The sequence below is a fragment of the Pontibacter sp. 13R65 genome, assembly GCF_047525655.1.
Taxonomy (GTDB): Bacteria; Bacteroidota; Bacteroidia; order Cytophagales; family Hymenobacteraceae; genus Pontibacter.
Genome location: NZ_JBLIQL010000018.1, coordinates 1 through 113,625 on the forward strand (window position 1 = coordinate 1; position 113,625 = coordinate 113,625).

The window sequence follows — 113,625 nt, forward strand, 5'->3', positions numbered from 1 at the left end:
CTCGTTAAGGGTAAATATTCGGAGCGGTTTGGTTCTTTATCATTAGTAGTTTGCATACTAGAATAAAGAGCCGGCCGCTCTGTTTTGTTCCTACTACTATATTTTCAGAATAAGCTTTAATGTGTATGAAATAGTAACATCTATTACATGGTTATTTGACAATTTTGGTATCAAAGCACTATAAGTGGTGCTGGATATAATTGTTGGGCTCTGTGTAGAGTTATTAAGTACTACCACTAGCGAGAGTGTGTCACTTGAGCAAGGGTTTCTAAGTACATATTCGGCAGAAGAAAATTCCCGATCCGTCATTACTTTTCCAATCACCAGGTCATATGCCGAAAAGTCAATTTGAGGATTACAAGTAGTACTTGTAACTAAACTATCATATTGTGATTGGGAGCTAACAATTTTGTGGCCAATGTGTGGCTGATCAAGAGGTAGCTTGACATCCATTTCATAAAGGGTATTACTGCACCCGTATTCTTTTTCAAAGGATGTAACAGGAAGTCGCTGATACTGGCAATCAGGTTCTTTATCGCAAGCGCTAAGGATCAGAAGGGACAGAACTGGAAGTAATGCTATTCTCTTCTTCATACTGATGTATGTAAATAAGGCCTTTTGGTATTTAAAATGAACTATACTAGAACGTTGAGTAACTCATTTTAGTATCTTCCACGACTTCTAACAATCTTTTGCGAGCAACTAAAAATTCACCCCTATTCTGATAGGAAAGAAAGCAGCTTGTTGGGTAAACAGAATGCCTGATTGTAAAGAAGGTTCGATTTTAGCAGTCTGTCTGTGCCCAAATCCTTCCTCTATAGTCCTGATCTAGAGCTAGAAAATTAAGATTGTACCAAAAATCATTTAGCCGCCGGGTTTGAGCTGGTTGTAAAACTCATCGATGAGGTTCATCCGATCTTTTTCCTCAAAAAGGTGAGTTAAGGAATAGTAAAGGACCCCATCGTACAATTCCCAGTCGAACGACCTAGCGCTGACAGAACCTAGGTGTACTTTTATATTATCCCATAATATATTATCGGGCTAAACCATTGCAGTCTCTGAGACTTCAATTCCAGTTTCAACAAGTCCATTATCTGAAGATATTTGCGCTTGGGCCGTACCAAAATCCAGTATTCAAAATATTATAAAGCTCATCTTTCTTAAAAACCTGCAGTTGTGGTCGCGGAATCTCCATATTCAAATCCCAACACTCTCTTTTTATCCAGAGATTTGGATTCCCAAATCTCTGTTATCATGTTTCCTGTTAAATCATTCAAAGAAGATCTTTCCTTTGCTTTTGACTAACACTTGTATAAAGTGAATCACTCAAGTTATTGTACTTAAGTGCGGAACAGGGCCACCGAATATAGCAGGAATTTTTGGCAGTAGAAAGAGCAGTGCCTTAAGTTGTAAAGCACACGTAACGCTTGTGGAGCTGTCCAAGTGTTTACAGAAATGCTGTGACAAAATATCACTCCGAAAATTCTTTAGCTAAAAAGCAGCTGGGTATAGCCAGCAAAGGACTATGGTTTTATTATGGTAGTGCCGTAACCTTTAGTTGCTGTAGATTAACTCTTTATTGCTGCGGGCAAACCTAACGATGTTGATCAACTAAAAGGATATTTCCGTCTGGGTCAGTTACCATAAAACTAGCAGGTCCGGACGTTTCTTCATCAGCCTTGCTCATTAATTCGATCCCTTTATTTGTCAGTTGCCGCTGAATTTTTCTAACATCATCGAACTCGTCAATATTATTAGCATTCTCATCCCACCCAGGGTTGAAAGTCAAAATATTACCTTCAAACATGCCTTGGAATAGTCCGACAAGAGCGTTATCATTTTTCATTATGAAATAATTTTGAAATATACCACCAGCCAGAACTTTAAATCCCAGGTTTTCATAGAATTGCTTTGATATCTCAAGATCCTTGACATTGAGACTGATTGAAAATGCGCCTAATTTCATATTGCTTAGTTTTTGTTCGTGTTTAGGTTTGCCAATAATTTAAGTGTAGAAGGTACTACTCCTGCTACCTATAGAAGGTATGGAAGTCTTTTAACAGATTTCTTAGCTTTATACCCTGATGTTCCTGTTTCAATATAAGAAATTATCCAGTGTTTGCCTTACGGCCGGTCCCTGTGTTAAGGGTCAAAAATTAATGAAGTTGTCGAATTGGTATAGAAATAGTGGCTACAAAGGCCAACCGCTTCTCAATTGAAATTAATCTATCGAGCAACAATGAAATTCGTTTTCCCAGCCACCCTGATAATAATTCACAGTTGTTAGCTACTGGACTTATTATAAAGCTTTCAAAATGTAAGTATATATCAAGAATAATAGTTTTCTCATGGTTTGATCAAAAGGTTGTGTAGCAGGGACTACTGATGCTTCTTCACTTTCGATGGAGTCCTGTTGCCATATTTCTTGGTTTGGTCTTTCTATATAGTTATCCTTGGTTTTAAATAATTATCCCACGCAAATTAATAGTAAAAGGTCAGGTTGATTCGAGAGGAGATCTAAGGCGTTCCATTACATCCACCATGTTAGGCATTACGCTTGATGTGGAAGCATGTAGGTAATGCTGCTTTATCCAATAATTGTAAATTGACAAATGTGAAGCAACAATATCATTCTCAGTTTATCTTGGCTGGTCGAGGAGAATTCCTTCTCAACTATAAACTTACTATAGAGGACTACCCAATACAAAACATCCAGAAGTGGATATAGCAGTTAATCCTGTCTCTCCTTTAGGTAGTAAGAGAGGCAAAAAAGTATTCTTTTTATTGGTTATGGAAGGTAATAGCGGCGAATACGTGCTCTCAGTATTGTAGCCAAAGCTGTGCTGCTGCTCCTATTGGCTTATATCTTTTTGGCTGGCTAAACAGCCCTTGCGGAGTAAGGAACAGTTAACAGAGGGCCTTTACAAAGAAAATGTAGCCACCTATTACCTTTAAAACAACTAAAAACGCATTTAAAATGTTACAATGAACATTGGCTAAAAGTTAAAAGAGACACAAAAACGGTAGCCTTTTTGTCTCGCTTAACTAGTGATTTAGTTTGTATATTCTAAAGATGCATTATTGTAATTTAAATTATGAAGCAGGATATAAACAGTGAGTAGCAGGGGAGCCTATTTTGATCGAAAAGCTGGATATTGAAGCAAGTTTCTTATGTCAACATGGGCTGTAAGTGCGTTTATCTTTTAAATATCAACAGTACTGACTCCTCACATAATTAGAACCTGTTTGCAACATGAAGTTTAAGTACTATCTTTATTAAGTATAAAGGTTAATCGTTTAAGGTTTCAAATATATAAATAAAATATAAAATGAACTTTTGCTGCTTATCCATGCTTTGCTAAAGCAGGTATCTAAATAGCTGAGTTGTTAATTTAATGACAGAGACAGAATCAAGTGAAAGCGTATGGGAGAAGATGGCGCAGGTTTCCCTGGACATGCTCTGTACTTTTGACCGGGAAGGCCGCTTCATCCATGTAAGCAAAGCAAGTAAAAGCATTCTGGGTTATGAAATGCAGGAGCTGGTAGGGCACCACTACACAGAATTTCTGAATCCTGATGATTCACCTATGACTGAGGAAATCACTGGCCAAGTACTTAAGGGGGCCAAGATGACTAACTTTGAAAACTGCTTTATCCACAGGGAGGGTTACCTGGTGCCCCTACACTGGTCTACTGTGTGGTCGGAGGAAGATCAGGCCTTTTTCGCTGTGGCCCGGGATGTTACAGAGCGTAAGACAAGCAGGTTAAAGCTGGAAGAGAGCGAGCAGCGATACAGGTCCCTGTTTGAGAATAATCCCGATCTTATCTTTGTGGAAAGTAAAGAAGGCTTAATAATAAGTGTAAACAATAGCTTTTGCGATACTCTTAACCTGTCCAAGGAAGAGGTGCTAGATCTTCCCGCCTCTGTTTTCTTGCCCGCTGACATGATCTCCGCGAACAAAATGTATTGGGAACAGGCCTTGCTAGGAGTAAGGTCAAGGTTTGACCTGGAGCTAAAAACGAACAATCAGCAGCGGAAGGTATTTGATGTAATTAAATTTCCTGTTGCAGTAAACGGAGAGGTGATTGGGGTGCAAACTATCGCTAAGGATATAACACCGGTCATACGCTCATTTGAAACGATTCAGCAGCAGGCCAAGAAACTTAACACTATTTTCGAGAGCATTACGGATGCTTTCATCATGCTAGACAGAGACTGGCGCCTTACTTACATTAACAGTGAGGCCAAGCGGCTCGTTCAGCTTGATAAAGAAAGGCATACTGGCAAGAGCTTATGGGAGGTATTTCCTGAGCAGGAGGGAGGAGATTTCCACCAAAACTACCAGCGCTCCTTTGACACAGGCCAGGCTACCAGTTTCACGGCTTATTTTAAGGAGCGTAATTTGTGGCTGCAGGTAAAGGCCTTCCCATCGCCGGAGGGTATCTCCATCTACTTTGACGATGTTACCGGGCAGGTAGAGTCAAGGCAAGAGCTGGAGAAACTATCCCTGGTAGCCAGCAGTACGGACAACGGCGTGGTGATAACGAACGCCGCTGGGCTAGTGGAGTGGGTAAACGGCGGGTTCACAAGAATGACAGGCTATACCCTGGAGGAGATGTATAGCAGAATGCCTAGTGATCTATTGCGAGGAATAGAGACAGATGAAGAAGCTATTTATGAGTTAAGGCAGAAGGTTAGCCTTGGTCTCGCCTTCAGCATCCAGCTTATTAGTTACAGGAAGTCCGGCGAGAAGTTCTGGGTATCCATGGACATTACTCCTATATATGGTGAATCTGGGGAAGTTAATCGTTTCATAGCTATCCTGAAAGACATCACCTTCCGGAAGGAGGCAGAAGCCGACCTGCTGAAGCTGACGCAGGACCTTTACAAGCAAAATAGCGACCTGCAGCAATTCACGTACATCGTCTCCCACAACCTGCGGGCCCCTGTGGCCAATGCCATGGGCTTGGCCACAATACTGGCCAAGACAGATAAGGCCTCTGCCCAGTTTGATAATATGCTCTCCTACCTGGGGCAGAGCGTGCGGCGACTGGACAGCCTGCTGCGGGACATGAACACGATCCTGAGCATACGGGAGGGGAAGGCAGAACCGGAAAGCGATGAAATAGACCTGCTCCCTATTGTGGAGCAGGTGGTAAGCTCTTTCCAGGATCAGCTTCTTGCATGCGGTGCCAGGATCAGAAAGGAAATGGGCCACGGTGTAACCGTGAAGGCAAACAAGGCTTACCTGTACAGCGTTTTCCATAACCTGCTCTCGAACGCCATTAAGTACCGGTCTGAGGAGCGGGGCCTGGAGGTCAGGATCCAGCATGTCGGTGATTCATCCAAGGGAGTTATGGTCTCCTTCTCTGATAACGGAATCGGCTTTGATCTTGAGCGGGCAGGCGGGGATGTCTTCAGGCTGTACAAGCGGTTCCACAGCGAACGGCAGGGAAGAGGTATTGGCCTCTACCTGGTCAAGGCCCACCTGGAGGCGATGGGCGGGCACGTGGAGGTTACGAGTTCAGTAGGTAGTGGTACCAAATTCTTGATTTACCTGATTAAGTAGAATAACTAAAATATTTATTCGATGAGCAGTTTAGTAGAAGCAACGGAGGTTGACGGTAGTGAAAGGGAGAGGCTTGAAAGACTCTTTGGCTACAGCATTACGAAACGTTATGAGAAGGTGGGCGCTTTCCAGCACATTGTTAGCATGGCGGCCCATGCTTTCGGAGTTCCCGTTGCTGTGGTTAACTTTGTGGACCAGGAAAAAGTGCTAACCCGATCCGCTGTCGGGTATGAGAACCTGTCTGAGGTGGATAGAAGGGTTTCCATCTGCTCCTTGGCGATCCTGTCGGACCAGGTGACGGTGTTTGAAGACGCCAGGCAAGACCCCTGCCTAATCGGCAACCCATTTGTATACGGGGAATTCGGCCTTCAGTTCTACGCGGCGGCACCGCTCAGAACCCACGATGGCTTCAACATTGGAGTGGTGGCTGTAGCCGACAGGAAGCCGCGGCGGTTCACAGAGGCAGATGTAAAATTGCTCGAGGCTCTGGCGGCAATGGTGATGGAGGAACTGGAGGAGGGAAAGAGCTAAGAGATAGCTGGGGTATAAAGAGAAAGCATCCGTTTTTTGATCTACTGTGACTAATAGTCCTATTGTTCAATATCTGGTCTGAAATGGGTGCTTATCCTTCAGTTTGTGGATCAGGTTTTTCGGTGGCAGGTCATGTTGACAAATAATTACTTCCATAAAATTGAGCTAACTCATAATGGGAAAGTCACAACACAATTATTACAAGCTATAACTATAAACAACAAAAATAAACTTGGTAAACCCTTGGCAAGATTCAGGTAAAAAACCATCGGAAGGGTAATTTTATTTGAATAATTTCTCCCTAAATGAACAAAACTAACCAGATTGTATTTAGAAACAGAGATTTTTGATGGTTGATGGCTAAAAGTTCAGTACCTCGGCCTAGAAGTAAAGAATGTCACTCTGATAAGATAAAAATTGTCAATTCAAACCTATCTGCATAAGGATTGGGGCAACAAAATAAACTTCATTTCTCTCAAATCTCTTGAGAAAGCAATTCCTTAGCTCAAGGCCAACTTGAGCGCACTCTACTCATCGGCTCCCCTAGCTCAAAACATTCCAAAACTAATAGCTTCATCTCCAAAACCCGGAGAGGTAAATAATGTAACTATTTCATTGATTAAGCTAAAATGCTGGAAGCTAATGGTAATTACTTTAGCTCGAAATGTGATGTGTAGGAGAAGGCATTCCAAACTTAGTAATAAATAATACCGGAATTACGAAAATAGGTGGAGCGGCAACCGCTGTTAGCTGTTTCTGTGGGTTTCTCTTCCCAGAAGAGCTAATGTTGCCTGTAACTACTTTCTAATAAGTATTCTAACACCCAAGAGCAACCAAGCTTATACATTAGAAAGTAACTATAGCTAAGATGCAGTATTGTAGGTATCAACAGATTACAGCCTGCGCCAAATTAACAAAATCTTAATATGGCACAGGCTGTAATCTGTTAGTAAATAGATATTTTTAAGTTGATAAAAGAATGGCATTTCAAAGCAATTGTGATGGACCGAGAAAAAACTTTTCAGCAGGTGCTCAACCAGATAGGCTTGATAAAAGAAATAAGTTTAAAGCGTGGTTGGGAACTGACCCAAGATCTGTTGCTTGAGGCCCCTGCTTCAGAGGATGAAATACTGTGGGTTGAGAAGGAATTGGGGATAGATATTCCAGATGATTGTAAGGACTTGTTTCGGTTGTCAAAGCATCTTGAGTTTAGATATGAGTTTTTTGAGGCAATGCCCGCGGATTTCCGGAACAATTTTTCTGGGGAAATATGCTGGAACCTAAACCAGCTAAAAGAGCAGCAGGACAATTTTAGAGAATGGGTAGAGGTGCTGTCGCTGGTTCCCGCCAATAACAACCCTGAGTCTGCAAAGGATATCCAAAAAAGATGGATAAATATGATTCCACTGATAGAGATTGCAAATGGAGATTTTATTTTAATATGCACTAGCACGCGCCATGTTATTTACTTTTCGTGCCAGGAAAATGCCATGCACGGGAGAAAGATTGGTAATAACCTGTGGGAGTTTTTGGAGTTTTATTCCAGAATAGGGTTCGCCGGAGGCGAGAGCTGGCAGCTAGAGCCCTTCTTTGGCAACGAGGAAAAGAACGTGCATGTGAAGGAAGAACTAGTGGATAAGTTTGAAGAATGGCTACAAAGTGCCAACCTGCAGAGCATCGGCCGACCTGCCCAGCATTAAACATTCCAATACAGTCTGTTAAACAGTAGATGGTGATCCGCATCTTATGAGAAAATCCTCTTTCTAACGCTACAATTCGTACGGGAAAGTAAGATGATATCATAGTATAAAAAAAGCATAACAAAAACTCATGTATTGGTACGAAGATGAGGTGCAACGATTAGAGAAAGAGAGAGCGGAGCTCACCTATAGTCCCTCTACATTATTTTACGGAAGCTCCTCCATTAGGCTGTGGCAAACGTTGCAGGAGGATATGAAGGAGTACAGGCCAGTAAACCTTGGTTTTGGCGGCTCCACCCTAGCTTCCTGTGTCTGGTTTTTCGAGCGCATAGTCGCTCCCTATAACCCTGATTCGCTTGTGGTTTACGCAGGAGATAATGACCTTGGCGATGGTCGTAATCCGGAGGAGGTGTTTCTCTTTTTTCTGCAGTTTGTTGCGCGCACCAAAGAACGCTATGGAGATCAGCTGCCTTGTTATTTTGTGTCTCTAAAGCCCAGCCCCAGCCGTAACAACTTACTTGAGAGCTTTAAATACACTAACCGCCTGATAGAAACAGAGGTACTGCGCCAGCATCACAACTGGAAGTTTATCAATGTATTCGACCAGATGCTGGATATTTATGGGCGACCCTTAGGCGGCTATTTTGATAGCGATGGCTTACACATGAACAGAAGGGGGTATGAGCTATGGACAAAAATCATGCGAGCCAATATTTCTCTCGCTTCGCAGGCAGGCGCAGATACATAATATTACATAAAGTCACCCTTCTTCCATGAACAGAGAGTATCATAAATGGTACAGCCCATCGCTGCAGCGGGATATGGAACTGCTGGTTTTTGGTCATTCCGGCACGCCTGTGCTGTTTTTCCCGGCACGTATGGGACGCTTTTACGACTATGAAAACTGGAGGATAATGGAGGCCATCCGTCATAAAATTGAGCAGGGGCATCTGCAGGTGTACAGTGTAGACAGCATAGACAAGGAAAGCTTTTACTGCGATAGTTGCCATCCCGCAGTGAAGGTAGCCCGGCATCTACAGTATGAGCAGTATATACTAACAGAGGTACTGCCCCTGATGCAATGCAAGAACCCCGGTGCCTCATTTATTTCTGCAGGATGTAGCTTAGGCGCTTATCATGCCGTTAACTTTGCCTTGAAGCACCCCCGCTTCTTTTGTAAAGTGGTAGGTATGAGTGGCCGTTATGACCTTAGCCAGCAGATCAGCCACTACCAGGACTTATTGCATGGCTATTGGAGTGAAGATTTATACTTCAACATGCCTAATCAATACATCACAGGCATACATGACCCCCAGCTGTTAAGCGCCCTCCAAAGTTTAGAGGTAAATCTTGTAGTGGGAGAACACGACCCCTTTTTAGGTAGCAATCATTACCTGAGTAATGCCTTGCATAACAAGGGTATCCGAAATATGCTTTCTGTATGGCACGAGGAAGCACACCGGCCTTATTATTGGCGAAAAATGGTTAGGCTTTATCTATAAGCCAGGCACGGCAAGAAATAGGCAGAGCGGAGACTACAGAAGAAGCCAGGACTTTGCGTCTTCTATGCTATGAAATACTTCCATCTCCATTCTGCCTGTTAAGATAGGGTCATGCTGTAGTGCCTCTTGTACGAGTACATCTGGGATCAGGTCTAAGTTGTGCAGGCTCACCACGCAGGCTGTCCGGTAATGTAGTCGAAGGTCAAAAGTTGGCAGGTATTCTTTTACAGTCCATAACTGATCCTCCATAGTGGTGTAATGAATTCTGCGCATATCAATTAGCCACAGGTGAAGTCCTTTTGCTCGTGCATGTTCCAGAGCCATCATCATTACTCGCCTGAGAGGCTCCCCGCTGGCGTGCTGCAGCCACGTGAGTTGGATGAACATGTTGTTTGGTGAGCCTACTTCAAGCCGGGCATATTCATTCTGAAAAATTAGGATATCTATCATAGCCGAAGGATATTTCGATTACACTTACCTCCCCACCAGCCCTTCTCAAACAGCACAAGTCCTCGTAGGATAAAGCAAATATAGCAGAGATTACTCATTGTTCTTAAAATATTTTCTTAACAATATCATAATAAATACTGAATTCATTTTATTGGATTTACTCATTCCGTACCTGAGAAAATGTAGAAAATACTAGTACAATGTAATGTAACGAAAGACTTCTGCTATTTAAAAGTTTTTCCTAATTCATTTAGATCTGCCAATAAAGGCTAAAGGAGAAGTAAAACCGTGGCAACCAAGGGAAGGCTGTACATGTATTTATTTTGCACATAAACCAGGCTGAGCTAAAGAAAGAGGCTATACTTTAAGAGAATTAGTTTTATAAGGCTAGTTTTCTTATCGGATAAGTTAGGTACACTTTGTTGTGTAAAAGAGGGGAGTAATGAGCAGCAGACTTTGTTGGATTACAAGCTAATACGCGCGAAGGTACCGGTCGCTTTCACAAACCAAAGAGGAAAATCTCTAGAGGTGGCAAGGACTGCCCGGACCTGTTGAAGTAGGCACAGGCATCATTATTTTTTCATTTGCTTTTACACAAACATTCGTTATTTAAATTATTCTAATGAAATTGTCCTTCCAAAGTGATAATAGGCTAAATTAGGCAAAGGTTTAAAAACCTCCTCTTATAATTGCTGCCGCAATCATGCTTTAAAAGAATTAAACTGTTGGTGAAAAGACTAATTATTCTAATGAAAAAGCCCTTCCAATGTGGAAAAAGGCAAAATTAGGCAAGGGTAACACTAGGACTCTTTATCTTATTATTGACCTGGCTTTGTGAGGCGAAAGAGCAAGCGGTGCATTAGAGAATGCCATCCAGAACCACCAACTTTTAATATTTGCCTGAGGTCAAAAAAGATGAATAGAATTAAAAAATTGATACACAATAAATCTCTACAGTAAGTACCCTGAACAGAAAAATATTATAATATGAATAAATCTACCCGTACCATTTTAGCAGCCGCTCTAGCCTCTTTCTGCCTTACGGCAGGCAGTATACAGGCCCAGCATCAGGCGCAAAACATAACTATACAAGTTTCAAAGCCTACGGCTGAAGTAAAGCCTACCATGTGGGGGCTCTTTTTTGAGGATATAAACTTTGCAGCTGATGGCGGACTATATGCCGAGTTGGTGAAGAACCGCTCCTTTGAATTCGACAAACCCCTGATGGGCTGGAAAGAAGTGAAACAAAACGGAGGTGGTACTGTCCTTATCATCAACCGGACAGCTGCCAATGATGCCAACCCCCGCTTTGCAAGGCTCACAGTAGATGCTGAAAACGGTACTTACGGACTTTTGAACGAAGGCTTCAGGGGGATGGGCATTGAGCAAGGCAAACAGTACAACTTCTCGGTTCTGGCCCGGCAACAGGGGAAGGGTAACCTGAAGATGAGGCTGGAACTGGTAAACGAAAAAGGCGACAAACTAGGGAAGTCCGAAATTGGTGATCTTACGCCGGAATGGAAAAAGCACACCATCTCGTTTAAAGCAACTGCCACAGCGCCAAAGGCGAACTTTCAGGTGCTGCTGCAGGGAAAAGGAGTTGCTGACCTGGATATGATCTCACTCTTTCCGCAGGATACCTGGAAGAACCGCCCTAACGGGCTTCGTAAGGACCTGGTGCAAATGCTGGCTGATATAAAACCAGGTTTCCTGCGCTTCCCTGGTGGCTGCATTGTGGAAGGAAAGGACCTGGCCAACCGCTACCAATGGAAAAAAACGGTAGGTGATGTAGAGGACCGGACCCTCATCATGAACCGATGGAACGTGGAGTTTGCGCACCGCAACGCCCCGGATTATTTTCAGAGCTATGGGCTAGGCTTCTACGAGTACTTCCTGCTGGCAGAGGATCTAGGGGCAGCGCCCCTGCCCATTCTGAACTGCGGCATGGCCTGCCAGTATAACACCGGCGAAGTGGTGGCTATGGACGAACTGGACCCGTACCTGCAGGATGCCCTGGACCTGATTGCATTTGCCAATGGCCCTGTCACCAGCAAATGGGGAAAACTGCGGGCCGACATGGGACATCCCGCTCCCTTTAACCTGAAGCTGCTGGGCATCGGCAACGAGCAGTGGGACGAGCAGTACATAGAGCGTTACCGCGTGTTCGAAGAGGTGCTGAAGAAGCAGCATCCCGAAATTATGTTGATTTCTACCTCCGGCCCCTCGGCTGAAGGGCCTCGCTTCGATTACTTGTGGAGTGAGCTGAAGACGTCGAAGGCCGATTATGTGGATGAGCACTATTATAAGAGCCCGGAGTGGTTCCTGGAAAATGCCACCCGCTACGATAACTACGACCGCACGGGTCCCAAGGTATTTGCAGGCGAATATGCGGCACACGGAAAAGAGGAGCAAGACCCGGAGTCACGCAACACCTGGTACAGCGCCATGGCAGAGGCCGCCTTTATGACTGGCCTGGAGCGAAATGCCGATGTGGTGCACCTGGCCTCTTATGCCCCGCTGCTGGCACACGTGGAGGCTTGGCAATGGCGCCCAGACATGATCTGGTTTGACAACCTTCGGGCAGTGGGAACACCAAACTATTATGTCCAGAAGCTTTTCGGGGCCAACAGCGGCACGCATGTAGTACCTGCCCTGCGTAATGGAGCTGCCGTCACCGGGCAGGACAGCCTCTACGCCAGCTCCACCATAGATCGTAAAACCAATGAAGTAATCGTGAAGCTTGTTAATACTTCCAAAGCCGTTGCACCGGTTTCTGTATCTCTGGAGGGGGCCACTATTCAAAAACGGACAGCCGCTCTGCAAGTGTTAAAGGCTGCCAATCCGATGGACTACAATACCTTGGATAAGCCACAGGTTGTGGTGCCGACTGAGCGGAAACATAACTTTTCGGGCAATACTATTGCCTTAAAGCTTGAGCCGCAGTCGGTAACCGTAGTAAAGATGCCCTGTAAAAAACTTTAATTAAAGAATTGGGGCTGAACTGAAGCAGTAGGTATAGCTTCACAGAATTAAATCATTACACAAACCGACAAATAATGCCAGGCGTGGTGATATTGCTTGAATTTGATATTCGAGCAGTATCACCACGCTTTCGTTTTGGCATCTTTCCTGCTGCTCTTACTCACTGCAGTTTCTTATATTTTAAAATCTCTTCCCTTCAATTAATTCAGGATTCAACACCTGAAAATCGTTTGCGCCAGTTGTTCTTGCTCTTTGACTAAGCTTTTTTTGGCCATTCCTGAACACTTCTGTTCAATTCCGAACAAAATTAAACTTTTTTTAAATTCTTAATACACAAGTACATAGCATTTTGCTGTATGGCACATAATTTGATATTCGCTTTATAATTCAAATAAATATAAGTTACAGTATAGTTGTGGCTCAGGCTTAGAAAAGCTTATACTGATGGTTTATAGTTATTTTCAATATTTCGCTCCATTCCTTATTAACAACAAAATAAAACTATTAGAAAAATGAAAAGATCCAGATTTTTAATGCCAAACCTAGTGCTCATCACACTCCTTTCTTTCTCTATCTGCAGTTGTGAAGATGACGATAACCCGCCTAAAGATGGGAATGATCAAATTATCGATACCCCCTTTACAGCAATTCCGGATGAATTTGTAGGAACTTGGTATGCCGACCACAACGATGGTCCCTTAACTACTAACTGGGAGGAAGGCACTTTTCAGGGCGAGCAAGGGTTCCGTGAGTTCAGAACAATGGTATTTACTAAAGACGGTAAGCAGGCTATTGAGTACACAACTGAAATTTTTAATGTAGGTGATGAGGTAAAGCAACGTTTCTATAAGCTTACTGGGACCTTAGAATACAAAACGAATCCTGCTTCAATCACCTTTCACGCACAATCAGGCAAAATGAGGGTTTTTAGCAATAAATATACCGGCTATCGAGAATCGGATATACTGAGAAAAGATATTGAAGTTTACACCACCGTACTAATTAATCCGGAAGCAACCACTTTTACTTCGTCCAATAATTACCTGAATGCAAAGCTGCTGGATGGCGATATGCAGATAACAGTAAAGTACAGGAAAGTGGGAGGAGGTACAGGCACACCGGGAGGTGGCTCGTCAAATCCATATTCAACGCCTCCGACAACAGGCACTTATGTGCAAATCGGTAGCCAGTACTATCCTACAGTCATAATTGGAAACCTGGAGTGGATGTCTGTAAATTATGCGGGTAACGGTGGCATAAAGGATTCTTCCAAACCCCAGTATGGCACCTACTTTAAATATGCCGATCTCAAGGACATACCAATTCCTTCTGGCTGGCGAATTCCGACTAAACAGGATTATATCAAGTTATTAGAATCTCAGGGTATAGCCTTTGACGAGGTATGGGATACAACAGATGGAGATGATTTGCAGTCGAAAAAGCTGCTGGGGCAATTAATGGCTACTACTGGTTGGCTCAAACAAGATGGCTATGCCAATAACAAATCAGGTTTTAACGCAGTGCCAGGCAACTTACAGGTAACTAATGGGAACCCACATGGGGAAGGCACTAATTGCCTGCTCTGGACGGCTACTTTGGATGCGGATGAGAGCCCGGTGGCTTTTAAAATTATCCAGTTGCCCAGCGATACCTTTGCCTCTTTCGGCCCATACATTACAGGCTTTAACCCACCGCACATTCCTGTTCGTTTGGTTAAAAATAAATGAGTAATAACATGCTGATGAAGTAGATGTGCTCACTTATCAGAGCTGTAGCTTAACAGTAAAATAGCTTATACCATAGAGCCATACCTTTTAGGAAGGTATGGCTCTATTTGTTTTGAAAGTATTTAAAGGCTAATCATTATTTTAGAAAGTTTTCATGCCCCTGTTGGTTGAAGTAGCATAGGCAGCTTTAAGCATAGTGCAGAACTGATCAATTTTTCGGTGCGAATTTACTGGCTATGTGTAGATGAATGGTACTCTCTTTTTACCAGTATTGAAAATTGAAGTAGCTGAACAGTTGGTGTTTTTAATTTGCTGAAAAGGTGAATGGTGGCGGTCGGGCTAATCCTCACCGAAGAATTAACAGTTAAATAAGATTAAAAGAGGCAATAGTTAATTTTTTAATAAGGCGCAGCCAGAACCCAGAAGTAAATGTTTCAGCCTTCTGAATAGAACAATCTTATATTCCGATTCGCCTAAGAGTTGGCAATAGGTTTCATTTATTACTTTTAAGGATATTGCTGACCTCGTTCCGCTTTGGCCAGGTTGCCTAACAATTGTAAACTGCACTCGAGTTTTTCATTCCACACCAGCCCATAATTTAAGCGCATACAATTATCGAACTGGTTTTGTAAAGTAAATATTCTGCCTGGTGCAAAGCTTATCTTTTGCTTTAGAGCCTTTTCATATAATTGAATGGTATTGATGTGACGCGGGAGCTCTACCCACAGTACAAATCCTCCCTGCGGCCTGCTAGCCTTAGTTCCTTCCGGGAAGTAGTCGGCAATGGTTTGGGCATATTTCAGGTAGTTGAAGTGCAGCGTTTGCCGGAGCTTTCTCAAATGGCTTTCATACCTACCCGTCTCCAGGAAGCTGGCAATCACTTCTTGAGTAACGGCTGTGGAGGAGATGGCATGGTATAACTTCATCCGGAGAATCCTTTCTTTAAATTTCCCGGGTGCTACCCAGCCAACTCGGTAACCAGGAGCCAGCGTTTTCGAAACAGATCCGCACCACAAAACCAGGCCACATTCATCGTAGGTTTTACAGGATTTTGGCCGATGTTTACCAAAGTAAACATCGGCATTCAGGTCATTCTCTATCAGCGGGATGTTATATTTTTCTATTAAACGCACGGCTTCTTTTTTATGTGCATCGGGCATACAGCTTCCCAGCGGGTTACTGAAATTGCTGATGAACAGGCACAGCTTTAATTTCTCCTTCCGAAGTGCATCTTCCAATGCATTTAAGTCTACTCCGGTTTGCGGGTGTGTAGGTAATTCCAGTACTTTCAGGCCAAGCACCTGCGCAAGCTGAAGCATACCAAAAGATACTGGACTTTCCATAGCTACCGTGTCGCCCTTCTCTGTTAATGCCATCATGCAATAGGAAAGGGCATTAAGGCACCCATTAGTCGTAATAAGGTCTTCATGGCTAAACTGATATTCCATCGCAAACGACCAGCGAGCTATCTGCCGGCGCAGTCTTACATTGCCTTCCACCTTATCATAGGCTACGCCGCTGCCTTTGAGCTCACGGGCAGCAAGCAGAAGGCCTTTATTCAGTTTTGCGATAGGTAGAAGCTCGTTGGCAGGCGTCCCCAGCGAAAGTGGCAAACATCCGTCCTCACCTAGGCTATTGTAAACTATGCTGATCAGTTGATCGCTGTCGCCTGTTTTTGCAGTAGCAGCCGGATTGGTAACTTTTGGAATGGCAGGGATCCGGTGGGAGGAATACCGTACATAATAGCCGGACTGGGGCCTTGTCTCAATTAACAGTTTGCTTTCCAGATGGTAATAGGCTTTTAAAGCTGTGTTTTGACTAACGCCATACTCCCTGCAGATGGTGCGCAGTGAAGGCAATTTATCTCCATAACGCAATATATTTGTCAGGATTTGGTGCTCAATTACACCGGAAATGCGCAGGTATAGAAATTCAATATGGGTTTCAGTCTTATCCTTCATAAAAAAACTGCTATACCTTAAATTAACAAAACTGCATCTGCTATCATAATTTACTTTTACACAATTTTGATCTGCTGGCAAAGCGTACGTTATGTGTGCGGATTTACCAGCAGATCAAAATTGTATTAGATGAATGGCCGTGCCTTCAGTACTTTAGGTCAAAAAGCTCTATTGATTTAAAAGATGACAACCAGCCTCGAAAACATATATATTATCGGATCTGGCGCCATTGGGAAAGCGCTAGCGGTGTTCCTGAAGCTAGCTGATAGGAAGGTAACCCTGATCAGGGGGAGCGTGAACGATGGCAGCAGTAAAATGGAGCATTTACAGGTCACAATACCAGGTGGTGCCAATAAGGAGGTAACTATTAAGATAAGTACTCTGGCTGCTTATCAGAAATTGGAAGGCATTATTGTACTTACAAGCAAATCTTATGGAAACGGGCATCTGGCAAAAGCTTTGAAAGAAAAAATTGGTAATTCGCCAATCGTGCTCCTTCAGAACGGATTAGGCGTAGAGCAGCCTTTTTTAAAGGAGGATTTTCCTGAAGTTTACCGCGCAGTTCTGTTTGTTACCAGCCAGCCTGTTAATGCAGCTAGGATTATTTTTAAACCAGTATCGGCTTGTCCAATTGGAATTATAAAGGGTAACAACAGTATGCTGAGTGTTATCATTAGAACACTGCACACGCCCGATTTTCAGTTTAAGAAGGAAAGTCATATACAACGCATCATCTGGAAAAAGGCGATTATCAACTGTGTGTTTAATTCTGTTTGCCCGCTGCTGGATACGGACAATGGGATATTCCACCGGGACAGGAAGGCGTTGGAAATAGCAAAGCGTGTCATAGCAGAATGTATAGCCGTTGCCAAGGAAAAGAATGTATTTTTAGGGCGAGGCGAAGTCGAAGAAAGCCTTTTACAGATAAGCCGGTCTTCCGACGGCCAATTCATTTCCACCTTACAAGACATACGAACTAAACGAAGGACAGAAATAGAAACCTTGAACTTTGAAGTTGTAAAAATCGCCCGCAGTTTAAAGAAAGAAGCTGCTGTTAAAGAAACGATGCTGCTAGGGGAGCTAACAAAGCTGAAAGCTGAATTAAATTATGAACTTGTTTGACAATTCTAAAAAGAACATGAAGACCATGCTCATAACTGGCGCAAGCCGTGGAATAGGTGCAGCTACGGCAAGGCTGGCTGCTGAAAATGGATTTGCCGTAGCTCTTAACTATTGCAGAAATAAAGCTGCTGCAGACAAAGTAGTGGCAGAGATAACAGCCAATGGCGGTAAGGCGGTGGCTATTCAGGCTGATATCTCGAAAGAGGAACAAGTCTTAAGGTTATTTTCAGAAACAGACAGCTTATTTGGAAATTTAAGCTCTTTGGTAAACAATGCAGGGATCTTGGAGCAGCAAATGCGGCTGGAAAACATGGATGCTGCGCGATTACTACGAATCTTTGCTGCGAATATATTCGGACAGTTTCTTTGCGCACGGGAGGCTGTAAAAAGGATGTCTTATAAAAATGGCGGCCCAGGCGGTACCATTGTTAATGTTTCCTCTTTAGCTGCTAAAACGGGCGCTCCTAACGAATACGTTGATTATGCGGCATCCAAAGGAGCCATAGACACTCTCACCATCGGATTGGCCAAAGAGGTAGCCGCAGAGGGGATACGGGTAAACGGAGTCCGGCCCGCCTTTATCCATACTGATATCCACGCCGCTGGGGGCGAGGCAGGCCGCATTGAGCGCATTAAAGACAGTATTCCTATGCAAAGGGGTGGGTTAGCCAGAGAAGTGGCCGAGGCTATTCTTTGGCTGGCTTCAGACAAATCTTCTTATTCGACCGGAACTTTTATTGATGTTTCAGGAGGAAAATAAGGTTAAGAAAAAAAGAAGGACAGCATGGACAAGATAAGCCGCATCATTTCTATTCCCAAGCCGCTTTGGAAGCTTCATGGCAGGAAAGCATATTTAATTGATCTATTGTTAACCTATTTTATGGCGGTATTGGTAGCGGTAGTTAATGTGGTTTTGTCAGCTTCTATGCCTGCCTGGCAGGTAGTGCTTCTTGTGGTCCTTTCTTTGGATATCGGTGGCGGCGCGGTTAGTAACTTCACCAGCGGAACAATTGAATTTTATAAAAAATCCGATCTTTCTCCGTACACCTTTATCTGGCTTCATTTGTTGCAGGCAGGCCTACTGCTTTGTATATACTGGTCTGTGAAGTCGCAGATTATTCTCCTGGCTTTTCTAATCCTAGTCCTTTCCAGCCTCGTGATCAGAGTTCGCGAAGTTAGTTATAAGCGGCAGCTAAGCATCTTTCTTTTTGCTGTTTTTGTTTTAATTATGTTTAGCTTATCAGATCTTCCTAAGCCGCCTTGTATTTTGTTGGTTTTAATGGGCTTGAAATTAATAGTAGGATTCTCAGGCCATTGGAAAGGTAGCCGTAAACAAGGGTAATGAGAATACGGCTTCCTGCCTATTGGCTTAATGACTCCCTATGCATAATTTATTTTAATGCGCTAAAACAAATAGTAGCGGTTCAGTTTTCAATTATTCTAATGAAAACCGCCTTTCGAAGCCAAAATGAGCAAAAACAGACAAAGGGCAAGCACTACAGTTAATCATTATACAGTAATCAATATAAAACAACATCCAGTTAACAACCAAGTCTAATGAAGCATTTTGACAATGGTAAAATGCTTGGTGGAAAAGCGATGGATCAGCTGCCGGACGAGAACCTATTCTGGCAATTTGAATAAGAAAGCAGCAGCATGGGAAAGGCCTGTTCATTCCTCGTAAAAACTCCTCCAGATACAAGGAGCGGAAGTTCAACCAAGAGCAAGGCAGGCGGCATTAAACAGAAGATCTTTAACTAAGCAACTAACAATATGAAATCGATCAACAAGATAGAGGAAGAGGCTGTTTTAAATGAGTTGTGTAACTCTGGTGCCGAATTTATTACCCTTTTCGAAAAGAATTCGCTATCTGTGGAAATATACAAGCCACATCTGTCCGATAACCAGAAGCCTCATGATCGGGATGAATTCTATCTCATTATTTCAGGAGAAGGTAAGTTCCAACTACTGGACGAGGTTACAAGTTTTAAAAAAGGTGATTTTCTTTTTGTTCCTGCCTATACTGAGCATCGGTTTATTCAGTTTTCAGAAGATTTTATAACCTGGGTCTTCTTTATCAAGTAAGCTAGCAGTCCAATATTAAAGTACTTCTTGACCTGGTATACCAGTTAAAACTTTTTACTGCCGCTGCGGAAAGGTGTGTCCAGTATACTGTGAATTTTTTACAAGCGTTTAAATTATGAACAGGCTATTTGTCATACTAATTAAAGGTAAGATATAGTGATTAACCTAAAGCTTATTTGTGCCTTTTTTGCTCTGGAAGGGCATTTACATAAGAATAATTTCTAGAGCTAGGATAAATTTTGTCTCAGGAATTATAAAAGGTACAGAAGAGGGTTCTTCGCCAGAAAGTGTCCCGTATGACATGTCTTAAGACTGGATTTACTAAAATAGCTCCGGAAGGGTGTTTGTATTTGAATAATTCCATTGGCTCATATCACACTTTACACTTCTTAAAATCGTGTCAGGAATCTAGGCATAACCAAGCACACATGTAATTTCTGATACAAAGGTTTAAGCTTAACTTAATTATCATATTTTAACTTCTAGAAAAGGTGTCTTCTGCAAGTGCCCCTGCACCCAGCGTCGGAAGGGAAACTGATGAAGTAACTGGTTTTCGTAATCGTTTTCTTCGAGCTCGGCCAATGCATTGGCATAGTATTGCAAGGCTTTGGTTCGATCCTGCATGTTCAGCCATTTTTTGAGGAACTGTAGTGTTATCTTTTCCAGCGTAAATAGTTTCTTATTCTTTTTCAGCTTACGTTCCACCGATTTTATCTCGTAATGAAGATAATCTTCGTTGTGCAGTTCCATGTGAATAAGCAGGTGCAGCAACCGGCCCAAAACATATAACTGCGACGAGATAAAGGAGCCGGAGGTGTTCAGCACCTCATTTACCAGGTGCAAGGACTTGGAATACTCTTTTACACCAAAGTAAACAACCGCTAACCTGAAGTACATAGCAGCCTGTGTGTTGGGAGGTATAAGGATTTTTTTTGCAAGAAAATTTTCCTCATATTCCCGTGCCGCCGCAACTGCCTCCTTGTGTTTCCCCTGGGCGCTACTCAAACCGATCTGATGAAAATAGACCAGGTGCTGTTTCAGGAGAAGTAAGCTATTCGCAGTTGGCTTTAGCTGCTCCAGTTCGTTTAAGAAGTATGGTATATCAGCATACTGCTTCATAAAGTATAAGTTAGTCAGGATGCCATGTAGTAAATAAATATAATAAACCGGCGAATCGGACCAGAGGCCAGAATTTTCCTGAAACAGTTTATTTAGTTCTTTGGATATCTGAAGACTCATTTCCGGGCTTCCCGTCATTAAAAAATAAGTAGATTGGAAATGAAGATGCAGCTTATCCGATTCAAACGAACTGTACTTATTAGTTGCATTAACCTGCGACTCATCCAGCAGTAAATCATTCAGGCGTGCTGTTTCTTTGTCGCTACGTACATTGCCCTGCTTGTAATAGCGGTAAGTTAGCAGTTCATAAAGGGAGGCATGCCGGTTAATAAATAACTCATGATAGAGTAAGTCATTTATTTTGTCCTGCTTTTGGAGCAAAGCAGTTTCGTCGGTATCCGGAAATTCCAGGTTGGTGAGGTACTGGAGTTCCAGGCGGGCAAACAGGAGGAAATAGCCAAATTTCTCGTGACGATAAGCAAGTGTTTTGGCCTTTTCTATTTCTGAAAAACATAATTCAAAAATTCCCTTGCTAAACAGAATTCGTACATCACCTAGCAAGGTGATCAGCTTGTTTTCTACCGATTTATCTGCTTCGTAGTTGCGGAGGCTGCGCATAAGCATTTTATACAAGTGCTTGGATGCAGGCTCCAGCAAAGCATCCGGGTATATCTTTTTTAGCTTCGTTTTAATTTCCTGAATCGGAATCTGGCCTTTCTCCAGCATATCATACAGGTCACCATACACTTTGTCGCCGGGCTCCCAAGGGTAACTCCATTTAAAATAGCGCTTCTCCGATTTAGAAAGTGTTCTGATTAACGTTGCTAGGTTGTCTAAATTAGCCATAGAAATATGGAATAGGAAGTATTTTTTAGTGGAAGATGCCTCGCAAATGAAGCAATGTGTGATCCTAGAAATGTCTAAATTATAAATTAATTGATGCAATTGAAACTAATTAAATAAATATATTTACAAACGTTCGTTCACCTGGAAGTATAGTAATTGCTAATCGCAGAGCAGGGCACGATGCACCAATAAATACTAACAGGTGCAGGGGGTGAAAGAAAATTAAATATTGAAATTCTAGAATCTTACATGATAAGTAGAAAAAGCAGGCTTCCAGAGGGTTATAAGCTGTTGCTGATTAGTGTTTCAGTCTTAAGTAGTTTGCTTTCTGGCTGTAGCTTGGTACAGCCAAACAAGCAGAAAGATAAGCCTGTTGCACAGGCCGTTGTGCATCCTGTTAAAATAATACTTGATACGGATATGCATACCGATTGCGATGATGCGGGTGCTTTGGCTGTATTGCATGCCCTTGCTGACAGGGGGGAGTGTGAAATTCTGGCCATGATGGTGAGTACGAAAGATCCTTACGCCGCTCCTACAGTAGATGCCATCAACACCTATTACAGACGGCCTGATATACCAATCGGCATTATGAAAGGGGAGGGGGTATATCGTCATTCCGCCTACACGAAAGGTATAGCCAAGGAATTTTCGCATGATTTTGAGAATAATGAAACTGCCCCAGACGCAGTAGAGCTTTACCGGACAGTGCTGGAGGGCCAGGAAGATCAATCTGTGGTAATTGTAACAGTTGGTTACCTGACCAACATCAGCAGATTGCTGCAACTACCTGCTACTGCAGAACGCTTAAGTGGTTTGGAATTAGTAAAGCGCAAGGTTAAAACATGGGTGTGTATGGGGGGCAACTTTATTGGATTTCCGGCCAAAGACGACCTGAAGTTAAGTAACGTGAATTTCCAGTTCGATGCAGCCGCAGCGTATAATGCTATTCATAATTGGCCGGGAGAACTGGTTTTTGCCGGGCGCGAGGTTTGTTCTGTGCCAAGCGGGCTTGCTATCGGAGAAAGCCTTTCTGGAACACCAGCAGATAATCCTGTTCGCAGAGCCTATGAGTTATACTTTGGCGGAGTGGCCAAAAACCGTCATGTAGCAGACCTGGTTTCAGTGCTGTATGCCGTGCGCGGCCTCAGGAACTATTGGGATATTCAAACTGCCGGATACATGGACCTGCAACGCGACATGACTTTTGAATGGAAATTTGACCAGGAGAAGAATCAGGCTTACCTGCTAAAAAAGCCACTGAATGGAGAGTTTAATGACAGGTATGTAGAGGCTGTACTGGATAGTTTGCTGACACAGCCACCACAACATTGAAAAAGCAGTTTTAGTTAAGCAGGTGGCGTAACTGGTAGAAGCACAGAAAGTAATTCCAGTTTTAGTATGGTATGCCGTTCAAGGCTGAGGATGGTTTAAAAAAGATCACTTCTTAAGCTACTAATAATTAAATGCGTGATCTCAAATAAATGTTAATAGGAAGATTAAAAATTCTATATATTACAAACGAATGTTAGTCTGTTAGATGGTCCCTTTCCCCTGACCGGCTGATCCTGCAGAATTAGGGTTAAATGAAATAGAAGGTTTTATTTTAATACAAATTCTTTTTAGCAAATCGTATGCGAGGAAAAATATTGGTAGTTGGCAGCTCCAACATCGACATGGTTATTAAAGCTCCTAAGTTTCCGCTTCCTGGCGAAACTGTACTGGGGGGGAATTTCTTTATGAATCCAGGCGGCAAAGGAGCGAACCAGGCTGTAGCGGCGGCCCGTTTAGGCGCTCATGTAACCTTCATTGCCAAGTTGGGTAACGACATTTTTGGGCGACAGGCCATGCAGCAGTTCCAGCGAGAGAATATTGAGACTCGTTACGTGACTATGGACCCCGATAACCCTTCTGGTGTGGCGCTGATTAATGTGGATGGTAAAGGCGACTACTGTATCTCTGTAGCACCCGGATCTAATGCACAACTTAAACCTTCGGACATAGAAGTGGCCCTGGATGAGGCAGAGGCTGGTACCATCCTACTTCTGCAGCTTGAAATTCCTTTAAATACAGTAGAATATGTTATTAGGGAGAGCTACAGAAAAGGTTTGCGGGTGCTGCTTAACCCTGCGCCGTTCCAGGTACTCTCTCCCGACCTTTTTTCAAAACTATACCTGATTACTCCGAATGAAATGGATGCTGAACTACTAACAGGCATCAGAATTACCGATATGGAATCGATTAGGAAAGCAGCCAGAAAGTTACAATCGCAAGGGGTACCAAATGTGATCGTAACATTAGGTGACCGAGGAGCCTATCTGCTAACTGAAGGCGGAGAGTCCCTGACTCCGGCTCCGATAGTAGAGGCCATTGACACCACGGCGGCTGGCAACTGTTTTAACGGGGCGCTGGCGGTGGCGCTGTCAGAAAATCAATCTCTTGAGGAGGCTGTTTCATTTGCCTGCAAAGTGGCCTCCATTTCCGTAACCCGAATGGGTGCGCAAGCTTCTTTGCCTTATCGCAAAGAAGTTGATATTGTGCCCCCGTCTGCACCAACACTTAGTAGAAAGAAGCAAACTAAAAGTCTGATAAAGTAGAAAGGCAGGATAAAGCATTTAGCTAAAATTTGTTACAGCAGAATGCTCAACACAAAATATAAAGCCCCCTTTCTATTGGCCTACATGTGCGGGCATAGTTAATTTCAGAGCAAAAGACGATTAGTTGTGAGTAACAGCTATTGACCATGCCAAAAGGTATGGCAGGTAGTAAAGTGTGTCCCGTTTGTAATCATACTAATGCTTCCTGCTGGATAGAGTGATTTAAATACCCAAAATTTTAAATTTATAATTATGTTCACGCTGGATAGTTACGGACTGGCTGTTGCCTTCTGCATTATTACTATGATTTGCTGGGGCTCCTGGGCGAATACTCAAAAGTTAGCGGATAAAACATGGCGTTTTGAATTGTTTTACTGGGACTATGTTATCGGAATTGTGCTTGTTGCCGTTTTGCTGGCCTTTACTATGGGTAGCTTTGGGGAGCACGGGAGGGGCTTTTTAGATGATATTGCTCAGGCAGATGCGGCTAACTTACGGGCTGCCATGATAGGTGGTGCTGTGTTCAATATAGCCAATATTCTGTTGGTGGCAGCCATTGCTATTGCAGGTATGTCGGTCGCTTTTCCGGTGGGCATTGGCATTGCTCTGATTTTAGGTGTGTTTGATAATTATGCAAGTAACCCTATTGGTAATGCTGTAGTTCTTTTTAGCGGGGTAGGTCTGGTAGCAGTGGCTATTCTTTTAAACGCAGCAGCTTACAAGCGCTTATCGCGTACCATACAGAAAGTTCCTACAAAAGGTTTACTCCTTGCTGTAATAAGCGGTTGTTTAATGGGGTTATTCTATGGCTTTGTAGCTGGCTCCATGGCCAAAGATTTTACACGTCCCGAAGCAGGTTATCTAACGCCCTACACTGCGGTAGTTATTTTTTCGGGTGGCATTTTGCTGAGCAACCTAATCGTGAACACTATATTAATGAAAAAGCCCTTTGTTGGTGCTCCGGTTTTATTTTCTGCGTATTTCAAGGGCAGTGGCCGCAGCCATTTTATGGGTATATTGGGTGGAGCCATCTGGTGCCTAGGTATGTCTTTTAATATTATAGCTGCTGGCAAAGCAGGTCCTGCAATAGCTTATGGCCTTGGACAAGGCGCAACTATAGTAGCAGCCCTCTGGGGAATTTATATCTGGAAAGAGTTTAAAGCCGCCCCTCAAAAAACCGCAAAGCTGCTCAATTCCATGCTGCTGTTATATGTACTGGGGCTGGTGCTGATCATTGCGTCCCGCTCTTTGTAGAATCTGTTATGTTACATCCAATTGCCGAAATGCCTCCCAGGACATAGGTCCTTGTATAAATGTTCAGTTCTCTACCATTGAATCAGGAAGTGAAATTAAATATATCGCTAATGAATGATAGTTATAATCATTTACATTTATTAGCTCCTTTGAAATGTCTTAAATCTATCTTATTTTTAAGAAGGTGAAATGGCTAGTAATGGTCCTTTTGAGCAGCTAATGCGGCTGAGAGGCAAGACTAAATGGCCTAATTAAATATTTTTCACTTTTTTGTTAACGCTGGTAGCCTTTGCTTACTTTTTGTAATGTTAAAAAATAACATAGTAATCGTAATTAGAAGTGTTGATAGAAATGTCTAATTAGGAACTATTTGGATTTAGTATTGGCTGCTAGATAATTACTTTTATATCAGTACACAGGCTAATTCATTACTTGCCAGAATCACCTCATTAAAAATAGCTCTTAGTGTGGGGAGAGCTTGGAAGAAAGTGGCGTTTTTACAGCTAGTGAACAGTAAAAGTGATGATGTTGCTGCCAAATGGAAATAGGGGAAGAAGAATCGAGGTTTGGTGAGGAAATAGTAATACACCTTTCTAATTAATAGCAAAACGGTCTGGCTGAAGCTGACATCAATTATTCTAATAAAAATGTCCTTCAGGAGGTATTTTGGTGTTGAAACTAAAGAGGGATTAGGTGTTTACTTTTGGTACATCGCAAAGCAATAAAGTAATAACCGTCTGAACGATTTCTAAAAATTGGTCTTTTTTTACAATTTGTATAACCTCTACTTTATGATTAATAGTGTTATCTGTAAAGCTATGCTTCTCTTTCTGGTTTTTTCTTTTTCCAGCGAAAAGTTGATGGCCCAGAAGTACCAGCCAAAATGGAGTTCTTTGGATCAGCGGCCAGTGCCGCAGTGGTGGTCCGATGCCAAGTTTGGCATTTTTGTGCATTGGGGCCTTTACTCTGTGCCTGCCTATGCCCCTGTTAACGAGGTGGAGGGAGTGTACGAGAAGTATGCTGAGCACTACATGAACAGGTTACTAGAAGGTAATCCGCATTTTACTAATTACCAGAAGAAGTTCTATGGGGAAGGATCTACCTATAGAGACTTTGTGCCTCTTTTTAAAGCAGAGTATTTCGAGCCGGATCAGTGGGCCGAAATGTTTAAAAAATCGGGTGCCGGCTACGTGGTGCTCACTTCTAAACACCACGATGGGTACTGCCTCTGGCCAAGTAAACTCAGCCCAGGCTGGAACAGCGTGGAGACTGGGCCCAGGCGTGATCTCATAAACGAGCTTTCAAATTCGGTGCGTAAGGCAGGCTTACGGATGGGTCTCTATTATTCTCTTCTGGAGTGGGATAATCCACTTTACTCGGCTGCCACCATAGATCAGTGGACCACGCAACACATGATTCCCCAAATGAAAGATTTGGTTTCCCGATACAAACCCGAAGTTATTTTTGCTGACGGTGAGTGGGATTTTACCAGTGCCGAGCTCAGGAGCGAAGAATTCCTGGCCTGGCTGTACAACGAGTCGCCTGTTAAAAGCTCTGTGGTGGTAAACGACAGGTGGGGCAAAGAAACACGCAGCAAGCACGGTGGCTATTACACCACCGAGTATGACCTGATTGGCGACGAAGTGAATACCAGCAGAATTGAACATCCTTGGGAGGAGAGTAGGGGCATTGGCACTTCCTACGGCTTTAACCAATTCGAAACCTTAGAGCATTATTCCTCTTCAAAAGAACTTATTCACCTACTGATTAATAAAGTAAGTAACGGAGGCAACCTGCTGCTCAATGTTGGTCCTCAGGCAAACGGGCTCATTCCTGTTATAATGGAGCAAAGGCTGCTGGATATAGGGAGCTGGCTGAAAATAAATGGAGAAGCGATTTATGGAACCAGCGCATGGGGCAACAGGCCTAACAATATGCAGGAGACCGGAGTGTTTTACACTCAGAAAGGAAACGATCTGTATGTGATCTGCACCAAATGGCCACAGGCACCACTGAACATCAACATCAGCAAAACCGATAAAGTAAGCCTGTTGGGATCCCCAGCAAAGGTTAGTTTTAAAGTCTCAAAAAATAAGCTGACGATAACGCCTCCTGCCATTAACCCCGGAAATGCGCCTGGTGAACATGCGTGGGTGTTTAAAGTGGAAAATTTTAAATAGGAAGAGTGCCTGAAGGCAAATTATCACACCTAGTTTTACTTACATATAATGAAACAAAACCTCCTAGCGGCCATGCTGCTGGCCTCGGCTTCTTATGCCTCCTTTGCACAGGAGTTGCCAAAACCAACGGCACGGCAACTGGAATGGCAGCAACTGGAAACAACTGCCTTCATTCATTTTACGGTGAACACTTTTACGGGGAAAGAATGGGGCGATGGCACGGAGAGTCCTGCTATTTTTAACCCAGTCAGTTTTGATGCGCGAGACATGGTTAGAACGCTGAAAGAAACCGGCTTTAAGATGGCCATTATCACGGCCAAGCACCACGACGGCTTCTGCCTATGGCCAAGTGCCTATACTGAGCACTCTGTAAAAAACAGCCCCTGGCGAAATGGCCAAGGCGATATGGTAAGAGAAATAGAACAAGCTTGCCGTGAGTATGGAGTGAGGTTCGGATTTTACCTGTCGCCTTGGGACCGCAACCATCCATCTTATGGAACACCGGCTTATAATGCTTATTACAAGAACCAGCTCAAAGAACTGCTCACCAACTATGGCGAAGTGGCTGAAGTTTGGTTTGATGGAGCTAAAGGCGAGAACGCAAAAGATATGGAATATGACTTCGATGGTTACTGGCAACTGGTGCGGGAGCTACAGCCAAATGCCGTTATGTTCTCCGATGTTGGCCCCGATGTACGTTGGGTAGGAAACGAAACTGGTAACGCCGGCGAAACCTGCTGGTCTACAATAGATGTAAGACCTGAAAACGCGCCAGGTAAAATGTCGCCAACATACCTTAATAGGGGAGACCCCAACGGCAAACTATGGATTCCAGCTGAAACGGATGTGTCTATTCGCCCGGGCTGGTTCTACCATGAAGAGGAAGACAATAAGGTAAAATCGGGGAAAGAACTAGTGGACCTGTATTACCAGTCGGTAGGGCGAAACAGCTTGCTCCTGCTCAACATCCCGCCCAACAAACAAGGGTTATTCTCCGAAAAAGACAAGCACAGTTTGCGGGATTTTAGGGCCATTTTAGATGAAACTTTTAAAGTAAATCTGGCTGAAGGAAAAGTAAAAAAGGCCCTCTTAGATAAACAGTTGCAAACTTTTATAACCTTGCAACAAGAGCAGCCTTATGTGCTCGATTTTAAAAAGTCCATAACATTTGATAGAGTAGCACTGCAGGAAAATATTGCAGAGGGGCAAAAAAATGAATCGGCCCTGCTCGAATACTGGGATGGCAAATCCTGGAAAGAATTGAGCCGTTTTACTACCATCGGGCACAAACGTTTGTTGCGGCTTCCGCTGGTTACAACTTCAAAACTGAGAATAACAGTACTGCAATCGAAGCTTCCGGTTCAGCTTGCCGAAGTCGGGTTTTATAAAGCAGCAGCGGGAGAGTAAAAGAAAATCAATGATCTAACATAGCTATTATATAAGAGCAATCAACCTTAATAACGCTAAAAAACCTCATTTGCAGGGCAAGTCAAATTATTCTAATCAAAACGGCCTCCAAGAGCTATTTTTATTCCCCATAACATAGGGTGTAAGGTGTGGGATGCAGGGTTCTTGCTAGTATAGCCTGCCTCTACTAAGCCTTTCAAAAGTAGTGGCTTTAAATTCGTCCTTGCCAGTTAAATTATTCTAATGAAAATTGCCTTCCAGAGATGAATTGGGCGAAAATAAACTTAGGGGTGTAACAATAACTATTGAAACTCCTTCCTGACGAAATGGAAACAGATGCTGCAGTGTGCTACAATAAATAATGTTCTTGTGTTCTATTTAATCCTACATAATGTCTCTGATCCATTGGGAGGAAGAGTTTTTTGAACCGTAAAAAACTTACGTTAGTTAGATGTTAGATAAGCTTAGAATGGTTTTTTCCTCTTAGTACCATCAAAAGCTACGGCTCTTATGCTCCCTACAATTTTCAGATTGTACTTGTCTTTTCCGGTAGTAAGCAAAGTGTTTACAGTTCTAGCATAGAGCTGCTTTTGCAGTGCCATGTGCACCGGTTCCCAATAGAATTTCATTTATCCTCATCTTATGTTCATTTAAACCGATTCATTATGAAGCAAATTTTCACATGTTTGATTTTATTTATGTGCCTTTGCTATGGGGCACAGGCACAACAGGCGGAGGCTACTCACGTGTGGGAGTTTAATGCTCCTGTCGTCAACAAAAAGGTAGAAGGTTGGGAAATTATAAACTACAACAGCCCCAACACCACGAACGGTATCCTGAACCTGACTGCTGCAACTAATGTGGGCTACCCGAACTTCGAGTATAAAGTTCCTGCTGGTGTAACTATCAATCCTGAGGAGTCGAAGCAGGTAGTAATCAGGCTTAAAAATGGCACGAGTAGCAGGAGGTGCCGCTTTTATTGGGTAAAAGACGGCGTCCAGACCCGGTACGATTTTCTAGTATCAGTGCAAGACACTGATTTTAAGGAATACACAATCGACCTGTCTCATGACAGCCGTTGGAGTGGGAAAATTGATGGGATTCGGTTTCAGATTCCCATGCCCGTTCCTTCCAATTCGCACAATACTATTGTGAGTATAGACTATGTTAAAATTCTGAAAGCACCAGCTGCCCCTGCCCCCATGCCAAATATGTTGCCGGCTCCTTTCGGTGTAAATTTGGCAGGAGCTGGGTTTGCCAATGAAGATTATCAGTATCCCCATGCTGAAGAGCTAGACTATTTTAAGGAAAAAGGGCAGAACCTTATGCGTATATCCTTCAAATGGGAGCGCATGCAGCCTGAGCTAAACGGGCCACTCGATTCTAGGAATTTGAACGATCTGAGAAACATAGTTTGGGCAGCCAGAAAGCGTGGAATATGGGTCTTACTCGATTTGCATAACTATGGCAGGAGAACGGTGAACGGCGTAAACACGGTCATCGGTAATCCTGGCGTCTCTATTGCCGACGCAACCGATATTTGGGTTAAACTGGCACAGGAGTTTAAAGATTTCGGAAACATTTATGCCTATGGCCTTATGAACGAACCCTATGGTATGACACAGCACACACCATGGGTAAATATTGCACAAGGCATGATTGATGGCATCAGGACCATAGATACACATACACCTATTATGGTAGGAGGGGAAAGCTACAGTTCGGCTGCCAGGTGGAAAACAGAAAGCGATAACCTAAGAAGCCTAGTAGACCCTTCAGACAACCTTATTTATGAAGCCCATGTTTATTTTGACAATGATGCCTCCGGTACCTATGTTAGAAATTTCGATAATGAAGGTGCTACGCTCGAAACAGGTGTAAACAGGCTCAAACCTTTTGTGGAATGGCTGCAGCAATACAACCTGCGTGGCTTTATAGGTGAGTACGGTGTACCGGACGATGATCCGCGATGGCTGCCCATACTGGACAGAACCATGCAGTACATGAAAGAGAATCACCTAAACGGAACTTACTGGGCAGCTGGTTCCAGATGGGGAACCTATAAACTGTCTGTACACCCGAATAATGACCTGACGGACCGTCCGCAGATGGCCGTTTTGGAAAAGTATACTTATGCAGATGCACCATTGCCCTTACCAGCTATTACCAGTCCATTAGCTGCAAATTTTAATGTGGCGAACCAGGTAATTTACAAACTAAAGGCTACGAATAATCCCTCTAGCTACACCGTTACAGGGCTTCCGGCTGGCCTCACCTTTAGCAGCAGCACAAACTTGATTTCCGGAACAATTCCAGCCGGGAACCATACCATACAGGTAAGTGCCACCAACGAACATGGTACTGGTGCTGTAAGTGAACTGGTGTTAAGGGGGATGCAGCTAACGCTTCCGGGTATTGTAGAGGCTGAATTTTATAACGATGGTGGCAATCAAGTCGGTTACTTCGACCGTACCATAGGAAATGCCGGAAATGCAGCTTACCGCCACGACGATGTGGATATACGAGTGGCAGACACTCCTTATAATTTTGCTGTTACCAGGTTAGCCACCGGCGAATGGCTGAAATACACTGTTGATGTGCAGCAGGAGGCCAGCTACCGGGTGAGCATGCGCTACGCGACACCTGCCACCAATTCCAGTGGCGTGCTTAAGCTCAAACTAAACGGCAATGACTTGTCGGGAGATATTGCACTGACTCCTACTGCAAACAATAATTCCTGGAATACTGTGGTTTTTGAAATCCCTGTTATTTCCGCAGGGCAGCATGTGTTAGAGCTGTATGTGGTAAACGAAGGGTTTGATTTCGATAGGCTTGAGTTTAACATCAACACAGCTCCCGCTGCTCCCTCTAACTTTACAGCAGCGGCTTTTGGGAGTAAGCAGGTTAACCTTAATTGGGAGGCAGTAAATGGGGCAAGTAGTTATACTGTAAAACGTGCTGAAAGTGAAAATGGGACTTACGAAGTCATAGTTCAGAACTTGACTATGCCGCGTTATGCTGATGTAGCTGTAACTCCAGAAACAACCTATTTTTATATTGTAAACGGGGCAAATATGGTAGGAGAGGGTGCCACTTCAGCTAAAGCTTCGGCTACCACCACTGCCTTTGCCATACCGGGTGCCGTTACAAGTTTGTTTGGTATTGCCGGAGATGGGCGGGTATCATTAACATGGGCAGAACTGCCCGATGTTTCGCATTACCGAATCATACGCTCCACTGTCTCGGGCAATGGATTTGAAGAAATTGCTACAACAGCAGGAGCTCGGTATACAGATACCACTGCCGCCAACGGAACAACCTACTATTACATGGTATCCGCAGAAAATGCCCTAGGCGAAGGTAGTTATAGTGCAGAGTTTGCTGCCACTCCGGAAACCGGCAGATTTAGCTACTGGACATTCGACGAAACCAACGGAACAACGGCTACGGATTCCTGGAGCAATTTGGAGGCAACTCTGAGTTCAGGTGCCAGCTTCGTTAGTGGGAAATTCAAAAATGCATTGGAGCTAAACGGACAAGCAGAATCTTATGTTATGTTGCCACAAGGTGTGGCCAGTTCTTTGAATGATTTTACGATTAGCGCCTGGGTTAAGCCTACCGAAAATGTTAATTGGGCCCGCTTATTCGATTTTGGCTCAAACGCTAACAATACCACCTCTTATATGTACCTGACACCTCGTAACGGAATAAATAATACAGTACGGTATGCAGTTAGAAACGGAAGTGCACCAGAACAACTCATTAATTCTTCTGTTGTACTTGCTCCTAATGAGTGGGTACATCTTGCCGTAACGCAGGCGGGCACTGTAGGCATTCTGTATATCAATGGTACAGAAGTCGGTCGTAACAACAATATTACCATAAAGCCATCACAGCTAGGTAATACGCCACAGAACTACATTGGCAAGTCTCAATTTGCATCTGACCCGACCTTCAAAGGGCTGATAGATGAGCTGAAGATCTATGGCAAGGCATTAACTTCAGAGGAGGTTGTTGAATTAAGCAATCCACTCCTGAACCAGGTCATTTCTTTCAATAACATTCCGCAGAAAGAGATAGATGCCTCTTATTTCAGTCTTTCAGCTACTGCATCCTCCGGGCTCCCTGTCTCGTATTCGAGCTCAAACCCTGCCGTTGCAACAGTAGTGAATAGTATAGTGCAGTTGCATGGAGCAGGTACAACAACCATTACTGCTTCCCAAGCCGGTAATAACAGCTATGCACCAGCAGCAGCCGTGGCGCGTGTGTTAACCGTGGTAAAAAAAGCACAAACCATAGCTTTCGAGAGCATACCTGAGAAGACGCTGGGTAACCCTGAGTTTGTCATTACAGCCACAGCAAGTTCCGGCCTGCCGGTTGTATTCAGCAGTTCTAACACAGCAGTGGCAACAGTAGAACACAACCTTATCTTTATTAGGGGCATTGGTACAGCTGTAATTACGGCAACACAGGCCGGCGACGGTTTCTATGCAGAGGCACAGGTAGCTCAAACCTTGGTAGTGATGCCTGATACAGAGGCTCCTTCAGCACCAACAGCGCTCACTCTTAAAAAAGCTGTTCAACACCAGGTCGAATTAAGCTGGGAAGCATCTACCGATAATATAGGAGTGATCGGGTATGAAGTTTATAGAAACGGTGATAAATTAACATCAGCTTTGGTGACAGGTACTAATTTCCTGGCCGATCGGCCGATTGGGAAACATGTGTATGAGTTTACAGTCAAAGCCGTTGATGCTGCTGGTAATTATTCTTTAGCAAGTAACAATGTATTATTTTATAATGGAGAAATGAAGAATGGTGTGATGGAAACGATACAAAATTTAGCAAATGCTTCGCAAGGAATATCCGCAAGTGAAGAAATGATCGCTTATCCGAATCCTTCAGCGGGAAACCTCCAGGTGCAGGTAAATACTGTTGAGGATGGAGCGGTTACTATACTAATTTATAATACGGCTGGCATTTTAGTTAAACAGATCTATGATGTAAAGCGGGGACCTTACGAAAAGGAGCTTCATCTTAGAGATTTGCCTGCAGGCTTATACTACTTAAAGGTAGAGGTAGGCAGTTTCTTGCGATCTAAACCTATCTTGATAAAATAAAAAATTTGCCAAATCAATAACTTTTTTCACCATTTCTGCCTGCCTTAATATAGTTATCTGTATGTTGTAGAATAGCTGGTAGAATCAATTAGCAATACAAGGGGCTACTCCAATTGGGATAGTCCCTTGTATTGCTATAAAGCACCTGATAAAACAGATTTTCAAAGCATAGCAACTTAATCTTAAAAACCAGAAGAGGTTGAAGTATAGGCTACTGATTATAGTTAATCTTTCTAGCAAAATGCTTTTGATAATTGTTGAATTATAAATCTGTATAGGCTAGATACTGCTAATGAGAAATTATTAAATTAAATTTTTAAAATTATACTATTCAATTATTTATTGTTAGAAATGTCTGATTTTACTACTTTAGTAGCCATCCATATAATTTGACTGACCCTTGCTTTTATGATCTTTACAGGGGTATCTGGTAGTATCAGGCTGTTTGATATATAAAAATTCCTTTTAATTCCTATAATCTGGCCTAGAATAGCCTCTTTACATAGTTCATTTTTGGCCTTTTTACTTTATACAACATTGACTTTGTTTGAGCAGCCAATTCTTAATTTTAAAGATTTAAATAATAGAAATGTCTAAAACGCTTTAATTTAGTAAGAAAGTGCATTTCTATTTATGTAGATTTATTCAACCAATTAGCAAATATGTGAAGTGACACAAACAAATTCACATTTTGAAGGTCATTCGTGTGCGCCTTTTCTACAGAACTTAATTTTCTAAAGTAAAGAACCGTGTCCGGGCTCGTGGGCAGAAATAATAAAATAAAAAACAGTTCGAGAGAGTAGAAAGGAAGCTCTAGTGTACAGCAGCCTATGCTGGCAACATAGTTATTTAACTAAAATAATAATTCTGTATTTGCCCTCAAATCAGAGATATCTATTTGAAGTAAGAAACAAATGTTAGTTCAGGTTTTAAGTCCGCTTCTACCTATTTGCAAGAAAGTTTAGAAATCACCTTTGAGTTTAAGGTTTAACTATTATTTATTAAAATGAAAATGTATGCATAAAATAATTACGCTTAGAATAGGCAGAATGGGTGTGGCTACGGCACTGGTTGGCCTGAGTTTTTCGAGTGGTGCACACAGCCTGACCAACTCCCTTCCAACTATGCCTGGTACCCATACTTACGCTCTCACCCTTGCAGATACAGAGGTAAGACTTCCTGCTTTTGCTGCTATTGATATTAGTGGAGTAGTTGTAGATAAGGATGGAGGGCCTTTGCCAGGAGTTAATGTTATGGTAAAAGGTACATCAATCGGAACAGCTACAGACGTAGACGGGAGGTTTTCTTTATCAGTGCCAGACAATACTGGAATTTTGGTTTTCACATTTGTGGGTTTCACAACCAAAGAGATTCCTATTGGTAACCAGGCCGTTTTTAATGTCGCCTTAGAATCAGATCAAAAAACGCTGGAGGAGGTAATCGTGGTGGGTTACGGCACTCAGAAAAAAACTCACGCAACAGGGGCTGTATCGATGGTGAAGGTGGATGAGCAGTTATCGAGCCGTGCAGTTCCCAACGTTTCATCTGGTCTTGCTGGTCTTGTGCCTGGTTTAGCTGCCAGCCAGTCTACTGGTATGGCCGGTAGAAACCAGGCCAGCCTGATAATTCGTGGTCTGGGTACGGTTAATAACAGTAGTCCTTTGGTTGTGGTAGATGGTATGCCAGATGTAGATATTAACCGCATCGACATGAATGATGTAGAGTCGATCTCAGTTTTAAAAGATGCAGCCTCGGCCTCTGTGTATGGCACAAGGGGAGCGAATGGTGTAATTTTGATTACAACGAAGTCTGGGAAGGGGAAGAAACCAACGATCAATTTTACCAGTACCAATGCACTCGAAAGACCTACCAAAGCTTATGATTTTATGTCGGATTATGCTCGTGCGCTTACCGTGCATCAGCGTGCTGCCTCTGTTAACACCTTACCAGAGAACCTGAACTTTCGGTACGGCACCATCGACCAATGGATGGCATTAGGCATGATAGACCCAATACGTTACCCAAACACTGATTGGTGGGATGTAATGATGCGAAATGGTTCTATTCAGCGCCACAACCTTTCTGCATCCGGCGGTACCGACGGTTCCAATTTCTACATCTCAGTGGGGGCTTTAGACCAAAAGGGTCTTCAAATTAATAATGACTATAAGCAATATAACGCCCGCATTAACTATGATTACCAGGTAAGGCACAACATGAACGTAGGAGTAAAGCTGAACGGGAATAGCTCCAGGTTTGATTATTCTTTCGGGGAAGGCTTTACAGACGGTGGTGCTAGTAATGGGTATGATATGCAATTTGCAGTGGCTGGTATCCTGCCGTACGATCCAGTATCCGGTCATTTTGGCGGGGTAATGGCCTACGGAGAAGACCCACAGGCTTTTAATCCCTACACTGTTTTTGTGAATAACATGACGAAGCAGGAACGTCAGGAGGCGAATGGTACCATGTTCTTTGATTGGTCACCAATTGAGGGTTTGCAAGCGCGTGTAGATTATGCCATTAATTACAATAACCAATTTATTTCGCGAGCAGATATACCTAACCGGGCTTACAACTTTCAGACAGACTCCTACGGAAGCCGTGTATATGTGGGACCTAACGCGCCAGTGCAAAACTTTACAGATACCGGACACAAAACCATGTTCACTGGGCGACTGGATTATAACAAGTCTTTCGGTAAAAACCATGAATTCAGAGCCCTTGGTGTGTATAGTGAAGAGTACTGGTATGAGCGGTCCCAATCAAGTTCAAGAAACGACCGCTTGCATCCGTCCCTTCGCGAAATCGACGCAGCCTTAACTGATGTTCAGACAACCGGAGGAACATCCAGTGCTGAAGGTTTGCGCTCTTATGTAGGTCGTTTAAATTATGCTGCGTTCAATAAATACCTCTTTGAGGCTTCCTTCCGCTACGATGGTTCTTCTAAGTTTTTGGATGGACACCGCTACGGTTTCTTCCCATCTGCGTCGGTTGGCTGGCGATTCATGGAAGAGAAGTTCCTGAGTGGTTTGGTCGGTAGAGTTATTACAGATGGTAAGCTTCGTGCTTCTTATGGTAGCCTGGGTAATAACAGCGGTGTAAATCGCTACGAGCAACAGGAAATTCTAAGTGCAAACAACTACATGATTGGCGGCAATATTGTGAAAGGGTTTGTATACAGCCAGATGGTAAACAGAAACCTTTCCTGGGAAAAGACTAACGTATTTAACCTGGGTTTAGATTTGTCCTTCCTCAATAATCGCTTAACAACTGAAGTCGATTACTACGATCGCTTAACTACTGGTATGAATCGGCCTTCCGATTTGTCTATTTTGTTGCGAGGTGCTTATAATGCACCCCGGAGAAACATAGGTAACCTCCGGAACCGCGGAATTGAAACCAACATAACCTGGAGAGACAGAATTGGTCAGTTTAGCTACGGCGCCAGCCTAAATGCATCCTTCAATAGAAGCAGGCTGGAACTGTGGAACGAGTTCCTGGGCAGAGGCAATACTTTTATTGATATGCCATACCATTTCCTGTATTCTTATGAAGATTTGGGTATCGCCCAAACCTGGCAGGATATTTATAATGCAACGCCACAAGGCGCCTCTCCAGGTGACATTTTACGCGAAGATTTGAATGGTGATGGCCGTATCGACGACAACGACCGAAAAGCTTATCCGAATGTGCAGCGAGACAGGCCCTCCACTAATTTTGGCTTGAATACGAATGTTGCCTGGAAAAACTTTGATTTAGTGGTGTTCCTGCAAGGTTCTGCCGGCCGTAAAGACTACTGGCTCAATAACCACAACACAGTTAACCTTCCATCCAGCCGTTATGCCTCTACCTGGGAACACTGGAACAACCCTTGGTCGGTAGAGAATCGGCAGGGAGCATGGCCACGCCTGAACGGAACTTCTAACCAGGTGGAAACAACGTTTTGGCTCGATGATATGAGCTTCTTGCGAATCAAGAACCTGCAACTGGGCTACAACCTGCCTAAAACACTGCTAGGCAAAGCGGGAATTAAAAGTTTGCGCATCTTCGGATCAGCTGAAAACCTGAAAACCTTTACCTCATTCCGAGGACTTGATCCGGAAAAGGAAGGCAACAGAAACGATCTGTATCCAATTGTAAAATCATACTCATTAGGTGTTAATCTGAGCCTATAAAATTCGTTGGTGTCATGAATAGATTAAGAATTAAATCCAAAATATTTTTTCTGCCTGTTGTGGCAGCTATGATGCTTTGCCAGAGTTCGTGCAAAGATGATTTGCTGGATCAGCAGCCAACTGACCAATTAGGTGCTGCGGCCTTCTGGAAAACTACGGAAGATGCCACCTATGCCCTGCACGGAGCCTATGCTGCGGTAAGGCCACTCTTTGATCGGGATTACTATTTTGAGGGGCAGACTGAATTTGTAAGAATAAGAGGTGTTAGCGCTAGTACTAGTGGCAATTTAAGACTTGGAGCTGCCTATACCAATGGCAACTTCAGGCCTACTGGCTATGCCAGCAGCTTCGACGATATGTACCGTTTTCTTTACGGTGGCGTTCACAGAACCAACTATGTTATAGATAATGTGAAACGCATGCTGCCTACAGCCACTCCTGGAAGCGTTGCAGAACTGGAGACTGTAATTGCAGAAGCACGCCTGCTGAGAGGTATGGTTTATTTTCGGCTTATTTCTATGTGGGGCGATGTACCTTATATAGGACACCAGGTATTCGATAATTCTGAAGTTGCAACTCTTGCCCGACTGCCTATAGCACAGGTAAAAGATTCTATCATGGCTGACTTTACCTATGCGTATGAAAAGCTTCCGATAAAGCCTACTGCAGTTGGTCGGGCAGGTAAACCAGCGGCCCTTGCTTTCCGAGGTAAGCTACAGCTTTATTGGGCTAGCTGGAACAAATTTGGCTGGCCGGAGCTGGAAAATTTCAAGCCTGACGCCGCGGCCGCCGATGTAGCCTACCTTGCTGCAGCTGCAGATTTTAAAGCGGTCATAGACAATTTTGGCCTCACTCTTTTCCGCGGTGGTGAGCCAGGCAATGTTGGTGAGTTGGGTAAGGCAGATGTACTACCAAACTACTACTATCTATTTACCCCAATTGCGAACGGTGATCCAGAAATGATTATGTCGTTTACGCACGGTGGGGTAGGAACGGGACAAGGCGAAGAATTGATGCGCGACTTCGCAGGTCGATCACACGAGAATTCACAGGTTTGGGTGTCGCCTCGGTATGAGATAGCGGACAGGTACCAATCTACCTTAACAGGTGATTTTGCTCCAAAGCTGATTCCAATGGATGCTAATATTCCTGGAGCTAGAACTACACCTAACTCAGCAGTTAACCCGCAGAGTTATGCTAATCGCGACTACCGCATGAAGTCTTCTATTATGTGGGATTATGAAATGAGCATGGGCATGAACTCCCTGAAAGAAACTGGCATGGTGCCTTTTATTTTCAGAACCTGGGGAGCGAAAGTTGTTATTGACGGAGTAGAGTATACTACCTATAACACCGATGGAACCAACTCAGGATATGTGTTCCGAAAGTTTGTCCGCAACTATGCAGGACAAGGCCGTAGTGAAGGCGACTTCGCCTGGCCTGTAATGCGACTGGCAGATGTCTATCTTATGTATGCCGAGGCCACAAATGCTGTGAATGGTCCGCAGGCAGATGCGATAGAATTAGTGAATAGGGTAAGGCACAGAGGAAACTTGCCGCCATTGGGAGCCGACAAGGTAAGTGGTAAAGAAGCCTTTTTTGCTGCCATCGAACAGGAGCGTATTATTGAGCTCTACGGAGAGGGGCACCGTGCCTTCGATCTTAGGAGGTGGAGAGCACTTGAGCGGGTATGGGGGCAGCCTGGTGGAGAGGGCGTATGGAGCATCAACACCTATGGCTCTAATGTAGAGCGCTACTACCAAAATACGCAGGAGCGGGAGTACCAGCAAAACTACATTTTTAGAATTCCGCCAGGGGAGCGTGACCGTAACCCGAATCTAACTCAGAATACGCCGTGGCTATAAGCAAGGAACTGTTAGGTATCTGTAAGAAATTTTAAATTGTTTAACATGAAAAGATTTATAAAAGTATTAACGCTCTGTATGCTATTCCCCCTTGTATGGGTTAGTTGCAAAGATGATTTCCCTATTGATGAGGATGGCTTGCTTATCACAAAGAGGGCACAATGTTATGTAAGTAATTTCGAATTGCTGGGTTCCGATCTTCAAACCGTACGAAGTAAAAACCCAGTTATAGACACCGTTGCCTGCACTATAGATGTGGAAGTCTTTTTTGGTACGGACCTGCGAAATGTTTACCCGCAGTTTTCACTGGTAACAGATGCTAAACTTGATCCAAAGATTACCGGCAAAATGGACTTTTCTAATTTGGATGAACCCAAAGTATTTACAGTGGTTTCCGGTAACAGGCAAGTCAGAAAGCCTTATACCGTCCGAGTTTCAGTTCAACAGTAGATTTATAGGCTAATAAAAGAAATGATTATGCAACGTAAACATCTCATCAGACTTTCGTACCTGCTGTCGTTGCTTCTGCTAATGGGAGCCTGTAAGGAAGAAGAATACGCTATTCCAACATTAAGTTCTGATTTCCAGAATACGGCAATTAAACGTAACCTGGGCCCTAACCTGATCGGCAAAAATATGGAATTCGCCTATGCTATGGCGCTGCCGCAAGTAAAAGGTAAGATTTTGTCGGCCCAGGTGGAAGCTTCTATTCCTGGAGCTCCGGGAACCTACCTGGACAACCAGTCTTACCATACTAATCTAAGCCGTGTAGATGTTGGCGTGATAGTAGGGGAGCCTTCAGTAACAGAAGGTAATAAAAGCAGGGTGGCTTTTACTGCCGATACTTGTGCTGCTACTCTCCGCTATTATTATGTTGTACCAGAGGCTGCCCGTGGGCAAAAGGTAACTTTTACTTTTTCGGCAATCAGCAGTACTGGTGAAAATGTGTCTTACTCCATGGGACCTTACGATGTCTCCAGAATGGATATGGTACTCGACTTAAATGTAAAAGATGGAGAGAATAGTTACATCTCTATTGCAGATATGGCAGTTTACGATGAAACCGCAGCCGCTGCCAATCCTGGCAACATAGACCTGGTATACCTTTATCGTGAGATGCCCAGTGTCACTTTTGCTCATTCACTTGTATCGCCTGCCGCTGATCCTCAATACCTGCCATCCGTGGCGCTTCCCGCTGGTGTAAACAAAAGCACCAGGTTAAGAAAAGCATGGGGGCTGAGAGATCAACAGTTAGCCCGCCTGCAGTTTGGGATTTTTATCGATGACCTGGACTTTCAGCAGCTTGACCTTTCTGATGCTCCAAATTATGGAATTAACATGAAAGCTGAATCAGGAGCCTGGGTGGAAACTGCTGATGGTAAGTATAGAGCCTACATTTTTGTAAATGCAGTTGATAATACAAATAAGTCTGCGCGCATCAGTATCAAGCGGTATGCTCTTTAATAAAATTCATGGGTAAGTGCTCTTTGTAGTTATTAGAGTGCTCAGCTTAAATAAAACTTAAGGGGGAACGCTACAAGTGTTGTTGTTCCCCCACCTTTAGCTCTAACGACTCTTGGTAATCCGTTTTCAATGCGGGTAACAATCGCTTTAAATTTTGGTTGCCATTTCCATTTGCCACTGTGGCGGTAAGGCATGTGCAATCCATGTTTAGAATTGTTTGGCATTGACATTAATACATTTCTTATGACCCTTAAAAAAATAATAGTAAGCCTGTTCCTGGCGCTACTCCACTCTGTACCTGGGTATGCACAGGTACAAGAAGGCTCTTTGTTTAAATCTGGAGAGAAAATTAATTTTATCGGGAATAGCATTACACATGGCGGCGAGTACCACCTCCATGTGCTGCTTTACTATGCTACCCGCTTTCCTAATCAGAAAGTTACCTTTTATAACTCAGGCATCAGTGGCGACAACGCTAACGATATTTTCAGGCGCCTAGACAGTGAAATTATCCCAAAGCAGGCGGACTGGTCGGTGCTAATGGCCGGGATGAATGATGTGAACAGGGCATTATATGCACCATCGCGACAATGGGAGGAGGGGCTGGTGCAGAAAAAGCAGGAGGCTATTTCAAATTACCGCAACCACCTGGATAAAGTACTTCAAAAGTTGTCGCAGACAGGAACAAAGATCATCCTGCAGCAGCCAACTATTTACGACCAAACCGCCCGGTTAGCTACCGACAATCATGCAGGTGTAAACGATGCGCTGCAGCAGTGTACAAAGATTGTAGAAGAACTGGCAAAAAAATATAATGCCCAAGTGGTGGATTACTTCGGTTTCATGAATGAAACAAATCAGCGGCTACAGCAACGCGATCCGGCCTCCACCATCATCAGCATAGACAGGATTCACCCATGGGCTACCGGTGACCTGATTATGGCCTACCAGTTCCTGAAGGAGACAAATGCACCACAAACGGTAGCGGCAGTAACCATAGAGAAAGGCGCTGTGAAGGAAAGCACGAACTGCACCATTTCCGCACTTAAAACAGGTAAAGGAACTGTTTCATTTGAGCTAAAAGCAGAAAGCCTGCCTTTTCCGCTGGCAGATGAACCACAGACAAACCTGGCGCTGAGCCTGATTCCATTTAATGAGCAGCTGAACCGGGAGATGCTGAAGGTTTCAAAACTGAAAAAAGGCAGATACTCTCTCTCCATAGACGAAACCTTTATTGCCACCTTTAATCACAACGAGCTGGCCGAAGGAGTAAATCTGACCAGTTACCGTCACAGTCCACAGTACCAGCAGGCCCTGAAGGTGAAAGATATTGCCGCAAGTTATAGAACTGTGCAGCACCAGCTTCGCGACATTAAGTGGGTGCAATACCGCCACCTGCCTGCAGAGCTTTGGGATGCAGAAACAGCAACAGTTGAGGAATTTATAACGAACAGGCTAAACTTTCTTAACACAAACGACGGCAGAAAATATGCCGAAGCCCAAAAGTACTTCACTAACTATTTGGTATTAAAGCCCCAGGAAAAGGCAATGGAAGCAAAGTTGGTGGAACTTCGAGACTCCATGTATGCTTTAAGCCAGCCAATTCCCCACAGGTATGAACTGAAAGCCCTTCCCGCAATGACCGATAAAGGCACCATGTTTTTCGGGTTAAACCAGGCCGGTGCCGATTTTGGTAAAAATAAACCAGGTGTTTTTGGTGTAGACTACACATACCCTACTAGTAAGCAGCTAGATTACATGAAGTCAAAGAATTTCTCGCTCATAAGACTGCCATTTAAGTGGGATAGGATACAGCACTCGCTGAACGCAGACCTCGACCAGGTGGAGCTTGCACGATTAAAATCAGTAGTGGATGGAGCCAGAGTCCGGAACCAGTGGGTGCTACTGGACCTGCACAACTACTGCCGCCGAAATGTCAATGGTAAATATCTTTTGATAGGATCGCCGGAACTACCAACAGGCGCCTTAGCCGATCTCTGGGGGAGGCTGGCAAATGAGTTTAAAGACTATGACAATATCTGGGGCTATGGTCTCATGAACGAACCTTATGATATGCTGCCTGCCACTCCATGGTTCTCTATTGCACAGGCAAGCATCAACGAAATAAGAGAAACAGACAAAACAACTCCCATTGTAGTAGGAGGAGATCACTGGAGTTCTGCTGCCAAATGGTTACAATACAGCGACAATCTTAAAAATTTAAAAGACCCGTCGCGCAACCTGATCTTTGAAGCGCACCTCTATTTTGATGCCGATGGTTCCGGTACATATCCTAAAAGCTACGAAGAAGAAGGAGGCAGCCCTGACAGGGGTGTAGAGCGGGCAAGGCCTTTTGTGGAATGGTTGCAGCAAAATAAGTTTAGAGGTTTTATTGGGGAGTACGGCATCCCGGATAAGGATGAAAGGTGGCTGGTAACATTAGATAACCTGCTTCAGTACCTCCAGCAAAATGGTGTTGGTGGCACCTACTGGGCAGCCGGGCCGTGGTGGGGAAAACACTTTATGGCAGTGGAGCCCCGTGAAGGCAAAGATCAGCCCCAAATGAAAGTACTGGAAAAATATACTATAGCCAAACCAACAAAAAAATAGCGACTCCTGCTATTACACTAGTAGGAACGATAACCCCAAATTTTGTTTGAATGAATAGACTAAGTTATAAGTACCTAATTTATGCTTATCTGCTGTTGATACTGGTGCCGGAAATTGTAGGGGCACAGAATATAAAGGCAGACGGCTACAAAGGCATCTGGTTTACATTGGGGCAGTTTTCAGAGTATGGAGATAAATATTCAGGTGGGCTTGGCACCTACACTGCCAACCACAATCCGGTGGCTATTTATGCACCCGAAGTTAACAAAACATTCTTCGTCTACGGAGGCACCCGCCAGCAGCATGAGAAACACCTGCTGATTATGCTTTCTTACTATGACCATAACAAAGGCATAGTACCTAAACCAGTTGTGGTACATGATAAAGCTGGCGTAGATGACCCACACGATAATGCTTCTGTTGCCATAGATGCCCAGGGTTATATCTGGGTGTTTGTAAGTGGCCGTAACGTTACCAGATTAGGTTTCATTTTTAAAAGCCGTCGCCCATACGAGATCGATGCTTTTGATGAGATGTACAAAGGCGACATGACATATCCGCAGCCCTGGTGGGTGCCGGGAAAAGGGTTTGTGCACTTGTTTACCCGCTATACTAAGGGTCGGGAACTGTATTGGAACACCAGCGCCGACGGCAGGACCTGGGCACCTGGTCAAAAATTGGCCAGCATGGGTGGGCATTACCAACTATCAGGCATGCAGGGAAACAAACTTGTGTCAGTGTTTAATTACCTGCCGGGTAACAATGCCGACAAGCGAACCAACCTGTACCTGCTTCAAACAGAGAACCTGGGTAATACATGGACTACCGTAGATGGCAAACCAGTTTCTACTCCCTTAACTGCTGTGCAGAATGCAGCTTTGGTGCATCCTTATGAAGCTGAAGGCAAGCTGGTGTACCTCAACGACCTGAACTTCGATAAGAACGGCAACCCTGTTATACTGGCTGTTATTAGCAACCATCATCAGCCCGGGCCGAAAGGCAACCCGCACGAGTGGCAGCTTATACACTGGGAATATGGCAAGTGGAATATTCGCAAAGTGTTGGAGTCGACCCATAATTACGATATGGGTTCGCTCTACATCAACAACGACTATTGGGAAATTATAGGGCCTACTGAGCCTGGTCCTCAGCTGTATGGCACAGGTGGCGAAATGGCGCTCTGGGTAAGTAAAAACAACGGGAAAGATTGGAAAAAGAAACGCAACCTGACTAATAATAGCTCTCGCAACCATTCCTACGCCCGCAGGCCCTTAGCTGCCCACCCCGATTTTTATGCCTTTTGGGCAGACGGAAATGCAGATAAGTTTTCTGAATCGAAGCTATACTTCTCGAACAAAAATGGAAAAAAGGTGTGGGAACTGCCCTATAACATGACAAAAGATTTTGAAAAGCCCAGGCGCATAAAGTAAGGTGCCTCCTCTAATTCAATAACAATAAACAGCTGAAGGTATAACATGATAAAAAGATTGTTTCTGTTCGTTTTTATTCTGGTCTGGCTGCAAGGGCAGGCACAGGAGAAAAAACTGCTAAGCAGCAAATTCACTAAAGATGAATTAAAGGCTAAGCTTATACCAATGGCAAGCTGGGAACCTTTCCCGAGGTTACAGAACCGGGATGGTTGGGCAAATGCAGATCAAAAAGCAATGGAAGCCTACTTAAAAGAGGCTGAAAAATTTTTGGATTATGAATGGCCATCAATTCCTGCAACCAAATCGCTTCTGATTGTGCGAACAGGCGACCGGGACGAGTACCAGAATATCAGCTTCTCAAAAAGAAAAGTGCTGGGTACGCTGCTTCTGGCTGAAATTTATGAGAACAAAGGCCGTTTTATCGATCCCATTATCAATGGGGTGTGGTCTATTTGTGAGGAATCTTTCTGGGGAGTGCCGGCGCACCTGCCCAGCACCCCGGAGCACGCAGGCCTTATTAATGTAGCTGATCCGTTTGTAGATCTGTTCGCCGCTGAAACCGCAGTATACCTGGCATGGGTAGATTATTTTCTAGGAGAAAAGCTGGATGCTGTTTCGCCCCAAATCCGCAAAAGGATTTATCATGAAGTAAATAAGCGGATGTTCGAGCCTGTTATGACGACAAAGCATTTCTGGATGGCAAGTGGTGACGATGGCAGGCCCCCAAACAACTGGAATCCCTGGATTACATCGAACTGGCTAAATTCGGCTCTACTGCTGGAGAAAGATGAACTGAAAAGAAGCGACATGGTATATAAGGCGCTTCAGGTTCTGGACGAGTTCTTGGACCCTTACTACCCTGATGGAGGCTGTGACGAAGGGCCGGGCTACTGGGACCATGCCTCTGCTGCTTTATATGATAATATCTCGTTGTTGAACTTGGCCAGCAACAACGCTTTTGGCTATGTGTACCAGAATGAGAAGTTTAAGAATATGGGTAAGTTTATATATCGTGCCCAGATAAGCAGCAATCAGTTCCTGAATTTTGCAGATGCCGTTCCAAATCCTACAATGTCGGCCGAAATGATTTACCGGTACGGAAAAGATATAAAAGACACCGACATGATGCAGTTTGGAGCTTATTATCACGAGCCGGTGGACGGGCAACTGGAGCGCTTCCATTATTTCAGAAATTTTTTCAGCCTTTTTATGCAGGAGGAATTCCGACAGGCAAAAAAGCGGCTTCCCCTACCTAAAGACGTATGGCTGCCAGACCTGCAGGTCATGATGGCCCGCGACAACGGCGGCTCAACCAAAGGCTTTTATGTAGCTGCCAAAGGTGGCCATAACGACGAAAGCCACAACCACAACGACATTGGCAATTATGTGGTGTATTACAACGGGCAACCGCTGCTGATAGATGCTGGCCGCGGCACCTACACGAGTAAGACGTTCAGCAAGACGGGACGCTACGAAATCTGGAGTAACTGCTCCGATTACCATAACACACCCACTATAAACGGGCTAACACAACTGCCAGGCAGGGAGTATAAAGCGACACAGGTGCTGTATAACCAAGGGAAAACCTTTGCAGCGTTTACATTAAATATGGCAGGTGCTTACCCGGCTGAAGCTGGCATTAACAGTTGGCATCGTACCGTGAAGCTAAACCGCGGGAAAAATGTTCAGGTAACAGATGTCATCGACCTCGGCCAGGCGAAGGAATTAACCCAGCACCTGATGACATGCTATCCGGCCGAAGTCAGAAAGCCCGGTGAACTGCTCATACACTATAAAACAAAAGAAGGGCAGGCCCAGAATTTTATAGTGAAATACAACCCGGACCAGATGCAGCCCATAATAGAAAAGCTTAAGCTCGAGGCAAAGGAAGACCAGGGAATTATCCAGAACTGGGGGGATAGCATTTATCGCATCAGCTTTAAAGTGATGCGGCCCCAGAAAATAGATAGAATGTTGTTTGAGATCGTAGCAGAAAAGGCAGCCGGGGGGAATAAGCAAAGCAACTTGAGCGGATTATAAAAATTTTAGAAATAAAAAGAATCATGAAATTTTACCTCCCTTTAACTGCCATTATAGCCTTAGTTCTTGTACTAGGTTTTAAGTTTCTGCAACAGGAGAAGATTCCTGTAGAAACGACCATGCAAAGAGTGGAACAGCAACTGAAGGCCATGGCCCAGGCAAACACCGACGTTACCCGCTATCCCCGGTCCACCAACAAGGACGGCAGCCTAGCCACTGTGACCTCTGATGACTGGACAAGCGGATTTTTCCCAGGTTCGCTTTGGTATATGTACGATTACACAAAAGATAGAAACTGGGAAAAGATGGCGCGAAACTGGACAGCTGGCTTAGCGAAAGAACAATTCAATAAAACTACCCACGACTTAGGATTTATGCTCTACTGCAGCTTCGGCAACGGCTACCGCCTCACCAGAGATCCAGCGTACCGCGATATTCTGATTGAGGGGGCAAAGTCGTTGATGTCGAGGTTCGACGAAAGAACAGGAGCCATTCGTTCATGGGATTTTAACAAGGAGGTTTGGCAGTTCCCAGTTATTATAGATAACATGATGAACCTGGAGATGTTATACTGGGCCTCAAAAGAAACCGGAGATCCTATTTATGCAGCTGTTGCCACTCAACACGCCATCACCACACTAAATAACCACTTTCGCCCAGATTTTAGCAGCTACCATGTTATAGACTACGATACTGTTTCCGGAAAAGCAAGAATAAAGCAAACCCACCAAGGCTATGCAGATGCCTCTGCCTGGGCCCGAGGGCAGGCCTGGGGACTGTATGGCTTTACAGTAGCTTACCGCGAAACAAAAGACGAACGTTTTCTGAAACATGCACAAGGGATAGCCGAATTCTTTATAAACCATAAAAACATGCCATCCGATAAAGTACCCTACTGGGACTTTGATGCACCGTCTCGTCCGGATTTGCCACGCGACGCCTCAGCCGCCGCCATTGCTGCATCCGGCTTATTGGAATTAAGCGGGTACTCTGGTGCAAAAGGCGAAGCATACAAAAGCGCAGCTACCCAAATGTTGTCCACACTGGCCACGCCTGCTTACTTAGCCAAACCTAAGAGCAACAACAATTTCGTGCTCATGCATTGTACCGGCCACATGCCGAATAACTCCGAGGTAGATGTGCCACTCAACTATGCCGACTATTATTTTATAGAAGGAATGCTGCGCCTGGAAAGAATGAACAAAGGCTTGAAACCAACATATAACTAATCCCTTATGGCACATATACCACCTGCTCAACTGATCGAACAGTGGGTGCAGCCTCATGCTACTAGAAACAGCCAACCTTATCACCAGCCAGCGATGGGAAGAGTTGTTTAATTCAATACAGAAGCCCAAGCCTATAAATGATCATTTTTACTCTGGAAGGCCCTTTTCATTAGAATAATTGGTTGTATGGGGCGCTTCTTCTTGTTTAAGAATGAGAGGAGTTAGTATTGGCTAAGTAAGATTCAGCGATTTGTACAGCTACTGCGAGCGTTTTGTAATGCAGCAAGAAAGTAAAAGCCTATCTCAAAAAAAGGTAGTTATAAGGCCCCTTCTGCGAAAAATGTTGAAATAGCCTCTGGAAGCCCCTTTTTATTAGAATAATTTATCTGTTCCAGGCTATAGCTTTCTTGGTTTGTTAACCTTGCCAACCAAATGGTATGCAAGCTGAAAAGGTTCTGTTTACCTGCCGGATATTCTTAAGCTTAAAAAAAACGACTGATAGTTAAATTCAAAGTCTAGAATCAGGAGCTGTCTGCAGATAGAAATACTTATTTCAGGGGGAATTAATTAGCAAAAGTCAAAATAAACGGTCTTTTATGGCCTTTAGAAATGTCCAATTGCCAGTTTTTTTAATGTAGAATATACATTTAATTATATAATTTTAATAAGAAGCCCATCAGTCAGCGATCAGGTACGGAAAAAGCCTGTATTGAGCTGGGAAAATCAATATCTATCCTTGTAAAATATGTACGGAAAAATTCTTGTAGTAGGTAGTTCTAATACCGATATGGTAATTAAATCTACTAAGCTTCCCCTGCCAGGTGAGACCGTTATTGGTGGAAATTTTTTTATGAATCCGGGTGGAAAAGGTGCTAACCAAGCGGTGGCGGCAGCCCGTTTAGGAGGCCAGGTAACTTTTATTACCAAGGTAGGAAACGATATTTTCGGGAAGCAGGCCTTACAGCAGTTTCAGAAAGAAACCATTGATAACAAGTTCATCAAAATAGATGCAGAGTATCCTTCTGGTGTGGCCATCATTAAAGTAGACGGAAGGGGAGAAAACTGCATTACAGTGGCCCCCGGATCTAATGGCCGGCTATTTCCGGAAGATATTGAAGCGGCGCTGGAACTGGTAGAAAGCAACACCCTAGTACTGATACAGTTGGAAATACCAGTAAATACAGTAGAACATGTAATCAGGAAAAGCCATGAGAAGGGCCTCAAGGTACTTCTTAACCCTGCCCCTGCGCGCGTGCTAACATCAAACCTGTTTCCGCTTTTGTACCTGATTACGCCAAATGAGTCGGAGGCAGAGGTGCTAACAGGGGTGCGGGTAGTAGACCTGGAAACTGCAAAAAGGGCAGCTTGCAAGCTGCAGGAGTTAGGAGTATTGAACATTATTCTTACGCTTGGAGCCAAGGGAGCCTATCTGCATAATGCAACCTATTCAGGCCTCATTCCCGCTCCTGAAGTAGAGGCGATTGATAGCACAGCCGCTGGCGACTGCTTTAATGGGGCACTAGCGGTGGCACTGGCAGAAAACAAAACGATGCAGGAAGCTGTCGCTTTTGCCTGCAGGGCCTCTGCCATCTCAGTGACTCGCATGGGTGCCCAGTCGTCCATTCCTTACCGCAAAGAGCTAGAGCCTGTAACGGCAAGCAGCAAGGATGAATTTTCTGCCGATGTGCTACTATAGTAGAGATGTTTCGCTACTGCTCGAATGCGCATCCTGGTAATGATGGGAGGGGGATAAGAATGGAAAAAAAGAAAGTCAACAAATCCATCAACAAAAATCGAATGGAAAAAAAGTGCCTGCCGGTTTTACTGCTGGCAACAATGATCCTCCTCAACAGCCACAACTCTTTTGCCCAAAAGCAAAGTAGCAAACGGAAGATATACCATAAAGGGTGGATCGACTTCAATAAAAACGGCAAGAAAGACCTGTTCGAAGATACGGCACAGCCTATGGATGTCCGGGTGGAGGACCTGTTGAGCCAGATGACGCTGGAAGAAAAAACAAACCAGGCGGCGACTTTGTATGGCTTTGGAAGGGTGCTGAAAGACGAGCTGCCAACGCACGAATGGAAAGATGCCATCTGGAAGGACGGAATCGCTAACATAGATGAGCACCTGAACAGCCTTGCCAACCATCCGCGTGCGCAGAGTCAGTACTCTTTTCCATATAGCAAGCATGCAGCTGCCATTAATACCGTACAGAAGTGGTTTGTGGAAGAAACACGCTTAGGTATACCGGTAGATTTCACAAACGAAGGCATTCATGGCCTTTGCCATGACAGGGCCACTCCCTTGTGCGCTCCCATTGGCATTGGTAGTACTTGGAACAAAAACCTGGTACGACAGGCAGGGCACATCGTAGGTCGCGAAGCCAAAGCCTTAGGATATACCAACGTTTATGCACCAATTCTGGACCCGGCACGCGACCCACGTTGGGGGCGCGTGGTAGAATGCTATAGCGAAGATCCTTTTCTGATTGCTGAGTTGGGGAAACAGATGGTAACGGGTATTCAAAACGAAGGAGTTGCTTCTACCTTAAAACACTATGCCGTGTACAGTGTGCCCAAAGGCGGCAGAGACGGTAATGCCCGCACCGATCCGCATGTGGCACCCCGAGAGATGCACCAGCTCTACCTTTATCCGTTTAGAAGGGTAGTACAGGAAGCCAAGCCGCTGGGCATCATGAGTAGCTATAACGACTGGGATGGTATTCCAGTGTCCGGAAGCCATTATTTCCTGCGGGAATTGTTGCGCGAGCAGTATGGCTTTAACGGCTACGTAGTGTCTGACAGCGAGGCGGTTGAATTTATAGCCACTAAACACCATGTGGCAGCAGACTTCAAAGAAGCAATAGAGCAGGCTGTTGGTGCAGGCCTTAACGTCTGGACGAACTTCCGTAAACCAGAAGATTTTATTCTGAATCTCCGGGAATCGGTGAAGGAAGGCAAAGTGCCACTTGAAACCTTAAACCGAAATGTTAGCGAAGTCCTTCGGGTTAAATTTCAATTAGGCTTATTCGATCAACCTTACGTGCAGGACCCGAAGCAGGCCGATAAACTGGTGCACACAAAAGAAGCTGCCGAATTTGCCCTGCAACTGAACCGGGAATCGCTGGTGCTGCTCAAGAACAGTGATAACACGTTGCCCTTAAACAAGAATAAGAAAAGCCGGATTTTGGTTACCGGGCCGCTCGCCAATGAAACGAAGTTTACGGTTAGCCGGTATGGGCCGTCGAACAACAAAGGAGTATCGGTGCTGGAAGGCCTAAAGCAGTATCAAACTAATCAGGTGCAGTTCGATTATGTTAAAGGCTGTGATATTGTGAACGAGGGGTGGCCTAACACAGAATTGCTACCTCTGGCACTAACAGCAAAAGAGGAAGAGCAGATAGCCAAAGCCGTTGCCAGAGCGAAACAGTCGGATATGGTTATTGCAGTAGTAGGCGAAGACGAGGAGCGGGTAGGAGAAAGCCTGAGTCGTACAAGCCTCGACCTGCCGGGCCACCAGGAAAAACTGCTACAAGCGCTGCATGCCACAGGTAAACCTGTTATTGTAATATTAATCAACGGCAGGCCTCTTACTGTGAACTGGGCAGATGCGCATCTGCCAGCAATCCTGGAAGCCTGGTTTCCTGGCCCCTCGGCAGGAACAGCCATTGCAGAAGCCATTTTCGGAGATTACAACCCAGGCGGTAAACTTCCTGTCACTTTTCCAAAATCAGTCGGGCAGCTTGAAATGAATTTTCCATTTAAACCAGGCTCCCATGCCGACCAGCCTGCTTCGGGGAACAACGGCTACGGAAAAACTAGGGTTAACGGGCCTTTGTATCCCTTCGGGTATGGCTTAAGCTATACTACTTTCGAATACGAAAAGCTGGTGATTATACCAAACAAACAGGAAAGCACAGGCGAAGTGACGGTGCAGCTGGAGGTAAGAAATGCTGGCAAGGTAAAAGGCGACGAGGTAGTGCAGTTATACGTGCGCGATATGATAAGTAGTGTTACCACCTACGAAAGTCAGCTCCGTGGATTTGAGCGTGTTACACTGGCACCGGGCGAGCGCCGGACAATTACCTTTCTGCTGCGTCCCAATGATTTATCACTCTACGACCGAGACATGAACTGGGTAGTGGAGCCTGGTGATTTCGAAATCCGTGTAGGAAGCTCCTCGCAGGACATCCGGCTCAAAGGTAAATTTACTGTAACAAACAAACCCAATAGTTCTTCAATGCTAAAGTAAGAAAAGGAATACCATATACAATTCCTCCAAAGCTAAATGTTTTACGGCCAGAAGAATCTCCAATTAATTTTTCATCCATTATGTTTAAAATTTTATCATGAAAAGTAATTTATTGTTTCTGTACATCATCTTATTGTTAGGGGGTGTATCCTGTACACAAGCTGCAAAAGTTCAAACTGAAAAAGAGGAAGAGGCCTCTAATGGTCTACCTGCTCTAAAAGTCAGTGGAAACGTTTTTACAAACAGTAAGGGGGAAACCGTGCGTCTCGAAGGTGTGAGTTTTGCCGATCCGGATAAATTGGATACAGAGGGGCACTGGAACCTGGAGTTCTTCCAGGAGGCTAGTAATTGGGGGTGTAATGTGGTTCGTTTTGCCGTGCATCCGGGTGCGTGGCGCCGACGCGGTCCTGAAGCCTACCTGGAACTGCTGGATAAGGGTATGGCAATGGCAGAAGCAACAGGCCTGTATGTCATCATCGACTGGCATTCCATCGGAAACCTCGTGCAAGACAAATATCCTTCTCCAAACTACGCCACTTCGTGGGAAGAAACAGTTGATTTCTGGAAAACGGTAGCCGGCAGATACAAAGGAAATACTACTGCAGCGCTTTTCGAATTATATAATGAGCCTACCGACGATAAAGGAAAATTCGGTGAGTTAAGCTGGAAGACCTGGCAGCCGGTAATGGAAAAGCTTATTGCTGAAATTAACTCGGTTGATGACGAAAAGATATATCTGGTGGCTGGCATGAACTGGGCTTATTTACTAGATGAAGTAATTGAAAATCCGGTAAGGCACCTAAATGTAGCGTACGTTACGCACCCTTATCCGCAGAAGCGATCGCAGCCATGGGAACCAAAGTGGGAGGAAGATTGGGGCAAGGTAGCCGATCATTATCCTATTGTTGCAACTGAGTTCGGATTTGTAGGTGCCGGCGAGCGTGGTGAACACATACCTGTTATCGGTGATGAGACATATGCAGAAGCCATTATAAATTATTTTGATAAAAAAGGTGTCTCTTATACCGTCTGGTGTTTTGATCCATCCTGGTCTCCGGCCATGATTGAAGATTTTAATTTTACACCATCTCGCCAGGGCCGTTTCTTTAAAAAAGTATTACAACGCAACCTGTAGCTACAAATAATAACATGAGATTTACTAAGCATGTAAAGCATGCAGCCTGGGGAGCCATATATTTTTGTACGGCTGCAGTGAGCGGATGCCAACAAAATAGCAATAGCCTATCATTTACTGTAACAAATAAGTTGGCCCTAGAACGGAAGTCAGAGACTGTAAGCATAGCCGTGACTAATTTTGGTGAACTGGTAGAAAAGTTTGGTGCAGAAAACCTGCTAGTGAATGATAATGATACAAAGCAAGTGCTGGTAAGCCAGACTGTAGACAATGATGGTGACGGAAAGGTAGATGAGATCCTGTTTCAGACTGACATGGAGCCTAACGGCAAGAAAACTTTTACGTTGACAGGCGCCACAAATGCCAGAACACAACGACCTAAAAGTAAAGTTACCACATATTCCCGCTTTGTACCCGAACGCACCGACGACTACACCTGGGAAAACGACCGCGTGGCTTTCCGTACTTACGGCCCGGTAGCGCAACAGCTGGTGGAGCGGAACGAGCAGGGTGGAACTCTTACCAGTGGCATAGACGGTTGGCTGAAGCGCGTGGATTACCCAATTATAAACAAGTGGTATCAGAACAACATAGATCGTCCTGGAGCGTATCACGAAGACAGCGGCGAAGGCTACGACCCTTACCACGTAGGAGCCAGCAGGGGCATAGGTGGCCTTGGAGTTTGGGAAGATGAGCAGCTGTATGTATCAAAGAATTTTGCCAGTTACAAAACGATTGCTGAAGGTCCAATCCGGACGGTGTTTGAATTGACTTATGAGCCTTGGCAAGTCAATAGCCGCACCATTACCGAAACTAAGCGCATCAGCTTAGACCTTGGAAGTAATCTTACCCGTTACGAAGTAAATTTGGTGAGCAGCCAGCCTTTGCCAAATGTCACTATCGGCCTTACACTGCATGATAAAAAAGGAGAGGTGAAAATGAATAAGGAGCAAGGGTGGTTTCGGTATTGGGAGTTGATAGATGATGCCTATCTCGGTACTGCTATTGTATTGCCCCCATCTGCCGTAAAAGAAGTAAAGGATTATCGTGTTGAAACAAGTGATCAAAGCCACCTTTTTGTACTTGCCCATCCTGAAGGAAACCAACTAGTTTACTACGCTGGCTTCGGCTGGGAAAAGAGCGGACAGTTTAGTTCGAAAGAAGCATGGGATGCTTATCTGAGTAATTTTGCAAAACGTATAGCGTCGCCTTTAGAAGTAGAGTTTTAATGATTTCTAGGTAAATTATTAAATTCAAAACGTGGAGCAACGTTACTAAAAGCTCGATAAAACTACCTACACCCATTATTTAGTTTTATTTAACAGTGTTATAGGCAGAAGAATAAAAATAAAACAGGGCTTCTATACGCGGTAGAAGCCCTGTTTTATTTTCAGACGCAACATTAGCAAAAACTTTAAGTCCAATATGTCAGTGGCTCCTTTCTCAACTTTATAAGCCCTTGCTATTGTTTTAAGAAATTTTCGATGTGGATCAAAATCCATAATATCTCTATTTCTTGTAATAAATAATTTGCATCTTTGTTGCATGTACAGAAAAGAGCCTAATACGATGTCCTGCATAAGACGCTTTAATAGCGTCTCGGCTCTGTTTATGCTGTGCCTTTTTTCAAGCCTTTTTGCTATTCAGGCTGCGCACCATCATTGTGAGGAGAGTGCCGTTACTTCGACTGATCATGTGGAGGAAGAAGCTGGCAAACCTGTTGTTCACAAGCTCCAGTTTAAGTGTGACATCTGTGAATACATCGTTCATAAACAGAATGAACACCTTCAGCCGGGGCAGCAGTCAGAATTCAGCAAATTTCAGGTTCCAGCGACTAGAAAGTTAACACCTTATACTGCCAGCATATCTAAGTTATCTTTTCTCTCCTGGACCAATAAAGGCCCTCCCCAGGCCTAATTAGTTAGTTTAATCTTCATAAACTCAAAGTCCAGTACTTTCTTTTCCCAGCATACACATGAATAGGCAGATCTGTAATCCAACAGGCTGTTGCAATTCACTGTGTCCGACATGATATTTTCAATTGTTCGGGAATTTCAATTTATCCTATTCTTTTACTGATTCTCCTTGGCAGAGCGTAGGCAGCGTATTCAACGAGGCTAAATCTCTTGTTAGAGGAATCGCGTCTGATTATGCTTTTAAAGGCTAATCAAGAACATCGGACAAGTATGGCCAATCAACATATATCCGACTTCCAATATTCTATCATGAAGCATATTCTTTTGCTGTTTTTCTTGGTGGTTGAAACCAGCGCCATAGGGCAGGCAGTGCAGTTTTCCGGTATGGTCGTAGATGAAAATAACAGTCCGTTACCGGGAGTAACAGTCAGGCTCAGCTCCGAAGAGCGTATCACGCAGACTGATATAAATGGCCGTTTTTCCATCTCAAGCTTAGTCGAAGGTTTTTGTAATATGGAATTATCCTTTACAGGGTATGAGTCCCAAACCTTGGAAGTTAAGTTTCCGGTAAAAAAGGATTTATACATTAGGCTTAAGCCTTCTTTTAAACAACTTAAAGAAGTAGTTGTAGAAGGCAACCACGTGGTGCTTCGTAAGCAAGAGGAAGCACTGAATGTGGAGGTGGTGGACCACGAATTTATAAACCGGAACCTGGGCGGAAGCCTGATGCAAACGCTGGAGCGTCTTCCCGGCATTAGTACCATCGGAATTGGCTCTGGTCAGTCGAAGCCATTGATCCGCGGACTCGGCTTTAACAGGGTAGTAGTGTTAGACAAAGGAGTAAAGCACGAAGGGCAGCAGTGGGGAGCGGATCATGGATTGGAACTAGACCAGTTTGCTGCCGAAGAAATAGAAATTCTGAAAGGTGCCGCTTCTTTTGTATACGGGTCTGATGCTATTGGCGGTGCCATTAATGTAAAGCCTGCCCTCCCGCCGAGAGCCAACTCGCTAGGTGGTTCGGTAGATATGGTCGGGAAATCAAACAACAACCTGTATGGTACCTCAGTAAACCTGTTCAGCCGAAAAAAGCAATTGTTTTTTGATACACGCCTGACCTACCAGCGATACGGCGATTACCGAGTTCCAACCGATGTAGTTTATGTCTATGATTACGCTGTAAACTTACACAAAAACCACCTGCGCAATACGGCCGGTAAAGAAACAGGGCTGCACCTGCAGGCAGGTTATCTCGGCAACAGGTTCAGGTCGATTTTCTACTTCAGCCACGTGTTCAGCAAAAGTGGCTTTTTTGCCAATGCACACGGGCTGGAGCCAAGGCGGGTAAACACTGAACTGCACGACAGCTCTAATCGCGACATCCTGATGCCGAGTCAGCAGGTGGATCATTACAAAGTGATAAACCGAAGCGAATACAACTTAGGGGAGCACCAACTGGAGATGGAGATGGGCCATCAGCGAAATTTCCGGCAGGAGTACAGCGCTTATGTAAACCACGGCTATATGCCCCCTGTGTATCCTTCCGAAAAGCCAGTGTCTTCTGAACTGGAGAGGGAGTTCGACAAGCAGGTGCTTTCCGCAAATATCCGAGACAATATAACAATTGGCAGCCACAGTCTTACGACTGGCATCAACAGCGAGTATCAGAATAATACCATTGGAGGGTGGAGCTTTCTGGTGCCTGCATTTAAACAGACAACAGCTGGTGTCTTTGTGTATGATAAGATTAGCGTTACAAACAACTTCCTGCTGCACGCTGCTTTAAGGTACGATTACGGCCAAATTCGCACTGCCGCATATACTGATTGGTTTACCTCTGCTATCACCACACCCGAAGGCGAGGAAATTTCTGAAAACCTGCTACGAGCCGATAACCTCCATCGCACCTTTAACAGCATTGTTTGGTCAGCGGGGGTAAACTATAACCTGGACAAGTTTCAGGTTAAAGCCAACTTGGGCAAAAGCTTTAGAATGCCCATTGCTAAGGAGCTGGCAGCTAACGGCGTTAATTATCATTATTTTAGTTATGAGCGGGGCAATGCCAACCTTTCACCGGAGCAGTCTTACCAGGCGGACCTGGGTTTAAGTTGGACTGAGAACAAATGGTCGGTGCAGGTAAGTCCTTTTTTCAATTACTTCTCTAATTACATTTACCTGAACCCAACACCAGACCATGATTATTTTTATGGGGCAGGCAACCAGGTGTTTCAGTACACCCAAAGTGAGGTAATGCGCTATGGCGGAGAGGTGCAACTGGGGTATAACCTGTTCAAGAATCTCCGGACGGAACTGCTAGGAGAGTACGTGTATGCGCGCCAGTTATCCGGCGACAAAAAAGGCTTTACCATACCCTTTTCGCCGCCGCCCTCGGCGCTACTTAACCTTACCTGGTCGCCGAAACACAAGCAGATTCTAGAAGATACCTATTTCTCAATAGATTATCGCCTTACAAGTAAGCAGCATAACATTGTACCCCCGGAAAAGAAAACTTCTGGTTACCAGGTGGTAAATGTGCAAGTCGGTACCAAAGTGCGCTTGCACAAACAACCCTTGTTGCTTAACCTTCAAGCTCAAAACCTGCTGAATACCCGCTACCTGAACCATACAAGTTTTTATAGACTTATCGAGCTGCCAGAAGCCGGACGAAATATCATTTTAACTATAAAGATACCTTTTAATAAATAAACTAAATTATGTACAAAGCAACTACAAACCCCTTGTTAAATACCATTAAGAATATACAACTCCTGTTGTTGTTCCTGTTTTCTATTTCCCTGGTTTCCTGTAACGACGATGATGAAGTGGCGCCAGTGCGTGCGCAACCAACCATTGATAAAGTGGAAATAGGATTAGGTAACAATCAGATAGGTGTTATCGGGAAGGATTTTCACTTCAATGCAGAAGTTGTGGCAGGCGATAAGATTGATTTAGTGCAGGTGAAGATACAACAACGAGTTGGCGAGACTTATACCAGCACCTGGAGCCACGAAGTAACTTGGGAGCAGTATAAAGGAGCAAAAAATGCGACAATTCATAAGCACTTCGACATTCCGGCCAATGCCGTGGAAGGTGTGTATGACTTCCTGATTATTGTCACAGACGAGAATGGAACAAAGCTAGAAGATAAAAAGGCACTCACTATTTATTCAGCTGCAAATCTTCCAATAGACCCGCAGTTGAGCATTTTTGATATTTTCAAAAATGACGATATGTTTTACATAAACGGAGCCTTAGCCACTGCTGGCGATCAGCTGAAAAAAGGTGATGTTTTTAAATCGCAGGTTACTATTTCAGGAGTGAAGGGAGATGGTATAATGTATCTGCTGCTGATTGATAAAAGTGCCAAACACCGCCCGGAATCAATCGATCAGATTGACTTCAGCATAGCAATTGTTTATGATGTGTACGAGCATAAAAACTGGCCCGATGTAGACTACTTTACCAATTCTGTTTTTGACATGGAAACCTATACTAGCGTTCGCGATTTTCCAGTATTAACCATTGGCGCATCTACCGATAATAACACGCCACCAGCTGCCATCAATGGCGCAAAATCATGGAAAACAGGTGATTATTACTACGGTGTAGTGTACCACAACAGCACCCATAACATGAACCTGTTCCACTACATAGAAGTGGCCATAGATAATAATTAGTGCATAGTAGCCGGGTTGTGATGACAGTAACCCGGCTGCTATTATTTCCTCATTACCATAAAATACCTTTATCATGAAAAAGAAGCTAATCGGTCTATTATTAGCCGTAGTGGTTATAACAGCAGGCTGCAAAGACGACAAAGAAATAATCGATACTGAATATCCGGAAATTATTCTGACGACTGCCGATGCTTTTCCCGTTCAGTGCAGTACCGTAAAGCGAGGGGAAACTTTCACCTTCCGGGCCATGCTCACCGACAATGTGCAGCTCGGCTCTTGTAGTCTTGATATTCATCATAATTTTGACCATCACACCCATAGCACGGAGGTAGAAGAGTGTGAAATGGATCCGGTAAAAACGCCGGTAAAGCCTTTCCTTTTTATCCGGAACTACTCCATTCCGGCGGGGGTAAGAGAGTACCAGGCAAGAGCAGAAATTGCAGTGCCGGCCGACGTGGACCCAGGTGACTACCACTTAATGATTCGTGTAACAGACAAGGAAGGTTGGCAGACCCTGAAAGGGCTTAGCATTACAATGGAGTAACTGATATTACCCATCAGCAGATGTTCTACCTGTGGTAAGCAGGAGTATCAGGTCATTCTATTGGAGTCTTCTGCAGGAATAAGAAAAATGTGGGGTTAGTGTATTCTTCATACAACCATAATTATTTGGATAGTTTAAACTATTCTAATGAAATAGACCTTCCAGAGTAAAAAAAGGAAAATTTGGCCTAGGGTTTAACTAAGGCGTGTAATCAGTTAAATAGAGGTTAGTACTTGTTAAAAGCTCTTAAACAAACCCAACTAGAAATTCTATTAAATTTCCTCCGGAAGGCTATTTTCATTAGCATAATTTAAGCTGCACCCAATTTAGAATTAAAGACCAGGAAGTTGCTGTACTAAGAAGATGTAGCAAGAAAAGTCCAATGTTTTGTGAGGCAGAAAATACCACTTAAAGGGCGAGATTATTAGAATAATTTAAAGAGGGGTAGCACATGGTGTTCATAAATTGTAAGGTGCAGCATCTTAATAACAACCAATCTACCCAATACTACAATGCCTTGTATTAGAGTTGGAACAGGCACACACTGAGGTTTAGCACTTATTGCAAACCTGACAGATGCCATAGGTGATGAAGCAACAAAACTCCTTTGTAAACCCAACCGGTAAATTGATGGCTGGCATATGGTGTTCCTGTAAGTAATATAAGTGATTGCAGCGCGTACAATTAAAATGCATCTGCTGTTGTTGCCCAACCCTATGGTGCGGTAAAATAGTATAGGAGGTGATTCCATTGGCATCCAGCACCTTTTGGAGGATGTTCTTCATAACAAACGTTTGCAGTAGTCTAAACAAAGTACTCCGGTCTACCTGGTCTTTCAGTGCATTCGACAAGCAGGCTCTGGAGGTTGCCTCCTTTCGCGAAGCAATATACGTCAGTACCAGTAGGCGAGGTGTGGTTTCCTTGAGCCCGTTTTGCTCCAAAAGAGCCAGAAGGTTAAAATCTCTTATAGTATCACACGTAGCGAATGCTGACATAGACTTTAACTTTTGTGATGATAGGGTTAGCACTCTCTACAAAATCGGGCTAAACAGCTTTGGAATGGCATTTCCTGCAGTACTTTATGTTAAGAAAATGGCAGATAACCAGTCCTAGAGAAGCCAGGTAAGTAGTGTACTCAAAAATATCTGACGTATCGTGCAGCAGGAGAGAGGCTAGCAGCAAACCGAAGAAGGACCAGAGTAACAGGACCAAAGTAGGCGTGGCCCCTTTCCTGGTAGAGATATAGCAGGCGATAAAACTAGCTCCAACAAACACATGGTGGAGGTAATGCCAGTGAGGGGTGTAATGTGTGGAAAATCCAACCTGGAACACCAGTACGAGCGGTGTAACCAGGCAGTGTACAATGCAGAACCATGAACTGATCATTCCGAGCCAATCTGAAGTTTGATTTTGTTCTAGTAATGGAGCTATTCTATCTTTTCTTATCATGCTCCAAATGTAAAGTGATATTTATCAAAATGCAACTTTGTTGCAATTTCATTTCAGCGTTGTATATTCGTATTGAAGACAATCCAACTCCTTTAAGGTCATCTGCCACAGGTTATAAGTTTTATTATCTCATCTGGGGGAGCCGTAACGCGGTACTTCTTCCTTGTATGGTTAATGCAGCAGTGTTTAGAAATTCAAATAATTCTGCTTCGTGTAGAAAACCATAACAATTCGTTTATACACTTGCTGCAACTAAATTGCAAGAAGTGTTTTATACTTGCCTTCAGAAATTATTCGGTTAAAAAGAATTAGTGTGGCTGGGGTATGAATAGCTGTTGTAGCGGAAGGCCTGCACTCTTTCTTTTATGCTGAAACGTCCATTATTTAAAATTAACTTTATACATTATGAACAGGCGCGACCTTTTACGCAACGGTTTCCTAACCACCCTTGGATTTACTCTGGCACCCGGTTTTGATGCAGTAGCAGGCACAACTAGCAAAAGCCCAAAAACCGGAAAAGCAAAGAATATTATTTTCTTAGTGAGCGACGGTATGAGTACAGGTACGCTTAACATGGCAGAATTGCTACTGCAGCGAAAGGAGGGGAAAGGTACCCGCTGGCTGCAACTGTACCGCGAGAACAAAGGGCGCAGAGCATTAATGGACACAGCATCTGCCGACTCACTGGTAACAGACTCTGCTGCCGCAAGTGCTTCATGGGGTGGTGGAATGCGCGTAAACAACGGCAGCTTGAACATTGGGCCGAAAGGAGAGAGACCACAGCCTATTTTGCAGAAGTTCAAGGCAGCCGGTAAAGCCGTGGGTTGTGTTACTACTGTTCCTATAACCCATGCCACACCCGCAGGCTTTTGTGTGAACAACGCCAGTCGTAACGCACAACCTGAAATAGCCCATGATTATCTGAAGCTGCAGTTTGATGTAATGATGGGTGGTGGCTTGGAGTACTTCAGCAAAGAAAAGCGCGATGACAAACAGGACCTGCTGCAGGCTTTTCGCTCTAAAGCATTTGATGTGGTAACCAACCGCAAAGAAATGTTGCAGTTGAAAGGAAAGAAACCAGTACTTGGAGTATTCCACGAAAATGGTTTGCCCTATGCCCTCGATCGGGCTAACGACAAGCAACTGCAGGAGCAGACACCAAGCCTGGCCGAAATGACAAAATCCGCGATTAGCATCTTGAAACAAAACAACAAAGGTTTTGTGCTACAGGTGGAAGCCGGAAAGGTAGACTGGGCCGCCCATGCCAACGATGTAGGCGGTTTGTTATATGATCAGCTTGCCTTTGATGAGGCCGTGAGCATTGCTTTGGATTTTGCGGAGCAAGATAAGGAGACCCTGGTGATCATAACCACCGACCACGGCAATGCCAATCCAGGACTGATAAAAGGCAGCGATGTAAATAAACACTTTGATAACATTCAGTTTTTTCGACATACCAACGAGTGGGTGCTTCAGCAGATAAAGGACCTGAAGACGCCGGCATCTGTAAGAGAAGTAGTGGCAGAGTCGCAAGGCATTACGTTTAAAATAGAGGAGGCAAAGCTGTTGTTTGATCATTTTAACAGTGAAAACGATGTAGATATTTATAATCCCCGCAAACTCCCTTATAAGTTATATGCCGACCTGCAGCGCCCATACACGAATGTAGGTTGGGCTGGTATGGACCATTCTGCCGACTTTGTGGAATTGGTAATGTATGGACCCGGCAGCGAACTGCTGCCTCCTTTTGTTCAGAATTATGAGCTGCATAATTTCATGCTGAAAGCCGCTTCTATGCAAGAAAGTTACTGGGCAACAGGAGCGTAGGTTGATTTTGATTCAACACCCATTTTCAGGAGAATCGGATCATGTGTATGAGTTGCTGGCAAAAAGTTGATACTATTTTGCCGCAAGTTCACCAACAAATTTAGGGTCTAGTACTCGAGAAATTCCTGTCGTTTGAAAACAGCCTGCCCTTTCGGCAGCGCATTATCCTGAATTTGTAGTTCAGGATTAAGGAATTCATAAGTTCAAAAAGCAAATGGTTTAGTCTAGATTCCAGTTCAGTAAAAGTAGAAAAAGTACCTTTAGTCTTAAACCCGGTGCAGTTGCCGGAGCTAAAACGGGTGTTTTTATAGAAAATTTAGGTTACTTCATTAGGTCAGCTAAACTAATTGGTAATCGTTAGTCATTCCTTACTGATGCTGAATTCTCATTTAAAGTAAAATAGTTGCACCTTCGAAAGTCATGCTTTACCAGCATGTCTTTTGAAGGTGACTTCTCAGATGACCTCCTTTGGGGCAGTAACTGGAGCGACTTCTTCAGTTGGTGTAAGAGGAGAGGAAAGGATTATTTCGGCGGCTTCTGCATTGGGGTTAAATTCTCCTTCCCAACGGGCAACTACTGCTGTAGCCAGGCAATTTCCCGTCACGTTAATAGAGGTGCGGGCCATGTCCATTAATTCGTCAATACCCAGAATGGCAAATACCGGCCACACCGGCAAATTGAAGGATGCTACTGTGCCGAGTAAAATGACCAAGGAGGCCCTAGGCACACCCGCAACTCCCTTACTAGTAAGCATAAGCGTGAATACCATAACCAGCTGTTGTTGCCATGAGAGCGGTACTCCGGCCGCCTGCGCTACAAATACTGCGGCAAGGGAGAGGTAGAGGGTGGTTCCATCCAAATTAAAGCTGTAGCCAGTAGGCATAACGAAGGCCACAATCCGCCTGGGCACACCCAATTTCTCCATCTCCTCCATGGCACGGGGAAGGGCGGCTTCTGAGCTAGTAGTGGCAAAAGCTATGGAAACAGGCCCTGAAACAGCCTTGAGGAAACGCTTTATCGGAATACGCGCCAGTAGAGCGATAGGCAAAAGGACCAGCAAAAGAAAGGCGAGCAGCGCCACGTATAAGGTGGCCAGCAACTGGAACAGGTTAACGAGTATGCCAAAACCCATTTGCCCGACCGTGACGGCAATGGCCGCGCCAACACCTACAGGGGCAAAGTACATAATAATGTTAGTAAATTTGAACATAGTTTCGGACAGACTCTCGCAGAAGGCCAGCATTGGTTTTCTCTTTCTCTCCTGTACCATTGCCAGCCCAATGGCAAATATCACGCTGAATACCACAATCTGCAGCACTTGCCCCTCCGCAACGGATTGGGCTATGTTTTCGGGAAACACATGAAGAATGATTTCGGACAGAGTTTGGGGAGGAACGGCGGCTATGGTTTCGTGAGATTGGGCAAGGCTGGCATCTATTCCTTCTCCTGCTTTGCTTATATTGATGGCAAATAACCCTATAAATAAGGCAAGTGTGGTAACAACTTCAAAATAGAGAAGGGCTTTCCAGCCCATACTGCCCACCTGGTTAAGATTAGCATGCCCGGCTATACCAACAACGAGTGTGGCAAAAATAAGCGGTGCAATAATCGTTTTGATCAGCTTGAGAAATATTTTACTTAACACATTTAGCTCTTTGGCAAAGGCGGGGAAATCATACCCTATCTCAGCGCCCAACACCATGCTGATGAGGATCCAGGTAGTGAGGCTGCGTTTCTGCAGACCATATAAGAGCAATAGCCCAATGCAAAACCATCGCATGCCGAGCAATATTGTCTCAGATAATGAAATTAAGCTGTAATGCTGAAGCACAGAAACTAGGGCCGCTGCTGTAATGACTGCCAAGGTTAGCAGAGAAAGGTGAGGTACTTTCATGTTTTGTAGATAGTTCTAAGATTTCGTTGCAAAATGATGATGCCTTTGTTTTAGCTGATGCCACTGTTTTCTAAAGTTCTATTACCTTCAGTAACATTGCCGGGAATCCAAACTTGTACCGACAGTAAATACTTTCCAAATTACTATTCGCTTAGCTCCTGGTTAATCAGGTACAGGATAGCCTAATTTGACAAGTTCAGACGCGGTGAACCTTGAGTTTATAAGGTGTTAAAAGCTAAGAGATTCGGGATCGGCAGTTGCTTAATAATTGAACATGCCCTGCCCCATTTAAAAATGACAAGTACAGGAGGCATACTTTAATCAGGGCTGCCAATATCTGTAAGTCAAGAGTAGAAGATCATAAAAGACGTTAAAAGCACATAGGAAGTAGCCCTGGGAGCAGCTGCTTTAAAAGTCAGGTTTTACAGTTTACAGGGAAAAGAAAACTAAGGAGCTTGAGGTTGGATGGAAATCTGGAAACTTCGGCAAATAGTATAGATGCCAGGTGCTCTGGCAGCATAGGGGAGGAGTACCTTGTTTAAGGGCAGTGAGAAGGTGTAATTACATACAAAGTCAACTTTTGAAGACTGCATGTGGTTTCCGACAGTCCAATGTTCATGCGTGGCTTCCATCCATACTCTCTGCGGGACTTGTTGAAGCTCTTCGTGATTTTGAATTGTAGAGGAGCCACTAATTTGAGTAGCTTGAGAACTTGATACTGAAGCATAAAGCCGCTGCGCAACTACCAGAACTGCTCCAAGCAGTATTATAGACACGAGAACGCGCCTTGCAAAAGCAGTTATGGTTCGTATACACTTCATTAGTAGCTACAAAAATAATATAACCTAGGTTTATTAACTAAAATTGTGGAGGAAATAACAGCAGAATTTATGTTATAAAAAGCAGTAGAGAATCAGTTGTAATCTCTCATGTAAACTTTAGTATGTAGTTGAAAAACAAATATATCCCAGGACTGCTTGCTTTCTCTTGTAAAAGGAAAAAAGGCTGGCAACCCACACCCAATTAATTTCCGCTGCCTTTCATCTCCCGTCATTTTCTGATGTGCTTTGCTGGTCTAGCGTTATCTGCATTTGTTAAGTTCTGTACCTCTCTCAATTATTCTAATGAAAATATACTTCCAGAGGCAAAAATCAGGTTTTAGGCATAAGGTCATGTTTTAAGAGGCTTTTAGAGGTAGAAGTGCAGTCCTTTTACAAATTAGACTTGAACTCCAGTTACTATTATCTGGTATTGCCACAGCGCTACATCTACTTAAGTATACTTTTGCTAAGTAACAGAGTTATAACCGTCAAAATGGGTGGGTTGTAGTAAAAAACTTATTACTGGAAGAACAGAAGGAATTGCTCAGCAGAGTACTTGAACATAGACTATTCGCTTTTGCCATTTTAATAGAAAGAACATTACTTTGTAGCGAATGACAATAAAATCAAACGTGCTGGCTTTTCTCAGAATCCCCTTTTTATGGGTGATGCTGCTATGGCCGCTGACCTTGCCAGGCCAGGAGAAATTGGTTTACCAGTTTTTGATCCAGGCCATTGCTGGTGAGGCAGGTACTGGTGCCAGCCGGAAAAGCTTGGATGAGTTAAGGCATGTTCAGAAGCAGAATGTGCACGTGTTCGTAGATGCTGAAGTTTCTACAGCGCAAACGCTCCCTCAGCAGCCAGCACGGTTTTTATTGCCAGCATTTACCTTTAGCTTATTCGCAGCCAGCAACCAACTGGCTTATTTCAAAAGTTTTGTGTGGTTCCTCTGGATCCACCTGTTTCTTCCCGTCTCTATTCTGCCTAATGCTCCTTAGGCCGCTTTCACTTTAAATTCAGGCACAACATTCATTAGGCCATAACAGGGTGCTTCATATGTTGTAAAGCTTAGCTAATATAAACTGAGCTATCTACAGCCGTAGGATAATCGCTAATTTGTAGAGAGGTAGTTGCTTTAGGTGCAGGAGAAGCAGACAAATGCATTGCTTTGCTTGCCGATCTTCACTTTTTTGCCGAAGCGGTTGGTCTCCTAAAGGAGGCTGAGATTTGTAAAGGAAGTGGAGGTGATTCTTTCTTGGCAGAAGTATATTACACAGATCAGATTAATTGCTTCTTATTTAGGGATGGCCTGACCTCCAGGTATACCGGCTCATTCCTGCTATGGAGATATTGATTTACACAGAGGATCTCTCAATTAAACGCCTGTGCCTATTTATTATCTTAAAGTTTAAGTATGATCATTTTTCTCTTTTAGAGATGCATTAGGGAATAAAAATTCGTTTTAAAAATGAAAAGAATTGAAATAGAAAAACAGCGAGGCACAAACAGTTTCGTTATACATGCCAATTTTCTAATTCCTAAACATGATGTATTATTGGATCTTGTCCACAACATCGAAGGAGTAGAAGCCATTGATCTTTTAAGGGAAAGGAAATACTCTTTTCTTGTTTCCATCGGCAGATTATTTGATACGACACAGGTAACGGAACGTATCAAAACAGTGCTGCTAGCTTATCACAATGAACAGGAGAATGAGTAAACCAGGCAAATTTCCTTAACCAAAAATATAAGGACTTTTGCTCTTCTAATGATTCTGCTCTGGACAGGTAAAGCCGCAATTACATCAGCACAGCCTGTTTAAGAAACACAAGAGGAGCAGCTACCAACTAGGACATAAAATGACCTGTGGGCTAGCTGCTCCTTTATGGATAATGCGCCTGATGTATTCTTGTAAATTGATTCAAACTTAGGGCTCATCTTAAAATTACCTCCAAAAAGATTCTAAATTTCTGGGTTCTCAAGCCATCTAATCAGCTGCTATTCTAATTTCAGGTAGCAGCTAACTTAGAGCAAACAGTACAGTTTTAATAATTTCATAATGTGCGAATCGTTGCGGTAACTCAGGCTGTGCCTTAATTTTGAACGCAATGGGCCGGTTAACACAAAAAGAAGATCAGGAATTATTTCTGTTAATTAAACAAACAGATTACGAGGCATTTGACGAACTCTATAATCGTTACTGGAAGTCTCTGTTTGTCACGGCTTCCAAAAAGACCGGCTGTGAGGACGATGCCATGGATTTGGTACAGGATCTGTTTGTTGAGTTCTGGAACAAGCGCGAAAGCACAGAAATCACCTCCTCCCTAAGTTCCTATCTATTTTCCTCGCTCTACTATAAAATCTTTCATTTGTTTAAAGTAAAGGGACTACAGGAAAAACACATCCGCAACTTTATAGAGTTTATGCCCCAGGCTGACCAGGCCTTTAGTGCGGATCCAGCCTCGGTGCATGAAACAGAGGAGCAATACGAGCAATTGCAGCAAATCATTAACCAGGCTATTGAAGAAATGCCTGACAAGATGCGCCAGGTATTTCAAATGACAAGATCTGGGGATATGTCTATTGCCGAAGTAGCCAGGTGTCTTAATATATCACCCCAAACAGTTAAAAATCAAGCAGGTAGTGCTATTCAGCGCCTAAGAAAGGTGGTGAAAGAGCATGCCGTTGAACTGCCCTTCCAAACCTTAATTTTACTCCTCCTAAACAGTTAACATAAAGGTAATGTAAGAAGCCTAGTACTTTTTCAGCTTCAGGTACACTACTAAGTATATGCAACCTGAAAAAGAAATTTTAAGCAACCTGCTAGAAAAGTACCTGCAGGGCAAAGCCAATAGAAGTGAAGTTGAGCTACTTCAGAAGTGGTTTTGGCAACTCGATGTACGAGAGCAAAAAGCTTTTAAAAGTTTCTCAAAGGAAGAGGAGATACGGCTAAAAATGAAGCGTCGTATCCTGGAGCAGATTAAACCTGTCGCTACTGTAAAAAAGATTCACTATTTCCCTACCTGGTTACAAGCAGCCGCAGCATCCTTGCTGCTTCTGATTGGTGTGTTTGTCGGGTATAAATATTTACATGCTAAAGAGCCTACTTCTATAGCTAAGACTGTTATAGAAGCTGATGGCAACTCTTCAAAAAAAGTGACACTGCCCGATGGTACCATTGTAAGCCTGAACCTATACTCTAAGCTGGAGCTGGATGAAGATTACAATGAAAAAGAAAGAAAGGTAAAACTTATAGGAGAGGCTTTCTTCGATGTAAAGCAGGACAGCCTGAGGCCATTTATAGTTTCTTCTAATGCTATCAGCACGCATGTGTTAGGCACCGCTTTTAATGTGGAGGCATACGAAGGAGAGGAGCAAATTCGGGTGGCATTGCTTAGAGGTAAGGTAAAAGTTAAGGACGGCAATTCGCTGCGTGCAGATTTAAGCCCTGGTCAGATGATAGTGTATGACCGGGCTGCAAAAAAGGGTAAAATGCAAGCCATCTTAACACAGCATGTAGGTAGCTGGATGCAAAACAAAATCATCTTTGATGATATCTCTCTGGCAGATGCCATTCATAGGATACAACACCACCACCAGCTGAAAATACAAATAGATCCGGCTGTTGCGCTGGAAGGAAAGCGTGTTACAGGAGAATTTGAAAATAATAAAGCTGAGCAAGCTTTAGAGGCTATTCTGTTGCTCCATAATATGAAAATTACAAAAAGAGGAAATGTCTTGTTTCTTTCTGAAGACTGATAAAATGTAATAGAGGCTCCTGTTGCTACATACAATTATCTGATAATCCTTTTAACCTGCGGCTTACATCATCCACTTTTAGAAGTGAGATGAGCAACAAAGGCTATTCTTTTTATAAGAACATACAGCAATAAATACAATCGGATCATTAATAAACGTAAGAATTATGAAAAAAAATTACAGTTTCAGAAAGAGGTTAGGCCTCTCTTTTACCGTCTTACTTTTCTCTTTTGGTGGTGCCTATAGCCAGACCAAAGTAATTGAAGACTTTAACACCTATGCCATAGGTGAAGAGGCTGTGGACTTGAATGGATTAGGTACTGCTACAAATGGTTGGGGTAGTGCCTGGGAGCAAACGCACGGGCAGATTTTACTACAACGAGGCAATTTGATTGCAGGTCCCGTTGCCGGAGGGCAGCATGCCAAATCTACTAATGGCTCCACCAATGTGAATTATTACCGCTACCTAAAAGACAATTATGAGAATAAAGCGGGTGCGACCTATTGGTTAGGGTTTCAGTTAGACCCAACTGTTGAGGCCAGGTGGGGCGGTTTAGGGCTTTTTCATTATGCCACCGAAATTATGCTGATTGGCACCCCTAATGGCTTTAACGAGCTCGGTGTTGCAGCTCCAGGCCTGTCGAGCAAGATATTGGAAGGAACTTCAGCATCGGAGAAGGCGAGGTTTGTAGTCCGAATTGATATGAAAGGAGAAGAAGGCGGCAATCCTGTGGTGTATGTATGGAAGGATCCTGATATGACAGTTCAACCATCTATTGAAACAGCTGGCATTACTATGGAAATTCCACGCCTTGCGAATGGCTTTAACCGTGTTCGGCTTGGGCATAGAGATGGTGCCTCTTTAGCTTATGATCATATCCGGATTTCTACAGATTGGCATGACCTTAACCAACTGGAGGAGCCTGAGCCAGGACCTGTACATGAACCGGAATACCTGGCTTCTGAAAATTTCGATAGCTATGAGCTGGCCGAAGGAGAAGGCACCGATTTAAAAGGCTTAGGCAGTGCCACCAATGGTTGGGCTGGTCCATGGGAAATGGTAAATGGAAGTTTCCTGTTAAAAAAAGGCAACATTCCTGCGGATGAGGCTGAAGGAGGAATCCACGCTGTAACCGAAAGCGTGAACGGTTCGGCTGTAAACTATTACCGTTCCTTGAGCGGCACCTGGGAAAATATGGCCGATAAACAGTACTGGTTAGGATTTCAGTTTAACCCGTTAACTGCACCAAATTGGGGTGGACTCTTTTTGTACCTCTATCACAAAGAACTTGCTGTTCTCGGCATTCCGAATGCCACCGGGCAGTTAGGGCTGGCGAAGTCAGGTACTCATGTTGTAATGGAAAAAACAAGCGCCACCGACTCTAACTGGTTTGTTGCCAGAATAGATATGACCGGCCCAGATGGAGTGCCTCAAATGTATGTATGGAACAATCCTGATCCTAATACTGAGCCAAACCCTGATAATGCGGTCCTTTCTGTAGCAATGCCAGAGCTGGCTAATGGGTTTAACAGAATCAGGATCGGGAACCATGCCAGTGGCTCTATTGCCTATGATCATATCCGGTTGTCTAACCGTTGGCAAGACCTCCCGTTCCAGACTGGCCTGGTTACCAGCATACCTGATGCTGCTAAAGCAGATTATCTGGTGTACCCAGTGCCTGCCAATGGAAATATTACTGTAGAGCATGCCGCAAATACAACCATCACTTTTACCACCATGGATGGCCGGATCTTAAAATCAGTTGAGAATAAGTCAAACAAGGCAAACGTAGATATTTCGGATTTAAAACCAGGAGTTTATATACTGTCTGTCGACAAAGGTACTTCCAGATCTTATAAGCGAATTGTAGTGGGCAGCGGACACTAAGAGCATAGATTCGGAAGACTAGACCAGCGCTTTATTGGGTTAATCAGTCACCATTTATCCTAAGCCTGATTTAGTGCATTTTCTCTTCGGAAGGCCCTTTTTATTAGAAGAATTCAGGGTGGACCAAGTTTTTAATTTTTAAGCGATCATCCTCCGAAAGCGAATAAATTTAGAGACAGTGTTATCGCGCATTACTTTTTATGAATACCAAATTAATCTAATGAAAAGGGCCTTCCGGAGGATGCTGCAGATGTTTTATGCAAAGAGTTAGCTGATTTTTATGATGCATACCCAATTTGCTAAATCAGACCACACAATAATATTCAGTAAAAGCCCGGGCAGGTTGTAACTACTCATTTTCATCATTCTTTTTTATGACAAAAATAAATTCATTCTATCAAGGAATTGCCTTACGGGTACCTGCAAAGTGGAGCATGTTCCTGGCTTTCTTGCTGGTTTCAGTAGGGGTAATTCATGCGCAGGCATATGACCTGGAGCAAAAGGTAAACATTAGTTACAAAAACATATCGGCCGACATAGTAATAAAGGAGCTGAACAAGCAAACAGCCATCTCCTTTACCTATGACAAAGCCGCTATGAAAGAGGTAAAGGTTTCTGAGATTAAATTTAAAAACACTTCTGTAAATTTTGTATTTGACTACCTGCGAGACAAGGCCGGCCTGGAATTTAAGATACTACAAAACACGATTGTAGTGCGAAAGGCAGCCGCTACAAAAGAGCAGGTAAGGCAGGATACGGAAACTTTCGATATTAAAGGCCGGGTGTATGATACCAAAGAGCAACCTTCTGGATTGCCAGGTGTTTCGATAAGCATAAAAGGGGGAACTGCGGGCACCGTTACCGACATTGATGGCTATTATACCATGAAAGCCAGGAGAGGAGATGTGCTGGTTTTTTCTATGGTGGGTTTTACACCTTTGGAAGTATCTGTAAAGAAAAGTGAAAGCAATCTGGTGGTGTCGTTGAGGGAGAATGTAGCTGCCTTTAATGAAGTGGTGGTGGTAGGTTTAACGGAGCAGAAGAAAAGGCATATCGCCAGTTCGGTTGCAGAGTTAAGTGTACAGTCGCAGATTGAAGGCAAGCCCATTACCACGTTGTCGCAGTCTTTACAAGGCGGCGTTACAGGATTGCAGGTAAGCCAAAGTTCCGGCATGCCCGGAGGCGATGCCGCAGCTATTAAGATCAGGGGCATCAGTACCATCGGTAACTCAAACCCGCTTGTGCTGGTAGACGGGGTGCCGATGGATATGAACCACATCGACCCTGTGACTGTAGAGAGCGTAACTGTTCTGAAAGATGCAGCAGCTGCTGCTATATATGGCGCAAGGGCTGCCAACGGCGTTATTCTGGTAACAACAAAAAGAGGTACACCAGGTAAAGTAACTGTTGCCTACGACGGCTATCATGGCGTGCAATCTCCGGCCAGCTTGCCTCAATTAGTGGATGCGCCTACTTACATGCGCATGTACAACGAAGCCCAGTTGAATGCCGGGCAATCGCCGAGCTTTACCGAAGGTGACATTCAGGCCACCATTTCCGGGGAAGACCCTATAGAATACCCCAACACGAACTGGCGGGATCTGATGATAAACATGGCTTCTCCCATCTCTAGCCACTCTTTGTCGGTGAGTGGAGGTAACAGCCTGGCCAGGTTTGCTGTTACGGGCAATTATATGAACCAGCAGGGCATGATTCCGAATAGCAGCATGGAAAGGTTTAACATCAGAGCCAATACTTCTATTTCAATTAGTGAAAAGTTTCTGCTCAACATGGACCTGCTCGCCATAAGAAGAGATAGGAGTGAGCCTAACCGATCCTCTGGTTCAGGAGGAAACAGAATACTGGAAGATATATATAGAGTGGCACCCAATGTACTGCCACGGTACCCAGCCGTAAACGGGGTGAGCCATTACGGACAATTCGCAGATATTGTAAACCCCTTGGCAGTAGCAGAAAGAGGTGGCGTAAAAACTACGGAGGAGGGGCAGGCCACTATTAACGTGCGGCCGAAATGGGAGGTGTTTCAAAATTTTAACCTGAATGGGCAGTTTAGCTTCCGGCTTAATAGCGATGCTGATAGGATTTTAAGAGATAATACTAACTTCTTTAACTACCATACCGGCCAGCTTCTCAGAACATGGATTACACAACGTGATCCAAGTATGGCCAGAACCACCTATTATTACCTGGCTGCAAACGCCGATTACACGCTGGAGCTAGACGATCATTTTCTTTTTGCTATGGCTGGCTACTCTCAGGAGGAGAACAACAGTGGCGAGTGGAACATCAACTCTATGGTCTCAGCTTATGCCAAATTAAACTACTCCTTCAAAGACCGATACTTAGTAGAGGGTACTTTTCGCCTAGATGGCTCCTCTAAATTTGGTCCCGGCCATAAGTTTGGCTATTTCCCATCTGTGGCTGTAGGATGGAACCTCCACAACGAAAACTTTTTGGCAGGCTCTGGAATGGTTAATAACCTAAAACTTAGAGCTTCTTATGGCCAGTTAGGGAATGAAAACATTGGTCTGTATAAGTACCAAACTATTATTAGTCCTACACACGGTTTAGAGCAAACCTATGGTAACCCAGATATTACCTGGGAAACTGTGAACATGGTGAACGTAGGCCTGGACCTTGGTCTGTTCCCATCTAACAAGCTGGAGTTGACAGTGGACGTTTATGATAAACTCACCCGCAACATGATTTTGACTCCTCAGTTGCCAATGGTTGGAGGCTTTCAGGGAGATGTGCCGGTAAATGCCGGGGAAGTAAGAAACAGAGGCTGGGAAATGGCCATCAATTATAATGAAAGGATTAACGACAATATTCGTTTCTCTATCAGACCAGGTGTTGGCTATAATCGAAACGAAATTCTTTCGCTGGTAGAAAACTTCAATGGTCTAAACAGCACTAGTAATAGTATAAATCAGGTTCGTGGTGCTGTTGGCAGCATCTGGGGTTTTAAGACGGATGGCTTGTTACAGGAAAGTGATTTTGATGGAGAAGGCAATCCTTTGGTGCCGGTTCGCACTGGTGCAGCTCCGGGAGACATAAAATACCTGGACCTGAACAACGATGGAGTTATAGATGCAACTCACGATCAGACCCTAATAGGCAACCCTGTACCCAGGTTAAATTATTTTTCCAATTTCCAGGTGTCTTACAAGAGGTTCGATCTTGAATTCCTTTTACAGGGAACAGGTCAGAGCGATGCACCGCTAATAGGTATGTTCGCCTTGCCGCTTGATTTGAGCAGAGATGGTGGTGTTCCTACTACCTATTATGCCAGTAACTACTGGACTCCAACGAATACCGATGCAAGGTTTCCAAGACTTAATGTCTCTCCTGCCAACAACCGAGAAATGTCACAGTTCTGGTTACAAAATGGCGCATACCTTCGCATGAAGTACATACAATTAGGCTACAACCTGCCAACTCCTTTCCTGAACAGATTAGGAGTAAGTGCTGCGAGAATCTATGCGAACGCACAAAACCCACTCACTTTTACTTCTGTGAAACTCACAGACCCAGAAAGCCGGGGCAACCAATGGACCTATGGCATCATGAAAGTTTATACAATGGGTGTACATGTTAAATTCTAATATTTAAAATGAAAAAGAGATTTTGCTTAATGCTGCTGGCGGCTAGTATGTTTACGTTTTCCGGTTGCGAAGATTTTTTAACGCACGATCACCCGACTGGAGTTTCTGATGAGGATTGGTGGAACACGGAACCAGATGCTATTGCTGCTTTAGGCCGGGTGTATGTAGGCTTACCCGATGGAGCAACAGGCCGACAAATTCAATGGCTTTCTACGTTAAGCGATGATGCCGTAGCGCGGCAGAGTACAAGGGGAGACTACGAAGTTTATGTTAGAGGGCTTCAGACACCTACCTGGAACAAGTCTAACCATATCTGGATGGACGATTATAAGACGATTAGGAGGGCAGCCCGCTTCTTAGAAAACATAGATAAGGTGTACATGGATGAAACACGAAAGACACGCTATAAATACGAAGCCCGTGCCCTTCGAGCTTACTACCACATGGAATTACTGATGCTGTTTGGTGGAGTACCAATTGTTACCGAGTCTATAACTCCTAATGCTAGCAGGTTACCCAGAAACACAGAAGAAGAAGTCTACAATTTTGTTGTGTCTGAACTAAAAGAATGCGGTGAAAACCTCCCTGCTGAGTATGATTTTCAGAATATACATAGAATTACCTCTGGTGTTTGCTGGGCGCTGATAAGCAGGCTGGCACTTTTCCATAACAAGTATGATGATGCAAAAATGGCTGCCCGAAAAGTCATGGATTTGGGTGTTTATTCCTTGTACAAAAGTTCAAACAGCAGGAATAGTTACAATGATTTGTTCAGGTATGCAGGAGAACTAAACAAAGAGCGGATCTTCTATAAATTAGAGGGTTCTAAAGGTGCCTGGAATAATTTTGCTCCAAAAGGTGTGGGTGGCCAAACCGTAATTTCACCAACGGCTGCGGTAGTTAACAGTTACGAAACCAAGCAAGGCAAAACCATTTGGGAGCTTGGTCCTGATTCGGTTGCTATTTACCAGCAGAACCCGAACTTTAAAAATAACAGGGACCCAAGACTAGCCGCATCTGTGCTACTACCTGGTCAGGTGTTTATGACAAACACCCTGAACCCGTTCAACACGCATCCTTCTAACCTCGATAGAATTGGAGATCAGCATTCCACCGCTACTGGTTTCTGGGTAAATAAATACCTGGACCAACAGGACCGGAATGCAACAAATACCCATCGTACCTTGCATTACATGATTATTCGATATGCTGAGATCTTGCTGAACTACGTGGAGGCGCTGGTGGAAACAGGCGAATGGAATCACCCGGATGTAGTGAGGTACCTGAACGAGATTCGCTCGCGTGCTGGCATGCCTCAGGTAGATCTTGTTAAATATAATTCACAGGAAAAAATGCGGGAACTGGTACGGCGGGAGCGGCAGGTAGAGCTGGCGTTTGAGGCGGTAAGGTATTATGATATTCGACGTTGGGGCATTTTTGAAGAGGTAATGAACGGACCTGTTTACGGTGCTGTAAACCCTGAAACAGGTGAGCCAGTGGCAGTTGAAATAAGAGTTGCCAATGCTAACCGGGACTACTATTGGCCTATTCCTCAGGATGAAATTATGTCGAACCCCAACATGAAGCAAAATCCCAATTACTAATGAAATGGTGCTGTACCTGTCGTTTGGCCGGTATAGTGGCAACATATTAAAACATTTTTGTAAGTACCATGAAAAGATATCCTGCATATTTTGCTTTCCTACTGCTGTTAATCCTATCTGCATGTGGTAGTGCTCCCTGGGAGGATTATACTCCTCCTGTTCCAAGGCTAGATGGTGGGCCGACAGATCCGACAGTACCCACAGAGCCGGGAGAACCGGAGGATCCAACTGGAGAGGATGCGCCTGCCCTGAGGGTAATGTCGTTCGGTTTGAATGGTGGCAATGCTAATCCAACTGGAGTAGCTGCTCTGATAAATGATCACAACGCCGATTTTGTAGTACTGCGTGAGGTGGATAGTTTTAACACCCGCTCCGGAATTACAATAGACCAAGGCGAAGAAATAGCAAAGCTTACGGGTATGCATTATTTCTTTGCCAAGGGCATCGATTATCGGGAGGGAGCCTATGGCACAGGAGTGCTTTCCCGGTTTCCGATAGAAGAGGCGAGAGCCGAACTGTTAGCGATTGATCCTAAACCTACTGCCGAAGGCGGCTTAGGGGGAGAGACCCGACCACTGGCTATTATAAGAGTAAAGGTGGAGGATGACCTGGAGCTTGTATTTGCGGGCACTAACCTGGATGACGGTAGTAATGCAGACCGGCGTGGCGCCAACCGACCCTTGCAGGCCAATCAGATACTAAACACACTGAAAGACCTACAGGTGCCAATAATCCTGGCGGGCAATTTTTATTTCCAAACGCAGCAAAACGATGCGGCCTTGCAACTGCTGTACAACTTATTTGTTCCTGGCTGCACGGGTTGTGAATTAACTTTTCCTGCCAATAACCCAACTTTTGTTGCAGATCACATCATGATTAAAGCAAGTGATAAAACAGATTTGCAAGTGCAGAGCTATACCATTGGTTCAACTCCTATTAATAACAGAGTTCCTGTTATCGCTGATATCAAAATAAGTCAAAAGCCTTAACTGAAGCCTCTCCCTCTCACTGCATACTTTATGTAAGAGAGAGGGAGAGTAAGCTTCCTTCTAAATGTACCCTACCCTAAAACAACATCGAAAAGTTCCTGGAAGAGCTTTTTCATTAGAATAATTCTCTGGTATGCGCTCGCCATTGTGGTAGCGCAAAAGTTTTGCTCAGCTGCTTTATTGCAAATGCAAAGCGGTTCAGTAAGTATGAATGTAGTGCGAGTTCCAATGCACCGGGCTCTCTAATTTGAAAAGGAAATGTATTCGTAATGCAAAATTTTAAATTTTTTATTCTCTATGTTGTACTGCTGATTGTTACTGCCTGCAACAAAGAGAATAACCCGGCTCCTTTAGATTCCGGATCAGGTACAGCAACTGTTTTACCAGTTACTATTTCTTTCCCTGAAGCTGTATTTACCAACACAGATCAGGTTTCACAGCGAATAGCTTCCACTACCATCATGGATAGGCTGATAAGTCTGGTAGATGCCACTCCTGAAAAAGCTTCTATTCATGTCTCTATTTTTGGTTTTGATTATCCTGCTTTGGTTAATGCCCTGATTAGAGCCAGTAACAGAGGGGTAAAGCTGCTCATTATGATAGACATGAGTAACGATGACACCAGAAAAGAGAATGCAGGGACAGTTGCACGATTAAAGGCCGCTTTAAAAGCTCCATCTGAGGTAGTAATCGTAACAAACGATGCGGGAGATATAGCCATAAATCACAATAAGTTCGCTTTGTTTTCTGAGGTCAAAACAAAAGATGGGAGTGCTGAAAATATTGTTTTTCAGGCTTCGCACAATTTTACCCTTGCCGACACACGGAAGGTGCAGGACGCAATAGTTCTTTCGCACCTGGGGCTTTACGAGGCCTACGCTTCCTACTGGCTCGATACGAGGGAAAAAGCGGCGAAGGACATGAAATATTATGCTTACCGGGAGTTCTCAGATGCTACTGCAGGTATTTACGCCTATTTTTTACCGAAAAGAAAATACGGTGTTTTCCATGGAGAAGACACCATTATTGAAATACTAAATGAGATACCAAATCCCTCCACAGCAACCATACGAATCGGGATGTCTCTCTGGACGGATACGCGATTAAATATTGTAGAAAAGCTGGATCAGCTCATGGACCAAGGGGCGAAGGTAGAGATAATTTCTAAACCAGGAATAGGTGAGAAAGTGTATGCAGGTTTGCTGAAACTGGAGAAGAAAGGAGCCAACATAACAATGTTTAGTAAAACTAACATACACTCCAAATTCATGCTGATAGAAGGTACACAAGACGGAGCTTCCTATAATGTTATAGTTGCCGGTAACCAGAATTTTACGCGTAATGCGTTGCGCTACAACAACGAAGTGATCCTTATGCTCAAGAACAGCGAACTGTATCAGCAGTATGATGACCTGTTTCGGGAGTTAAAGGAACTGCCCGAGTAGCTATGGGGTGAATCCACTAAAACAATTTAGCCAATAGATCTTGTGTATATATTTAAAAATTTATATCTTATATAAAAAACATGAACCGTCGAAATTTACTTAAATCGTTAGGGTTAAGCATAGGTGCAGCAGTGATTAGTACGGAGGCCCTTGCAAAACTTTCAGACAACACGTATGCTTACTCCCTTCCGGCTAACCCTTTGCATAAACTCCTTGACAAGCCTGTTACGGCCATAACCTTGGGAGCAGGTAGCCGCGGAACTGTGTATGGCAATTTCGCAACTAAATTTCCTGACCAGCTAAATGTTGTGGGTGTGGCAGAACCTAATAAATTCAGGAACGACCGTTATGCCACACAACATCAGATTCCGGATCAGCACCGGTTCAATACCTGGGAGGAGGTGTTTAAGCAACCAAAATTTGCGGATGCCATTATTATTTCTACTCCGGATAATTTGCATTACGAACCTTGCATGAAGGCTTTGGCAATGGGATATGATATTCTGCTTGAGAAACCCATTGCACCCACCGAAAAGGAGTGCCGCGACATCTTAAAGCTGGCCAAGAAGAATAATCGCATTGTTGCCGTTTGCCATGTGTTGCGCTATGCCCCGTATTTTGTGAAAATGCGCGAGCTAATAGCGCAGGGTGCCATAGGCGATGTGGTAAGCGTGCAACACTTTGAACCAATCGAGCACTTGCACATGGCGCATTCTTATGTGCGAGGCAACTGGCACAACTCCAAGGAAACTACTCCTATCATCCTGGCAAAATCGTGCCACGACCTGGATATCATTAAGTGGGTTATAAACAAGCCCAGTAAGCGCATTGCCGCTATGGGTGACCTGAAATGGTTCCGTCGCGAAAACGCACCGGAAGGCAGTACTGCCCGCTGTACCGATGGTTGTAAAGTGGAGCGAGAGTGCCCTTATTCCGCTATCCGGCACTACCACGATAATCGCAAGCGAACCTTTGTACTTGATTTACCAGCTGATAAGAGCACGCACAGCGAGGTCATAATGGACCGCCTGAAAACGACGAATTACGGGCGTTGCGTGTACAGAATGGAAAATGACCAGCCAGATCATTACGTTACCACCATTCAGTTTGCCGACAACATTACGGCCAGCTTCTCTATGGAGGCCTTTACCTCTTACCACGGCAGGCGCACGCGTATTATGGGCGCTATGGGAGATATGGTAGGCGATATGGAAGAACTGGTGGTAAATGATTTCAGAACAGGAAAGGAGCTGAAGCTAAAACCTAAGGCCGAAGATGTGGAAGGCTATAAGAACAGCGGTCATGGTGGCGGCGACTGGTTTTTGGTACATGATTTTGTGCAGGCAGTGTCGCAGCAGGACCCTTCTCTTTTAACCTCCACTATTGACGAGTCGATAGAGAGCCACATTATGGGCTTTATGGCGGAAGAAAGCCGCAAGCGCCATAAAGTAATGGATATCAAATTATAAAATGCTTGCAGACCGCCTTCTTTTCTGCATCTCTATTGCTGCCCCCTTTACAGAGTAAGATGAGCCTCAGCCTCAGGAGCCGAAACAAGTTCCTGAGGCAATTTATGGCAGATCTGCAGCAGGACGCTGGAGTGGGCAATAAAGTGTGCCCCTACTAAAACCATTTTTATGAAACTGATTCAGCAGTATTTGCTCCTGTTTTTTTGCATTGTCTCCGCTTATGCCTGTAATTCATCGGAAGATATTGTTCCTTCTCCTTCACCTGGAGATGGAACGGTTGCTGCAAATGCGCCTATTCAGGTAATGAGTTACAATATTTTACAGGACGACTTTGGAAGACCAGCAGGTCAGTCGTGGACGGAGCGGAAAGAAAGTGTGCTGTCTCTTATACGATCTTATAAAACAGATCTTTTATGTGCACAGGAAGATTATCTGAACCAGGGAGAAGACATTTCCCGTGCATTGGGCTTCTATAAAACAGGAGTAGCACGCTTTGATGGGAGCACAACTGGAAGAGGTGAGTTTGTCGCCATTTATTACAACAAGCACCGTTTTACACAAAAGGGTTGGGGCCGGTTCTGGATGTCTGAAACACCTGATAAACCATCACCAAGTTGGGATGGTACCCCGATCAGAATTTGTAATTGGGTTTTGCTTTTAGATAATAATTCAGGTCAGGAGTTCTATGTGTTCAACACGCATATAAACCTGAATGGAAGCCTGAAATCTGCAGAACTGATTAAAGAAAAGATACAGGCAATAGCAGGAGATAAACCAGTAATCCTAGCAGGCGATATGAATACGACACCTACTACTCCAGCTATAAAAGTGTTTGAATCGATACTGCAAGATAGCCGGAGCATTTCCCAGAAACAGCCGCAAGGACCTATCGGCACCTACAATGGCATGAACCCAAACAGAGTTATGTCTGCCAACTACCGTTACGACTATGTTTTTGTAAGCAAGCACATGCGGGTGCTGGAATACGAAGTGTCGGATGTGCGTCATCAGCATGCTTTTCCTTCCGATCATTTTCCGGTTTGGGTGAAATTCGAATTCAAATAAGCGAAGCTTTGCGAAAGCACCAGTAAGCCAAAAAGGCATTAACCTTTTCTTATGAGGCTGGCGTTTCTTTTTGTTGCTCTACAAGTTATTATCCGCATTTAATATAAAAACCACCTGCAATAGTAAAATTGTTTCATGAACCGACTTCATATGTTCCCTTGGCTTTTTATTATGCTGGCTCTGTTGGGAGCTTGTAAAACTAATTCAGATGATCCTGCTCCAACTGTCGAAGAGCAGGGCAGGGCGAAAGTGCCTTATATAAATGTGATGAGCTATAATGTCTTACAGGATGACCCTGTGAGGCCGAAAGGATATTCTTGGGCAGAGCGTAAAGACCGTGTGATGCAGCAAATCAAAGAGAATAATATCGACATTTTATGTGCGCAGGAAGATTACCTGAACCAAGGCGATGATATAAGCCGGGCAACAGGCTTTTATAAGACAGGTGTTTCCAGAAATACCGGCAACGCAACCGGAAGTGGTGAGTTTGTAGCCATTTATTATAACAAGAACCGGTTCACTCTTCAAAAATGGGGACGTTTCTGGATGTCGGAAACGCCTGATGTGCCCTCCAGAAGTTGGGACGCCAGGGTACTTCGCATCTGTAACTGGGCTAAGTTTAAAGATGCAAATACAAACAAAGAGTTTTATGTTTTCAATACGCACCTCGACCACATTGGGAGTGAGGCGCGCCTTAAATCTGCGGAACTTCTAAAAGCTAAAATTGCTGAGATAGCGGAGGGCAAGCCTGTTATATTAGCTGGCGACATGAATGCGACTCCTGAAACAGCGCCAATACGTGTTTTAAATAACTTTATGTTCGATAGCCGGGAAGTTAGCGAAAAGTATCCTTCAGGCCCTATTGGCACTTACAATGCCATGGACATAAACAAACCGCTCAACCGGCGCATAGATTATATTTTTGTAAATAATTTGTTTAGGGTGTTGGAGTATAGCGTTTTAAATGAAACAAAAGACAATATTTACCCTTCTGACCACTTGCCGGTTTTGGCCAGGGTTGAACAGAAGTAAGGCGTGTAGTTTTCTTTGTGTAACTACAGCTTTTTACACTACGGCAGTTCATCGGAAATGAAATTATTCTAATGAAAAGGCCCTTCAGGAGGCATTTTTTGCTTTTTATACCAATAGCTTTGCCATAGCCGTATTTTACTTTTTTGGAGCAAATAATTAATTTATTTCCAACATGCATTGTTCAGCAGGTCAGCACCTACTTCTTTTACTTTTAGGATTACTATTTTCATTCGAGACGTCTGCACAGGAAACTCTGCATACGATAAAGGTAAAAAAGCCAAAAGATGTAAGGGCATTTTTTAAGTATTCTCAGGACAAGTCACCCATCATCAGCGGGCACCGGGGCGGCATCGTCACTGGCTTTCCTGAAAACAGTATTGCTGCCATGGAGCACACCCTGCGGCATACAGCTGCATTTTTTGAATTGGACCCACGCCTTACCAAAGACAGCGTAATCGTGCTGATGCATGATGCCACTTTAGATAGAACCACCAATGGTTCAGGCAAGTTATCGGAGTATACCCTGGCAGAAATCAAGAAGCTGAAGCTGAAAGATGTAGACGGAAACTTAACCGAGTACCAGATCCCTACCCTGGAAGAAACCATTCTCTGGAGCAGAGGCAAAACCATTATCAACTTAGATAAAAAAGATGTGCCGCTGGAAATGACCGCAGCCATTATCCGGAAACATAAGGCAGAGGCGCATGTAATGGTTACAGTGCATAATGCAGCGCAGGCTAAATTTTATTATGACAAGAACAAAGAAATCATGTTTTCGGCTTTTGTAAAAACAAAGGAAGCCTTGCACGAATACGAAGCAGCGGGCATACCCTGGTCGCATATGATCGCCTACATTGGTTCCGAAAACAAACCTGAAAATAAAGAACTTTTCGACTTGCTACATGAACGAGGAGTCATGTGCATGATATCGGCCGCACCCAAATACGATAAACTGCCTACTTTGCAGGAGCGTGCTAAAGCGTATCAAAGCATATTTGAGAATGGAGCGGATATTCTCGAATCTGATTTGCCAATTGAAGTGGCCGAAGCCATACAAGCAAACATGCCGGCCCCTTCCTTGAGGAAAAGATAGTTAGCTAAAGTCAAGAACCTTATTAGATGGATTGTTTTTGTCAAACCTGGAACCAGTAAATGACAGAGACCCTGACCTGCCTGAGGTAATATGCAAAAATCAGCAAAACTGTACATAACCAATTTCAGAATATCTCTACTACTGTCGCTCTTGCTGCTGCTTTTTGGTTGTAGTACCTCAAACAACAGTAGTCGCCACAAGTTTACAGGGAATAGCCTGGAAGTGATACTGCAGGAGTTTTATCAGCCTGCCGGAAATCAGGTGTTGGTGGTGGCGCATCGGGGAGACTGGCGCAATGCCCCCGAAAATTCCTTGCAGGCCATTCGCAATGCCATGGATATGGGAGTAGACATTCTCGAAATTGACATCCAAAAAACAAAAGACGGACAACTGGTGCTCCTGCACGATAAAACACTGGACCGCACCACAACCGGTACAGGAAGAGTGGACCATCATACCCTACACGAACTGAAGCAACTTTACCTGAAAGGAGGGCATGGCGTGGCCACCAGCCACCGGATACCTACACTTGAGGAGGCCATGCTGTTAATGAAAGGCCGCGTGATGGTAAACCTAGACAAAGGCTACGACCATTTTAAAGAGGCCTATGCCGTGTTGGAAGCCACAGGTACTGTGCAGCAAACCATCCTTAAAAGTGGGCACTCTTATGATAAAGTTTCTCAGGAAAACGGAGAGATTTTACAGAAAGTGCCGTTTATGCCAGTAGTTGGACTAGATAACCCGCATGCCCTGCAAATTATAAAGAGTTACCAGCTTGAGCTCAAGCCAGCTGCTTTTGAGCTAGTATTTAAAACAGATACCTCTGCCGTTTTAAGAGACATAGATCAAATTAAAAGAACAGGTGCCCGTGTGTGGGTAAATTCCCTGTGGCCCAGCCTTAATGCCAGCCACCACGACGACTTAGCAGTGGAAGGAGGAAAAGCAGACGAGAGCTGGGGGTGGTTGCTGGAAAAAGGGTTCAATATTATTCAAACCGACCGGCCTGCTGAACTGCTGGCTTATTTAAGAGCGCGCAGGTTACACCGGTAAAATGGTGGCAGATTATCTCTACTGCTTAAGGCTTACTTCTGGTTTAAACTTACTACATCCACCATAGTCTTGCCCTAAAGCAGTAGAGCAATTGCAATTGGGTTACTTCAGCTTTTCCTTAAAAAAGTCAGTGGTACGGTTCCAGGCTAGTTCTGCTGCTGCTTTGTCGAAACGTGGCGTTGTATCGTTATGAAAGCCATGATTGACCTTTTCGTACATATGGGCAGTGTATTTTTTGTTGTTTTGTTTTAGAGCAGCCTCATAAGCCGGCCAGCCTTCGTTTACACGCGTATCGAGTTCGGCGAAGTGAAGCAGGAGGGGCGCTTTGATGTTCGGAACATCTTCCGCTGCCGGTTGTCCTCCATAAAAGGGTACAGCTGCCGCCAAATCCGGAAGGCGCACAGCCATCATATTTGAAATCCATCCGCCAAAGCAAAACCCTACCACGCCCACTTTACCGTTGCAATCTTTATGATTTTTAAGGTAGTGGTAAGCTGCAATAAAATCCTCCAACATCTCATTTCTGTCGCGTTTGCTCTGCATGGCCCGCCCGTCATCGTCGTTGCCCGGGTACCCACCCAAAGGAGTCAAGGCATCAGGAGCGATAGAAATAAATCCGGCAAGGGCGGCTCTTCTGGCAACATCTTCAATATAAGGATTTAGGCCACGGTTCTCATGCACTACTACAATACCGCCCAACTTCTCTTTGCTGGCAACAGGCCTGGCAAGCAGCCCCTTTATGGTACCACCACCTTTTTCCGAAGAATAGGTAATGTATTCAGATTTTATGCGAGCATCATCTGGTTGAACTTGCATAGTACCCTTGTAGGCTGGCATCAGAAAACTCATGAGCGACGCCACCGTGACACCACCCACGGCATACACAGAAAGTTTTTGCACAAAGTCCCGCCTGTTCAAGCGGTTGTGTGCATAATCGTCGTAGAGGTCAAATACTTCTTGTTTGATATCTTCTTTCTGTATTTCGTCCATGGCGGTTTAGGGGTAAAGCTGTTGGTTTTACTATGATCAGCAGTAGTTTAACAGACGTTCTAACTGCACAAAAGGTATTTGCAAGACGCTTGCCTTACATTTGCCTGCTTGCTGGATCTACTAAACTCTTAGACCTCCTCAATTTAAGAAATTCTGTTAGTTGATAAATTATTTTCATGGTTTTATTCAGCTGCAAGCAACTGTTAGTTTGACCTTTTAGATATAAAGTGTTAAAGTGTACTACTTTTTAGGTAAAGCAGAAAAGGAGACCTGAAGCTGTAGTAGGTAGCTCTTATTGCATCTTCTGTTTTACTTTTCACCATCAGGAAGTTTGCAAGCAACCCTGATCCTAATTATGTTAATGAAAATGGCCTTCCAGAGCAAAAAGATAGAATTTTTAGCTCCGGAAGGCCAATGCTTTTCAAAAACATTTCTATTGCCAATTGCTCGCGGCCCCGATGTTATTTTACATTAAATACCTCTGGAAGGCCAATTTCATTAGAAGAATTTGTTCCGAAGGATGCTGTTCTCAGCCTCTGAAAGTATGGTTTATATCTCGATTTATTTAGAGAAGTTTGATATTAAGAATCAATATTTTTCTGATGATAACCGCAGCATGTTGTAATCGAATAAAATGGATTCCCCAGACCGGAGCAGGATAAAAGGAACAGACAAGGAAATACATACCGGGCGCTACTAATGGTAGATATATTTTTAACACGATAGCGATCAAAGCAATTCTTTGCTTCCTTACTACACTCTTCGCCAATACAGATATTGCCTCTTTAATTCCAGAACAAGATTACAGCTAAGTAGGGCATAAGTATAAATTAATCTAATTTATGACGCTGAGGGTAGGAAAGAAGAAGATATTTGGTTAAATGTTTGATTTTGTGTGAAATGTTTTTACATTTGATAACAAGCGTTAGTTTAACATTTATTAATGCAGGTGTTGTTTTCTAACCTTAATTGCTCAAGCTGAGGGTTTAGAAATCAAGCTCTTGTCGCTCGTATTGCTAATTTATTATCATTCGAAGTTTGCCTTCACAAGTTTATGAGCACCTGGGAGAAAATATTTTATGAAGGAAGCATGCAGACGAGTAGCAAATTGGTAGCTGCAGATAGAGAAGAAGCGATTCGTTTTGTAGCTGATTCTCCTGATAGGACAACTAAATTGGCCGTGGACACTACCACTGTTCCAGATAATGAAATATTGGTGAGGCAAACTTTCCAGTCTGATCCAAAGCTTGGTTGCGAATTACTTTATCGGCACTACTACAAGTCGCTCTGCAGCCATGCAACACGTTTTGTATATTCTAAATCTATAGCAGAGGATTTAGTTTCAGATGTTTTCTGCCAATTTTACCTCCAAGGCACCTTCCAAAACATTACTACCTCTTATAGGACCTTCTTGTACAAAAGTGTTCGCAACAAGGCATATAACTACCTTAGGCTGGAGGCAAGCAAATCGCTGGAGCTAGATCAAACTTATGAAGAAGGTCGGGCAGACCTTAGTGAGCAACCAGATTCAGTCCTGCAGTACGACGAGCTACGCCAAGAGGTAGAAGCAGCCATCAACTCGCTTCCTCCCAAATGCAGAAAAATTTACCTCATGCACCGGTTCGAAGATAAAAAATATGCAGAAATAGCCACGGAGCTCAAGCTCTCTCTCAAAACAGTAGAAGCGCAACTAAGCAAAGCAAGTAAGATTATAAAGAAAGCGATAGCTAGAAACTGGATTTACTTTGTATTACTATTATATAGTTTCTGCTAACGCCCCTAATTCCTGTTTTCTTGCCAGCATCTGCACATTCAACTACAAACAAGTGGTACTTCTGTAATTCGTTGTTTATACAACCTGCCATCTAACAAGTGGACGGAATTCTTTTCCTAATACCTTTACTTAAGAATCCTTACTAAATCGCCTCACCCCAACTAGGTACTTGAAACCTTTCAAAAAAAATAATAGAAAATTTCATTTAGAAGTAAGGGTTTTTTACGACTTAGTTGTCTAGTAATTATAACGCTGTTAAATGTCATTTCAACCACCCATAACCAAGGAGCTTCTATTTGCCTATTTCGCTGGTCATGCTACTGTTTTGCAGGAACAACTGATAGAGAAATGGGTTGAAGAGACACCAGATAATGAAGAATTATTCTATTCTTGTCTGCACGAGTGGGAGCTGAAGCATCCACAGTATGAGGCCGATACAGAAGCAGGCATAGATGCTTTTAATCGTAAGATTGCGCTTGGCATGCAAGAACCCGTGCCAGCCGATACTTTTGAGAACAGGCCTGGAGAACAGCAGGTTAATTGGCGCAATTGGTTTGTAGCAGCCTCTGTTGTTTTTGTATTGATCTCCGGAGCGTGGTTGTTTAAAGACCTTTGGTTCTACAAAAACTACACAACTACTTTAAGCGAAGTAAGCACTATAACATTGGAAGACGGCAGTAAGGTAGTGCTAAATACCAGCTCTATGCTACAGGTTCCGCGATTTGGTTTCGGCCAGAATAGCCGGAAAGTACACTTGGAAGGTGAAGCCTATTTTTCAATTGTTCATACGCCTGATAACAAAAAGTTTGTGATTTCCACAGCTGCCGGCCTTCAGGTAGAGNTTCCGCGATTTGGTTTCGGCCAGAATAGCCGGAAAGTACACTTGGAAGGTGAAGCCTATTTTTCAATTGTTCATACGCCTGATAACAAAAAGTTTGTGATTTCCACAGCTGCCGGCCTTCAGGTAGAGGTGCTCGGAACATCCTTCAATCTTGCTGCCCGAGAGGCAGAAACAAAAGTGGTGCTACAGGAAGGCAAGGTAAAGGTGCAGTATGGAGAGGAGCCGGAGGAAGCCGGTGCATCATTCGTCATGGCTCCTGGTGATGTGCTTACGGCTCCCAAAGAGCAAAAGAAACTACAGGTAAAACAGGTAAAGTATCCCGCAAACTACTCGGCGTGGCAGCATGGGCAGTTTATGTTCGACCAAACCACCGTGGCGGAGATCCAGGATTTGCTCCGAGAGAATTATGGCTTAGCGGTTGAGTTGCAGGGGAGTGCTTTAGCAGGACGAACTGTTTCAGGTTCTGTAAAGGCCGAAACTGCGAACGAGCTGCTGTATTCATTATCTGTCATATTGAACATCAGCTACATCAGGCAAGATAACCAGGTAATTTTGATCGATAAGCAAAACCTTTAGCAAGGCCACTGCTTCAGCAGTTTCTACAAAGTTAGCTCATTATTATATCATGCCTGTTCATTCGCAGGGTGAGTAGTAAGCATGTTGGAATAGTGCTGAGGGTGCTTTCTAACGAAAGCGATTGAACATGTTTACTACCGTTAGTTAAATTGTTGAATCAGGTTAAATGTATAAGGGTTTAGTTATAATTTTTGTAACGATAGGAACGCCTCTTGCCTGCTTGTTAGCCTTAGGTCATGTAGTTTGATCTAAATTGAAAAAAATATCCACCATTTTTACCTCTCACCAAAATGAAAAAGAAGTTTTACAAAGTAGGTTCATATGGTTTGCTGATGGTTTTCCTGTCTGCAACCTGGCAGTCAGGCCAAGCACAGGGGCTTGCCTTAAAAAAACCATCCCAGACAAATGCTGGGACCATATCCAAGACGATAACCGTTAAAGTTAAAGATGCTCTCCATCAGTTAAGAGAACACTACAAAGCGGATATTTTGTTTTCGGACCAGGTGGTAAGGGACCAGGCAGTGCCCGATAACAGCATAAACCTGTATAAGACACTTGAGCAGAATCTGGACGCTGTACTAAAGCAGTCAGATTTAGATTATAAGAAATCGAAAGACGGCTCTTACCTTATCACTCCTGCTGCAAAAAGAGGCAAAAGCACTGCGCCCGAGGCAGCTGTAACCAGTCGCAATGCTAATTCTGTTATAGCGCAGAACGATGTTACCATTACAGGGCAGGTAACCGATGAAAAAGGAGGAGGTCTTCCTGGGGTTACGGTGTTATTAAAAGGAACTACCATTGCAGCTCCAACAGATATAGATGGCCGATATTCTCTTCAGGCACCCAATACTCAGAACGATGCCATTCTGGTGTTTTCTTATGTAGGATATACGACCCAGGAGATCTCAATCGGGAACCGCTCGGTTGTAAACGTGACTTTACAGAGCGATGCAAAAGCACTTGGCGAGGTAGTTGTAATTGGCTATGGCACGCAACGCCGCGAAGATGTAACCAGTGCTGTAGCATCCGTGGGGGCGGAGGATTTTGTTAAAGCGCCAGTACTAGACGCTGGCCAACTCATTCAAGGTAAAGTAGCCGGTATGACCGTGTCTGCTCCCAGTGGTGACCCTACCGCAAACACGCAAATCCTGCTAAGAGGCAACAGCACCTTGTTTGGTGCCAACGCCGACCCGCTGGTACTGATCGATGGAATTCCCGGCAATCTGCGCACCGTGGCACCAGAAGATATTGAATCTATTGATGTGCTAAAAGACGGGTCTGCCGCGGCCATTTATGGTGTAAGAGGTACAAACGGGGTAATCTTGATCACCACCAAAAGAGCCAAAGGAAATATTAATACCATAGATTATAGCGCCTCCGTTAGCACCCAAACCATTGCCAGGAAACTGGACATACTTACGGCGGATGACTACCGCCAGCAGATTGCAGCCGGGCTTCGGGATCCGGCATCTGACCAGGGGCATTCCACAGACTGGCTCGATGAAATTACCCGTACGCCTGTCAGCCACATCCATAACCTTACCTTTAGGGGAGGAACAGATAAAACGAATTACCTGGTGTCGCTGAACTACAGAGGGTTGCAAGGTATTTTTGCCCGCTCCGACAACTCTACTTTTACAGGCAGGGCCGATGTTAATCATAGCATGTTAGACGACAAACTGCAAGTTAACATTGGGCTCCTGAACCAGAACAACTGGTTTACCCAAACAGTAGATGGCGGCAGTTTCTCTGGCTACACCTACCGGCAGGCCATTCAGCGGAACCCTACTGCACCTACCCAGAACGTGGATGGAACCTGGAACGAAAACACCGGAATACTAAACTACGAAAACCCGCTCGCCCGTATTTACGAAACAAACGGCCTTAACAGGAATGCGAACACACGGGTAAATGCTACTATTGCATATACTCCGCTCGAAGGACTCCGACTGTCTGCCCTCATGTCTTATTCCAAATACCACCATCAGGCAGGGTATTCTGAAACAAAGCAACATATTTCCAATACCCGCGACAACCTGAATGGTTACGCTGCCACCGGCTCGCAGGAGTCTATTGACAGACTAATGGAACTTACAGGGCAGTACACAAGAAGTTTTAACGACCACACCGTTACCTTACTAGGAGGTTACAGCTACCAGGATAATGACTTCTTTGATTCCTGGATGCGCAACTACGACTTCCCATCTGACCTTTTCAGCTACTACAACATAGGGCTTGGCAATGCCTTACAAAGAGGGCTTGCCACCATGTACAGCAATAAGGCTACCACCAACCTGATTGGCTTCTTCGGCAGAGTAACCTACAACTATAAAGATAAGTACCTGCTCATGGCGAACCTACGCCACGAAGCGGCAAGTCAATTGTATGGGGCAGAAAAGCCATGGGGCACTTTTCCGGCCGTTTCCTTGGGCTGGAGGATCAGCAACGAAGGCTTTATGGCAGACCAAAATTTGTTCGACGAGTTAAAACTCAGAGTTGGGTACGGTGTTACAGGATCGCAGCCTTCTACGGGCTTTTTGGGCGTAGCTTTGCTCGGGTATGGCAACTTTGTATACTCCAATGGCCGTTGGATTCAATCTCTAGGACCAACCCAAAACCCAAACCCTAATTTGAGGTGGGAAGAGAAGCATGAGAGCAATCTCGGCCTGGACTTTAGCATAATGAAAGGGCGCATCAGTGGTAACATTGATGTGTACAATCGCCAAATTCGCGATTTACTGTATGATTACCAGGTGCCCAGCCCGCCCAACCTGTTTCCTTCCACAAGAGCAAACGTTGGAACAATGGAGAACCGAGGCCTGGAGGTGTTGCTGAATGTGGTGCCAGTGCAAACAAAAGATTTTGAGTGGGTTTCCAGCTTTATCTTTTCTACTAATTCTAATAAACTCAAAAGCCTCTCAAACGACATCTACCAGACAACAAGCGACTACTTTACCGAAGGCTTCTCAGGAGTTCCTATCCAAACCTTCACTCACATTGTTAAAATAGGACAGAACATCGGCGACTTCTATGGTTTTAAAGTGATTGATGTTTCAGAAGATGGCAAGTGGATTTATGAAGGACGAAACGGAGAGCCTGTGGCGTATAGCGATTTTAACCATGCCTTCGAAGATAAAAAGGTGCTCGGCAACGGTTTGCCAAAATACTACGGTGGTTGGAATAATAACTTCAGGTACAAAAACCTGGATTTAGGTGTGACCATGCGCGGTGCCTTCGATTACCAGGTGCTCAACTTCCAGCGCATGTATTATGAGAACCGTTCTGCTCCTTATTTTAACAGCCTGAGATCGGCCACCGAACCTGTTTTTGGTAAAGTGCTGCTAGACCCAACCGTGGCGCAGGAATTCAATAGTTATTACATTGAGGATGGTGATTTCTGGAAAGTTGATAATATAACGCTTGGCTATAACTTCAACATCAACTCCAAGTTCGTACGGAGCGCCCGTATTCATGCTTCTTCGCTCAACTCGTTTATCATTACCGGCTATAAAGGTATAGACCCTGAAGTAAACAGGCTGGGTCTTGCCCCCGGAAACGACAGCCATGAGAAATACCCCACCACACGCACCTTCACGCTGGGTGTTAACGTCAGTTTTTAATTCTTAAAGTGATCACGGTTATGAAACGATATAAATCAATTCTCAGCAGTTTTCTGATTGCTACCATGGCCTTCTCTTCCTGCACCGAACTGGAAGATGAAAACTACAGCCAAATAATTACCAGCCAATTCGACCCGCAAGGTGATGACTTAGGGGCACTTGTTGGAGCTGCCTATGTTAGTTGGCGGCCGCTCATGATCGGGCGCAGCAACAACTCCATTTACAGGACCAACGAGATATCGAGCGATGAGTTGGTGATACCGGCGAGGCCTAATGGGTGGGTTGATGGTGGCATGTACCGGAGGGTGCACGAGCACCGCTGGACAGCAGACGATGCCAACTCGAGCGAAATATGGAATCGGGCTTACGCTGGCATAACAGCCTGTAACCGCATTATTTTCCAGATCGAATCTGGAAGCCTTCCTATTACAGATGCCAAAGCCATAGAAACAACTTTAGCAGAGCTGAAGGTATTGCGGGCTTCTTATTATTATGCCCTTTGCGACTTTTTCGGGAATGTACCTATTATTACCCGTTTCGATGTGCCTGATGGCTTTTTGCCTGAGCAAAGCAGCCGCCAGGAAGTCTTCAACTTTATTGTAAAGGAAATTACTGATAACCTGCCTTTGCTGAGCGATCAGAATGATTTGTCGACTTATGGCAAGTTTAACCAGTGGGCCGCTCATGGGCTGCTGGCAAAATTGTATTTGAATGCAGAAGTGTATACAGGTACACCTGCCTGGGACAAATGCATAGAACATGCTAATGCAATTATCAATTCCGGCGCCGGGTTTATGCTGGAGCCTGTACAGGCGAATGTCTTCAGAACAAATAACGAAGGCTCTAAAGAGATCGTGTTTGCCATTCCGTTTGACGAAAAGTACACGCCGGACTGGGAAAATGCCTGGACGCTTCATATGGAGACGCTGCAGCCAGCTAATCAGGCGACCTACAATTTCCAGGGATCTCCCTGGGGCGGTATTTGTGCTGTGCCGCAGTTTGTAGATACCTTCGATCCGGATGACCAGCGGCTAAAATCTACCTGGATTCAGGGGCAGCAGTTTACCTCAACCGGTGCCATACTTAATGGTACCATGGGCGCCTATGCCGGCCGGCCATTAATTTATATTAACGAACTCCCTGGTGTAGATCTTTCCGAAGAAGGGCATGGTTTCCGCATCGGCAAGTATGAATTTGCACAGGGAGCTTTAGTTGGTCTGAGCAACGATTTTCCGATGATTCGGTACGCTGATGTGCTCATGATGAAGGCCGAGAGCTTGCTGAGATCCGGGCAGGCAGATGCCGCCGCAGAACTAGTGACGCAGGTACGGCAAAGGAGTTTTGCAGCCAACCCAACCAAAGCAACCGTAACAGGGGCCCAGTTGCAGCAAGGCAGCACCTACGACTACGGCTTGCGCAATCACCAGCGAAGTACCACTGAGGGAGGAGCCAATGTGCAGTATGGCAGGTTTTTAGATGAGCTTGGTTGGGAGTTTGCCGCCGAAGGCCGTCGTCGCCAGGATATGATTCGATTTGGTGTATTTACTACTAAATCATGGTTATCGCATGTGCCGAACGGTGACTACAGAAAGTTGCTTCCTATTCCCAGAGTGCAGTTAGAGCGTAATCCGAACCTATCTCAAAACCCTGGTTATTAGGCAAGGGGAGGTGGTGCAGCAGATGAATTATTTGAATGAAAAAGGCCTTCAGGAGGCATTTTGAATGCAATGACCTAAAGGCTTTTTTTCTTCAAAACTTCGTTTATACAGGCTTACCTGCTGCTGCATCACCTCTATTCTTTCTTTTCAATCTTCTTTGGCAGCTCAAGCTGGTCTACATTCAAATCGCTTATATGGAGCAAAAGCAGTAGTACAAATTCTATGAAAGACCACTTCCCATAAATACCTCTTTATAGGTTTTGGAAAAGAATAAAGTTGCTTTATAGTATATCTGGCAGCCTAAAGTGAGCAGCTCCTTAAAATATTCTCACTATTAAAATAAAATTACACACCATACCCTAAATTCAGCCAGAGGCCTGCCGGTCAGACCTTGGCCTTTAGAATCTTGTTTTGCATCCGGAAGGCCTATTTTATTAGAATAATCTAATTTCAGCTCCAGTTAGCTTCCTAATTTATCTTCACCTGATTCCCCTTAAATGACCACCTTTTCATTTCCTGATATTATGAGATTTCGCTTTGTTACCTACTTCATTACAATGATTATTCCGGTTGTTGGTTTAAGTCAGCAGGCGAAGCTACAGAGCTTTCCGCTGGCTGCCGTGCAACTCCTGGACAGCCCATTTAAACAGGCGCAACAAACCGACCAGAGTTACATTTTGGCTCTGGAGCCCGACAGGCTACTTGCTCCGTATTTGCGTGAAGCCGGAATTCCGCCTAAAGCCGAGAGCTACGGCAACTGGGAAAACACAGGCCTCGACGGACACATAGGTGGGCACTACCTCACCGCTTTGTCGCTGATGTACGCTTCTACGGGCGATAAAGAGTTGTTGAGAAGGCTCCAGTACATGGTTGACCAGCTAGAGGCCTGCCAGCAGAAGAACGGGAACGGCTATTTAGGAGGTGTGCCCGGCGGAAAAGCAATGTGGCAGGAAATAGCAAAAGGAAACATTCAGGCAGAAAGTTTTTCCCTGAACAAAAAATGGGTGCCCTGGTACAATATCCACAAGATTTATGCAGGTCTGCGCGATGCTTATTTGTTCGCCGGAAACGCAAAAGCCAAAGAAATGCTGATTCGGCTCTCAGACTGGAGCCTTAACCTTACGGCAAATCTGACGGATGAGCAGATGCAGGACATGCTGTGGAGCGAGCACGGCGGCATGAACGAAGTTTTTGCAGATGTGGCCGAAATAACCGGCGATAAAAAGTATCTGCAACTGGCCCAGCGATTTTCACATGCAGCCATCCTGAAGCCGCTGATTGCGCATGAAGATAAACTTACCGGTTTGCACGCCAACACACAGATACCGAAAGTAATAGGGTACCAGCGAGTAGCGGAGGTTGGCGGAGAGCCACAATGGAGCGATGCACCCGCTTTTTTTTGGAAAGAAGTAGTAGGCAACAGAACCGTCTCCATCGGGGGTAACAGCGTGCGGGAGCATTTTCACCCTGCCAACGATTTTTCTTCTATGCTGGAGTCGAAGGAAGGGCCGGAGACTTGCAATACCTATAATATGCTAAAGCTATCGAAGCAACTGTATTTAACAAGCGCTTCAACTGAGTACATCGACTATTACGAGCGAGCTTTGTACAACCACATACTGTCCTCACAGCACCCCGAAAAGGGCGGATTTGTTTATTTTACGCCTATGCGCCCCAGGCACTACCGGGTGTACTCGCAACCCGACCAGGGCTTCTGGTGCTGCGTTGGTTCCGGTTTAGAAAACCACAGTAAGTACGGGGAGCTTATTTATGCGCATAACAACAAAGATATTTTTGTAAATCTGTTCATCCCATCCACCCTCAACTGGGAGGAGCGTGGGTTATCTCTTACACAAAGTACCCGATTCCCTTTCGAAGAAAAATCCCAACTCACGTTAAACCTGAAAAAAGCGCAGCAGTTTGCGCTACACATCAGACGACCGGCTTGGGTCAAAGCAGGAGAGTTTAAGGTGTTAGTGAACAACAAGCCCGTGAAAGTAAATGCAGGAACTGCGGCTTATATGATCGTAGACCGGAAGTGGAAATCAGGGGATGTGGTTTCTGTTTCACTACCTATGGAAACGAAAGCTAAGTACCTGCCAGATAACTCGCCTTGGGTATCGTTTGTGCACGGCCCTATTGTATTGGCTGCTGTTACAGAAAAAACTGATCTGACAGGATTATGGGCCGATGGCAGCCGAATGGGGCATATTGCAAACGGACCCTCTTATGCTATAGACGAAGCACCTGTGTTGGTCTCGGCTACCGGCAATGTGGTGGCAGGGCTGCAGCCTGTTACAGGCAAGCCCCTCACTTTTACAGCAAGCAGCCTTATATTTCCAGATAAATACAAGCATGTGGAACTGGTGCCATTCTTTCAGGTGCACGATGCCCGTTATATGCTGTACTGGCCCGTTTCTACACCGGATCAACTACAAGCTCGGAACCAACGGTTGCGGGAGGAAGAGGAGAAACGTTTTGCCCTGGAAAAAATAACCATAGATCAGGTAGCGCCAGGGGAGCAGCAGCCGGAGTCTGACCACAACTACCGGGGAGATAAAACAGAATCTGGCGTAAAACAAGATCGCCACTTCCGGCGTGCCAGCGGCTGGTTTAGCTACGATTTAAAAGATCCGGGTGGCGAAGCACAAAAACTCCGCATCACCTACTCAGGAAAAGACAAAGGACGCAGCTTTGATATATTTGTAAACGAGAAATTACTCCAGACAGTAAATTTGAATGGTACGATTGGAGAGGGATTTTATGAGGTAGACTATGCCATTTCTTCCGCTATAAAAAAGGCAGCCAAACATGGTCTTCTTACTGTAAAATTTGCGGCACACCCAGGCTCTTCAACGGGAGAAATTTACCAGGTAAGGCTACTAAAGTAGTTGGCCTTATTTAAAACTCTGGTTGTAATACAGCAGGCCGAGGTTAGAGGGATTAGCAAAATTATTTTTAAAGTAGTTAATTAAAATCTTTTTAAATAAAAAGAGGTTAGCGCTTCTGCTACAGTGACAGAAATTTTTAAGAAGGCTCAATAAATATTTTATTTTCCTATATATTATTCATGTAATTAAATACTTTCTTTCCATTGTTCAGCGTTGTAACACCTAAGAAGTGTTTAATTTAATCTCATGCAGATCTTTTAAACAAGATGGTTATCAGGAGGGAACCAAAAGCCACTACACTTCTTTTATAGGAAGTGATTATGGTATAGGAATCCCAAACTGTTAGCTGAAGCACCACAAAACAGATAAGGCTGGTAAAACAGGCGAGCTTTTTGCGGGGAGATAACAGAATTAATAATTGAATTATGGCAAAATTGGCTAAAGAACTGTTCGACAGCAGATTTCTGGAAAAATGGTATCGTCATTATCAACAGGTGGTAACAGGTGGTGCACTGGCTGCTGCCCAAGACGAGAACCTGGCGCAGTGGCTTCGCATACAGGCCCGCATCCGGCACATGCTGCCCAAGGAGCTCCAGGAGAAACTGGCCACACTGCCTCCCGACCTGGAGGAGGTGCAACATTCCTGGGAGGCGCGCTTCAGACAATTAGCCAATTTTGCACAACAACATGGGCACACCTATCTGCCTGCCGATGCAGCTTACGAAGAGTTAAAGGACTGGCTCATCCGGCAGGTAATTGCCAAAACCTATCTCTCGGCCAGCCAGTTGCAGCGGCTAGACCAACTGGGGGTCGACTGGGAAATGACCATCAGCCGCGACCACCGGTGGGAACAGATGTGGCACCGCCTCCAGGACTTTAAAGAACTTTTCGGCCACTGCCGTGTACCTCAAAAATGGCCTCATGACAAGCAGCTAGCGCTGTGGGTAACCATTCAGCGAAGGCTGCACGCCAATAATAAACTACGGGAAGACCGGGCACGGAAACTTTCTCAACTCAACTTCACCTGGAACGGACACGATGTGTATCAGGAGCAGTGGGAAGGCTTTTTTGGTCAGTTGCTGGCCTTCCGCCAAGCGCAAGGTCATTGCCGGGTGCCTTGCCGACACCGAAAATTGGTAAGTTGGATTGAGCGACAACGTTTGCTGAAGAAAAAAGGACAATTACCTGATGAGCGGGAAGAGCGGCTCAATAAGATAGACTTTATCTGGGAAGCTTCATCGGCCAGGAAAAAAAACTGGGAAGATAAATACCGGCAGTTGCGTGCTTATAGGCAGCGGCACGGCCATAGCTTTGTGCCGGTGAATTGCCGGGAGAACCGGGAACTGGGCTGCTGGGTAGCTACCCAACGGGCACTGGAGGCGAAGGGAAAGCTGGAGGCACGCAAACGGCAGAAGCTTGACCAGTTAGGCTTTGTATGGGCTGGTCAGACGCAGCGTACTCTACAGGAGCGGCATGAGGCTATTTGGGAACAGAACTTCGAAAAGCTACGGGCATACTACCAGCAGCATGGTACCTGCCAGGTTTCGCTGCAGGACGATGCACAGCTGCAGCGCTGGACGGTATGGCAGCGAAAGCAGTTTTACAAAGGCAAGCTGGCCGCCTCTCGCATAGACAGGCTAAACGAATTGCGATTTCCGTGGAGTGTACAGGAAGGCTATTGGTTACGAATGTATGAGGCTCTGGCAGATTTTAAAAAGCAGTTTGGGCACACTCGGGTACCTTATCAATGGGAGGGGGACCCGCAGCTGGCGGCTTGGGTGTACCGCATTAAGCTGCAGCAGGGAGAGCTAAGTATGCAAAAGAAAGAACTTCTGGGGCAGCTGGGATTCGATTGGAAAGTGAGCCGGCGACAGGTAGTAGAGTGGGAAGGCATGTACCGCCGACTGGTTGCCTTTGCTAAGGAACACGGCCATACGCGGGTTCCGGTTAAATGGCCGGAAGACCCTAAACTAGGGAAGTGGGTAAGCCGCATGCGTCAGGAGCGGACGAAGCTTGATGAGGAACGGGTGGCGTTGCTGAATCGTATTGGTTTCAGCTGGAGCCGCCATTCCGGCGCAGAAAAGGTGTCGGTTTAAGGTAATAGCGCTGCTTCAGTTTAAATAATGGCCTTACAAAGAAATAACTTAAAGTGCCTCCGGAAGGCCATTTTTATTAGAATAATTAGAATGAAAAGAGAAATCAGGTGGAGGGTAAGAACGCAGTGTAATGTTTCTGTTCCTGCGTTTTGATCCAAAGAAACTAAAGCTGAACCTTCTCGTTCCACAGCAAATGACATTTTGTAACTGGTAAAAAACTTTCATGCTGTTCCCAAGTTCTTCTTCCACTGTAAGAATAAAAGATTCACGTTTGGATGAATTGCTAAAAGGTTAGCACCGTGCAGAGGCCATTGGCATAAGGGCTCATCATCGGTACGAGGTAAAGTCGCTGTTTTCTTTGAGATAGCTTTTTTTCAGTGTACTGGTACAGCAGGCTAACCCCTTTAGCACTCAAGTACCCTACTGCCGCACCTGCCAGCACATCGGTGGCCCAATGGGCATTGTCGTATACCCTGGAGAGGCCAACCAAAGTGGCAACACCATAGGCAACCGGTGGCACATACTTTTTATGGCCATACACAGTAGCCAGAGAGGTGGCAAAAGCAAAGGCAGTAGAGGTATGCGAAGAAGGCAAAGAGGAGTGGTGCGATTTGGTTACCATTCCGTCAAACATATGGTTTTCAGTACTCGAACTGGGGCGATGTCTGCTAAATGAGTTCTTTAGCGTTCCAGTTATCACGGCATTTGATAAGAGGCTGCCTAAGGCTATCGTGCCGAATTTAGTTAATTTCTTGTCTTTTAATAAAACGCCGCTTGCCAGAGCGGCACCTGCCAGGGGAGCCATGTATTTCTGTCTGCCAAGCGGCTCCACTACCGTTGCTGTGTAATCGGCAACAAGTGATCTGTTATTTTGGGAGAGGTCTTGTAGCGGCTCATCAAAAATGGCATAAGTTAAAGCCCACAGACCAGTTCCACCCACTACCAAAGCCATGGGTTTTAAATACGGCTGCTGATCAGGTTGAAGGTAATACGATTGAAGTGAAGCCTCCTGGAGGCTATCCGGTTTTTCCTGTTTTTGGGCCAGCACCAAAGCTGGCAGGAGCAGCAGCCACAAAATTAAACTATAACAGAAGACCGATGGCTTACATGTATGGTTTCTCTTACCTAATGTGCTATGTAAACAGTCCAGATGACAAAATGAATTTAAAGAAAGAGCAGCAAAGAGGAAATATTGTAACAAAAGCTTGTGGTGCAACAGTACGGTACTGTTTCTAAGAATATAAATCTTTTGAGGAGGCATCTGCATAGGGTTAAAAATTAGACTCTATTTTAGCACCAGAACCTGAAGAAATTCTGAAGTTTTTAGCAGATAATTTAATGACTTTTTTTGGTATAAACCACTTATACTGAAATTATTACCTGATTAAGAAGGAGCAAAGAGAAGAGAATCTGTTCAATATATCTCTTCTCTTTGCGACAGAGCATGTTTTTTTGTCACTGCTGAAAGATTTTTAGGTGAATTAAAAAACTGCTGTTAGCTTATTACCTTGATTAACTTCAGCGGTTAAGGCAGTTTGGCTGGATATTTAACCAAAAGGCCCGATACCTTTTTGCTTCCTTCACTGGCGATAAACATTTCGCCCTGCTGTCCAAAAGCCAGGCCTTCCGGCTGTCGGAGTACCTGCTTGTCCAGCTTATAAACTTGCTGTACTTTCCCATCTTCTGAAATACTCAACAATTGCTTGTTTGGGGAATCTAATAAAACTAAAGTACCAGTGGCTGGGTTCATTTCCAGAGAGGATGCCTGCAGTAAGTCCGACAAAGCACCTTGTTTAGGTTTGTTTGACTCAAGCCCTGCTTGCTTCAATAGAATAGAAAGCACTGGAGTCGGCTCAAATTTTTTTGTGGAGAGAGAGAAAGCATAAATACCTTTTGCTTCTTTCAACGATGAGTCCTCTGCTTTATAACCGATTAGCAGGCGTTTGTTAGCTTTGTCATAGGCTAGCCCTTCTGTATCGAGGTTGGCCTGGAGCTGCGATGGATATGTAACAGCCTTTGCTTTGCCTGTCTGGAAGGCTGGAACTTCGTAGAGAGTGCCATCGCTGCGCAACACATAGGCCGTGTCGCCCACTAATACTATACCTTCGTAGTCGCCGGGGCCTGCAAAAGCTATTTGATTTACTACCTTCTTCTTTTCCAGGTCATAAAGAAAAATGAGACCGTCTTCATCCTGAACACAGGCCATCAGGTTCTCCTGGACGAGTGCAATTCCTGATATTTCGCGTAGCTGGTCTGGCAGCTCCCATTGCGCCTCCGGTTGGCCAAGTTCCTTAACAAGTTTAGGTTTGGCTGCTGCTGCAACAGGATTACTTACCAACGATGTTTGTTCTAGCAGTACCGGTTCCTGCTCCATTAGCTGCCCATTTTTGTCGAAGCGAAGAAGAATATCTTTTTCCTGCTTCCGGTCTAGCTCCACCAAATAATAGGTTTTGTTTTGTTGCTGCACTCTAAGGACCTCCGACACGTTAAGGTTGTTGTAGTTTGCCTGTAGCTTCTCCAGTATTGCCTGTGGCAGGTGCTGTTCTTCTATTTCTTCACTAAATCTGTTTAAGGTGCCATCGGCGCTGAAGAGGGCTGTGCGTTCACGCCCGCTGATTTTAAACTCTGCTTCAAAAAGGTCACCTTCCTGATCCCATTCTGCCGTTTTTATGGTCGGGTAAATTTTAGAGAATTGCTGCTTTACGGCCTCCGGCACGCTGGCATCGTTTTCCAACAGATTGCATGACGTTAAACCGCCTACACATACCATTGCAGCTGCTATTATATGTTTTTTCATCCTTTATTTTGTTGGTAAGAGCTACAATAATAAAGGACTATTCTGAAGGAATTCTGAAGCAGCCCTTATTTACTCACTACTTGATTTACTCACTTCTTGGAAAAAGAATGGACAACTGGTGCTTGTGATCGGCATAGGTATAACTTAGTCGAAGGTGGTGCAGGTCGCAAATTCTTTTTACTAATGCTAAACCTATGCCCATAGAGCCCGACACATTACTGCTGCTCATAAACCTGGTGATTAAGTGCTCTGGTGGTCCATTGATTGCTTCACCAGAATTCAGAATGGTGAGGCCTCTGGTATTAAGGTCTAAGCAGATGGTGCCGCCAGGGTGGTTGTGGCGAATGGCGTTGAGGAGCAGGTTCGAAAGCATGACTTCTGCAAGGCCGCGGTTCATCATCAGCCATACAGGATCCAGTGCGGGAGGCGCCTCCAGGCGAAGTCCCATTAAATCGATCATCTCCTGTAGTTGCTCCAGTTGCTCTTCTAGCAATTCATGTAGTGGCAGCCGCTCCTGTTCCTGAAACTCCTGGTTCTCGATACGTGTAAGCAGTATCAGCGACTTATTCAGTCGGGCCAAACGGCTAATGGAGCTTGCCATTTCTTCCAACATGCGCGCCTGCTGCGGTGTCAGGTTATCTGACTGCATAAAGAGCTCCATTTTATTGCTGACGACAGCCAGTGGTGTCTGAATTTCGTGGGAGGCATTTTCCGTGAACTCTTTCAGGTTAAGGTAATCGTTGTATATTTTATCCGTCATAGCCACCAGCACCTCGTTTAGTTCCTGAAACTCGGTGGTGTTGGAGGGCTTAAGTTTTAAAGGGCTATATCTGGTAAGGCTGTACTGCTTTATTTTGTTTAAGGTATCGTAAAAGTGGCGCCAGGTAAATCGGTTTATGCTATAGTTAACCGAGACCAGCCCTAGCAGCAGCATTAAAAAAATCCACCCCATGGCAATAATGGTGCTTTCAAAAAGGTCTTGGAAATCGGTGAGTGATTTCAGGATGGTGTATTCATAGGGTTTGCCATGCTGGTAGGCTGTAAAGGTGAGTCGCCTGAAGGGAATATTTTCCTCATCGTAGGTGCTGTAGATAAGTGTGTCGCTCAAACCTTCCAAAATCAGATCGGTGCTTGGCGCCTCCCGCACGAGTATGGCCTCCGAAATGCCTGAAGTTACGTTTGGCAGACGGTTATGCTCCCGTATATATTGTAAGATGTTTTCCTTGTCAGTAAATAGCTGGTCATCTACCTCGTCGTAGATCTCGAACTGCAGCTGCTTGTAAAACACCACACTGCCCACCAAAAATACTACCACCGACACCAGCAGATAGTATAAACTTGTTTTAGTTAAGACTCGCATCAGGTACTAAATTTATAGCCCAGGCCATACACGGTTTGAATATAATCTTCTCCGCAGGAGTCGAGTAGTTTTCGTCGGAGATTTTTGATGTGGGTGTAAATAAAGTCTAACGAGTCGAAACCATCCATATGGTCGCCCCAGAGATGTTCTGCAATGGCATCTTTGGTAAGCACCCGATTTCGGTTAGCCAGGAAGTAAAGGAGCAGGTAGTATTCTTTTTTTGTAAGCAAAAGCTTTTCGTCCTTTACTATTACTTCGGCTGAGTTGGTGTTAACCTCTATCTTGCCTGCTTTTATGGTATTATGGCCGCTAAAGTTTCTGCGCCTGATCACCGACCTGAGGCGCGCATTCAGCTCCGCCAGGTGGAATGGTTTGGTCAGGTAATCGTCGGCTCCCATCTCAAGTCCTGTCAGTTTATCATCTAGCGCATTCTTGGCCGAAATTATTATGATACCTGTATCTGGGTTGTTCTCTTTCAGGGTTTTCACTATTTCCAGGCCATTGCCGCCAGGAAGGGTTAGGTCTACAATCAGGCAGGCATAGGAGAAGTCAGCTGCTTTCCGGATGCCCGTTCCCAGGGCATCGGCAGATTCGCACACATAGCCCACCTGCTGCAGATAAGTTACAATAGATTCCCGCAGTGCCTGCTCGTCTTCCACTATTAAAATTTTCATATGAATGGTTTCAAATTGAGTGAAACTATAGCTGAAATCTGAAGTAATCCTGTGTTGAACAGTGTTTTTTTTGAAAGCACTAAAGTTACAGCTGTATATAAGGCTAATGAAGAGGATGCATGACCTTTGATTGCTGTACAATTGGCATATAAAAAAACAGATTACCAAACCCTTTAAACTTTCTAAAACCTAGAAGGTTTTCCGCACTTTTTTCTTCAGCCCTTGTTTATATGGCTACTTTACTTACTGCTGGCATCAAAATCTTTTTGCATTAGTTTCAGTTGAGAAGGAGTGACGCTTCCAAACATTTGTTATCTTGAAGTTCTTGTAAAATCATACCTGAACATTTAAGAACTAAAACCTTGCACCCACATGATCTACAAAGCAAAATTTCGACAGATTATCGCCGTATTGATTTTAGCTTTTGGTTTACATGCATGCCAGCATAAAGAAAATAAGGAAGAGCAGGAGGCAGCAACTGCACAGGCAGAAGCCGGCACGTTTGGTTACGACCTTGCTTTTTTAAAAAGCAAAGACGACAGCCTTATTCTACTGCAGGATGCCGCTGGGGTGGGGCAGGTACTGGTATCGGCAAAGTACCAAGGCAAAGTATTTACCTCTACTGCCAATGGCCATGCTGGCAGGAGTTTTGGCTGGATTAATTATGATGCCTTTGATGCGGCACCAGATCCGCACATGAACGCCTACGGTGGCGAGAACCGGCTGTGGCTTGGTCCGGAAGGAGGTCGGTACTCTGTTTTCTTTAAACCTAAAACAGAAATGGTTTTCGATAACTGGACTACACCCCCGGCCTTTGATACTGAGAGTTGGGTAGTATTGTCTAAAAGTAGCGATAAGGTAACGCTGGAAAAAGAATCGGAGCTTGTTAATTATGTAGGCACCCAACTAAAAGTGAGAATATATAGAGAGGTAGCCATGCTAGGAACTTCTGCCATAGAGCAGGAGCTAGGCATTGGCATGACTGAGCAAGTAAAAGCAGTTGGCTTTAGTACCCACAATGCTCTTACCAATGTAGGCGAGCAGGAGTGGACAAAGCAAACCGGTGCCCCCTGCATCTGGATACTGGACATGTTTAATCCTTCGCCAGGCACTGTCATTGTAATACCTTATCAGGAGCAGGCAACAGGCAAGGTAGCCACAACAGATTATTTTGGTGAAATTCCAGAGGACCGGGTAACATATAATGCTGGTACATTATTTTTCAAGGCAGATGGTAAAGCCAGGGGCAAACTTGGTTTGTCGCCGGAGCGGGCAAAGCCTGTAGCTGGCAGCTACGATCCAACTAACCAGGTTCTCACCATTACAACCTTTGATGTAGACAAAAATAGTACGTACCTAAATCAGGAGTGGACCACCACAAAAGACCCACTTAAAGGAGATGCGGTTAATGCCTACAACGATGGTCCATTAAAAGATGGAAGTCAGATGGGCCCGTTTTATGAAATAGAGAGTGTATCTCCGGCTGCTTTTCTCAAACCCAACCAAACACTCACACACCGGCACAACGTTTATCACTTTACGGGCGACAAAGATGCCTTGAACAACATCTCTCAAGAAGTTCTGGGAGTAACGCTGCAGCAAATTCAAAGAGCTTTTGCGGAGTAGCTACAATCTTACAGGCTTGTATGCAAAAACATATTTTTACCTCCGGAAGGCGATTTTCATTAAAATAATTTATGGTAATTGCTTTGGTTGCAGGCCTAGGTGCAGGTTTAAGGTTTTAGCATGCCTAAGATCTTTTCCTGCTAATTTACACGTATCATAACACGCCCTACAGATGCCATAAAATAAACTTGCCTTTGCCAAAATTCTAAAAATAGATCAATTTAGAATTTAACTAAATAATAATCTCACCGATAATGCCTGATTTTATTTTCTGGTGTAGCTTTCTAGCTCTCAAGTAGTTAAAGCAAGTCCTGAGGGACGTTACTGTAACGTTTTTTAATTTGAATTATCTTGCCAAATATAAGAGAATCAGGCTATTGAAGCTGTTTTTGCGTAGGGTGAAGTAGAGGGAGGCGGGGTGATGTTTTGGAAACACAATACCCGTATAATTACCTGTATGTTTTTGTTTCTGCGGCTTATCCTTCCTACCCATTACACGTAAAATACAACAAGGTTTCCCTCCTTGTTAACCGTTAATAAGTACAATTATGCTAACCAACTACTACAGTCCCACCCTAGAGGATAGGAAAGAGAAGAGGCATGGGTCCACCTTAAAGTGGATGATACTTGGCACACTGCTCTTTGTTATTCTTTGTATTGTAGCTTTCGTGGCCTATGAAATACATACCTCCAGATTTCAGGCTCTTCAGGTGTCGCGTTATGCCTCCAAACTAACTTATAGTACAGGACATGGACCAAGTGCTTCTGTTGTATATCCTGATGGAGGCCCATACGATGTGCGCCTCGGCTATGCACACCTGCCGGATATGCTGGAACGCACACAAGACCGGGGCATGCAAGTTTCTTACCAGGCTGCTTTTTCATCTGCCTTGATGGATTATGCTCATCGTGGCCTTTTTGTGCCATACGTCGAGAAAACGCAGGCAGGGCTTATGATTACAGATGCTTCCCGCGATACTATTTACCAGTTTGCCTACCCCCGTCGCGTTTATTCTGATTTCGTGTCCATACCTAGTTTAATTGTAAACTCTCTGCTATTTATAGAGGATAGGGAACTGCTGAACAACCAGAAGCCATATATGAACCCTTCTATTGATTGGGTTAGGTTTACCAAAGCCTCTATGCATGAAGCATCCAAGGCCTTTGGTATAGAGAAGAAAACAATTGGAGGCAGTACCCTTGCCACGCAAATGGAGAAGTACCGGCATTCTACCGCTGGTTTTACTGCCAACGCCAACGAGAAACTGCGCCAAATGGCTTCCGCCTCGGTTAGAGTGTATCAGCATGGCGCCAGAACCTTGCCTGCCCGGCAGGAATTAGCGCTATCTTACGTTAATTCTGTACCGCTCTCTGGTGCACCAGGCTATGGCGAGGTACACGGAATTGGCGATGGGCTTTGGGTATGGTTTGGTACCGAATTCGACAAAGTAAACTATTTGTTGAGTTTACAGAACCCTACTGGCAACACCTTGCTGGAGCAGGGGCAGGCGCTCCGGCAGGTGCTGTCTCTTATGATTGCGCAACGCAGGCCATCGTTTTACTTGGCCCCCCAAGGCCGAGCCGAGCTAAATGCGCTTACTGGTAGCTACCTGCGTTTGCTGGCTAACAATGGGTATATCAGTACACAACTACGTGATGCGGGTCTTGCCCAGGAAGTTCATTTCCGGGATTTTGAGAAGAGTCCGGTGGTTGTTCCCCAGGAAACCAAAAAAGGTGTACTGATGGCCAGAACCTATCTCTCCGGCCTGTTAGGTAAACCGCTTTACGACCTCGATCGGCTGGACCTTACCGCCACCACTACCTTACAGCATGACCTGCAGGAGCAGATTACGGCTTACCTTAATCGCCTGAGCGATCCTGAGTTTGCTGCCTCAGTAGGAGTCGTTGGTAAAAACATGCTGGCAGCGGACCATACTAGAGAAGTGGTTTACAGCTTTACTTTACTCGAGCGCACAACACAGGGCAACGTGGTGCGGGTGCAGACTGATAATACCAATCAGCCGTTTAACATAAACGAAGGCAGTAAACTGGAGCTTGGCTCTACAGCTAAGTTGCGTGTGCTCGTTACTTACCTCGAAATAATTGCTGAGCTGCACGAACGCTATGTCAATCAATCGACTCAGGAGTTGCAAAAAGCGCTGAGCGAATCGCAGGATAACCTTTCGCGATGGGTGTTAAGTTATCTGGCTACTACCAGGGACAAGAGTCTGGATAATATACTGAAGGCGGCGCTAGAGCGTAAGTATTCAGCCGGTGCCTGGGAAGCTTTTTTTACCGGTGGTGGTATGCACCGCTTTCATAACTTTCGCAACGAAGACAATGGCCGTAATCCTACGGTGCGGGAGTCACTGGTTAAATCTATCAACTTACCCTTTGTGAGAATGATGCGCGATATCGTGCGCTACACCATTAGCCAGCAGGCTCCCAACAGTGTCGGACTGCTCAGCAACAACAGGGACCCTCGACGCAGAGAGTATCTTACCCGTTTTGCTGATCGCGAGGGCCGGGTTTATTTGTATGAGTTTTACCGCAAGTACCAAAATAAGAGTGCAGACGAACGCTTTAACATGCTACTGAACCAGCTGAGACCATACCCAGTCCGGTTTGCTGCTGTGCACCGCTACCTGTACCCCGAAACTGATTCTGTTAGCTTTGGCAAATTTTTAAGGACGCGTTTCCCGAATGAAAAACTGACTGATAAGCGCATCTCAGAGCTTTACCACCAATACGGGCCAGACGCCTATAATCTGGCAGACCAAGGATATATTGCAAAAGTGCATCCGCTGGAGCTATGGTTGCTTGCTTACTTGCGCAAACAGCCCGAAGCGCGATGGGACAATGTGGTGGCTGCTAGCGAAAACCAACGCCAGGAGGTGTATGCCTGGCTGTTCCGTACTCGTTTTAAACATGCCCGCGATTCCCGCATCCGCACCATGCTGGAGCTCGATGCTTTTGAAGATATTCACCTGCGTTGGAAACGGCTGGGGTACCCTTTTAATCAATTGGTTCCTTCTTTAGCCACTGCCTTAGGTTCCTCCGGCGACCGCCCCGATGCCTTGGCCGAGTTGATGGGCATTATAATGAACAACGGTATACGGCAGCGCACACTTACTATAGAAGACTTGCATTTTGCCTGTAATACTCCTTACGAAACATCATTGGTTTGGAAGGCTGAGAAGGGCGAGCAGGTAATGGTACCGGAGCTAGCCGCTGCCGTACGTGAGGTGCTGCTAGAGGTAGTAGACGAAGGTTCTGCTCGCCGGTTACAGGGAGGTTTTACCAAAGCAAACGGTGAGGTGATGCCTTTGGGTGGCAAAACCGGAACTGGCGATAACCGCAGTGTAACGATCAGCACCAGGGGACACCGTGTGGCATCACGTGCCATTAACCGTACCGCTACCTTTGTGTTTTTTTTGGGTGATAATCATTTTGGTTCCCTTACAGCTTTTGTGCCAGGTCGCGAGGCAGCTGGTTTTCATTTTACCTCTTCTCTGCCTGTGCAGGTGCTGCGAGGCATGGCTTCTATTATAAGTCCATACCTGCAGTCAGAAAATGGGTTATCAGAGGAACAACCTGCAGCAGTTCCCCTGGTTACACCACCTGTGGAAGATGAACCTAATGATAGCACAATGAAGGTAGCTTATAGTGCTCCTGTACAATTGAATATACCTTAACCTATTCCTGAAACTTCAATTTGCCTTAAATGCCAAGCTCAAATTGTAGCGCGGCACTCCAGGTATCAGAATTGGTATTAGTAGGTAGGTGCGTAAACGTGATATAAGAAATATTGCCTTGTAGTTTTACGCGGTGGCGACGCAGGTATTTGGTTACACCTGCAGTATAGGTTTCTTCCTGTTGTTCTACCTCTCTGATGGCTGCCGCCGGTGATACGCGGGCATAGCGGCTTGCCACCTCCAGGTTGTTTTTAAAGATGTAGCTCACCTGGTAGTTTTGTCCGTTTCCGGTTACTATATGTTGAAGGTCCCCACTTGTATTTTGTGTAAAAGGATTATCGGCACTCCTTGCCATGTGTTCCGCATAGACAGCGAGCCCCTGGTATTTTAGTAATCCATCAAAAATATAGGTGCGCATATTCCGCTCCTCGTACAGGTCACGCCCAATCTGGCCACCTGATCTTCTGGCTTTCCTGTTGTGGCTCAGGCCGCCCGCTAACGATAGCTTTGGCTTTTCTTCCCGCTCCAGGTCGCCTTCAAAGTAGTCACCCTCATTTGTGAACTTACCAAGGGGCAATAGCTCCAGACGGCCCGTGTAAGCTAATCCGTCGTTTGTCATAATTACATTTCTGCCTTCTCCGGAGGTAAGGGCACTCTTTATTATATAATAAAAACGGCCTACGTGATTGGTGTAATGTGCCTGAAATCCAAAGTCACGGTCTATGTTAAAAGCTACATTCACAATGGATCGGTCCACAAACTGCTGATCTCCGGAAGATATAACCCGTTGCCGGTTCCCTGGTAACTTGGTCTGGCCGAAGAAGAGCTGCAACTGGGGTGTTGGGCGGTAATAAATAACAGCGTCGCGCACTACATTGGGACTGCTGTTTATGGCAGAATTATCGCGTACACTCCAGTCCATATCGCCTCTAGAAAAAGAGAGCTGCACCAGATATGTGAGCTTCGGCGAGAGCATAAACCCTTCGAACCGCAGCCGGAGCCGTCGTACCCTGAGTTCAAAATCTGATTCGGCCTGGCTAAATCCTGGCTGCGGGTTAGAATAGTAAATCGCCCTGTTCTGGATTCTGAAACGGAGGTTAAGGGAAAAGAGGCTGTCGGGTGCTATAACACCAATACCTGATTTTGGGCTGAATTTTACTTGGCTCGGTTGTAACGGTGCCTGTGCTAACGCAGGCGAAATGTTACCTATCAACAAGGCGACCAAGGTGAGTATTTGTTTTCTCATGCTAGTCTACAGCTAGAGTTTAACAACGAAAATATGGGTGAGGAGAAATATATACTAACATACGTTAACAATAAGGAAAGAGGGTGCAAGCACAGGCATTTTTAGCAGCAGCTTGATAAGTGGGGATAGTGGAAGCTGTGTGTAATAAAAGGAGAGGGGGGGGCCTTCAAATAAGGCCCTTTTAGCGGCCATCCCAACCGGAGCGGAGGGAACTATAAAGTACCTAACGGTACGAACTAGACTCATTGGCAATGAAGGCGCCTTACCACCACCTCAGCAAAATTTTTCAAAAACTAAGTTGGCGGCATTAAGAGGGAGCCTTAACAGATTATTGAAGTATGGCAAAAGAATAAGCTCTTGTTTCTCTTTCGTTCCTGAGTTCGCCGACTGCCACAAAATAGCTTTCCCTGTACTGGTGCCACCAAACCATCAAACTACCTTCTGACCTTCATATGATTCCTAGTTTAAATAGGGCAAATTATGTTAATGAAAATGGCCTTCCGGAGGCGTTTCCCATTACTTTTGACTTAGGCTTTGTTCTAGATAATAATCTATTGGGAGCGGTGCTTACAGTAGTAAGACTTATCCGATATTTTATTCTGCTCAACACTTTTTACTTGAATAGGGCCGGGTATTTATTTAGCTTTATGTAAAAACAACAGCAAGCATATGTGTGGCCGCTACTCCGTTAATAATAAAAAAATCCCGAAAGAGCATCGATTTGCCTCCTTGCTGGAAGGCCTAAACTTTGAGCCAAACTTCGATGCGCGTCCTTCTCAAGAGTTACCTGTAATTTTACCTGATACCCCTAAAGCTGTGCTGGCAACATGGGCTTCTCCAGATAAGGAGCCAGACGGCAAACCAACGCTCCCTTTTAATATAAGGCAGGAAAACCTATTGTTTATACCGCGATTTCGAGTGCTCTTACCTCGGAACAGATGCATTATACCGGTAGACGGATTTTTTGAATGGAAAGAAATAGAGCCAGAAGATGAAGATGCTAATGTTGAAACTCAGCAGGAGGAAGCACTTGATTTGTTTGGGAACCCGATCAGGAGTAAAGCCGAAACGCGCCGTCTAAAGAAAGTCAAGCCCCAAAAGCAGAAGTATTGTTTTACACTCAAGCATGAAGAACCATTCGGCTTGGCCGGATTGTGGCGCGAAAGCCTAAACCAAGAAACTGGAGAACTGGCACGTTACTTCTCTATTATAACTACCAGCGCCAACACTGCTGTTTTGCCTTACCACGACCGGATGCCTGTTATCCTTAATCCGGAGAGTGAGCAAACCTGGTTGAACAACCGCCTGCAGGAAAAGCAATGGTACAATGTGCTGCAGCCTTACGACAGTAAACAAATGTCTGTAGTAGCGATTTAAGATTAAAGCTTAAACTATTTACTAAATTACTAGTAGCCAGGAAAAAACATTAAATACGGGAACAAACGGAGCTGTGCCTGCTGTTTATCTCTAGCGGCAGGGCAGAAAGAGGAGAGACCTTTCCTTCAGGCCCTGGTTAGCTCACCAATTCTACTAATGAAACAGCCCTTCCAGAGGCTTTGTTCGGGGACTGCGGCCAAGGGGCCAGGCCAAGGAGGGGGCACCGAAAAACAATCCTGCTGTGTCTAAGGGAGTTAGGCGAGTATCTCAGAATTGTTGCGCTTGGCGCTTTTAATTCAATATAGTTTTCCTACTTTTGCATCCCCATCCGGCAGGGACGGGAAAGGCCGCAAGGCTAAAAGAGACGCCGAAAAAAAACTTTTGCCTTGGTGCTTGCGGGGACGGAAAAGATGCTTACCTTTGCCTCCCGCCTCAGAGGAGGCGGACCTCGGGGCCAGGACTTGGCCTGCAGGGAAAGAAGGAAGGAAAAGCTTGGGAAAATATTTTCTGTTTTTGTTTTGCAGATCAGGAAAAGCTTCTTACCTTTGCACCCGCTTCCAGAGGGAGGCTTCTTGAGAAGGGCCTTGTAACAGGGGCCGCAGGAGAGGAAAGAGGGCAGGAGGGAAGGAGAAAAAAGTTTGAGAAATTTTTCCCTAAGGCCTTGCAGAAAGGAAAAAGCTTCTTACCTTTGCAACCCGCTCCGGAAGGGAGCAGGAAAAAAGAGTAAAAAAGTGACACAAGCCGTTGAGGCTTAGCCGCTAAAGGGTAGCGGCACCAGGGAAGAGAGATGCTCTTCCGCAAGTTCTTTGAGAGACTGATAGAGACGAAATTAAAATCCGCGCGGGTCGGTGTTCACTCACCACCTGCGTCAATTCTAGAGATAGAGTAAAAAAAGGAAGGG

72 protein-coding genes are annotated in these 113,625 nt (G+C 44.6%); 56 read left to right on the plus strand and 16 right to left on the minus strand.

What is annotated here, in order from left to right; all coding sequences use genetic code 11:
• Window positions 1-96: 96 nt before the first annotated feature.
• Both ACMA1I_RS17535 and ACMA1I_RS17540 read right to left on the minus strand, forming a co-directional pair.
• A complete protein-coding gene (locus tag ACMA1I_RS17535) occupies window positions 97-594 on the minus strand; it encodes a hypothetical protein (protein ID WP_337069725.1) in 498 nt (165 codons plus the stop codon).
• Between the two features lie 1,000 nt (window positions 595-1,594).
• Complete coding sequence (locus ACMA1I_RS17540) at window positions 1,595-1,966, minus strand: VOC family protein (protein WP_337069726.1); 372 nt, start codon at window positions 1,964-1,966, stop codon at window positions 1,595-1,597.
• Between the two features lie 1,429 nt (window positions 1,967-3,395).
• On the opposite strand from ACMA1I_RS17540, the gene ACMA1I_RS17545 reads away from it, so the two are divergent.
• The 5 genes from ACMA1I_RS17545 to ACMA1I_RS17565 all read left to right on the plus strand — a co-directional run bounded on the left by ACMA1I_RS17545 (window position 3,396) and on the right by ACMA1I_RS17565 (window position 9,303).
• Window positions 3,396-5,570 carry a PAS domain S-box protein gene (locus ACMA1I_RS17545; RefSeq protein WP_337069728.1) on the plus strand — a complete coding sequence of 725 codons (2,175 nt, stop codon included), beginning with the start codon at window positions 3,396-3,398 and terminating at the stop codon, window positions 5,568-5,570.
• A gap of 21 nt (window positions 5,571-5,591) precedes the next feature.
• Complete coding sequence (locus tag ACMA1I_RS17550; protein ID WP_337069729.1) at window positions 5,592-6,101, plus strand: GAF domain-containing protein; 510 nt, start codon at window positions 5,592-5,594, stop codon at window positions 6,099-6,101.
• A gap of 1,001 nt (window positions 6,102-7,102) precedes the next feature.
• Complete coding sequence (locus ACMA1I_RS17555) at window positions 7,103-7,801, plus strand: SMI1/KNR4 family protein (RefSeq protein ID WP_337069730.1); 699 nt, start codon at window positions 7,103-7,105, stop codon at window positions 7,799-7,801.
• Window positions 7,802-7,931: 130 nt separating this feature from the next.
• Window positions 7,932-8,549 (plus strand): GDSL-type esterase/lipase family protein, encoded by a 618-nt coding sequence (locus ACMA1I_RS17560; protein ID WP_337069731.1) that lies wholly within the window; start codon window positions 7,932-7,934, stop codon window positions 8,547-8,549.
• A 25-nt stretch (window positions 8,550-8,574) separates the two neighbouring features.
• A complete protein-coding gene (locus ACMA1I_RS17565) occupies window positions 8,575-9,303 on the plus strand; it encodes an esterase family protein (RefSeq protein ID WP_337069732.1) in 729 nt (242 codons plus the stop codon).
• Window positions 9,304-9,336: 33 nt separating this feature from the next.
• On the opposite strand, the gene ACMA1I_RS17570 is transcribed toward ACMA1I_RS17565, so the two are convergent.
• Entirely contained in the window at window positions 9,337-9,753 is a 417-nt protein-coding gene (locus ACMA1I_RS17570) for a hypothetical protein (protein ID WP_337069733.1), read from the minus strand.
• Between the two features lie 987 nt (window positions 9,754-10,740).
• Between ACMA1I_RS17570 and ACMA1I_RS17575 the strand changes: the two genes are divergently transcribed.
• Both ACMA1I_RS17575 and ACMA1I_RS17580 read left to right on the plus strand, forming a co-directional pair.
• Complete coding sequence (locus ACMA1I_RS17575) at window positions 10,741-12,735, plus strand: alpha-L-arabinofuranosidase C-terminal domain-containing protein (RefSeq protein WP_337069734.1); 1,995 nt, start codon at window positions 10,741-10,743, stop codon at window positions 12,733-12,735.
• A gap of 512 nt (window positions 12,736-13,247) precedes the next feature.
• Entirely contained in the window at window positions 13,248-14,462 is a 1,215-nt protein-coding gene (locus tag ACMA1I_RS17580) for an FISUMP domain-containing protein (protein WP_337069735.1), read from the plus strand.
• 506 nt (window positions 14,463-14,968) lie between these two features.
• Here ACMA1I_RS17580 and ACMA1I_RS17585 read toward each other — a convergent pair.
• Window positions 14,969-16,423: a PLP-dependent aminotransferase family protein gene (locus ACMA1I_RS17585; protein WP_337069736.1), complete on the minus strand. Its 1,455-nt coding sequence runs from the start codon at window positions 16,421-16,423 to the stop codon at window positions 14,969-14,971.
• A gap of 183 nt (window positions 16,424-16,606) precedes the next feature.
• Between ACMA1I_RS17585 and ACMA1I_RS17590 the strand changes: the two genes are divergently transcribed.
• The 4 genes from ACMA1I_RS17590 to ACMA1I_RS17605 all read left to right on the plus strand — a co-directional run bounded on the left by ACMA1I_RS17590 (window position 16,607) and on the right by ACMA1I_RS17605 (window position 19,630).
• Complete coding sequence (locus ACMA1I_RS17590; RefSeq protein ID WP_337069737.1) at window positions 16,607-17,545, plus strand: 2-dehydropantoate 2-reductase; 939 nt, start codon at window positions 16,607-16,609, stop codon at window positions 17,543-17,545.
• 16 nt (window positions 17,546-17,561) lie between these two features.
• On the plus strand, window positions 17,562-18,305 hold the full coding sequence (locus ACMA1I_RS17595) for an SDR family oxidoreductase (RefSeq protein WP_414703936.1): 744 nt from the start codon (window positions 17,562-17,564) through the stop codon (window positions 18,303-18,305).
• A 24-nt stretch (window positions 18,306-18,329) separates the two neighbouring features.
• Entirely contained in the window at window positions 18,330-18,887 is a 558-nt protein-coding gene (locus tag ACMA1I_RS17600) for a hypothetical protein (RefSeq protein ID WP_337069739.1), read from the plus strand.
• A 431-nt stretch (window positions 18,888-19,318) separates the two neighbouring features.
• Window positions 19,319-19,630, plus strand: coding sequence for a cupin domain-containing protein (locus ACMA1I_RS17605; protein WP_337069740.1), 312 nt, complete (start codon window positions 19,319-19,321; stop codon window positions 19,628-19,630).
• Between the two features lie 468 nt (window positions 19,631-20,098).
• Here ACMA1I_RS17605 and ACMA1I_RS17610 read toward each other — a convergent pair whose 3' ends face one another.
• Window positions 20,099-21,595, minus strand: a complete 1,497-nt coding sequence (locus ACMA1I_RS17610; protein ID WP_337069741.1) for a hypothetical protein — start codon at window positions 21,593-21,595, stop codon at window positions 20,099-20,101.
• A 249-nt stretch (window positions 21,596-21,844) separates the two neighbouring features.
• Here ACMA1I_RS17610 and ACMA1I_RS17615 point away from each other — a divergent pair, with 249 nt between their 5' ends.
• From ACMA1I_RS17615 to ACMA1I_RS17635, 5 genes are all read left to right on the plus strand, one after another.
• Window positions 21,845-22,930 (plus strand): nucleoside hydrolase, encoded by a 1,086-nt coding sequence (locus ACMA1I_RS17615; protein WP_337069742.1) that lies wholly within the window; start codon window positions 21,845-21,847, stop codon window positions 22,928-22,930.
• Window positions 22,931-23,229: 299 nt separating this feature from the next.
• Window positions 23,230-24,192 carry a ribokinase gene (gene rbsK / locus ACMA1I_RS17620; RefSeq protein ID WP_337069743.1) on the plus strand — a complete coding sequence of 321 codons (963 nt, stop codon included), beginning with the start codon at window positions 23,230-23,232 and terminating at the stop codon, window positions 24,190-24,192.
• 252 nt (window positions 24,193-24,444) lie between these two features.
• On the plus strand, window positions 24,445-25,446 hold the full coding sequence (locus ACMA1I_RS17625; RefSeq protein ID WP_337069744.1) for a multidrug DMT transporter permease: 1,002 nt from the start codon (window positions 24,445-24,447) through the stop codon (window positions 25,444-25,446).
• A gap of 791 nt (window positions 25,447-26,237) precedes the next feature.
• On the plus strand, window positions 26,238-27,626 hold the full coding sequence (locus ACMA1I_RS17630; RefSeq protein ID WP_337069745.1) for an alpha-L-fucosidase: 1,389 nt from the start codon (window positions 26,238-26,240) through the stop codon (window positions 27,624-27,626).
• A gap of 48 nt (window positions 27,627-27,674) precedes the next feature.
• Window positions 27,675-29,033 (plus strand): alpha-L-fucosidase, encoded by a 1,359-nt coding sequence (locus ACMA1I_RS17635; protein WP_337069746.1) that lies wholly within the window; start codon window positions 27,675-27,677, stop codon window positions 29,031-29,033.
• Between the two features lie 464 nt (window positions 29,034-29,497).
• Here ACMA1I_RS17635 and ACMA1I_RS17640 read toward each other — a convergent pair whose 3' ends face one another.
• Window positions 29,498-29,662, minus strand: coding sequence for a hypothetical protein (locus ACMA1I_RS17640; protein WP_337069747.1), 165 nt, complete (start codon window positions 29,660-29,662; stop codon window positions 29,498-29,500).
• Window positions 29,663-29,698: 36 nt separating this feature from the next.
• On the opposite strand from ACMA1I_RS17640, the gene ACMA1I_RS17645 reads away from it, so the two are divergent.
• The 13 genes from ACMA1I_RS17645 to ACMA1I_RS17705 all read left to right on the plus strand — a co-directional run bounded on the left by ACMA1I_RS17645 (window position 29,699) and on the right by ACMA1I_RS17705 (window position 55,587).
• Window positions 29,699-34,153, plus strand: coding sequence for a cellulase family glycosylhydrolase (locus ACMA1I_RS17645; RefSeq protein WP_337069748.1), 4,455 nt, complete (start codon window positions 29,699-29,701; stop codon window positions 34,151-34,153).
• 1,016 nt (window positions 34,154-35,169) lie between these two features.
• Window positions 35,170-38,331, plus strand: a complete 3,162-nt coding sequence (locus ACMA1I_RS17650; protein ID WP_337069749.1) for a TonB-dependent receptor — start codon at window positions 35,170-35,172, stop codon at window positions 38,329-38,331.
• A 14-nt stretch (window positions 38,332-38,345) separates the two neighbouring features.
• On the plus strand, window positions 38,346-40,196 hold the full coding sequence (locus ACMA1I_RS17655; protein ID WP_337069750.1) for a RagB/SusD family nutrient uptake outer membrane protein: 1,851 nt from the start codon (window positions 38,346-38,348) through the stop codon (window positions 40,194-40,196).
• Window positions 40,197-40,241: 45 nt separating this feature from the next.
• Window positions 40,242-40,646, plus strand: a complete 405-nt coding sequence (locus tag ACMA1I_RS17660) for a hypothetical protein (RefSeq protein WP_337069751.1) — start codon at window positions 40,242-40,244, stop codon at window positions 40,644-40,646.
• Window positions 40,647-40,673: 27 nt separating this feature from the next.
• Window positions 40,674-41,660, plus strand: a complete 987-nt coding sequence (locus ACMA1I_RS17665) for a DUF4466 family protein (protein WP_337069752.1) — start codon at window positions 40,674-40,676, stop codon at window positions 41,658-41,660.
• Window positions 41,661-41,903: 243 nt separating this feature from the next.
• Window positions 41,904-44,270 (plus strand): cellulase family glycosylhydrolase, encoded by a 2,367-nt coding sequence (locus tag ACMA1I_RS17670; RefSeq protein ID WP_337069753.1) that lies wholly within the window; start codon window positions 41,904-41,906, stop codon window positions 44,268-44,270.
• Window positions 44,271-44,320: 50 nt separating this feature from the next.
• Entirely contained in the window at window positions 44,321-45,700 is a 1,380-nt protein-coding gene (locus ACMA1I_RS17675) for a BNR-4 repeat-containing protein (protein WP_337069754.1), read from the plus strand.
• A gap of 45 nt (window positions 45,701-45,745) precedes the next feature.
• On the plus strand, window positions 45,746-47,740 hold the full coding sequence (locus tag ACMA1I_RS17680) for a heparinase II/III domain-containing protein (RefSeq protein ID WP_337069755.1): 1,995 nt from the start codon (window positions 45,746-45,748) through the stop codon (window positions 47,738-47,740).
• Between the two features lie 23 nt (window positions 47,741-47,763).
• Window positions 47,764-48,969, plus strand: coding sequence for a glycoside hydrolase family 88 protein (locus tag ACMA1I_RS17685; RefSeq protein ID WP_337069756.1), 1,206 nt, complete (start codon window positions 47,764-47,766; stop codon window positions 48,967-48,969).
• Between the two features lie 745 nt (window positions 48,970-49,714).
• Window positions 49,715-50,665 carry a ribokinase gene (gene rbsK / locus ACMA1I_RS17690; RefSeq protein ID WP_337069757.1) on the plus strand — a complete coding sequence of 317 codons (951 nt, stop codon included), beginning with the start codon at window positions 49,715-49,717 and terminating at the stop codon, window positions 50,663-50,665.
• Between the two features lie 101 nt (window positions 50,666-50,766).
• Window positions 50,767-53,223: a glycoside hydrolase family 3 C-terminal domain-containing protein gene (locus ACMA1I_RS17695; RefSeq protein ID WP_337069758.1), complete on the plus strand. Its 2,457-nt coding sequence runs from the start codon at window positions 50,767-50,769 to the stop codon at window positions 53,221-53,223.
• A gap of 97 nt (window positions 53,224-53,320) precedes the next feature.
• Window positions 53,321-54,358: a glycoside hydrolase family 5 protein gene (locus tag ACMA1I_RS17700; RefSeq protein ID WP_337069759.1), complete on the plus strand. Its 1,038-nt coding sequence runs from the start codon at window positions 53,321-53,323 to the stop codon at window positions 54,356-54,358.
• A gap of 131 nt (window positions 54,359-54,489) precedes the next feature.
• Window positions 54,490-55,587 carry a DUF4861 domain-containing protein gene (locus ACMA1I_RS17705; protein ID WP_414703934.1) on the plus strand — a complete coding sequence of 366 codons (1,098 nt, stop codon included), beginning with the start codon at window positions 54,490-54,492 and terminating at the stop codon, window positions 55,585-55,587.
• Between the two features lie 397 nt (window positions 55,588-55,984).
• On the opposite strand, the gene ACMA1I_RS17710 is transcribed toward ACMA1I_RS17705, so the two are convergent.
• Complete coding sequence (locus ACMA1I_RS17710; RefSeq protein WP_337069761.1) at window positions 55,985-56,128, minus strand: hypothetical protein; 144 nt, start codon at window positions 56,126-56,128, stop codon at window positions 55,985-55,987.
• Window positions 56,129-56,583: 455 nt separating this feature from the next.
• Between ACMA1I_RS17710 and ACMA1I_RS17715 the strand changes: the two genes are divergently transcribed.
• The 3 genes from ACMA1I_RS17715 to ACMA1I_RS17725 all read left to right on the plus strand — a co-directional run bounded on the left by ACMA1I_RS17715 (window position 56,584) and on the right by ACMA1I_RS17725 (window position 60,492).
• Window positions 56,584-58,977, plus strand: a complete 2,394-nt coding sequence (locus ACMA1I_RS17715; protein ID WP_337069762.1) for a TonB-dependent receptor — start codon at window positions 56,584-56,586, stop codon at window positions 58,975-58,977.
• An 8-nt stretch (window positions 58,978-58,985) separates the two neighbouring features.
• The gene (locus ACMA1I_RS17720) at window positions 58,986-59,948 is read left to right on the plus strand and encodes a DUF4625 domain-containing protein (RefSeq protein WP_337069763.1); all 963 of its coding nucleotides are present in this window, start codon (window positions 58,986-58,988) and stop codon (window positions 59,946-59,948) included.
• A 73-nt stretch (window positions 59,949-60,021) separates the two neighbouring features.
• Window positions 60,022-60,492, plus strand: coding sequence for a DUF4625 domain-containing protein (locus ACMA1I_RS17725; protein WP_337069764.1), 471 nt, complete (start codon window positions 60,022-60,024; stop codon window positions 60,490-60,492).
• A 551-nt stretch (window positions 60,493-61,043) separates the two neighbouring features.
• On the opposite strand, the gene ACMA1I_RS17730 is transcribed toward ACMA1I_RS17725, so the two are convergent.
• Together ACMA1I_RS17730 and ACMA1I_RS17735 are read right to left on the minus strand one after the other, a co-directional pair.
• Window positions 61,044-61,487, minus strand: coding sequence for a transcriptional repressor (locus ACMA1I_RS17730; RefSeq protein WP_337069765.1), 444 nt, complete (start codon window positions 61,485-61,487; stop codon window positions 61,044-61,046).
• Between the two features lie 49 nt (window positions 61,488-61,536).
• Window positions 61,537-61,878 (minus strand): MerC domain-containing protein, encoded by a 342-nt coding sequence (locus ACMA1I_RS17735; protein WP_337069766.1) that lies wholly within the window; start codon window positions 61,876-61,878, stop codon window positions 61,537-61,539.
• A 468-nt stretch (window positions 61,879-62,346) separates the two neighbouring features.
• Between ACMA1I_RS17735 and ACMA1I_RS17740 the strand changes: the two genes are divergently transcribed.
• The gene (locus ACMA1I_RS17740; protein ID WP_337069767.1) at window positions 62,347-63,768 is read left to right on the plus strand and encodes an alkaline phosphatase; all 1,422 of its coding nucleotides are present in this window, start codon (window positions 62,347-62,349) and stop codon (window positions 63,766-63,768) included.
• Between the two features lie 454 nt (window positions 63,769-64,222).
• Here ACMA1I_RS17740 and ACMA1I_RS17745 read toward each other — a convergent pair whose 3' ends face one another.
• On the minus strand, window positions 64,223-65,662 hold the full coding sequence (locus ACMA1I_RS17745) for a dicarboxylate/amino acid:cation symporter (protein ID WP_337069768.1): 1,440 nt from the start codon (window positions 65,660-65,662) through the stop codon (window positions 64,223-64,225).
• A gap of 1,435 nt (window positions 65,663-67,097) precedes the next feature.
• Here ACMA1I_RS17745 and ACMA1I_RS17750 point away from each other — a divergent pair.
• From ACMA1I_RS17750 to ACMA1I_RS17815, 14 genes are all read left to right on the plus strand, one after another.
• The gene (locus ACMA1I_RS17750) at window positions 67,098-67,481 is read left to right on the plus strand and encodes a hypothetical protein (RefSeq protein ID WP_337069769.1); all 384 of its coding nucleotides are present in this window, start codon (window positions 67,098-67,100) and stop codon (window positions 67,479-67,481) included.
• Between the two features lie 470 nt (window positions 67,482-67,951).
• The gene (locus ACMA1I_RS17755; protein WP_337069770.1) at window positions 67,952-68,203 is read left to right on the plus strand and encodes a hypothetical protein; all 252 of its coding nucleotides are present in this window, start codon (window positions 67,952-67,954) and stop codon (window positions 68,201-68,203) included.
• A 388-nt stretch (window positions 68,204-68,591) separates the two neighbouring features.
• On the plus strand, window positions 68,592-69,215 hold the full coding sequence (locus ACMA1I_RS17760; RefSeq protein ID WP_337069771.1) for an RNA polymerase sigma factor: 624 nt from the start codon (window positions 68,592-68,594) through the stop codon (window positions 69,213-69,215).
• A 58-nt stretch (window positions 69,216-69,273) separates the two neighbouring features.
• A complete protein-coding gene (locus ACMA1I_RS17765; protein WP_337069772.1) occupies window positions 69,274-70,242 on the plus strand; it encodes a FecR family protein in 969 nt (322 codons plus the stop codon).
• 166 nt (window positions 70,243-70,408) lie between these two features.
• On the plus strand, window positions 70,409-72,130 hold the full coding sequence (locus tag ACMA1I_RS17770; protein ID WP_337069773.1) for a T9SS type A sorting domain-containing protein: 1,722 nt from the start codon (window positions 70,409-70,411) through the stop codon (window positions 72,128-72,130).
• A 374-nt stretch (window positions 72,131-72,504) separates the two neighbouring features.
• Window positions 72,505-75,756, plus strand: a complete 3,252-nt coding sequence (locus ACMA1I_RS17775; RefSeq protein WP_337069774.1) for a TonB-dependent receptor — start codon at window positions 72,505-72,507, stop codon at window positions 75,754-75,756.
• Between the two features lie 8 nt (window positions 75,757-75,764).
• Window positions 75,765-77,360, plus strand: a complete 1,596-nt coding sequence (locus tag ACMA1I_RS17780) for a RagB/SusD family nutrient uptake outer membrane protein (protein ID WP_337069775.1) — start codon at window positions 75,765-75,767, stop codon at window positions 77,358-77,360.
• 68 nt (window positions 77,361-77,428) lie between these two features.
• Complete coding sequence (locus ACMA1I_RS17785; RefSeq protein WP_337069776.1) at window positions 77,429-78,349, plus strand: endonuclease/exonuclease/phosphatase family protein; 921 nt, start codon at window positions 77,429-77,431, stop codon at window positions 78,347-78,349.
• A gap of 269 nt (window positions 78,350-78,618) precedes the next feature.
• The gene (locus tag ACMA1I_RS17790; RefSeq protein WP_337069777.1) at window positions 78,619-79,794 is read left to right on the plus strand and encodes a phospholipase D-like domain-containing protein; all 1,176 of its coding nucleotides are present in this window, start codon (window positions 78,619-78,621) and stop codon (window positions 79,792-79,794) included.
• Between the two features lie 80 nt (window positions 79,795-79,874).
• Window positions 79,875-81,263, plus strand: coding sequence for a Gfo/Idh/MocA family oxidoreductase (locus tag ACMA1I_RS17795; RefSeq protein ID WP_337069778.1), 1,389 nt, complete (start codon window positions 79,875-79,877; stop codon window positions 81,261-81,263).
• Window positions 81,264-81,431: 168 nt separating this feature from the next.
• Window positions 81,432-82,328 carry an endonuclease/exonuclease/phosphatase family protein gene (locus ACMA1I_RS17800; protein ID WP_337069779.1) on the plus strand — a complete coding sequence of 299 codons (897 nt, stop codon included), beginning with the start codon at window positions 81,432-81,434 and terminating at the stop codon, window positions 82,326-82,328.
• Window positions 82,329-82,463: 135 nt separating this feature from the next.
• Window positions 82,464-83,360, plus strand: coding sequence for an endonuclease/exonuclease/phosphatase family protein (locus ACMA1I_RS17805; RefSeq protein ID WP_337069780.1), 897 nt, complete (start codon window positions 82,464-82,466; stop codon window positions 83,358-83,360).
• A 172-nt stretch (window positions 83,361-83,532) separates the two neighbouring features.
• The gene (locus ACMA1I_RS17810; RefSeq protein WP_337069781.1) at window positions 83,533-84,453 is read left to right on the plus strand and encodes a glycerophosphodiester phosphodiesterase family protein; all 921 of its coding nucleotides are present in this window, start codon (window positions 83,533-83,535) and stop codon (window positions 84,451-84,453) included.
• A gap of 90 nt (window positions 84,454-84,543) precedes the next feature.
• The gene (locus ACMA1I_RS17815; protein WP_337069782.1) at window positions 84,544-85,503 is read left to right on the plus strand and encodes a glycerophosphodiester phosphodiesterase family protein; all 960 of its coding nucleotides are present in this window, start codon (window positions 84,544-84,546) and stop codon (window positions 85,501-85,503) included.
• Between the two features lie 102 nt (window positions 85,504-85,605).
• Here the strand turns inward: ACMA1I_RS17815 and ACMA1I_RS17820 are convergent, their stop codons facing one another.
• Window positions 85,606-86,493 (minus strand): dienelactone hydrolase family protein, encoded by an 888-nt coding sequence (locus ACMA1I_RS17820; RefSeq protein WP_337069783.1) that lies wholly within the window; start codon window positions 86,491-86,493, stop codon window positions 85,606-85,608.
• Window positions 86,494-87,547: 1,054 nt separating this feature from the next.
• On the opposite strand from ACMA1I_RS17820, the gene ACMA1I_RS17825 reads away from it, so the two are divergent.
• The 6 genes from ACMA1I_RS17825 (at window position 87,548) to ACMA1I_RS17850 (ending at window position 99,949) form a co-directional block, all read left to right on the plus strand.
• Window positions 87,548-88,267 carry an RNA polymerase sigma-70 factor gene (locus ACMA1I_RS17825; protein WP_337069784.1) on the plus strand — a complete coding sequence of 240 codons (720 nt, stop codon included), beginning with the start codon at window positions 87,548-87,550 and terminating at the stop codon, window positions 88,265-88,267.
• 259 nt (window positions 88,268-88,526) lie between these two features.
• Window positions 88,527-89,684 carry a FecR family protein gene (locus ACMA1I_RS17830; RefSeq protein ID WP_414703935.1) on the plus strand — a complete coding sequence of 386 codons (1,158 nt, stop codon included), beginning with the start codon at window positions 88,527-88,529 and terminating at the stop codon, window positions 89,682-89,684.
• 290 nt (window positions 89,685-89,974) lie between these two features.
• Complete coding sequence (locus ACMA1I_RS17835; RefSeq protein ID WP_337069787.1) at window positions 89,975-93,304, plus strand: SusC/RagA family TonB-linked outer membrane protein; 3,330 nt, start codon at window positions 89,975-89,977, stop codon at window positions 93,302-93,304.
• A gap of 20 nt (window positions 93,305-93,324) precedes the next feature.
• Window positions 93,325-94,962: a RagB/SusD family nutrient uptake outer membrane protein gene (locus ACMA1I_RS17840; RefSeq protein ID WP_337069788.1), complete on the plus strand. Its 1,638-nt coding sequence runs from the start codon at window positions 93,325-93,327 to the stop codon at window positions 94,960-94,962.
• 524 nt (window positions 94,963-95,486) lie between these two features.
• Window positions 95,487-97,853, plus strand: coding sequence for a glycoside hydrolase family 127 protein (locus tag ACMA1I_RS17845; RefSeq protein ID WP_337069789.1), 2,367 nt, complete (start codon window positions 95,487-95,489; stop codon window positions 97,851-97,853).
• Between the two features lie 425 nt (window positions 97,854-98,278).
• Window positions 98,279-99,949 (plus strand): helicase associated domain-containing protein, encoded by a 1,671-nt coding sequence (locus ACMA1I_RS17850; RefSeq protein ID WP_337069790.1) that lies wholly within the window; start codon window positions 98,279-98,281, stop codon window positions 99,947-99,949.
• A 283-nt stretch (window positions 99,950-100,232) separates the two neighbouring features.
• Here ACMA1I_RS17850 and ACMA1I_RS17855 read toward each other — a convergent pair whose 3' ends face one another.
• The 4 genes from ACMA1I_RS17855 to ACMA1I_RS17870 all read right to left on the minus strand — a co-directional run bounded on the left by ACMA1I_RS17855 (window position 100,233) and on the right by ACMA1I_RS17870 (window position 104,780).
• Entirely contained in the window at window positions 100,233-101,024 is a 792-nt protein-coding gene (locus ACMA1I_RS17855; RefSeq protein WP_337069791.1) for a phosphatase PAP2 family protein, read from the minus strand.
• A 450-nt stretch (window positions 101,025-101,474) separates the two neighbouring features.
• Window positions 101,475-102,746 carry an SdiA-regulated domain-containing protein gene (locus ACMA1I_RS17860; RefSeq protein ID WP_337069792.1) on the minus strand — a complete coding sequence of 424 codons (1,272 nt, stop codon included), beginning with the start codon at window positions 102,744-102,746 and terminating at the stop codon, window positions 101,475-101,477.
• Between the two features lie 85 nt (window positions 102,747-102,831).
• Window positions 102,832-104,106 (minus strand): HAMP domain-containing sensor histidine kinase, encoded by a 1,275-nt coding sequence (locus ACMA1I_RS17865; RefSeq protein ID WP_337069793.1) that lies wholly within the window; start codon window positions 104,104-104,106, stop codon window positions 102,832-102,834.
• On the minus strand, window positions 104,106-104,780 hold the full coding sequence (locus ACMA1I_RS17870) for a response regulator transcription factor (RefSeq protein ID WP_337069794.1): 675 nt from the start codon (window positions 104,778-104,780) through the stop codon (window positions 104,106-104,108). Before ACMA1I_RS17870 ends, ACMA1I_RS17865 begins: the two co-directional genes overlap by 1 nt.
• Window positions 104,781-105,152: 372 nt before the next feature.
• Here ACMA1I_RS17870 and ACMA1I_RS17875 point away from each other — a divergent pair, with 372 nt between their 5' ends.
• On the plus strand, window positions 105,153-106,406 hold the full coding sequence (locus ACMA1I_RS17875) for a DUF6786 family protein (protein WP_337069795.1): 1,254 nt from the start codon (window positions 105,153-105,155) through the stop codon (window positions 106,404-106,406).
• 548 nt (window positions 106,407-106,954) lie between these two features.
• Window positions 106,955-110,101: a transglycosylase domain-containing protein gene (locus ACMA1I_RS17880; RefSeq protein ID WP_337069796.1), complete on the plus strand. Its 3,147-nt coding sequence runs from the start codon at window positions 106,955-106,957 to the stop codon at window positions 110,099-110,101.
• A 25-nt stretch (window positions 110,102-110,126) separates the two neighbouring features.
• Here the strand turns inward: ACMA1I_RS17880 and ACMA1I_RS17885 are convergent, their stop codons facing one another.
• Window positions 110,127-111,347, minus strand: a complete 1,221-nt coding sequence (locus ACMA1I_RS17885; protein ID WP_337069797.1) for a porin — start codon at window positions 111,345-111,347, stop codon at window positions 110,127-110,129.
• Between the two features lie 669 nt (window positions 111,348-112,016).
• On the opposite strand from ACMA1I_RS17885, the gene ACMA1I_RS17890 reads away from it, so the two are divergent.
• Window positions 112,017-112,724: an SOS response-associated peptidase gene (locus tag ACMA1I_RS17890; RefSeq protein ID WP_337069798.1), complete on the plus strand. Its 708-nt coding sequence runs from the start codon at window positions 112,017-112,019 to the stop codon at window positions 112,722-112,724.
• Window positions 112,725-113,625: the final 901 nt, after the last annotated feature.

Bases quoted from the DNA above. Each gene is read 5' to 3' on its own strand.
- ACMA1I_RS17545 (WP_337069728.1), top strand. From the start codon at position 3,396: ATGACAGAGACAGAATCAAGTGAAAGCGTATGGGAGAAGATGGCGCAG.
- ACMA1I_RS17540 (WP_337069726.1), bottom strand. From the start codon at position 1,966: ATGAAATTAGGCGCATTTTCAATCAGTCTCAATGTCAAGGATCTTGAG.
- ACMA1I_RS17745 (WP_337069768.1), bottom strand. From the start codon at position 65,662: ATGAAAGTACCTCACCTTTCTCTGCTAACCTTGGCAGTCATTACAGCA.
- ACMA1I_RS17815 (WP_337069782.1), top strand. From the start codon at position 84,544: ATGCAAAAATCAGCAAAACTGTACATAACCAATTTCAGAATATCTCTA.
- ACMA1I_RS17730 (WP_337069765.1), bottom strand. From the start codon at position 61,487: ATGTCAGCATTCGCTACGTGTGATACTATAAGAGATTTTAACCTTCTG.
- ACMA1I_RS17835 (WP_337069787.1), top strand. From the start codon at position 89,975: ATGAAAAAGAAGTTTTACAAAGTAGGTTCATATGGTTTGCTGATGGTT.
- ACMA1I_RS17685 (WP_337069756.1), top strand. From the start codon at position 47,764: ATGAAATTTTACCTCCCTTTAACTGCCATTATAGCCTTAGTTCTTGTA.
- ACMA1I_RS17695 (WP_337069758.1), top strand. From the start codon at position 50,767: ATGGAAAAAAAGTGCCTGCCGGTTTTACTGCTGGCAACAATGATCCTC.
- ACMA1I_RS17790 (WP_337069777.1), top strand. From the start codon at position 78,619: ATGCAAAATTTTAAATTTTTTATTCTCTATGTTGTACTGCTGATTGTT.
- ACMA1I_RS17595 (WP_414703936.1), top strand. From the start codon at position 17,562: ATGAAGACCATGCTCATAACTGGCGCAAGCCGTGGAATAGGTGCAGCT.
- ACMA1I_RS17715 (WP_337069762.1), top strand. From the start codon at position 56,584: ATGAAGCATATTCTTTTGCTGTTTTTCTTGGTGGTTGAAACCAGCGCC.
- ACMA1I_RS17770 (WP_337069773.1), top strand. From the start codon at position 70,409: ATGAAAAAAAATTACAGTTTCAGAAAGAGGTTAGGCCTCTCTTTTACC.
- ACMA1I_RS17890 (WP_337069798.1), top strand. From the start codon at position 112,017: ATGTGTGGCCGCTACTCCGTTAATAATAAAAAAATCCCGAAAGAGCAT.
- ACMA1I_RS17635 (WP_337069746.1), top strand. From the start codon at position 27,675: ATGAAACAAAACCTCCTAGCGGCCATGCTGCTGGCCTCGGCTTCTTAT.
- ACMA1I_RS17660 (WP_337069751.1), top strand. From the start codon at position 40,242: ATGAAAAGATTTATAAAAGTATTAACGCTCTGTATGCTATTCCCCCTT.
- ACMA1I_RS17885 (WP_337069797.1), bottom strand. From the start codon at position 111,347: ATGAGAAAACAAATACTCACCTTGGTCGCCTTGTTGATAGGTAACATT.
- ACMA1I_RS17725 (WP_337069764.1), top strand. From the start codon at position 60,022: ATGAAAAAGAAGCTAATCGGTCTATTATTAGCCGTAGTGGTTATAACA.
- ACMA1I_RS17775 (WP_337069774.1), top strand. From the start codon at position 72,505: ATGACAAAAATAAATTCATTCTATCAAGGAATTGCCTTACGGGTACCT.
- ACMA1I_RS17675 (WP_337069754.1), top strand. From the start codon at position 44,321: ATGAATAGACTAAGTTATAAGTACCTAATTTATGCTTATCTGCTGTTG.
- ACMA1I_RS17700 (WP_337069759.1), top strand. From the start codon at position 53,321: ATGAAAAGTAATTTATTGTTTCTGTACATCATCTTATTGTTAGGGGGT.
- ACMA1I_RS17720 (WP_337069763.1), top strand. From the start codon at position 58,986: ATGTACAAAGCAACTACAAACCCCTTGTTAAATACCATTAAGAATATA.
- ACMA1I_RS17800 (WP_337069779.1), top strand. From the start codon at position 81,432: ATGAAACTGATTCAGCAGTATTTGCTCCTGTTTTTTTGCATTGTCTCC.
- ACMA1I_RS17590 (WP_337069737.1), top strand. From the start codon at position 16,607: ATGACAACCAGCCTCGAAAACATATATATTATCGGATCTGGCGCCATT.
- ACMA1I_RS17740 (WP_337069767.1), top strand. From the start codon at position 62,347: ATGAACAGGCGCGACCTTTTACGCAACGGTTTCCTAACCACCCTTGGA.
- ACMA1I_RS17825 (WP_337069784.1), top strand. From the start codon at position 87,548: ATGAGCACCTGGGAGAAAATATTTTATGAAGGAAGCATGCAGACGAGT.
- ACMA1I_RS17580 (WP_337069735.1), top strand. From the start codon at position 13,248: ATGAAAAGATCCAGATTTTTAATGCCAAACCTAGTGCTCATCACACTC.
- ACMA1I_RS17820 (WP_337069783.1), bottom strand. From the start codon at position 86,493: ATGGACGAAATACAGAAAGAAGATATCAAACAAGAAGTATTTGACCTC.
- ACMA1I_RS17785 (WP_337069776.1), top strand. From the start codon at position 77,429: ATGAAAAGATATCCTGCATATTTTGCTTTCCTACTGCTGTTAATCCTA.
- ACMA1I_RS17625 (WP_337069744.1), top strand. From the start codon at position 24,445: ATGTTCACGCTGGATAGTTACGGACTGGCTGTTGCCTTCTGCATTATT.
- ACMA1I_RS17795 (WP_337069778.1), top strand. From the start codon at position 79,875: ATGAACCGTCGAAATTTACTTAAATCGTTAGGGTTAAGCATAGGTGCA.
- ACMA1I_RS17560 (WP_337069731.1), top strand. From the start codon at position 7,932: ATGTATTGGTACGAAGATGAGGTGCAACGATTAGAGAAAGAGAGAGCG.
- ACMA1I_RS17615 (WP_337069742.1), top strand. From the start codon at position 21,845: ATGATAAGTAGAAAAAGCAGGCTTCCAGAGGGTTATAAGCTGTTGCTG.
- ACMA1I_RS17605 (WP_337069740.1), top strand. From the start codon at position 19,319: ATGAAATCGATCAACAAGATAGAGGAAGAGGCTGTTTTAAATGAGTTG.
- ACMA1I_RS17710 (WP_337069761.1), bottom strand. From the start codon at position 56,128: ATGAACGATGTATTCACAGATGTCACACTTAAACTGGAGCTTGTGAAC.
- ACMA1I_RS17600 (WP_337069739.1), top strand. From the start codon at position 18,330: ATGGACAAGATAAGCCGCATCATTTCTATTCCCAAGCCGCTTTGGAAG.
- ACMA1I_RS17760 (WP_337069771.1), top strand. From the start codon at position 68,592: ATGGGCCGGTTAACACAAAAAGAAGATCAGGAATTATTTCTGTTAATT.
- ACMA1I_RS17550 (WP_337069729.1), top strand. From the start codon at position 5,592: ATGAGCAGTTTAGTAGAAGCAACGGAGGTTGACGGTAGTGAAAGGGAG.
- ACMA1I_RS17880 (WP_337069796.1), top strand. From the start codon at position 106,955: ATGCTAACCAACTACTACAGTCCCACCCTAGAGGATAGGAAAGAGAAG.
- ACMA1I_RS17575 (WP_337069734.1), top strand. From the start codon at position 10,741: ATGAATAAATCTACCCGTACCATTTTAGCAGCCGCTCTAGCCTCTTTC.
- ACMA1I_RS17680 (WP_337069755.1), top strand. From the start codon at position 45,746: ATGATAAAAAGATTGTTTCTGTTCGTTTTTATTCTGGTCTGGCTGCAA.
- ACMA1I_RS17585 (WP_337069736.1), bottom strand. From the start codon at position 16,423: ATGAAGGATAAGACTGAAACCCATATTGAATTTCTATACCTGCGCATT.
- ACMA1I_RS17870 (WP_337069794.1), bottom strand. From the start codon at position 104,780: ATGAAAATTTTAATAGTGGAAGACGAGCAGGCACTGCGGGAATCTATT.
- ACMA1I_RS17860 (WP_337069792.1), bottom strand. From the start codon at position 102,746: ATGAAAAAACATATAATAGCAGCTGCAATGGTATGTGTAGGCGGTTTA.
- ACMA1I_RS17875 (WP_337069795.1), top strand. From the start codon at position 105,153: ATGATCTACAAAGCAAAATTTCGACAGATTATCGCCGTATTGATTTTA.
- ACMA1I_RS17670 (WP_337069753.1), top strand. From the start codon at position 41,904: ATGACCCTTAAAAAAATAATAGTAAGCCTGTTCCTGGCGCTACTCCAC.
- ACMA1I_RS17655 (WP_337069750.1), top strand. From the start codon at position 38,346: ATGAATAGATTAAGAATTAAATCCAAAATATTTTTTCTGCCTGTTGTG.
- ACMA1I_RS17535 (WP_337069725.1), bottom strand. From the start codon at position 594: ATGAAGAAGAGAATAGCATTACTTCCAGTTCTGTCCCTTCTGATCCTT.
- ACMA1I_RS17610 (WP_337069741.1), bottom strand. From the start codon at position 21,595: ATGGCTAATTTAGACAACCTAGCAACGTTAATCAGAACACTTTCTAAA.
- ACMA1I_RS17555 (WP_337069730.1), top strand. From the start codon at position 7,103: ATGGACCGAGAAAAAACTTTTCAGCAGGTGCTCAACCAGATAGGCTTG.
- ACMA1I_RS17565 (WP_337069732.1), top strand. From the start codon at position 8,575: ATGAACAGAGAGTATCATAAATGGTACAGCCCATCGCTGCAGCGGGAT.
- ACMA1I_RS17865 (WP_337069793.1), bottom strand. From the start codon at position 104,106: ATGCGAGTCTTAACTAAAACAAGTTTATACTATCTGCTGGTGTCGGTG.
- ACMA1I_RS17640 (WP_337069747.1), bottom strand. From the start codon at position 29,662: ATGAAATTCTATTGGGAACCGGTGCACATGGCACTGCAAAAGCAGCTC.
- ACMA1I_RS17750 (WP_337069769.1), top strand. From the start codon at position 67,098: ATGACAATAAAATCAAACGTGCTGGCTTTTCTCAGAATCCCCTTTTTA.
- ACMA1I_RS17630 (WP_337069745.1), top strand. From the start codon at position 26,238: ATGATTAATAGTGTTATCTGTAAAGCTATGCTTCTCTTTCTGGTTTTT.
- ACMA1I_RS17645 (WP_337069748.1), top strand. From the start codon at position 29,699: ATGAAGCAAATTTTCACATGTTTGATTTTATTTATGTGCCTTTGCTAT.
- ACMA1I_RS17570 (WP_337069733.1), bottom strand. From the start codon at position 9,753: ATGATAGATATCCTAATTTTTCAGAATGAATATGCCCGGCTTGAAGTA.
- ACMA1I_RS17780 (WP_337069775.1), top strand. From the start codon at position 75,765: ATGAAAAAGAGATTTTGCTTAATGCTGCTGGCGGCTAGTATGTTTACG.
- ACMA1I_RS17665 (WP_337069752.1), top strand. From the start codon at position 40,674: ATGCAACGTAAACATCTCATCAGACTTTCGTACCTGCTGTCGTTGCTT.
- rbsK (WP_337069743.1), top strand. From the start codon at position 23,230: ATGCGAGGAAAAATATTGGTAGTTGGCAGCTCCAACATCGACATGGTT.
- ACMA1I_RS17810 (WP_337069781.1), top strand. From the start codon at position 83,533: ATGCATTGTTCAGCAGGTCAGCACCTACTTCTTTTACTTTTAGGATTA.
- ACMA1I_RS17850 (WP_337069790.1), top strand. From the start codon at position 98,279: ATGGCAAAATTGGCTAAAGAACTGTTCGACAGCAGATTTCTGGAAAAA.
- ACMA1I_RS17840 (WP_337069788.1), top strand. From the start codon at position 93,325: ATGAAACGATATAAATCAATTCTCAGCAGTTTTCTGATTGCTACCATG.
- ACMA1I_RS17765 (WP_337069772.1), top strand. From the start codon at position 69,274: ATGCAACCTGAAAAAGAAATTTTAAGCAACCTGCTAGAAAAGTACCTG.
- ACMA1I_RS17755 (WP_337069770.1), top strand. From the start codon at position 67,952: ATGAAAAGAATTGAAATAGAAAAACAGCGAGGCACAAACAGTTTCGTT.
- ACMA1I_RS17650 (WP_337069749.1), top strand. From the start codon at position 35,170: ATGCATAAAATAATTACGCTTAGAATAGGCAGAATGGGTGTGGCTACG.
- ACMA1I_RS17845 (WP_337069789.1), top strand. From the start codon at position 95,487: ATGAGATTTCGCTTTGTTACCTACTTCATTACAATGATTATTCCGGTT.
- ACMA1I_RS17735 (WP_337069766.1), bottom strand. From the start codon at position 61,878: ATGATCAGTTCATGGTTCTGCATTGTACACTGCCTGGTTACACCGCTC.
- rbsK (WP_337069757.1), top strand. From the start codon at position 49,715: ATGTACGGAAAAATTCTTGTAGTAGGTAGTTCTAATACCGATATGGTA.
- ACMA1I_RS17805 (WP_337069780.1), top strand. From the start codon at position 82,464: ATGAACCGACTTCATATGTTCCCTTGGCTTTTTATTATGCTGGCTCTG.